General features: G+C 69.3%; 67 protein-coding genes and 2 pseudogenes (1 of these 69 running past the window's edge). 35 read left to right on the top strand and 34 right to left on the bottom strand.

Going from position 1 to position 86,445, the window contains the following annotated elements:
- The 5 genes from AB0J93_RS08315 to AB0J93_RS08295 all read left to right on the top strand — a co-directional run.
- Nucleotides 1-232, top strand: a 232-nt coding sequence (locus AB0J93_RS08315) for a hypothetical protein (protein ID WP_363919421.1), incomplete at its 5' end; no start/stop codon positions are given.
- A gap of 132 nt (nucleotides 233-364) precedes the next feature.
- On the top strand, nucleotides 365-700 hold the full coding sequence (locus AB0J93_RS08310) for a hypothetical protein (RefSeq protein WP_363919419.1): 336 nt from the start codon (nucleotides 365-367) through the stop codon (nucleotides 698-700).
- Nucleotides 701-844: 144 nt separating this feature from the next.
- Nucleotides 845-1,831, top strand: a complete 987-nt coding sequence (locus AB0J93_RS08305; RefSeq protein WP_363919417.1) for a DUF2199 domain-containing protein — start codon at nucleotides 845-847, stop codon at nucleotides 1,829-1,831.
- Nucleotides 1,832-1,900: 69 nt separating this feature from the next.
- Nucleotides 1,901-2,485 (top strand): sulfotransferase family protein, encoded by a 585-nt coding sequence (locus AB0J93_RS08300; RefSeq protein WP_363919415.1) that lies wholly within the window; start codon nucleotides 1,901-1,903, stop codon nucleotides 2,483-2,485.
- Between the two features lie 188 nt (nucleotides 2,486-2,673).
- The gene (locus AB0J93_RS08295) at nucleotides 2,674-3,261 is read left to right on the top strand and encodes a GIY-YIG nuclease family protein (protein ID WP_363919413.1); all 588 of its coding nucleotides are present in this window, start codon (nucleotides 2,674-2,676) and stop codon (nucleotides 3,259-3,261) included.
- A 290-nt stretch (nucleotides 3,262-3,551) separates the two neighbouring features.
- Here the strand turns inward: AB0J93_RS08295 and AB0J93_RS08290 are convergent, their stop codons facing one another.
- A complete protein-coding gene (locus AB0J93_RS08290) occupies nucleotides 3,552-4,013 on the bottom strand; it encodes a MarR family transcriptional regulator (RefSeq protein WP_363919411.1) in 462 nt (153 codons plus the stop codon).
- A gap of 187 nt (nucleotides 4,014-4,200) precedes the next feature.
- On the opposite strand from AB0J93_RS08290, the gene AB0J93_RS08285 reads away from it, so the two are divergent.
- Nucleotides 4,201-4,524 carry a hypothetical protein gene (locus AB0J93_RS08285; RefSeq protein ID WP_363919409.1) on the top strand — a complete coding sequence of 108 codons (324 nt, stop codon included), beginning with the start codon at nucleotides 4,201-4,203 and terminating at the stop codon, nucleotides 4,522-4,524.
- 409 nt (nucleotides 4,525-4,933) lie between these two features.
- On the opposite strand, the gene AB0J93_RS08280 is transcribed toward AB0J93_RS08285, so the two are convergent.
- Nucleotides 4,934-5,158, bottom strand: a complete 225-nt coding sequence (locus AB0J93_RS08280) for a hypothetical protein (RefSeq protein WP_363919407.1) — start codon at nucleotides 5,156-5,158, stop codon at nucleotides 4,934-4,936.
- 117 nt (nucleotides 5,159-5,275) lie between these two features.
- Between AB0J93_RS08280 and AB0J93_RS08275 the strand changes: the two genes are divergently transcribed.
- Entirely contained in the window at nucleotides 5,276-6,094 is an 819-nt protein-coding gene (locus AB0J93_RS08275) for an MOSC domain-containing protein (RefSeq protein WP_363919405.1), read from the top strand.
- 120 nt (nucleotides 6,095-6,214) lie between these two features.
- Here AB0J93_RS08275 and AB0J93_RS08270 read toward each other — a convergent pair whose 3' ends face one another.
- From AB0J93_RS08270 to AB0J93_RS08260, 3 genes are all read right to left on the bottom strand, one after another.
- Nucleotides 6,215-6,910 (bottom strand): proteasome protein, encoded by a 696-nt coding sequence (locus AB0J93_RS08270; RefSeq protein WP_363919403.1) that lies wholly within the window; start codon nucleotides 6,908-6,910, stop codon nucleotides 6,215-6,217.
- 369 nt (nucleotides 6,911-7,279) lie between these two features.
- On the bottom strand, nucleotides 7,280-8,530 hold the full coding sequence (ectB, locus tag AB0J93_RS08265) for a diaminobutyrate--2-oxoglutarate transaminase (RefSeq protein ID WP_363919401.1): 1,251 nt from the start codon (nucleotides 8,528-8,530) through the stop codon (nucleotides 7,280-7,282).
- A 182-nt stretch (nucleotides 8,531-8,712) separates the two neighbouring features.
- A complete protein-coding gene (locus tag AB0J93_RS08260; RefSeq protein WP_007076152.1) occupies nucleotides 8,713-8,910 on the bottom strand; it encodes an MbtH family protein in 198 nt (65 codons plus the stop codon).
- Nucleotides 8,911-9,088: 178 nt separating this feature from the next.
- Between AB0J93_RS08260 and AB0J93_RS08255 the strand changes: the two genes are divergently transcribed.
- From AB0J93_RS08255 to AB0J93_RS08220, 8 genes and pseudogenes are all read left to right on the top strand, one after another.
- Nucleotides 9,089-10,036: an ornithine carbamoyltransferase gene (locus AB0J93_RS08255; protein WP_363919397.1), complete on the top strand. Its 948-nt coding sequence runs from the start codon at nucleotides 9,089-9,091 to the stop codon at nucleotides 10,034-10,036.
- Nucleotides 10,033-11,505, top strand: a complete 1,473-nt coding sequence (locus tag AB0J93_RS08250; protein ID WP_363919395.1) for an amino acid adenylation domain-containing protein — start codon at nucleotides 10,033-10,035, stop codon at nucleotides 11,503-11,505. The genes AB0J93_RS08255 and AB0J93_RS08250 overlap by 4 nt, the downstream gene beginning before the upstream one ends.
- Nucleotides 11,502-12,389, top strand: a pseudogene (locus AB0J93_RS08245) (pyridoxal-phosphate dependent enzyme); the annotation flags it as partial. The gene AB0J93_RS08250 and the pseudogene AB0J93_RS08245, both read left to right, overlap by 4 nt.
- Before the next feature lie 167 nt (nucleotides 12,390-12,556).
- Entirely contained in the window at nucleotides 12,557-13,567 is a 1,011-nt protein-coding gene (gene sbnA, locus AB0J93_RS08240; RefSeq protein ID WP_363919393.1) for a 2,3-diaminopropionate biosynthesis protein SbnA, read from the top strand.
- Nucleotides 13,561-14,571: a 2,3-diaminopropionate biosynthesis protein SbnB gene (gene sbnB / locus AB0J93_RS08235; RefSeq protein ID WP_363919391.1), complete on the top strand. Its 1,011-nt coding sequence runs from the start codon at nucleotides 13,561-13,563 to the stop codon at nucleotides 14,569-14,571. The genes sbnA and sbnB overlap by 7 nt, the downstream gene beginning before the upstream one ends.
- The gene (locus AB0J93_RS08230) at nucleotides 14,568-21,032 is read left to right on the top strand and encodes an amino acid adenylation domain-containing protein (RefSeq protein WP_363919389.1); all 6,465 of its coding nucleotides are present in this window, start codon (nucleotides 14,568-14,570) and stop codon (nucleotides 21,030-21,032) included. Before sbnB ends, AB0J93_RS08230 begins: the two co-directional genes overlap by 4 nt.
- Nucleotides 21,029-28,186 carry an amino acid adenylation domain-containing protein gene (locus AB0J93_RS08225; RefSeq protein WP_363919387.1) on the top strand — a complete coding sequence of 2,386 codons (7,158 nt, stop codon included), beginning with the start codon at nucleotides 21,029-21,031 and terminating at the stop codon, nucleotides 28,184-28,186. Before AB0J93_RS08230 ends, AB0J93_RS08225 begins: the two co-directional genes overlap by 4 nt.
- Before the next feature lie 5 nt (nucleotides 28,187-28,191).
- Nucleotides 28,192-29,478 (top strand): MFS transporter, encoded by a 1,287-nt coding sequence (locus AB0J93_RS08220; RefSeq protein ID WP_363919385.1) that lies wholly within the window; start codon nucleotides 28,192-28,194, stop codon nucleotides 29,476-29,478.
- A gap of 535 nt (nucleotides 29,479-30,013) precedes the next feature.
- Here the strand turns inward: AB0J93_RS08220 and AB0J93_RS08215 are convergent.
- Genes AB0J93_RS08215 through AB0J93_RS08185 form a run of 7 tightly spaced genes read right to left on the bottom strand, consistent with a single transcriptional unit; the run spans nucleotide 30,014 to nucleotide 36,004 of the window.
- Nucleotides 30,014-30,946, bottom strand: a complete 933-nt coding sequence (locus AB0J93_RS08215; protein WP_363919383.1) for an LnmK family bifunctional acyltransferase/decarboxylase — start codon at nucleotides 30,944-30,946, stop codon at nucleotides 30,014-30,016.
- Nucleotides 30,943-32,004, bottom strand: coding sequence for a histidinol-phosphate transaminase (locus AB0J93_RS08210; RefSeq protein WP_363919381.1), 1,062 nt, complete (start codon nucleotides 32,002-32,004; stop codon nucleotides 30,943-30,945). Before AB0J93_RS08210 ends, AB0J93_RS08215 begins: the two co-directional genes overlap by 4 nt.
- The gene (locus AB0J93_RS08205) at nucleotides 31,997-32,224 is read right to left on the bottom strand and encodes an acyl carrier protein (protein ID WP_363919379.1); all 228 of its coding nucleotides are present in this window, start codon (nucleotides 32,222-32,224) and stop codon (nucleotides 31,997-31,999) included. The genes AB0J93_RS08210 and AB0J93_RS08205 overlap by 8 nt, the downstream gene beginning before the upstream one ends.
- Nucleotides 32,217-33,281 (bottom strand): 4-hydroxy-2-oxovalerate aldolase, encoded by a 1,065-nt coding sequence (dmpG, locus tag AB0J93_RS08200; protein WP_363919377.1) that lies wholly within the window; start codon nucleotides 33,279-33,281, stop codon nucleotides 32,217-32,219. Before dmpG ends, AB0J93_RS08205 begins: the two co-directional genes overlap by 8 nt.
- Nucleotides 33,278-34,174: an acetaldehyde dehydrogenase (acetylating) gene (locus AB0J93_RS08195; RefSeq protein ID WP_363919375.1), complete on the bottom strand. Its 897-nt coding sequence runs from the start codon at nucleotides 34,172-34,174 to the stop codon at nucleotides 33,278-33,280. Before AB0J93_RS08195 ends, dmpG begins: the two co-directional genes overlap by 4 nt.
- A 31-nt stretch (nucleotides 34,175-34,205) precedes the next feature.
- Nucleotides 34,206-35,021 (bottom strand): fumarylacetoacetate hydrolase family protein, encoded by an 816-nt coding sequence (locus AB0J93_RS08190; RefSeq protein ID WP_363919373.1) that lies wholly within the window; start codon nucleotides 35,019-35,021, stop codon nucleotides 34,206-34,208.
- Complete coding sequence (locus AB0J93_RS08185; protein ID WP_363919371.1) at nucleotides 35,018-36,004, bottom strand: class I SAM-dependent methyltransferase; 987 nt, start codon at nucleotides 36,002-36,004, stop codon at nucleotides 35,018-35,020. Before AB0J93_RS08185 ends, AB0J93_RS08190 begins: the two co-directional genes overlap by 4 nt.
- Before the next feature lie 559 nt (nucleotides 36,005-36,563).
- On the opposite strand from AB0J93_RS08185, the gene AB0J93_RS08180 reads away from it, so the two are divergent.
- Together AB0J93_RS08180 and AB0J93_RS08175 are read left to right on the top strand one after the other, a co-directional pair.
- On the top strand, nucleotides 36,564-37,166 hold the full coding sequence (locus AB0J93_RS08180) for a LuxR C-terminal-related transcriptional regulator (protein WP_363919369.1): 603 nt from the start codon (nucleotides 36,564-36,566) through the stop codon (nucleotides 37,164-37,166).
- Nucleotides 37,167-37,186: 20 nt separating this feature from the next.
- Nucleotides 37,187-37,801 carry a LuxR C-terminal-related transcriptional regulator gene (locus tag AB0J93_RS08175; RefSeq protein ID WP_363919367.1) on the top strand — a complete coding sequence of 205 codons (615 nt, stop codon included), beginning with the start codon at nucleotides 37,187-37,189 and terminating at the stop codon, nucleotides 37,799-37,801.
- Between the two features lie 141 nt (nucleotides 37,802-37,942).
- Here AB0J93_RS08175 and AB0J93_RS08170 read toward each other — a convergent pair whose 3' ends face one another.
- The 3 genes from AB0J93_RS08170 to AB0J93_RS08160 all read right to left on the bottom strand — a co-directional run bounded on the left by AB0J93_RS08170 (nucleotide 37,943) and on the right by AB0J93_RS08160 (nucleotide 41,878).
- Nucleotides 37,943-38,710, bottom strand: a complete 768-nt coding sequence (locus AB0J93_RS08170) for a thioesterase domain-containing protein (RefSeq protein WP_363919365.1) — start codon at nucleotides 38,708-38,710, stop codon at nucleotides 37,943-37,945.
- A gap of 364 nt (nucleotides 38,711-39,074) precedes the next feature.
- A complete protein-coding gene (locus AB0J93_RS08165; protein WP_363919497.1) occupies nucleotides 39,075-39,998 on the bottom strand; it encodes a TauD/TfdA family dioxygenase in 924 nt (307 codons plus the stop codon).
- A 101-nt stretch (nucleotides 39,999-40,099) separates the two neighbouring features.
- On the bottom strand, nucleotides 40,100-41,878 hold the full coding sequence (locus AB0J93_RS08160; RefSeq protein ID WP_363919363.1) for a condensation domain-containing protein: 1,779 nt from the start codon (nucleotides 41,876-41,878) through the stop codon (nucleotides 40,100-40,102).
- Nucleotides 41,879-42,235: 357 nt separating this feature from the next.
- On the opposite strand from AB0J93_RS08160, the gene AB0J93_RS08155 reads away from it, so the two are divergent.
- A complete protein-coding gene (locus tag AB0J93_RS08155) occupies nucleotides 42,236-43,687 on the top strand; it encodes an AMP-binding protein (RefSeq protein ID WP_363919361.1) in 1,452 nt (483 codons plus the stop codon).
- A gap of 6 nt (nucleotides 43,688-43,693) precedes the next feature.
- Here the strand turns inward: AB0J93_RS08155 and AB0J93_RS08150 are convergent, their stop codons facing one another.
- The gene (locus tag AB0J93_RS08150; protein WP_363919359.1) at nucleotides 43,694-46,672 is read right to left on the bottom strand and encodes a BTAD domain-containing putative transcriptional regulator; all 2,979 of its coding nucleotides are present in this window, start codon (nucleotides 46,670-46,672) and stop codon (nucleotides 43,694-43,696) included.
- Nucleotides 46,673-47,117: 445 nt separating this feature from the next.
- Nucleotides 47,118-47,426, bottom strand: coding sequence for a phosphopantetheine-binding protein (locus AB0J93_RS08145; RefSeq protein ID WP_363919357.1), 309 nt, complete (start codon nucleotides 47,424-47,426; stop codon nucleotides 47,118-47,120).
- 255 nt (nucleotides 47,427-47,681) lie between these two features.
- Here AB0J93_RS08145 and AB0J93_RS08140 point away from each other — a divergent pair, with 255 nt between their 5' ends.
- The 4 genes from AB0J93_RS08140 to AB0J93_RS08125 all read left to right on the top strand — a co-directional run bounded on the left by AB0J93_RS08140 (nucleotide 47,682) and on the right by AB0J93_RS08125 (nucleotide 50,345).
- Nucleotides 47,682-48,215 carry a phosphopantetheine-binding protein gene (locus AB0J93_RS08140; RefSeq protein ID WP_363919355.1) on the top strand — a complete coding sequence of 178 codons (534 nt, stop codon included), beginning with the start codon at nucleotides 47,682-47,684 and terminating at the stop codon, nucleotides 48,213-48,215.
- Nucleotides 48,216-48,343: 128 nt separating this feature from the next.
- The gene (locus tag AB0J93_RS08135) at nucleotides 48,344-49,555 is read left to right on the top strand and encodes a helix-turn-helix transcriptional regulator (RefSeq protein ID WP_363919353.1); all 1,212 of its coding nucleotides are present in this window, start codon (nucleotides 48,344-48,346) and stop codon (nucleotides 49,553-49,555) included.
- Between the two features lie 149 nt (nucleotides 49,556-49,704).
- Nucleotides 49,705-50,070 (top strand): hypothetical protein, encoded by a 366-nt coding sequence (locus AB0J93_RS08130; protein WP_363919351.1) that lies wholly within the window; start codon nucleotides 49,705-49,707, stop codon nucleotides 50,068-50,070.
- A complete protein-coding gene (locus AB0J93_RS08125; protein ID WP_363919349.1) occupies nucleotides 50,067-50,345 on the top strand; it encodes a hypothetical protein in 279 nt (92 codons plus the stop codon). Before AB0J93_RS08130 ends, AB0J93_RS08125 begins: the two co-directional genes overlap by 4 nt.
- Before the next feature lie 82 nt (nucleotides 50,346-50,427).
- Here the strand turns inward: AB0J93_RS08125 and AB0J93_RS08120 are convergent.
- A pseudogene (locus AB0J93_RS08120) lies at nucleotides 50,428-50,768 on the bottom strand (IS5/IS1182 family transposase); the annotation flags it as partial.
- A 545-nt stretch (nucleotides 50,769-51,313) separates the two neighbouring features.
- On the opposite strand from AB0J93_RS08120, the gene AB0J93_RS08115 reads away from it, so the two are divergent.
- Complete coding sequence (locus AB0J93_RS08115; RefSeq protein ID WP_363919347.1) at nucleotides 51,314-53,809, top strand: hypothetical protein; 2,496 nt, start codon at nucleotides 51,314-51,316, stop codon at nucleotides 53,807-53,809.
- 308 nt (nucleotides 53,810-54,117) lie between these two features.
- Here AB0J93_RS08115 and AB0J93_RS08110 read toward each other — a convergent pair whose 3' ends face one another.
- Nucleotides 54,118-59,406: a HEAT repeat domain-containing protein gene (locus tag AB0J93_RS08110; protein ID WP_363919345.1), complete on the bottom strand. Its 5,289-nt coding sequence runs from the start codon at nucleotides 59,404-59,406 to the stop codon at nucleotides 54,118-54,120.
- 94 nt (nucleotides 59,407-59,500) lie between these two features.
- Here AB0J93_RS08110 and AB0J93_RS08105 point away from each other — a divergent pair, with 94 nt between their 5' ends.
- A complete protein-coding gene (locus AB0J93_RS08105) occupies nucleotides 59,501-59,854 on the top strand; it encodes a hypothetical protein (RefSeq protein ID WP_363919495.1) in 354 nt (117 codons plus the stop codon).
- A gap of 64 nt (nucleotides 59,855-59,918) precedes the next feature.
- The gene (locus AB0J93_RS08100) at nucleotides 59,919-60,452 is read left to right on the top strand and encodes a hypothetical protein (protein WP_363919343.1); all 534 of its coding nucleotides are present in this window, start codon (nucleotides 59,919-59,921) and stop codon (nucleotides 60,450-60,452) included.
- Nucleotides 60,453-60,520: 68 nt separating this feature from the next.
- Here AB0J93_RS08100 and AB0J93_RS08095 read toward each other — a convergent pair whose 3' ends face one another.
- The 3 genes from AB0J93_RS08095 to AB0J93_RS08085 form a co-directional block, all read right to left on the bottom strand.
- On the bottom strand, nucleotides 60,521-61,483 hold the full coding sequence (locus AB0J93_RS08095; RefSeq protein ID WP_363919341.1) for a GDSL-type esterase/lipase family protein: 963 nt from the start codon (nucleotides 61,481-61,483) through the stop codon (nucleotides 60,521-60,523).
- Complete coding sequence (locus tag AB0J93_RS08090) at nucleotides 61,483-62,061, bottom strand: WHG domain-containing protein (RefSeq protein WP_363919339.1); 579 nt, start codon at nucleotides 62,059-62,061, stop codon at nucleotides 61,483-61,485. The genes AB0J93_RS08095 and AB0J93_RS08090 overlap by 1 nt, the downstream gene beginning before the upstream one ends.
- A gap of 67 nt (nucleotides 62,062-62,128) precedes the next feature.
- Complete coding sequence (locus tag AB0J93_RS08085; RefSeq protein ID WP_363919337.1) at nucleotides 62,129-63,022, bottom strand: LysR family transcriptional regulator; 894 nt, start codon at nucleotides 63,020-63,022, stop codon at nucleotides 62,129-62,131.
- Between the two features lie 161 nt (nucleotides 63,023-63,183).
- Here AB0J93_RS08085 and AB0J93_RS08080 point away from each other — a divergent pair, with 161 nt between their 5' ends.
- The 3 genes from AB0J93_RS08080 to AB0J93_RS08070 are packed head-to-tail and all read left to right on the top strand — an operon-like array spanning nucleotide 63,184 to nucleotide 64,473.
- On the top strand, nucleotides 63,184-63,546 hold the full coding sequence (locus AB0J93_RS08080; protein ID WP_363919335.1) for a DUF1801 domain-containing protein: 363 nt from the start codon (nucleotides 63,184-63,186) through the stop codon (nucleotides 63,544-63,546).
- Nucleotides 63,543-63,953 carry a VOC family protein gene (locus AB0J93_RS08075; RefSeq protein WP_363919333.1) on the top strand — a complete coding sequence of 137 codons (411 nt, stop codon included), beginning with the start codon at nucleotides 63,543-63,545 and terminating at the stop codon, nucleotides 63,951-63,953. The genes AB0J93_RS08080 and AB0J93_RS08075 overlap by 4 nt, the downstream gene beginning before the upstream one ends.
- 22 nt (nucleotides 63,954-63,975) lie before the next feature.
- The gene (locus AB0J93_RS08070; protein ID WP_363919331.1) at nucleotides 63,976-64,473 is read left to right on the top strand and encodes a GNAT family N-acetyltransferase; all 498 of its coding nucleotides are present in this window, start codon (nucleotides 63,976-63,978) and stop codon (nucleotides 64,471-64,473) included.
- Between the two features lie 40 nt (nucleotides 64,474-64,513).
- On the opposite strand, the gene AB0J93_RS08065 is transcribed toward AB0J93_RS08070, so the two are convergent.
- Nucleotides 64,514-66,088, bottom strand: coding sequence for a serine hydrolase domain-containing protein (locus AB0J93_RS08065; RefSeq protein ID WP_363919329.1), 1,575 nt, complete (start codon nucleotides 66,086-66,088; stop codon nucleotides 64,514-64,516).
- A gap of 36 nt (nucleotides 66,089-66,124) precedes the next feature.
- Here AB0J93_RS08065 and AB0J93_RS08060 point away from each other — a divergent pair, with 36 nt between their 5' ends.
- Both AB0J93_RS08060 and AB0J93_RS08055 read left to right on the top strand, forming a co-directional pair.
- On the top strand, nucleotides 66,125-66,766 hold the full coding sequence (locus tag AB0J93_RS08060; protein WP_363919327.1) for a TetR/AcrR family transcriptional regulator: 642 nt from the start codon (nucleotides 66,125-66,127) through the stop codon (nucleotides 66,764-66,766).
- Nucleotides 66,767-67,148: 382 nt separating this feature from the next.
- Entirely contained in the window at nucleotides 67,149-68,723 is a 1,575-nt protein-coding gene (locus tag AB0J93_RS08055; RefSeq protein ID WP_363919325.1) for an alpha/beta hydrolase, read from the top strand.
- Nucleotides 68,724-68,808: 85 nt separating this feature from the next.
- On the opposite strand, the gene AB0J93_RS08050 is transcribed toward AB0J93_RS08055, so the two are convergent.
- From AB0J93_RS08050 to AB0J93_RS08035, 4 genes are all read right to left on the bottom strand, one after another.
- Nucleotides 68,809-71,175: a hypothetical protein gene (locus tag AB0J93_RS08050; protein ID WP_363919323.1), complete on the bottom strand. Its 2,367-nt coding sequence runs from the start codon at nucleotides 71,173-71,175 to the stop codon at nucleotides 68,809-68,811.
- Entirely contained in the window at nucleotides 71,168-72,196 is a 1,029-nt protein-coding gene (locus tag AB0J93_RS08045) for a glycosyltransferase family 2 protein (RefSeq protein ID WP_363919321.1), read from the bottom strand. Before AB0J93_RS08045 ends, AB0J93_RS08050 begins: the two co-directional genes overlap by 8 nt.
- 351 nt (nucleotides 72,197-72,547) lie before the next feature.
- Entirely contained in the window at nucleotides 72,548-73,195 is a 648-nt protein-coding gene (locus AB0J93_RS08040) for an NAD(P)H-dependent oxidoreductase (protein ID WP_363919319.1), read from the bottom strand.
- Nucleotides 73,196-73,367: 172 nt separating this feature from the next.
- A complete protein-coding gene (locus AB0J93_RS08035; RefSeq protein WP_363919317.1) occupies nucleotides 73,368-75,341 on the bottom strand; it encodes an acyl-CoA dehydrogenase in 1,974 nt (657 codons plus the stop codon).
- 72 nt (nucleotides 75,342-75,413) lie between these two features.
- On the opposite strand from AB0J93_RS08035, the gene AB0J93_RS08030 reads away from it, so the two are divergent.
- Nucleotides 75,414-76,040, top strand: a complete 627-nt coding sequence (locus AB0J93_RS08030; RefSeq protein ID WP_363919315.1) for a TetR/AcrR family transcriptional regulator — start codon at nucleotides 75,414-75,416, stop codon at nucleotides 76,038-76,040.
- Between the two features lie 18 nt (nucleotides 76,041-76,058).
- Here the strand turns inward: AB0J93_RS08030 and AB0J93_RS08025 are convergent, their stop codons facing one another.
- The 5 genes from AB0J93_RS08025 to AB0J93_RS08005 all read right to left on the bottom strand — a co-directional run bounded on the left by AB0J93_RS08025 (nucleotide 76,059) and on the right by AB0J93_RS08005 (nucleotide 81,326).
- On the bottom strand, nucleotides 76,059-78,128 hold the full coding sequence (locus AB0J93_RS08025) for a UvrD-helicase domain-containing protein (RefSeq protein WP_363919313.1): 2,070 nt from the start codon (nucleotides 78,126-78,128) through the stop codon (nucleotides 76,059-76,061).
- Nucleotides 78,129-78,262: 134 nt separating this feature from the next.
- Nucleotides 78,263-78,472, bottom strand: a complete 210-nt coding sequence (locus AB0J93_RS08020; protein ID WP_363919311.1) for a DUF3072 domain-containing protein — start codon at nucleotides 78,470-78,472, stop codon at nucleotides 78,263-78,265.
- Between the two features lie 182 nt (nucleotides 78,473-78,654).
- Nucleotides 78,655-79,575, bottom strand: a complete 921-nt coding sequence (locus AB0J93_RS08015) for an SMP-30/gluconolactonase/LRE family protein (RefSeq protein ID WP_363919309.1) — start codon at nucleotides 79,573-79,575, stop codon at nucleotides 78,655-78,657.
- Complete coding sequence (locus AB0J93_RS08010; protein ID WP_363919307.1) at nucleotides 79,572-80,006, bottom strand: SRPBCC family protein; 435 nt, start codon at nucleotides 80,004-80,006, stop codon at nucleotides 79,572-79,574. The genes AB0J93_RS08015 and AB0J93_RS08010 overlap by 4 nt, the downstream gene beginning before the upstream one ends.
- Before the next feature lie 93 nt (nucleotides 80,007-80,099).
- A complete protein-coding gene (locus AB0J93_RS08005; RefSeq protein WP_363919305.1) occupies nucleotides 80,100-81,326 on the bottom strand; it encodes a serine protease in 1,227 nt (408 codons plus the stop codon).
- A gap of 67 nt (nucleotides 81,327-81,393) precedes the next feature.
- On the opposite strand from AB0J93_RS08005, the gene AB0J93_RS08000 reads away from it, so the two are divergent.
- Complete coding sequence (locus AB0J93_RS08000) at nucleotides 81,394-82,008, top strand: alpha/beta hydrolase (protein ID WP_363919303.1); 615 nt, start codon at nucleotides 81,394-81,396, stop codon at nucleotides 82,006-82,008.
- Between the two features lie 121 nt (nucleotides 82,009-82,129).
- Entirely contained in the window at nucleotides 82,130-83,233 is a 1,104-nt protein-coding gene (locus AB0J93_RS07995) for a glycosyl hydrolase 53 family protein (RefSeq protein WP_363919301.1), read from the top strand.
- A 147-nt stretch (nucleotides 83,234-83,380) separates the two neighbouring features.
- Here the strand turns inward: AB0J93_RS07995 and AB0J93_RS07990 are convergent, their stop codons facing one another.
- Nucleotides 83,381-83,503, bottom strand: a complete 123-nt coding sequence (locus tag AB0J93_RS07990) for a hypothetical protein (protein ID WP_363919299.1) — start codon at nucleotides 83,501-83,503, stop codon at nucleotides 83,381-83,383.
- A gap of 93 nt (nucleotides 83,504-83,596) precedes the next feature.
- Between AB0J93_RS07990 and AB0J93_RS07985 the strand changes: the two genes are divergently transcribed.
- Nucleotides 83,597-84,985: an RICIN domain-containing protein gene (locus AB0J93_RS07985; RefSeq protein WP_363919297.1), complete on the top strand. Its 1,389-nt coding sequence runs from the start codon at nucleotides 83,597-83,599 to the stop codon at nucleotides 84,983-84,985.
- Nucleotides 84,986-85,070: 85 nt separating this feature from the next.
- Here the strand turns inward: AB0J93_RS07985 and AB0J93_RS07980 are convergent, their stop codons facing one another.
- On the bottom strand, nucleotides 85,071-85,841 hold the full coding sequence (locus AB0J93_RS07980) for a FadR/GntR family transcriptional regulator (RefSeq protein ID WP_363919295.1): 771 nt from the start codon (nucleotides 85,839-85,841) through the stop codon (nucleotides 85,071-85,073).
- A gap of 257 nt (nucleotides 85,842-86,098) precedes the next feature.
- Between AB0J93_RS07980 and AB0J93_RS07975 the strand changes: the two genes are divergently transcribed.
- On the top strand, nucleotides 86,099-86,445 hold the start of the coding sequence (locus tag AB0J93_RS07975; protein WP_363919293.1) for an extracellular solute-binding protein. 805 nt of this gene lie beyond the right edge of the window; only the first 347 of its 1,152 coding nucleotides appear in the window; the start codon lies at nucleotides 86,099-86,101; its stop codon lies beyond the right edge, outside the window.

The raw sequence follows: 86,445 nt of genomic DNA, 5'->3' as shown, positions 1-86,445 counted from the left end.
GCACCGAACGATTCCCGACTTTCCGGCGCTCGATCCGCCGTTGAGCACGATCACCTGCTTTGGCATGTGGTCACGGTACGGCTCCGGACCGGCAAGCGTTCTTCGGCATCTGCTGCGCCCAGCGATGGTGACCGCGACCGGCCCGGTGACCCACGACGGTGACCAGCCCTCGCGGTGCACGGATCTGCCGCCGAGTTTGCTCGGCAGCCAGCAGAGGTGGTCCGCATCGTGAGGCGCACGCAGGCTGCCCGCTGCGCGCGCTCGTGCTGATGAGTGCCCCGGCGGTCGGCGTTGGCATGATCGCTGCGTGATTCAACGCCGAACGGAGTCAGCGCGAGTGCTGCCGGGGGCCGAGGTGTTACTCGTGGGCCTGTTCTCGGCGAAGGACACCGAGATGGATACCAAACTGGACCTCTTGGCCGCTGTGGTGGAGGCGTACGGTGCGCGGGTCGTGGGCCGGCTCGTTCAGCGCCGGGGTGTCTCGCACGGTGGCGCGGACAAGATGGCTGCTCCGTTCTCGCGGCGGACGTTGGTGAGCGCGGGCAAGGCCCGCGAAGTCGCCGATGCGTGTCGGGCGAGGCAGGTTCGGGTGGTGGTGTTCGCGAATCCGCTGGCTGAGCACCAGCGGGCCGTCCTCGGCGAGATGTTCGGCTGCATGGTGATCAGCGGTGAGGACCTTCCCACACCTGGCGGCGGATAGCACGCGGATCTGCCGCGCAGCGGGCGCGACGGGCGGCCCGACATGTGTCCCTCTTCGGCGGCCATGCCGTGGGCTCGTCGGGGATACGCGTCGTGGTGCCTGCCGTCGTTCGACGCTGGGGTGAGCTTCTCGTACAGTCCCGGTGTGCTCGATCATGTGGCTGGTTGCTCGTGCTGCGGTGAGCCTCTGGATGGTGTTGACCTTGACATCCGGTCGTCGTTGCCGGACGCGATCCTGGCGCTGCCTGCCGAGCAGCGGGCGTCGGCTTGGGGAAACTCCGATTTCCAGCGGATCGAGGGTGTAGGCGGCTTCCTGCGCTGTCTCATGCCGGTGCACCTGACCGGTGGCGCAAGCGTGACGTATTCGGTCTGGCTGAAGCTCGACGACGAGCAACTGCGCCACGCCAACGCGGTCTGGACCACACCCGGGTACACCGATCTGACGCTCCGGGGTGAGGTTGCGAACGCGATCAAACCATGGCCCGGGCTGCTCGGTGAGATTGCCGGGGCGCAGGTCCGCGATGCCGGAACCTTGCCGTATCTGGTCGCAGAACGGAACAGTCTGTTGTCGCGGGTGCTGACCGAGGCGTGGGACCGCGACGATGTACTCAGTCGGATCTGGCACCCGCTGCCGCTCTCGGTCCGCCAGCAGATCACCGCGAGCTGGTCCGTGGAACGCACCGCCGGTCTGGGCTCGCGAACGGCCGACGGCATCATGATGTTCGTGGGACGCGGCCGGACCGTTCACATCGAGGCGTTCGATACCTCGAAAGCCATGACAGCCGATGCTGCGATCGCCGAATTCAGCGGGGGCTTGCCCGAACGGTGCGACGGCGAGTTGTCGGAGCAAGACGGCGAGGTGGTGCGACGGGCATTCTGGCTCACAGTGGTCGTCGACGGTAAGCCGCAGCATGAACTCCACGGTTATGCCGCGACCTCCGTATCACGTGCATGCACGACGACGCCTCCGACCAAGCGTGGGCTCAACAGGTCTGGCGATCGGCGCGGTACGACAATACCGAACAAGACGCGGGTCATTCCCGTGTCTAATCCGCGGCAGAGTCACCCGGGAAAGGGCAGCGCACGGATTTGCCGCGAATCGGACGCTACCCAGCGCGACGAAGATCGTTGATGCCCTGCGTTCGATTGTGCCGGTGTGAGCGTACTGCCCTAACCACGTCCGCCATGCAAGCATGGTCGGATGCGTTTGATCGGGGCTGGCTGGGGTCGCACAGGAACGACCTCCTTGGCTGCGGCGCTCGATCGTCTCGGTGTCGGGCCCTGCTTACAGATGCAAGAGATGTGGGCGCATCCCGACTTGGCCGACGTCTGGAATGAGCACCATGACGGCGCGCCGGTCGATTGGCGCTCAGTGCTCAAGGGGTGGCGGTCGACCGTCGATTGGCCGGGCTGCTGGCAGTGGCAGGACTTCGCGCGCATATGGCCGGACGCTCCGATCTTGCTCTCCGTCCGTCCTTCGGATGAGTGGTATGACAGCGTGCGAGCGTCGATCCACACTTGGACGGCTCCTGGGAAGGATATTGGGCCGCCGCCGGTGACAGCGCTTCTCAACCGTGTATGGGAGGAGGACTTCGGCGGGTGGGAGTGCGTGCTGGACAGAGGTCACGCCATTGCCTGCTATGAGCGGCACAATCAGTCCGTCCGCGCCTCGTGTCCACCGGAACGGCTCGTGGAGTGGACAGTCATCGACGGCTGGAGGCCGCTATGCCGCGCATTGAATCTGGCGGTGCCGGACGAGCCTTTCCCGCATCTCAACAAGCGGTGAGCGGTCGACCGTCGCCGTTCGCTGCGCTGATCCCATTCATATACACAAGACATAAGTCGCGCAGACACGCACTCTCATGGCACCGAGCGCATGGCAGCGTCCCGCCAGGGTGGTGCAGGTACCGTTGCGTGGGGCAGCCGGTCCTTCCGGCCCCGGCCACGATCTGCCCGGGACCTACGATGGTCTCGATGACCATTCCCGAACGGCGACACGACGACGTGCCCACCGACGAAGCCCGCGTCGACGAGGCTCTGCGGCTGCTCTGCGGCGTGCCGGTCGAGCTCAACGCTGCCGTCAAGCGGCTCAGCCGGGGCAGCGGTGTCTACGCCTGGTGGGCTGCCCCGTCGGTCCTGCCCGATCTTCCCGGGCTGCCGAATGAGAACGTCCCGTCGTTACGGCTGCTGTACCTTGGACGGGCGACCAGCCTGCGAGGGCGGATCCTGCGCAACCATCTGAGGCGTTCGGGCAGCTCGACGCTGCGCCGTACCCTGGCCGGGCTTCTGGTATCCGAGAGATACCGAACAACCTGGACCGACCGGGTCGTCCTGATCCCCGAGGACGAGGCGCGGCTGACCACGTGGATGCACACACACCTGCGCTTGACCTGGGCGGAGGACCCGGAACCGGCGACCATCGAGACCGAACTTGTCCGGCGTATGCACCCGCCGCTGAACGTACACGGCGTCGACCCCGAACACATCCAGCCGGCCGTTGTTGCCGCCAAGAACTCATACAACGCCAGCAGCCGCCCGGCCGATCCTCCGCAAACGCCGTAACTGGTTAGCCGACATGCGGACGGGTACGGCTTTCGCGCTCATGCCGCGAAGCGTTCGTCACCGTGGGTGATAGTGGAGCCGGTCGACACTGGCGTACGGTCGGATCGAAGAGTGCGCGGCGGCGTCCCTGCAGGGATGAGGTTGCCGAAGCCACCCTCAGGAACCCGTGTTGCCCACAATCCTTCCGTGTCGAAGGGCAACCAGCCGTCCCGCGGTACGAACCGGAACCAGACCTTGATGATCACGTTCGTCGTCCGCTACGTCGACAGGGAAGCGGTTGGTGCGAGGCCCTACATCGAGCCACCGGTGTTCTGGATCATCTGCCGGAGTACCTTGAGAGTCGTGACGTAGTCTGCGTCATCGATGCCATTGTGGATTTGGGCTCGGATCGCCGGCGCATGTCGCTTGAGGCTGAGGCGAGCCTCTTCCCCTGCTTTGGTGATCCATAGCCTTCCTTCGTGGTCGCGGATCAGCCATCCACGCGCCAGCAGAGCCTCAGCTTCGGCGTCCAGATCGTCCTCGGCCCTGAGGTACGAGCTCATCGCCTGTTGAAGCTCAGGAATGGTCAGCCCGCCGCCATCCGGCAGAAGGTCGTTCTTGGAGAGGTTGCGTAGCAGCCAGAACTGAAGCTGGGTGAAGCCGTGTTCGGCATGTCGGGCTCGGGTGAAGGCGATGAGCGACTCATAGGCAACGCCGGTCCAATAGGCGGCAGGTTGGCCCGCAAGTTCGGCGTCGGACAGCTGTTGCGCCACAGGTCTACCTCCGGTGGTGAGCGGTTGAGGATGAAGGTAGAACTTCAACTTTGGTTCAGATCAAGAGCATGGTCGGAATGACTGGGTGGTGGGGGAGGGCACCCGGATCCGCCGCCGACCGAACGCTGCCCGCCGGTGGACCGGCCGAACTCGGTGGGGCTGACCAGGCATGCGAGATCATGTCGACATGGCCAGCATCCTTGAGATCCACGTTCCGTTGGTACCAACTCCTGGTCTTGAACCGGGCGCCTATAGGTTCCCCTGGATCGACCAGGTCGAGGACTTCCTGGCCGACTTGGAAGACGAAGGCACGGTCGAGGCGTACGACGACGGCGAGGAACTCGGCGACGTGTATGTCTTCTTTATCGCCGGAGCGACCGAGGTCAGCTTGCTGACCGCCGCGTCACGGGTAGCAACTCTCGACGGCGTACCGACCGGCGCGTTCGCAATAGTCTCCGAGGACCGAGCTCCGGATGGAACCGGACGACGGATCGACCTCCCGGTCGTCTGAGGTGCTGGCTACACCCGCCCGCACCTGAGCCCTCCGGGCCTCCCGGTTTGCCCAGGTGACTGTCGAGGTCGCTGCTCCGCGGGCGGCTCCGCTGATGGTCGGCCCGGCGGCCTGCTGCCGATGGCAGGGCGGGATCACTGGATGGGCTGCGGTCGTGTGGTCCAGGTGGGGTCGAGGCGGTCGAGCAGCGCGTCTTGTTCACTTTCAGATTTCCCTCTCGGAAGCTATCCGCGTGCCGATCGCCGGGCAAGGTGCGCAGCACACCAGTGGGCATGCATTCCTCACGGCTCTATTCCGTTTCGGTGCGGGTGACGTATCGGGCAGCACAGCGGCCATTGGTACCTGCTCGACCTCCTCGCGACTGCCCGCACCCAACCCGAGATCACATCCACCGACTCCTGCACGGCTTCTACACCCGCTGCGCCATCACCGACCTGCCCGAACTCCACCGACTCGCCGCCACCATCGAGACCTGGCGGCTGCCGTAGTCGACTGGTCGCCCGTGCCGGTCCGCTTCCGGCATGCCCAACAGTTTCTCGGCCAACTCCCGCTGGATGTTGCGCCACAGATCGAAGTCAGCGGAACGCGTGGTCGGCAGCAGCGACGACGGTTGGAAGATGCCCGACGGGATCACCTACAACATGCCGCCCGCCGCAGCCACGGCACGAGGGTCACGGCGGTGCATGAATCGCCCACCTCGCTACGGGGCCGATCGCGGATATCTTGGGCAGCGCAGACCTAGGGGGTAGTCATGGGGGAAGTGGTGTGGCTGGGTCGGTACCCGGTCAAGTCCATGGGTGGCGAGGACCTCATCGAGGCGCGCCTGGACGCCTCGGGCGTCGTGGGTGACCGCCGCTGTGCCCTGATCGACGAGGAGACCGGCCTGGTCGCCAGCGCGAAGAACCCTCGCAGGTGGCGCGCCCTGCTCTCGATGGCCGCCCGTCACGAGCCGGACGGCTGCGTGGTCGTCACCGGCCCCGACGGCGAGCAGATCCACACCGGCGCACCCACCGCCAACTCCGCACTGTCGCGAGCCCTGGGACGACCCGTACGGCTGACCGACACCCTCCCGCAAGACGCGAGCATGGAACGGCTGACCCCGCCGACCGAGCGCGGCGCCGGAACGATGACCCACAGCAGCCTCGCGGCCGGCACCCCCGGCAACACCTTCGTCGACTTCGCCGCCGTCCACGTGATCACCACCGCCACCCTGGAGGCCTTGGCCCGGCGGCACCCCGGCGGCCGGATGGACCCGCGACGGTTCCGCCCGAACATCGTGGTGCGCCTGGACGACCCCGCACCCTTCGCGGAGAACACCTGGCAAGACCAGACCATGACCGTCGCCGCCCACGCCGAGATCCGCATCGTCGCACCCACCCCGCGCTGCGCGGTGCCCACCCTCGCCCAAGGCGCCGACCTGCCCGACGACCCAGCCGTGCTACGCACAGCCGCACGGCTCAACCGAGTGCCGGTCTTCGACCTTGGCAAACTGACCTGCGTCGGCGCCTACGGTGCTGTCCAACGCGAGGGCCCACTGCGGATTGGCGACCGCATCATGATCGCCGCCTGACCCGGCACCCCGAACGTGCGCGGTGCGCCGGCGATCCGCCCGAGCCGGAAACTCGCCCCCCTGTAGCGGTGGACACCCGGTGGCCGTCACCATGCCGGTCGTCGCCGTCACCCGCCGGCGTCAGTCGAACAGCCGGTCGAGCGCTTCCTGTTCGAGGTCGCACCAGCGCTGGGAGTCCTTCAGCGCCTTGGCGATCTCCTTCTCGTCGAGGTGGTGGGCGTCCTCCTCGCGGATGCACGCGACGCTGAACGGCCCGCCGACCGACGGCGAGGTCCGCTCCAGCGCCTCCAGCACCCGCACCACGCCCACCACGCCGTACTCGACGGTGCGCGTGGTCATCCGGAAGTGGGACAGCAGCGCGCCGGCCTGCTGAGCCATGGGCGCGCCGGAGCCGATGGCGTGGAAGCCCACGTCCTCGTAACGGCCGATCAGCCCGTTGGGGTTGATCTCCACGATCCACGGCGCGCCCTGGCTGTAGCCGGCCGCGAGGAGGTACGCCGACACCCCGCCGCCGTCGTCCTCGCCGGGCACGTCCGGGATGTAGTTCTCGTAGTGCTTCTTGAAGACGGGCAGGACGCGCTCCTGCAACTCGTCGCCGATGTCGGGTGCCTCGAGGATGGCGGTGGCCGAGTCACTAAGGAGGGGGCGCAGGTCGTTGAGTACTCCCCGCGCGCCGCTGCCGCCCCAGGCGGCGCAGGAGCCCAGTGGGTGCAGCTTCTGGGCGGGGAAGCTCAGACCGCGGTCGCCATCGGTGATCTGGGAGTCCGCGCCGATCACCACCCCGTCGCTGCAGACAACGGCGAGTACGACGGTCATGGGGGCCTCCTGGGCGGGGGGTACGGGGTTGGGCGCGAGGTACCCCGCATGCCGCCTGCCTACACCCCCGACAGGTGGCGGCCCGTTCGCTGCCCCGGACGAGAGTCCCCTTCGGCCCGGGCAGGAGGGACTCTCGGACGGCAGCTAGGCCGACCGGGCGCCCACGTGCCAGAACTTACAAGCGCGAGGTCGGGTGCTGCCAGGATGGGAAGTTGCCCGGATCTTGGGTTCGGCAAGGGCACACCGGGCGCAGTGGGCCCGGAGGGTCGGGGCGCCGGAGCGGGGAGGTCGAACACTCAGGCGAGGAACCGGAATGAGCGCCGCCAGAGGGGATGACCTCGTGCGGCGCCCGGTCCGGTCGGGTGTGACTCAGCCGGCGACCGCTGCCGCCACCGCCTGCTCCAGGATGCCGAGGCCCTCGGCCAGCTCGTCGTCCGTCAGGGTCAGGGGCGGCATGAGCTTCAGCACCTCGTCGGTGGACCCGGACCTCTCCACCAGCAGCCCACGGGAGAACGCCTCCTGGGCGACTCGTCGGGCAATGTGCGGCTCGCGGAATGCCAGACCCCACACCAGGCCCCGGCCACGCGAGGTCGCGATGTGCGCCTGGTGCCGATCGGCGAGTTCCGCGAGCCAATCTTCCAGCAGGATCTCCCGTTCCGCTGTCTGCTTTTCCAGTTTGCTGTCGACCCAGAATGCTTTCAGTGCGGCGGCCGCGGTGACGAAGGCGAAGTTGTTGCCACGGAAGGTTCCGTTGTGTTCGCCGGGTTGCCACACGTCGAGTTCGGGGCGGAAGAGAGTGAGGGACATCGGCAGGCCGTATCCGCTTATGGACTTGGAGAGGCAGACGATGTCGGGGGTGATTCCGGCGTGCTCGAAGCTGAAGAACGGGCCGGTGCGGCCGCAGCCCATCTGGATGTCGTCGACGATCAGCAGCACGTTGCGGCGGGCGCACAGCTCGGCGAGGTCGGCGAGCCAGATCGTGCGGGCCGGGTTGATCCCGCCCTCGCCCTGCACGGTCTCCACGATGACGGCGGCCGGTAGGTCCATGCCGCTGCTGCTGTCGGCGAGCATGGTGTCGAGCAGGGTGAGCCCGGACACCTGACCACCGGCGAAGCCGTCGTACGGGATGCGCCAGGTGTTTCCGAGTGGGACGCCGGCGCCGGCGCGCAGGGTGGCGTTACCGGTGAGGGCCAGTGAGCCGAGTGACATGCCGTGGAAGGCGCCGGTGAAGGCGACGACGGTGTGGCGTCCGGTCACTTTGCGGGCGAGTTTGAGGGCGGCCTCGACGCTGTTCGTACCGGTGGGCCCGGTGAACTGCACGCGGTAGTCCAGGCCACGGGGGACGAGCACCTGCGACGCGAATTCGGTGAGGAAGTCCTGTTTGGCGGCGGTCAGCATGTCGAGGCTGTGCGTGACCCCGTCCCGTTCCAGGTAATCGAGGAGGGCTCGCTTGAGGATCGGATGGTTGTGGCCGTAGTTGAGGGCGCCGGCGCCGGCGAAGAAGTCAAGGTAGGCGCGGCCGTCGTCGGCGAACATTCGGCTGCCTCGCCCGTGGTCGAACACGATCGGCCAGCTTCGGCAGTAACTACGGACCTCGGACTCAATTGTCGGGGCGATCATCATTTCTCCTCGAAGTTGGAGCTGCCCGTCCACCACGGTTTCAGAGTCGTGTCGATGTCGATTTCTGCGTCCACGGCGCTGAGCTGCCGGCCCTCGGCGGCGGGACGTTGTGCTGCCGCCCCGCCGCGCACCGTGTTCGACGGGGCGGCGGGGCGGTGGAGGTACGGTACGAACTTCGGCCGTCAGGCCTGGGCCATCTGCTCCCGCAGGCTTCGCGGCCGCATGTCCGACCACACCTTCCCGATGTGATCCAGGCACTCCTGCTTCGACCCGGACGTCCCTTCGGCGGTCCAGCCGAGCGGCAGTTCCCGGTCGGCCCACCAGATCGAGTACTGCTCCTCGTCGTTGCGCACGACGCGGTAGACACCGTCGTCAGTCATGGCCCCTCCGGCATGGTCGGGTGATCCGAATAGCTGAGCCCGATATTGCCGGGCCCGGCCACACCGTCCATAGAGACGAAGACGCAGACGCGTCGTGCGGCTCCGTCCCTGTTCGACAGTCCGCACCTCGCGCAGGCTCTGGTGTCACGGCCGATCGCCACCTGGAAGGGGGCTCGGCATGACCGAGCGACGCCATCTGATCTCCATCGACGACCTCTCCGACGACCAACTGCGCTGGATCGTCCAGCGCGGCGCCGAGTACTCGCGTGGTTCCGCGGGAACCGACCGGCCCCTGACCGGGGCGGTCGTCGGCGTGCTGTTCCGTAAGACGTCCACCCGTACCCGGACCGCGTTCTCCGCCGGCGCGCTGCGACTCGGCGCCAGCCTGATCACGTACGGCCCGAACGACCTGCAACTGGCCACCGGCGAGTCGGTGGAGGACACCGGCGCGGTGCTGTCCGGCATGCTCGACGTCCTGGTCGCCCGTACCGTCGGGCCGGAGGCCGAGCTGCGCGCGTACGCCGCCCAGAAGCGCATGTCGGTGATCAACGCGATGAGCGCGGTCGAACACCCGACGCAGGCCCTCGCCGATCTCACCACGATCGTCCGGCACTTCGGTCGGGCCGAGGGCGTACGGGTGTTGTACGTGGGGGAGGGGAACAACACCGCCTCGGCGCTGACGCTCGCGCTGTCCCGGTACCCCGGCGCCGAGCTGCACCTGCGCACCCCGCCCGGGTACGGCGTGGAGCAGCGGTATCTCGATCAGGCGGCGGTGTCCGCCCGGCGTAGCGGCGCGCGCGTCGAGCAGCGGCACGACGTGTCCGGCCTGCCACCGGTCGACGTCGTCTACACCACCCGTTGGCAGACGACGGGTTCGACGAAGCCGACGCCCGACTGGCGTACCGAGTTCGCCCCGTTCCAGGTCAACGAGGAGCTGATGGCCGCCTGCCCGGGCGCGATCTTCATGCACGACCTGCCGGCGCACCGGGGCGAGGAGGTGACCGCCGCGGTACTCGACGGACCCGACAGCATCGCCTTCGCCCAGGCCGAGAACAAGTACCACAGCGCCCGGGCGGTCCTGGAGTGGTGCGCCGCCGACCGGCCGAGCGGCGGAGCGGGGCTGTGACCACCTTTCTCGACGACATCCTGACCCACGCCACGACCCGGCCCGACGCACCGGCGATCGTCACCCCGGACACCGCCCTGTGCTACGAGGATTTCGCCGCCCGGACCGACCGGCTGGCCCGGGCGCTGGTGGCCCGGGGCGTCGGACCGGAGCAGGTCTGCGCGGTCATGGTCGACCGAGGCCCGGAGGCCGTCATCGCGATGGCGGCCGTGCTCCGGGCCGGCGGTGCCTTCCTTACTCTCAACACCGAGTTGCCCGATCAGCGGCTGGCCGCGATGGTGCGCACCGCCCAGGCCCGGTTCCTGGTCACCACGCCGTCCCGGGCCGGGCAGCTCGACCTTCCCATCGACGGCCCCACCGTGTTCGTCGACGCGCCTGACGTGCCGGCGACCCTGCGACCGGTGTCGCCCCGATCGCTCGCCTACGTCAGTCATACGTCCGGCTCGTCCGGGCCGCCGAACGCGGTCCTGCTGGAGCACCGCGGCGTCACCAACTATCTACGGTTCATCGTCGACGACTACCGACTCGGTCCGGACACCGTGGTGCTGCAACTCGCGCCGTTCGGGTACGACGCCTCGATCCGGGACACGTTCGCCCCGCTCGTCGCCGGCGGGCAGGTGGTCCTGGTGCCGCGCTCCACCCTGCTGCGCGCCGGTGAGTTCGTCGCGGCCCTCCGCACGTGGGGGGTGAACACGATTCTCTCGGCCACCCCGACCTTCCTGACGTCGCTGCGGCGCAGCGATCTGCCGGACCTGCGGTTGACCGTGTCCAGCGGTGAGTCGCTGCGGCCGTTCCTCGTCGCCGGCGGCCGGGACTTCGTGCCCGGACGGATGATCAACCAGTACGGCCCGACCGAGACCACGATGACCTCGACCCGCTTCGACGTGCCGCCGGTCCCGGACACGACGGTCGACCTGATCGGGACACCGATCGACGGTGTCAGCGTGCACCTGCTCGACGACGAGCTGCACGCCGTGCCCGACGGGGGCGTCGGCGAGGTGTGGATCGGTGGCTGTGGGGTCGCGCGCGGCTACAGCGGCCGGCCGGCGTTGACCGCGGACCGGTTCGCGCCGGACCCGCACGGCGCGCCCGGCGCGCGCATGTATCGCACCGGCGACCTGGCGCGTCGGTTGCCCGACGGTGACCTCGTGTACCTCGGGCGCATCGACCGGCAGATCAAGGTCCGGGGCTACCGGATCGACCCGGCCGAGATCGAGGGCGCGCTGCTGGCCCATCCCGCCGTCACCGGTGCGGTGGTCACCGCGGGTACCGATGCCGGCGGCCGGGTCTTCCTCATCGCGCACGTCGCGGCCGAGTCGGCGGAGGTGACGGACGCAGCGCTGCGTGCGCATCTCGCGATGACGCTGCCCCACTACATGATTCCCCGACGGTTCGCCCGGATCGACCGCCTACCCACGACGGTCAGCGGCAAGACCGACCGCAGGGCGGTCACCGTGGACGGGCCATGAGGACGACAGGCGTCGGGCCCACCCTCGCGGACGTGCGGATGGCCGCCGGCCGGATCACGGGCCTGGTGGATCGCACCCCGGTGCTGGCGCTGGACTCGCGGGTGCTGCTCAAGGCCGAGCACCGCCAGCGCGGCGGCTCGTTCAAGATCCGGGGCGCGGCGAACGCGATGCTCGCGCGGTACGCGGACGAGGTGGTGGCTGGTTCGTCCGGTAACCACGGCATCGCCGTCGCCATGCTCGGTGCCGCGTTGGGCATCAGGGTGACGATCGTGATGGCCGCCGGGGCCAGCGACGGCAAGGCCCAGGCGATCCGGGCACTCGGCGCCAGCGTGGTTCGGGTGGCCGGTGGCGTGGTCGAACGGGACCGTCGGGCCGCGGACATCGCTGCGGCGACCGGTGCGGTCTTCGTGCCGTCCTCCGACGACGAACTGGTGGTGGCCGGTGCCGGCACCGTCGGGCTCGAAGTGTTGGAGCAGGTGCCGGGCGTGACGACGATCTTCGTACCGACCGGCGGTGGTGGCCTGCTGGCCGGCGTGTGCCTGGCCGCGTCGGCGTTGTCCCGGCGGGTGCGGGTCGTCGGGGTGGAGCCGACGTCCGCACGTCGGTACGCCGTTTCGGTTGCCCGGGACGCGCCGACCGAGCTGCCACCGTCCATGACGATCGCCGACGGCCTGCGCGGGCAACGACCCGGCGCGGTTCCCTGGCCGATCATTCGGCACCGGGTCGACGACCTGATCGGCGTGACCGACGACGCGATCACCCACGCGCTGGGTGTTCTCCGCCGCGCCGGTGTCAGCGCGGAACCAAGCGGTGCGGTAGCGCTGGCCGGCGCGCTACGGCGCGGATCTGCCGGTCGGGCGGTGGTGATCGTTTCCGGTGGAAACGGCACCGCCGGCACCGGCAGCAGCACGACAGAAACAGAAGAACCTCCGGCAGAACTGCTGCCGGCGTCAACCGGTGAGTCTGCATGTTCTTCCCTGCGCTGTCTCGGTGCTGCGGAGGAATCTCGTAGTAGGCGCATCGCGGCGGATGCAATTCGAGGAGCGGCTCTATGACCGAACAAACCCCCACCGGGTCAGGAGTGCTGGCGACCATCGGAGCGACACCGATCGTCGAGCTGGTGAAGCTCGACCCCGAGAGTCCGTTCAGGACGTTCGCAAAGTTGGAGTCGCACAATCCAGGCGGCAGTATCAAGGACCGCTCGGCGCTGGAGATGCTGCGAGAACGCATACGCGACGGGCGGCTCGTGCCAGGACGATCAGTGGTGATCGAGTCCAGTTCCGGCAATCTCGGAATCGGCCTCGCGCAGGTGTGCGGATACTATGGAATCCGCTTCATCTGTGTGGTCGATCCACGCACCAACAAAGACAACATCGCCATCATGCGCGCACTCGGCGCGCAGGTCGAGGTGGTCACCGACGTCGATCCGGCCACCGGAGAGTACCTGCCCGTGCGTATCCGTCGGGTGCGTGAACTCGTCGCGACGATCGATCACGCGTACTGCCCGGACCAGTACTCGAACCCCCTCAACCCACAGGCACACCACACGACCGTACGAGAGATCGTGCGGGCCCTGCCGGAAATCGACTACCTGTTCTGCGCCACGAGTTCCTGCGGCACCCTGCGGGGGTGCGCCGAATACATCCGGACGCACCAGCTGCCGGTGACCATCGTGGCGGTGGACGCGCTGGGCAGTGCGATATTCGGCCCGGCGGTCGGTTGGCGGATGATTCCCGGCCACGGCGCATCGGTGCGTCCGAAGCTGTACCGCAGCGACCTGGCCGACATCGTGGTCCGGGTCGACGACCTCGACGCGATCGTGGCCTGCCGTCGGCTGGCCGCCCGCGAGGCGATTCTCGTCGGTGGCTCCTCGGGCGCCGTCGTGGCGGGCCTGGAGCAGATGCGCGATCAGATCCGGCCCGGGGCCACCTGCGCGATGGTCTTTCCCGACCGCGGTGAGCGCTACCTGGACACCATCTACGACGACGACTGGGTCATGACGTACTTCGGTGACGTGTCGCACCTGTGGAACAAGCCCGACATGCAGGTGGCGCCATGTTGATCCTCGGGGCAGGTGAGGTCCGTGCCGTCCTCGACGGGGGCGAGCGCGACGTGGTGTCCGCGGTGGAGGCGGCGTACCGGTCCCACGCGTTGGGCCGTACGCGAGTGCCGCAGTCCGTTTTCCTCCGCTTTCCGGACGGTGAGCGCGAGCGGATCATCGCGCTGCCGGCCTATCTGGGCGGTGAGACGCCGACCTGCGGGATGAAGTGGGTGTCCTCCTTCCCTGGCAATCTCAGCCGGGGGATGCACCGGGCATCGGCCGTGATGATCCTGAATTCGGTACACACCGGCGTACCGGAGGCGATCCTCGAAGCGTCGGCGATCTCCGCTGGACGTACGGCGGCGAGCGCCGCCCTGGCGGCGTCCACGCTCTCCTCCTCCAGCCCGGAATCGGCGGTGACGCTTGTCGGCTGCGGTCCGATCAATTTCGAAGTGCTGAGGTATCTGCGAACCGTGCTGCCGGCGCTGGACACGGTGACCTTGTACGACCTCAGCGCCGAACGGGCGCAGTCCTTCGCCGCCGAGGCGCGGTCGGTCTGGCCGACGTTGAAGATCGACGTGGCCGAGAACGCGGCCGACGCCATGGCCCGCCACAAACTGGTGTGCCTGGCGACGACGGCGAGCGCCCCGCACCTGGGTACCGAGCACTGCCGCCCGGGAACGCTGGTGCTGCACCTGTCGTTGCGTGACCTCACCACCGACTCGATCCGTTCCAGCGTGAACATCGTCGATGACGCGGACCACGTGTGCCGGGCCGCGACGTCGTTGGATCTGGCGCAGCAGGAAGCCGGACACCGCGACTTCATCGCCGCCTCGCTGGGCGAGGTCCTGGTGGCCGGTGAGCGGTACGTCAGGAGCGACGACACCGTGACGGTGTTCTCCCCGTTCGGTCTCGGCTGCCTGGATCTGGCGGTGGCCGACCTGGTCCGGCGTGCGGCGTCGGCCCGCAGCCTGGGCACCACATTGGATGACTTCCTACCGACGAAGCAGCAGGTGTGCGCATGACTGACATCCTCGAAACCGGCAACCAGCTCCGCCTGTCGTTCGAGCAGGAGCAGCTGTGGTTCCTCGACCAGGTCCGGTCCGGCACCCAGGAGTACCTGTTGCACTGGGGATTCCGGCTACGCGGGCCACTGGACCGGGAAGCGCTGACCGCGGCCTTCACTGAGATCGCCGGCCGGCACGAAATCTTGCGTACCCGCTACGCCACCGTCGACGGACAACCGGTGCAGATCATCGACGAGCCGGCGCCGGTCGACATCACGGTGGTGGACCTGAGCGGGTACCCAGCGGCCGAACAGGACCGACGGGTATGGGAAATCGGCGACGCAGCGGTGACGACGCCGATCGACCTGCGCGAATCCGCGCCCTGGCGGCTGACCCTCGTCGAGCTTTCCCCCACGGACACGATCCTGATGATCGTGGTGCATCACATCGCCTTCGACGGCCCGTCGCTGGGCGTCCTGGCCAGGGAACTGGGCGTGCTCTACGCGGCCCACGCCGCCAGCGAGAAGTCGCCGCTTGAGCCGCTTGAGCTCCAGTACGCCGACTTCGCCGACTGGCAGCGGAGCCGTTGGGACGCGAACGACGCGGCGTTCGTCCGGCATTTGGACTACTGGCGCGAGCGACTGGCCGGACTGCCGCCACTGGAACTGCCCACCGACCGGCAGCGCCCCGCCGTATGGGAGCCGGCCGGCGAGGTGGTGGCGTTCACCGTGCCGGCACCGTTGGTGGCCCGAGTCACCGCCGTGGGACGCGCCGCCCGGGCGACCCCGTTCATGGTGTTCCTGGCCGCCTACCAGCTCTTGATCAGCCGTTACGCGGACCAGCTCGACTTCGGTGTCGGCGTGTCGACAAGCGGGCGGAACCGGGTCGAGCTGGAGCCGGTGATCGGCTCGCTCGCGCAGACGGTGGTGCTGCGGACCGATCTGTCCGGGGATCCCACCTTCGTCGAACTGCTCGGCCGGGTCCGCGAAACGGCCCTGGACGCCTTCGAGCACAAGGACGTGCCCCTGCAACGCCTGGCCGCCGAACTGGCGCCGGACCGCGGCCTGTCCCGCAACCCGCTCTTCCAGGTCGGGTTCGCGGTCCTGAACGGCCAGGGGGAGCCGCTGCGTCTGCCCGGCATCGAGGTCGACTGGGTGCCGACCCCCGTACGCAGTGCCACCTTCGACATGTCGCTACAGATGACCGAGGAGCCGGACGGATCCTGGGTCGCCCGGATCACCTATCCGGCCGCGCTCTTCGACCGGGCCCGCATCCAGCGGATGGCCGACAACTACCTGTCGCTCCTGGAGAACCTGGCGGCGGCGCCGGACACACCGCTGCGCGACGTGCCGACGGTGACGGCCGTGGAACAGCAGCAGGTGCTCGGCTGGAACCCCGCGCCGCGCGAGGCGACCGACGCGCTGCTGCCGGACCTGTTCCGGGCGCAGGCCGAGGCCACGCCGGACGCGGTGGCCGTGGTCTGTGGTGACGTCGAGCTGACCTACGCCGAGTTGAGGTCCAGGGCGGACAGCCTGGCCAGCTTCCTGCACACCCGGGGAGTCGGTGCGGAAACAGCCGTCGGCGTCGCCCTGCACCGCGGTGCCGATCTCGTGGTCGCACTGCTCGGTTCGCTCACCGCCGGTGCGGTCTACGTCCCGCTCGCACCCGACCTGCCCGACGAGCGGCTCGAATTCATGATCGACAACGCGGGCGTCGAACTGGTGCTCACCGACACGGCGCTGCGACAGCGGATTCCGCAGCGCACCCCGGTGGTGGTGCTCGACGAGCAGTGGGACGCCATCACCCAGGCCACGCCACCGCCACCGCTGGCGCTCGACGCCGCAAACGCCGCCTACGTCATGTACACGTCCGGATCCACCGGTCGCCCCAAGGGCGTCGTGATCAGCCACGGCGGGATCCGGAACCGGGTGCTGTGGGCGGTGGACCAGTTCGGGCTCAGCGGTACCGACCGCGTACTGCAGAAGACGACCATCGGGTTCGACGCCTCGATGTGGGAGTTCCTGGCGCCGCTGGTGTCCGGCGGTTGCGTGGTGATGGCGCCGCAGGACGCGCACCGCGACACCGCCGTGATGGTCGGTGCCCTCGCGGCGTACCGGATCACCGTGGTGCAACTCGTCCCGTCCGTGCTGCGCACCGTGGTCGAGGAGCCGGAGCTGGCCGCCTGCGACGCACTGCGGCTGGTGTGCTCCGCCGGCGAGCCGCTGCCGACCGAACTGTGCGAACGACTGCTCGGCGTGCGGGAGGTGGATCTGTACAACACCTACGGCCCGACCGAGTCCTCGATCGACGTGACCGCGTGGCGCTACGAGCGTGGCGAGACCGACGGTACGGTCCCGATCGGTGCCGCGCTGCCCGGCGTCGACCTGTACGTGGTGGACTCCGCCGACCGGCTCGCACCCATCGGCGTACCCGGTGAACTGTGCATCGGCGGTGTCGGCCTCGCCCGCGGTTACGCCGGGCGCGGCGACCTCACCGCCGAGCGGTTCACCCCGAACCCCCTGGCCACCCGGCCCGGTCAGCGGTGGTACCGCACCGGAGACCTCGCCAGGTGGCGTGCCGACGGAATCCTGGAGTTCGTCGGTCGCCTGGACGCGCAGGTCAAGGTTCGAGGGGTACGCGTCGAACCCGGCGAGGTGGAGGCCGCCCTCCGGGCGCATCCGTCGGTCGCGGCGGCCGTGGTCACCTCCTATCGGTCCGTCACCGGTGATCTGGAGCTCGCGGGCTACGTGGTGCCGGTCGCCGGGACGACGGTGGAGCCCGACGAGTTGTCCGGATTCCTCGGCACCCGGCTGCCCGCCGCGATGGTTCCCGCCAGCATCATCGCGCTGGCCGAGCTGCCGTCGCTGCCCAACGGAAAGGTCGACCGGTCGGCGCTGCCGACCCCCGGCAGCCGGCCGCCCGGCGACGACCCGGATCACGTCGTACCCGATGACGTAGCGCCCGGTCACGTTGCCCCCCGAACGGAGACCGAGCGGGCCGTCGCCACGCTCATGGGCGAGCTGACCGGGGCCGAGCGGGTCGGCGTGGCGGACGACTTCTTCGCGCTGGGTGGGCATTCGCTGCTGGCGATCCGGCTCGCGCACCGGTTGCGCCGCCGGTTCGGGCTGGAGCTGACGGTGGCCACCCTGTTCGAAGGACGGACCGTGGAGCGGGTCGCCGCGGCGATCGACGCGGGTACGACACCCGACAGCGAGCCGCAGATCGTGCCCGTACCCCGCGACGGCGCCCTGCCGACCTCGTTCGGCCAGCAGCGACTGTGGTTCCTGGACCAGCTCGAACCGGGCAGCGCGGAATACCTGATCCCGATGGTGTACCACCTCACCGGAACGCTCGACACCGCGACGCTGCACCGCGCGGTGGAGGAGGTCAGCGCCCGGCACGAGGTGCTGCGCACCCGCTACGTCGGGGACAGCGGTGTCCCGCTGCAAGTCGTGGATCCCCCAGGCCCGGTGCCCTTCGACGTGGTGGACCTGACCGGCACCCCGGATGCCGCGCAGCGCGCCAGGACGATCGTCGAAGCGGCGAGCGCCCGGCCGTTCGACCTCACCCACGAGCGTCCGCTGCGGGTCACTGTCGTACACACGGCGGCCGACGAACACCTGGTCGCGATCACCCTGCACCACATCGCCTTCGACAACTGGTCGCTGGGCATCTTCCTACGCGAGCTGAACGAGGCGTACGCGGCAGGACTCGCCGGTACCCCGTGGTCGACACAGCCGCTTCCGGTGCAGTACGCCGACTTCGCCGCCTGGCAACGCGACCGCCAGGCCGACGGCACCATCGGCAACCAGATCGAGTACTGGCGAACCCGGCTCGCCGGGCTCGTGCCGGTCGAGCTGACCCCCGACCGGCCCCGCCAGCCCGGGCGAGACCTGCGCGGCGAACTGTTCATCGTCGACATACCGCAGGACACCGGAGCGGCGGTACGCGAGCTGGGCAACCAGACCGGTGCCACGTTGTTCATGGTGCTGCTGGCCGCGTTCGACGTGCTGCTGAGCCGCCACACCGGCCGCACCGACATCGCGATCGGCACCCCGGTCGCCGGTCGGACGCGGCCGGAGAGCGAGGACCTGATCGGTTTCTTCGTCAACAACCTCGTGGTCCGGGCCGACCTGGGCGGAAACCCGACCTTCCTCGACCTGGTCGACCGGGTCCGCGGGACCGCCCTGGAGGCGTTCGCCAACCAGGAGGTGCCGTTCGAACACCTCGTCGACGCCCTGCAACCGGACCGCGACCTGTCCCGCAATCCGCTGTTCCAGATCATGTTCGAGGTACAGCACACCGGTGCCGGTAACTCGCCGTCCACCCTCGCCGGGTGCGCCGCGGCCGGCCTGGACAGCGGCCTGTCGGTGGCCAAGTTCGACCTCACCCTGTCGGTGATGGAGCAGCCGGACGGGCGGCTGGAGTGCTGGTTCGAGTACGCCACGGCGCTGTTCGACCGCTCGACGGTCGAACGTCTCGCCGGCCAGTACCTACGCCTGCTGGGCGGCGTGGTCGCCGATCCGCAGGCCCGGATCGGCGAGCTGGATCTGCTGTCGGCCGAGGAACGCCACACGATCGTGCACCGGTGGCCGGACCCCGACACGGACAAGCTGGACCTGCTCGACCCGCCCGGCGAACGGCACCTCTCGGTTCCGGAGCTGTTCGAGCAGTGGGCGGCCCGGACCCCGGACGCGACCGCAGTGGTGTTCGGTACCGAGCGGCTCGGCTACGCCGAGCTGAACGCACGGGTCAACGAGCTGGCGCACCAGCTCCGTTCGATGGGTGTCGGCCCGGAGGTCGTCGTCGGCTCGTGCCTTCAGCGCGGCATCGCACCGGTGGTGGTGCTGCTGGCGGTGCTCAAGGCCGGCGGGGTGTACGCGCCGTTCGACCCGGAACATCCGCCGGAGCGGCTGCGCTACATGCTCGACGACGCCGGAGCGTACCTGGTGGTGACCACCGGCAAGTTCGCCGACCGGTTCGCCGGGCACGACCGTCCGGTGCTGGTCGTCGACGACGGGGACCGGGCGAGCGGCCGGCCGTCGGCCGACCCGGCACCGGCCGCCGTTCCGGACAACCTCGCGTACATCATCTACACGTCCGGGTCGACCGGCCGCCCCAAGGGCGTGATGATCTCGCACCGGGCGTACGCGCACCACTGCCGGGTGATCGCCGACTACTACGGCATCCGCCCCGGCGAGCGCGTCGTGCTGCTCTCGGCGCTCACCTTCGACGTCTCCATGGACCAGATCGGCGCCACCCTGGCCACCGGCGCCACGATCGTGGTGAGCGACCCGGTCTTCTGGGCGCCGAGCGAACTGCCGGCCAAGCTGGCGCAGTACGGCGTCACGATCATGGAGATCACCCCGGCGTACTACCGGGAGATGATGGATGCCGGCGTGGACCAGCTCACCGCGCTGAAGCTCGTCAACGTCAGCTCGGACGTGGTGACCGTCGCCGACGCCCAACGCTGGGCGGCGACCGGCCTGCCCGGCCGCTTCCTCTGCACCTACGGGCCGACCGAGGCCACCGTCACCTGCATGCTCAACCCGGTCTCCGGTGACCTCGCCGACGAGCGCAGCACGGCCACCCTGCACATCGGCCGGGCGGCCGCCGGAACCCAGGTGTACGTGCTCGACGCGGAGCAGCGTCCGCTTCCCGTCGGGGTTCCCGGCGAGCTGTACCTCGGCGGCGTGCGCCTGGCGCGCGGCTATCACGACCGGCCCGAGCTGACCGCGGAGCGGTTCGTGCCCGACCCGTTCGCCACCGAACCGGGAGCGCGCCTCTACCGCACCGGAGACCTGGTCCGGCTCCGGCCGGACGGCAACGTCGACTTCCTCGGCCGCCTCGACACCCAGGTGAAGATCCGCGGTTTCCGGATCGAACTCGCCGAGATCGAAGCCGTGTTGGCCAAGCACCCCGCGGTGCCCGCCGCCGCCGTCGTCGCGAAGGACATCGGGCCCGGCGACAAGCGACTCGTCGCCTACCTGGAGTGGTCCCACGACACCGGCCCCGACCTCGACGAGTTGCGGGCGTACCTACGGGAGTCACTGCCCTCGTACATGATCCCGTCGGCCTGGGTCACCGTTGCGGCCCTGCCGCTGTCGCCGAGCAAGAAGGTCGACCGGGCCGCGCTGCCGGATCCGAAACCGTCCCAGCTCGACGGTGCCCGCGGATATGTGGCACCGCGGGACCCGGCGGAGGAGACCATCGCCGGGATCTGGTCCGACATTCTCGGCGTCGACCGGATCGGCGTCGACGACGACTTCTTCGGACTCGGTGGGCACTCGCTACTGGCCACCCGGGTCCTGGCCCGACTGCGGGCGGCCCTCGCCGTGGAGGTTCCGCTGCGCTGCCTGTTCGAGGCGACCACCGTGGCGGAGCTGGCGGTGGTGGTGACCGACCTGATCACGGCCGAACTCGACGAGCTGACCGACGCCCAGATGAGCGAACTGCTTTCCCAGGATGGTGCCCTGTGACTGAGACAATCGATCGAGCCGGTCTGCGCGCGGAGTTGCTTCGGCGCAGGCTCGTAGGTGCCAAGACCGCCGCGCCGGACGAGGGGATCACCCGGGTATCACGCGAGACGCCGCCCGCGTTGTCGTTCGCGCAGCGCCGGCTGTGGATTCTCGACCAGGTCCGGCCGGGCGGCACGGAGTATCTGGCCAGCGCCGGCCTCCGACTGTTCGGGTCGCTGGAGTCCGCCGCGCTGCGGGCGGCGCTGGACGGGATCGTGGCGAGGCACGAGGTGCTGCGCACCCGCTATGTGGTGGTCGACGGTGAGCCGGGCCAGGTGATCGACCCGCCGCAGCCGGCCACGCTGCACGAGGTGGACCTGCGTGGCCTCGACCCCGCCGCGCAGGACGAGCGGATCGCCGGCTGGATGACCCACGACCGGGCACCCGTCGACCTGGCGACCGGGCCGGTGCTGACCGGAACCCTCGCGCGGCTGGGCGACGAGGAGCATGCGCTGGTCGTGACCCTGCACCACATCGCCTTCGACGGCTGGTCCGAGCAGGTGCTGTGGCGTGAGCTCGACCGGTTGTACACCGCCGCGCTGGCCGGCGGACCGTCCCCGTTGGCACCACTGCCGGTGCAGTACGCGGACTTCGCCGCGTGGCAGCGCGGTGCGATGTCCGGTGCCGCGCTGGACCGCCAGCTCGACTACTGGCGGCAGGCGTTGGCCGGCGCCACCCCGGTGGAACTGCCGCTCGACCGGCCGCGCCCACAGGTCCGGGACAGCGCCTGCGACCTGGTCCCGTTCGCGGTGTCCGCGCCGGACGCCCGAGCCCTGCACGAGCTCGCCCGCCAGGCCGGCGCGACGCCGTTCATGGTGCTGATGGCCGTGTACGCGATCGTGCTCGGTCGGTTCGGTCGGAGCAACGACATCACGATCGGCACCCCGGTGGCCTGTCGCGACCGGGCCGAGGTGCAGGACCTGATCGGGCTGTTCCTCAACACGCTGGTGCTGCGCACCGACCTGTCCGGCGACCCGTCCTTCCGCGAGGTGCTCCGGCGGGTCAAGGAGATGGCGCTCGGCGCCTACGCCCACCAGGAACTTCCGTTCGAACGGCTGGTGGACGAACTGGCCCCGGTGCGCGACGCGTCCCGGACCCCGCTGTTCTCGACCATGTTCCTGTGGGCCAGCGGGGACTCCACGGCCCGCCGCGTCGGTGAACTGCGCGCCGAGGAGCTGCCGGTCGGCGAGAGCGACGCCAAGTTCGACCTGACCCTGGTGGTCGTCGACCAGCCCGACGGCACCCTCACCGGCTTCCTGAACTACGCCACCGCGCTGTTCGACCGGGACACCGTCGAGCGGTTCGCGACCCACTTCACCACCCTCATCGGCGCCATCGCGGCCACCCCGGACGCACCGATCAGCCGGCTGGTCGAGCCCCCACCGGCGGAGCGGCAGCTGGTGCGGACGTGGAACGAGACCGAGGTGGCGTACCCGACCGGCACCCTGCCGGAGCTGTTCGCGCGGCAGGTGGCCCGCACCCCGGACGCCGTTGCCCTCCGCTTCGAGGGTGAGGACGTCTCCTACGCCGAGCTGGACCGGCGCGCCGACCGACTGGCGCGGTACCTTCTCGACGCGGGCGTCGGGCCGGAGTCGATCGTCGGCGTGTGCCGCCGCCGGAGCATCGAGCTGGTGGTGGCCCTGCTGGCGATCCAGAAGGCCGGCGGCGCCTACCTGCCGTTGGACCCGGACCACCCGGCCGAACGCCGGGACTACATGTGTGCCGACGCCGGTGTCACGATCGTGCTCACCGACACCGAACCGGTCGTCCCCGACACCGGGCCGGCACCGACGGGCACGGTTCCGGCGGGGCCGGACCACCCGGCGTACGTGATCTACACGTCCGGTTCGACCGGCCGGCCCAAGGGCGTCGTCGTCACCCACCGCGCGATCGTCAACCGGCTGCACTGGATGCAGGACGCGTACCGGCTGGACGCCTCCGACCGGGTGCTGCAGAAGACCCCGTACAGCTTCGACGTCTCGGTGTGGGAGTTCTTCTGGCCGCTGATCACCGGGGCCACGCTGGTGATCGCCCGGCCCGACGGCCACCGCGACCCGCACTACCTGGCCGAGCTGATCGCCACCGAGCAGGTCACCACCCTGCATTTCGTACCGTCGATGCTGCGGGTGTTCCTGGCCGAGTCGTTCGGGCCGTTGCCGTCGGTGCGTCGGATGATCTGTAGCGGCGAGGCGCTCCCCGCCGACCTGGTCGCCGCCGTTCACGAACGGATCGGCTGCGAGCTGCACAACCTCTACGGACCGACCGAGGCGGCCGTCGACGTCACCGCGGTGCGCTGCGAGCCCGGGACGCCGGTCACCATCGGACGGCCGATCGCCAACACGCGTACCTACATCGTCGACGAGAACCTGCGGCCGGTCCCGATCGGAGTGCCGGGTGAGCTGCTGTTGGGCGGTGTGCAACTGGCCCGTGGCTACCTCAGCCGGCCGGGGCTAACGGCGCAGCGGTTCGTTCCCGACCCGTTCGAGGAGGCCGGCGCAGGAGGGCGGCTGTACCGCACCGGTGACCTCGCGAGGTATCTGCCGGACGGCCGGATCGACTACCTCGGCCGGCTCGACGACCAGGTGAAGATCCGCGGGCACCGGGTCGAACTCGGCGAGATCGAGGCGGTGGCGGCCGAGCACCCGGCGGTGTCCGCGGTCGCCGTCGCGGTGCACGACGGCCAGCTCGTCGGCTACCTCGTCGCCCGCGACACGGAGGCCGGCGTCGAGGTGAGCGACGTGGCGTCGTTCCTGCGCGGTCGACTGCCCGAGGCGATGATCCCGAGCCACTGGCAGCTGCTCGCCGCGCTGCCCCTGACCACCAGCGGAAAGACCGACCGGCGCGCGTTGCCGGCCCCGACACCTGGCCGCGCCTGGGCGGCCGGCGCGTACGTCGCCCCCCGCACCGAGGCCGAAGGCGTCGTCGCCGAGGCACTCGCGGCGGCGCTGGGCGTCGAACGGATCGGTGTGCTCGACCGGTTCTTCGACGTCGGCGGTGACTCGATCCGGGCCATCCGCGCGATCGGGACCTTGCGCCGCGGCGGGCTGCACCTGTCGGTGCAGGACATCTTCACCCACCAGACCGCGGCGCAGCTGGCGACGCTCGCCGACCGGCCGGCGGCCGGTGCGGACGAGCCGCCGGTTCGCCCGTTCGAACAACTCGACCCGGCCGACCGCGACCGGCTCCCGGACGGCCTGGTGGACGCCTACCCGATGGGCCAGGTGCAGGCCGGCATGGTTTACGAAATGCTTGTCAACGGCTCGCACCCGGCGTACCAGAACGTCACCAGCTTCGACATCGCCGACGACGGTCCGTTCTCGCTGGCCGCGTTGAACCAGGCCGCACAATGGCTGGTCGACCGGCACGAGATCCTGCGCACCACGTTCCACCCGTCCGGCTACACCGAGCCGATGCAACTCGTCCACGCCGAGGCGCGGGTCGAGGTGGGCTTCGACGATCTGCGCGGGCTCCCGGAAGCCGAGCAGCAGGACATCCTGGAGCGGTACCGGGAGTCGATGAAGCTGGCGATGCTGCCCATCGATCACGCCCCGCAACTGCGCTGGCATGTGCACCGCACCGGGGAGCGGACGTGGGTGCTGACCCACACGGAGTGCCACGCCATCCTGGACGGCTGGAGCCACCACTCCCTCATCGCCGAGCTGCGGGACACCTACCGGGCGATCCGGGACGCGGACACCGATGCGTTGAAGCCTCCGCCTCCCGGGCGCTACGCGGACTTCGTCAGGTTGGAACGGCGCTCGCTGTCGGCCGGGCCGGACGAGCAGTTCTGGCGGAGCCGCGTCGGCGACTACGACCGGATCGCGTTGCCGGCGGACACCGCCCCGGCCGGCCACGGCGCGGTGCCGGAGCTGCGGATGTCCTGGCGGCATCTCGAACCGGGGCTGCGTGAGCTGGCCGCGCGGACGCAGACCTCGCTCAAGGCCGTGCTGCACACCGCACACCTCGCGATGATCGGCGTCATCACCGGCCAGCGGCGGTTCTTCAGTGGTCTGGTCGTCAACGGCCGGCCCGAACTGCTGCGCGGCGACGAGGTAATGGGCATGTACCTCAACACGGTGCCGTTCGCGGTGGACCTGCGTACGCCCCGGTGGCGCGACCTCGTGCGCGCCGTGTTCGCCGAGGAGCTTGCCGTCTGGCCGCACCGGCGCTATCCGATCCCCGCCATGCAGCGTGCCTGGGGCTCCGGTACGCCGCTGATCAGCAGCATCTTCTCCTACCTCGACTTCCACGTGCTCGACGCCCAGCAGGACGTGTTCGGCACGGTCGTCGACGACAGCCCCAACGAGTTCACCCTGGTCACGTTGACCTTCCCGGGCGAGCTACGACTGGAGTGCCGGGCCGGTTGGGCCACCCAGGAGCGGCTGACCGCGCTGGGAGAGACCTTCCTCGAACTGCTCACCGCGATGATCGCCGACGACGGCGCGAACCCGGTGGACCTCAGCTCGACCCCGGCGCACCGGTTCACCGAGCCGCAGCAGGACTGGCCCGCCCTGCCCGAGGCGTGCGTCACCGACCTGTTCATGACCCAGATGCACACCCGGCCGGACGCCGTCGCACTCGAGTGCGGCGAGTCGCGCCTGACCTACCGCGAGCTCGACGCCCGGGCCAACCAACTGGCGTGGGCGCTTCGTGAGCACGGCGTCGGCGTGGAGACTCCCGTCGCGGTCTGCATGGACCGTGGGATCGACACGGTGGTCGCGTTGCTCGGCATCCTCAAGGCCGGCGGCTGCTACCTGCCGCTCGATCCCAAGTATCCGGACAGCCGCATCGAGTACCTCCTCGACGACTCCGGTGCCCGGATCCTGGTGAGCGGGCCGACCCACGCGCACCGTTTCACGGCGCGTGCCGGGTTGACCACGCTGAGTCTGGACTCCGAATGGTGGTCGAACGGCAGTTGGCCGACCACCGCACCACAGGTGACGCTGTCACCGGAGAACCTCGCCTACATCACGTACACCTCGGGGTCCACCGGCCGCCCGAAGGGTGTGCTGGTCCCGCACCGCGGCGTCGTACGGCTGGTGCACGGCCAGGAGTACGCGCACCTGGACGCCGAGCAGGTCATGCTCCAGATCTGCACGCTCGCCTTCGATGCCTCGACGTTCGAGGTCTGGGGTGCGCTGTGCAACGGGGCCCGGCTGGTCGTCGCCCCGGAAACGCCGACCGCGGACGAGCTCGACGAACTCCTGCGCCGGCACGGGGTGACCGTGCTGTGCCTGCCCACCGGCCTGTTCAACACCATGATGGACGTTCGGCCGCAGGCGTTGGCCGGGGTACGGGAAGTGGTGGTCGGTGGCGAGGTGCTGCCGCCGCAGCAGGTGCGTAAGGCGATGGAACACGGCGTGCTGGTCAGCAACGGGTACGGCCCGACCGAGACCACCACGTTCGCCACCGTCCACCCACGGATTCCCCTGCCGGCGCTCACCGACGTCATCCCGGTCGGGAAGCCGATCCATCACACCTACGTGCACATCGTCGACGAGAACCTCGACCCGGTCCCGTTCGGCGTGCCGGGTGAGCTGCTGCTGGGTGGTTCGGGCGTCGCGCGTGGCTACCAGAGCCGTCCGGACCTGACCGCCGAACGCTTCGTACCGGACCCGTCCGGAAGCGCGCCGGGAAACCGGCTCTACCGCACCGGGGACCTGGTCCGCCAGGACCCGGACGGCACCATCCACTTCATCGGGCGGCGCGACCACCAGGTGAAGATCCGCGGGCACCGCGTCGAGCTGGGCGAGGTGGAGGCCGCGATCGCCGAGCTGCCCACGGTGCGGGCCGCCGCGGCGGCGGCGTACCAGGGCGTGGACGGGGTCAAGCAGCTCGTCGGGTACGTCGTGCTCGACGAGGACGGCCCGGCCGACCCGGCCCGGCTCGGTGACGTGATGCGAAGCAGGGTGCCCGGCTTCCTGGTCCCGACGGCCTGGGTGCGCCTGGACCGGCTCCCGTTGAACAACAACGGGAAGCTCGACCGGGCCGCGCTGCCCCGGCCGGCGGCGGCAACGTCGGTACGGGAATACAGCGCGCCCCGTACGCCCACGGAAGTGGCGGTCGCCGAGGTCTGGACCGCGGTCTTCCGCCTGCCCCGGGTCGGCCGCGACGACGACTTCTTCGACCTCGGCGGGCACTCGCTGCTGACCTTGCGGGCGATCGCGATGCTGCGGGACCGGCACGGCATCGAGACGACCGCGCGGACCTTCGTCGAGCACCGCACGCTCGCGGCGCTCGCCGCGTCGATCGACGGCGAGCGGCAGCCGGCCACAGCGCTGCTCTGGCTGCGCCGGACCGGCGACCAGCCGCCACTTGTGTGTGTGCACCCCGGCGGCGGCAGCGCGCACTGGTACCGGAGGCTGGCCGAGCACCTGGATCCGAATCTGCCGGTGGTCGCCTTCGAATGGCCGGGCCCCGACCCGTCGACCGGCTCGGTGCCGTCCACCGAGGAGATGGCGACCCGCTATCTCGCGGAGTTGCGGGAGGCGGTCCCGCAGGGGCCGTACCGGATCTTCAGCTGGTGTGGCGGCAGCGGGGTGAGCAGCGAGATGGCCAGCCGGTTGATGGCCGAAGGCGAGGAGGTCACCTTCATCCTGCTCGACCCGGGGCAGGACGCCTGGCAGAAGGAGCACCTCTGGTCGGAGTACGCGCTGATCAAGCAGTGTGTGACGAACCTGGAGCGGCTCGACGCGGCGCCGCCGGACGAGGACACCTCGGTGCTCCGGCAGGAGACGCTGGCGCTGCTCGAACACATCGTGGACGACATCGTCGGCAACGACGGGATCACGCTGCCCGAGCGCGGCGCGGGAACGATGTGGCTGCCCGCCGCGCGGATGTGGGAGGAGGTGATGGAGATGGTGCTGTCCTACCGGGACCGCCCGTACGCCGGTCACCTGGATCTCATCGTCAGCGACGAACTGGCGCAGGGCGAGCACGAGGTCGTCAGCTCCGGCCAGAGCTACAGCGACTACCTCCAGCGGTGGCGCGAACGGACCGCCGGGCTGGAGGTGCACCGGGCGAAGGGTGAGCACTTCTCGGTCATGAAGGAATACATAGCGGACCTCGCCGCCATCGTGACGGGGCTGATCGACAAGCCGGCCGGGCGACGGTGAACGGTATGTCGACCGCGCCGTCTCCCGCACCGGGCACCACCAGACGGGCCCTCGCGGCGGTGTATGCCGCCGGCGCCGGGTCCGCCGTCGGGACCCAGATGACGACGCTCGCGCTGCCGTGGCTGGTGCTGGAGAGCACCGGCTCGGCACCGCGGGCGGGTCTGGTCTTCGCCGTGTCGGTGCTCCCCATGGCGCTGCTCGGCTTCGTGGGCGGCGAGGTCATCCAACGGTACGGCGCACGCCGAACCATGGTGGTCATCGACTTCGCGCAGTTCGCGGCCATCGGGTCGATACCTGCGCTGGCCGCAGTGGGCCTGCTCAGCTTTCCCGTGCTCCTGACGATCGTCGCGGTGATCGGCGTGCTCGGAGTGCCCTACTTCGCCGCGCAACGCGACCTGGCCACCGAACTCGCCGGTCCGGACCCGAAGGCGCTGATGCGGGCGAACAGCGTGCTGGAAGGGTGCTTCAACATCGCCGCGTTGGCCGGCCCGGCCATAGCGGGCGTGCTGATCGCGACGCTCGGCGCGGACAAGGTGCTGTTGTTCGACGCCGTGACCTCGGCGGTGTCGGGCCTGTTGCTGTGGTGGTTCGTGCCGCGCACGCGGCGAACGGAGCCGGCGACGCCGGCACCGCAGGAGCGGCAGACTCCGGACCACGCAGGAGTCCTGGCCGGGGTACGCGCACTGCTCCGGGACGACTTCCTGCGACGGGTGATGGTCACGACCATCAGCTTCGGCTTCCTCATGCGGGTCCTGATGCTCGCGCTGCCGCTGCTGGCGTTCGCCCGCTTCGCCGGCGACGCCAGGGTCGGTGGGCTGCTGCTCTCCGGCTTCGGTGCCGGCGCGATCGCCGGGGCGGCGGTCAGCTATCTGATCGGCAGCCGGTTGTCCCCGACGATGGTCTTCGGGCTGGCCGCCTTCCAGCTCGTCCTGCCCTGGTGGGTGTTGCTGTTCGACGTGCCGGTGCCAGTCCTGGTCGCCGCGCTCGCGGTGTCCGGTGCGGCACTTCCGTTGTCCAACGCCCCGTTCTTCAGCATCCTGGCCACCCGGTTCGCGGTCGACATCCGAGCGAAGGTGATCCAGGCGGTCATGACCATCAGCAACATCGCCGGCCCGCTGGGCTTCCTCGCCGGCGGGATGGCGATCGGCCGCTTCGGCGTGACCACGACCCTGCTCGTCCTCGCGGCCCTGTCCACACTTGCGGCGGTCAACCTCGTGGTGGCGTTGCGGCATTTCAATCCCGTGGCGCTGACCAGCCCGCAGCCCGAGCCCGCGACGGCAGCTGCTCGGTAGCCCGCCCGGGCCCGGTGCCGGCGCCGGGGCCGGGCGGGCAGCAGCGCCCCCTCGTGGGACGGTCCACCCGATATGCGCAGCGAGTGTGATGTCCGGGCCGACGTCGGCCCGGACATCACCGTGCTGAGGACGCGGGGACAGCGCCGCGGTCACGGTCCCGGTAGCCGACTGCCGGGACCATGGATGTGTTCGACCTGGGTGGGCCACTCGACCTGGCGCTCGCCGCGTTGTGCGCCCGGGACGAGGGGATCCCGGTTGCCGCCCGAGGTGCTGACCGCAGTGTTCGCCGACGGAGGACGGCCTCTCGTCGACGGCCGACAGCCCGGGGGTAACGCGACGGTCGCCCGGTCAGGGCGGTGTACACGCGCACCCGGTGACGAACTGTCGCGGCCCTGGGGTTGAAGGACTGTTGTGCCCACCCGGTGACGCGCGTCAGCCACGAAATGATGGGCGCGGTTGCAGGTTCGCAACCGCGCCCATCAGGTGGCCGGTGGGGTGCAGGCCGGGCTCGCAGCCTGTCGCGTCGACGCGGTCCTCAGGCCGGCGTGGGCGGGGTCTCCGTCTCGATCGCCGCGACGGCCAGCAGCCGACCGGTGGCGGAGTCGCGGAGTTCCAGGTCGGCGATCTCGGAGAGCGGGTCGGCGACGTTCTGCCACCTCCGCGCGGTGACGGTGAAGAGCGAGCCCAGGTCGGCGTTGCCGAAGAAGCCCACCTTCTGATCGATCACCCGCCGCTGGAGGAACTGCCGCTCGGTGCGGCCGAGCCCGCGCCACAGACGCAACAGCGCCGTGTCGAAGATCGAGAAGTACGAGGCGAAGTAGACCAGCCCGGCGCCGTTGATGTCCCGTACGGCGTCCAGTGCGTACTCGAAGGACAGCTCGTCCCCGGCGACGGCGAATCCCGGCGGCGCCGGGGTGAGGAAGCTGCCCGCACCGCGGGCGCGGCCGACGAGCGTACGTGGCGAGAACTGGTTGGGAAGTCGCGGCAGCTCGGCGTTGTCGAAGTCGTGGGGGACGGTTTCGGAGAGGACCCGGTTGCTGTCCGGACTGCCACGCGCGATCCACCGGTTGAGCGTTTCCGCGTACATGCACTCCGGGTCCGGCGTCTCGTAGACCTCCGCCGGATCGAGGAACGCGGTGCCGAGGCCGGAGCCGGCGGGCGCGAGCCGATGCAACGTGAGAACCGAGCCGCCGCCGAACTGGAAGACCCTCGACGTCACCTCGAGTTCGTCGCCGAAGGCCAGGCCGTGCGGATGAACGACCTTCCCGCCCCGCACCCGGTAGTAGTAGAACGAGAGGTAGGTCGGTTGGCCCTCGGCGGTGCGGGCGGCGTGCACGTTGGTGCGGCAGGCCTCGGCCACCGATTCCCACGTCCAGTCACCGATCCGCCCGAAGATCAGGGAGCCACCGCTGCACATTCCTGGCGCGACGATCACCTTCCGGTGAAGGGCTGTGTTCTCGGGCATCATCTCAGCGCTCCAGTCGTGAGTAGTTCCGGTGCGTTGCGGACGCGCCACTGGTGTCCCGCCGCGAGGAACGCGTCGTTGTCCGCGGGCGAACCGATCGACACCCGGACGCCCTCACCGTCGAAGACCCGCAGCTCGATGCCGGCCCGGGCACACCAACGGCCGAACGGGCCGGCGTTCTCGCCGAGCCCGAGCCACAGGAAGTTGGCCTGGCTGGCCGGAACCGCGAAGCCGTCGGCCAACAGGGCAGCCCGCACCCGGGTACGCTCGGCGATCGTCTCCCGGACCCGGGTCAGGAGCACATCCTCAAGGTTGAGGGCGGCGACTGCCGCGTGCTGGGCCGGCCCGCTCACCGCGTAGGGCAGCGTCATCTCGCGCAGCGACGCGACGATGCGCGCAGCGCCGATGAGGTAGCCGACCCGGAGCCCCGCCAGGCCGTACGCCTTCGAGAACGTGCGCAGGACCACCAGGTTGGGGTACGTGTCGCACAGGGCGAGGCCGCCGGTCCCCACCGGCTCGTCGACGTACTCGAAGTACGCCTCGTCGAGGGCCACCAGGCAGGTCGGCGGGACGCGGTCGAGGAACGCGCGCAGCCGGTCCGGGCCGAGCAGCGTACCGGTGGGGTTGTTGGGGTTGCAGATGACGACCAGCCGGGTCGTGGCGGTGATGCGATCGGCCATGGCGGTGAGGTCGTGCACGTCGTCGGTCAGCGGCACCCGCTCCGAGTGGATCCCCAGGTGGCCGGCGAGGATCGGGTAGTACTCGAAGGACCGCCAGGCGTAGACGGCCGTCGCACCCGGCCCGGCGAGCAGGAACACCGCCTGGAGCAGCGCACAGGACCCGGCGCCCACCGCCACCTGCCCCGGCTCGACACCGTGCCGGTGGGCGAGCGCCAGGGTCAGGTCGGAACACGCCGGGTCGGGATAGCGGTGGACGTCCCGGCTGTTCGCCGCGACCGTGGCGGTGATGTCCGGCAACGGGCTGTGCGATGACTCGTTGCGCGACAGCGGCCGCGTGACGCCACGGGGCGCTCCCGCGGTCGGCCCCGTGGCCTCACGCACGACAGCGCTCCGCGACCAGATCGGCGATGTCGCCGACCGTCGCGAGTTCCAGCAGTTCGTAGTCGGAGACCTCGATGTCCAGTCGCGTGCTGAGCAGGGCCGACAGCTCGACCACGGCGAGGGAGTCGAGGCCCACCTCGGCGCGATCGGCCGTGGCGACGACCTCCTCGGTCGGCATCTGGAGGTCCTCGACCAGGATGGTCTTGAGTTGGTCAAACATGGCTCGCCGTCCGTTCAAGCTGGCCCGTGGACCCGGCACGCAACGCGAGCGCCACGTCCTCGATGAGGTCCTCCTGCCCGGCCACCGCCTGCAGGCGGCCGAGTTCGAAGAAGACGTCGCGCGGATCGACACCCTCGCGGGTGGCGACGTCCAACACCCGGTTCTTGAATCCGGAGAACACCCCGGCGAGACCACTCACCACGCCGATCGAATCGATTGTGGGTGGTGCGGGCATCAGCTCCCGCCCGGCGATGTCCGCCGCATCCAGCAGTCGATAGAGGTCGATGCCGGTGTCGTAGCCCAGCCGTTCGAGCACGGGCACGAGAACTTCCAGCTGCGTGTTGCCTGCGCCCGCGCCGAACCCCCGGGCGCAGGCATCCAGGATGGTGGCGCCCGCCTCGGCGGCGGCGATCGAGTTCGCCACCGCCATGCCGAGATTGTTGTGCCCGTGGAACATCACCGGCACGCTGACGGCGGACCGGATGGCCGCGATCCGTGTGCTCACATCGTTCGGCAGGTAGTAGCCGGAGGAGTCGAGGATGCCGACGCCGGTCGCACCGAACTCGACGAGCCGCGCACACTCCTCGGCCAGGCGCTCGGGACTCGCCATGTGGCTCATCAGCAGCACGCCGTGTGCGTCGACGCCCGCGTCGCGCAGCAGCCCGAGGTGTCGCTCGGCCAGGTCGCTCTCGGTGCAGTGGGTGCCGATCCGGACGAGGTCGACGTCGTACGAGACGGCCAGCCGGATGCTCTCGGTCGTGCCCCAGCCGGGCAGCATGAAGACGCCGAGCTTCGTGGTGGTCAACGCCTCCCGGACCACCGACAGCATCGCCTCGTCGCTGAGGAGGGCTCGGCCGGCCTGCAGGGACGAGGCACCCAGGCCGTTGCCGTGCCCCACCTCGACGACGGGTACCCCGGCGGCGTCGGCGGCGGCAGCGTACGCCCGAAGTTGCTCCCGCCCGAGCTGGTGGCGGACGGCGTGGTGTCCGTCGCGCAACGTCGGGTCATGGATCAGGATCGGCTGTCTCGGTGAACTTTCCGTGGCTTGCTGGCTCATGACGCCACCTCCATGGCCTCGATCGATCGACGTTCCACCGCACAACGCTCGGCGACCCGGATCGCAGCCGAGTTGATGATGTCGAGGTTGCCCGCGTAGGCGGGTATCTGGTCGCCTGCGGAGGTCACCTCCACGGCGACGAACGCCTTGCTGTCGTTCACGATGCAGCTCGTCACGGCATAGCCGGTGGCGAAGGCACGGACGTCGGCGGCGGCGGACGCCACGAGTGGGTGCACCGAATCGTGTGTCAACCCCTCGCCGATCAGGGACATGGCCACCCTGAAGGTCGCCGGAGGACGAGCCGGGCTGACGTTGAGGATGGCCTTCACGTCCTCGACGCCGGTGAACTCGCGGAGCGCGTCCTGCGTGGTCTCCACGTACTCGTCGAGGTTCAGCCTGGTTCCGCGGCCGACGCTGAGCGTCGCGGCGGTGGCGACCACCTCCACGTAGTCGATCCGGTGGGCTCGTGAGATCGCCCGCACGATCGGCACCGAGGCCTGCCCGCCGCAGCTCACCATGTTGAGGTCGCGGTGCGCGGCGGCCTCCGCGCCGTTGACGGTGGGGACGACCATGCGCCCGATCCGGCTGGGCGTCAGGTCGATCAGCAGCGTGCCGAGCGGTGCCAGCGCCTCGGCGTGTTCGGCGTGCGATCCGGCGTTTGTGGCGTCGAAGACCACGTCGAGCGGTTCGTCGAGGTCGGCCAGGGACGACAGGCCCCGGCTCGCGACCGGCAGCCCCAGCCGAGCGGCCCGCTTGAGGCCCGGGCTGTCGGCCGTCCGGCCAGCGACGAGGCGGAGGTCCAGAGCAGCGGACCGCTCGACTTTCACCGCCAGGTCGACGCCGATGAGCCCGGCGCCGAGCACCCCAACTGACAGTCGTCGTCTTGCATTCATCGAGGGGATCGCCTTCCTACCCGCGTCGGGACTACGTGTTCGCTACTTGCAGAGTGACCGAGCCCAGATGATCGAATTCGGCGGTGTAGGTGTCACCGGGGCTCAACGGGACCGCGGCGTGCAGGGCGCCGGTCATGATCAACTGCCCGGCCTCCAGCGTGATGCCGCTCTCGCCCAGCAGATTCGCCAGCAGCGCCACCACCGCCACCGGATTGCCCAGGGCGTCGGCGCCCCGACCGGACGCGACCAGCTCCCCGTTGCGGCGGAAGGCCATCCGCACGAGCCGGTAGTCCAGCTCCGCGCTGGCCGGGATCAAGCGTCCCAGCACGGCCGCGCCGTTCGAGGCGAGGTCGGCGATCGTGTCGCCCAGCCGGATGCGCCAATCCCTGATCCGGGAGTCGACGATCTCGAGACCGGCGACGACCTCTCCGATCGCCGCGTGGGCCTGCTCCACGGTGACGCCGGGACCGGTCAACGGGCTCGCCAGACGAAAGACGATCTCGGCTTCCACCTTCGGCGAGATGAACTCGTCACGAGCGAAGCAGGCACCGTCCGTGCGGACGGTCGAGGCGAACACCGGGCCGTAGTCCGGGGCGTGGACCCCGAACATCTCCTGCATCGAGGCGGAGGTGAGCCCGGCCTTGTAGCCGATCACACGCTCGCCGTCGGCGATCAACAGTTCGGTCAGCCGGCGCTGGACGGCGTATCCGCCCGCCGCGTCGAGCGTGGGGCAGGCGTCGGTGAACGGAGCGATCGGGACGCGTTTCCTCCGCGCCTCGTACAGGGCCGTGGCCATGCGCTCGGCGTCGGGCTCCGCCAGGGCCGCTGCTGCGCCGTTCCGGCTCATCGCGTGGCCACGAAGAGGCGGCTGCCCGGCATCCCCAGCGGGGTGCTGGTCACCGCGGAGAAGTCGGCCTGCCGGAAGAGTTCGCACCACCGGTCCTCGGTCGGCAGCCGGACGCCCATCGAGCTCTCGTGCAGATAGCTGAACAGGGCGCTGAAGGCCCGCTCGCCCGGCGTGTCCACGTACGGCACCGCGTCGGTGACCACCAGGCAGCCACCGTCGCCGAGGCGCTCGCGGCAGGCCCGCAGCACACCCGCGAAGACCTCGGGATGCTGAGCGACGTCGTGCATGACGAAGCCGGCATGGATGATGTCCGCGCCGTCGAGTGGACCGGGGTCGTCGACGAGCGTCTCGACGGACCGGTTGACCACCGTGAGCCGGTCGTCCACCTGGGCGCGGCGGCCGGCGCGTTCGGCCTCCTCACAGGCCCCCGAGCTGAGGTCCAGGGCCACGCCGGTGCTGGTGGGCAGCTCGGTCAGCAGCCGGATCAGCAGCGCGCCCGCGCCGGCACCGAGATCGACGATGCGCCCGGGCTTGCGGTTGATGATCTCGGACAACACGCCGGGATAGAAGCCGCGCGAGCCGATCCAGCGGGACGAGACCGCCACCCGCCGGCCGTCGCGCTGGTGTTGCCGACCGGCCGCGTCCGGCTCACGCAGGAACCGCTCTGCGTGATCGATGTACGGACGGTTCGCATTGAGCGACCAGGAGAGGTAACCCGCCTCGTGCCGCCGGTCCGCGAGCTGAGCACAGGGCGTGAACGGCCCGGTCTCGGCGTCGCGCTCCAGTAGCCCGGCGGCGGTCATGGCGCGCAGGAAGAGCAGAGCGCGAGCTTCGGGCACGCCGGTCGCGGTCGTTGCCTCGGCCAGCGTGAACGGCGTTCCACGATCGAGAAGCGGCGAAAGCCCCAGATTCTCGGCGATCTCCAGAAAAGTGGCGTTCGCAGCAAGATCCGCGGCGATGTCACTGACGTCAGAACTGATCACTTGTTCACCCACGTCCTGCCGATTCGGCGATTTTTCGGTATCGACCCTTGCTTTTTCGGTGCGTGTCCGTCCAGGTAGGAGGCCTACGTTGGACTGCCGGGCATCCCTCGACCGCTCCTTCCGTAACGGCGGCAATCGACGTTCTCGGCACGGATCCACAACGGTTGTCAATGTGCCACGGAAACACGGAACGACTGCAGAGAAGAATCGGCAGAGATACGGGAAGACGCCGACTGTCGTTGCTTCTTTCCGCCCTGCGGTGGTCGATCCGGTGGCGGGCGGCGAGTCGCCCGGCGGCCAGGCTGGCTGTCGGGGCGACGGGGTGCGGACCCGGCCGCCACCGGGTCGGCCGCCGTCGCAGCCGGCCCGTCGCCGTACCGGACTGGACGACCGGCGCTGCGCGACGATGGCGAGTCGATACTGCGCTATCGGCCTGCGCCGGCGGCCGACAGCGGGTCGACAGCGAGTCGACAGCGACCAGTTAGCTCGTCGCGGAAACATCCGACCAGGACATTCCGACGCCACGCCACGCCCCCGGCGTGACGACGAAGGAGGCGTGATGGGCGAACCGATGTGGGTCAACGTCATGGCGACCGACCCCGTGCTGGAGGCGGGCGTGACGAGCGCGATGCTCGGGTGCCCGGACATCGCCGTGGTGACGACGCGAGAGAAGGCGGCGGTCACGGTCCTGGTGGTCGACCATCTGGGCCAGGACGCGCTGGATTCGGTGCGGGCCGTCCGCACCGGGGCGGACCGGCCCGAGGTGGTGCTCGTAGTGCCCGAGGTGGAGCCGGCTGACGCGCTGCGGGCCATCGCGGCCGGTGCGCGCGGCCTGCTCCGGCGCCGGGAGGCGACCGCGGAGCGGCTCACCCGCACCGTGCTGGCCGCCGGTGAGGGGGACTGCACGGTCTCGCCGGACATGCTCGACCGGTTGCTCGCCGCGCCGGCCGTTCCCGCCGGCACCCTGGCGTCGAACATCAGCGACCGCGAGCGCGCGGTGCTGCGGCTGATCGCCGAGGGCCGGGAGACCGGTGAGATCGCGAAGGAGCTGTGCTACTCGACCCGCACCGTGACGAGTGTCGTGCACGACATCACGCGGCGGTTCCGGCTGCGCAACCGAGCCCACGCGGTGGCCTTCGCCCTGCGGGCCGGGATGTTGTGAACGGCGAACAGGAGAAGATCATGATGGCATTGACTGCACATGTGGTGGCCCCGAACGCGACCATCCGGGCCGAGGTGCTGGCCGCGCTGCGGCAGGCCGGCGTCACACCGGTGCCCGACCCTTACGGATCACCGGACACCGTCATCGTCACGGCTGTCGACACGGTGCAGGAGGCACTCACGGCGTGCCCGCCGCGGCCACGCTCCACGGCGCAGCGGACACTGCTGATCGCGGACCGCTTCTCACCGACGGACGTGGTACGTGTACTACGTTCGGGGACTCTGGTGATGCTCCGGTTCGCCGACGTCACACCGAGCCGACTGGCCGCCGCGGTGCAGGCCGCCCGGGACGGGGAGGTCCGGTTGCCGCACGAGGTGCTGGTCGGGGTACTCGGCGGCGCCGGTACGCCGGAGCAGACCGGAACGTCCCGGGCGGCCGGCCGGTCACCGCTGACGCCCCGGCAGACGAGGGTGCTCGCGTTGATGGCCGAGGGTCAGGACAACGCGATGATCGCCCGGTCACTGCTGTGTTCCAACCACACGGTGAAGAACGTCATCTACGACATGATGGCTCGGTTGCAGGTTCGCAACCGAGCCCACGCCGTGGCCTGCGGGGTGGCGGCCGGGTTGATCTGAGTCCGTCGTCCGCGGCTGCACATCGGTGTGCAGCCGCGGACGACTCTGGTCACTCGGGTGCGGCTGGTCGTTCCCCTGGTCGGGCGTAGGTCAGCGGAGAACGCGCGGGTGAGGCGATTCGTGGCCTCGGGCCGGCCGCCGTCACCTCTCGGCCGGCCGACGGATGTCACCGGCCGGCATCCGGTCGCCGATGACCCGCAACAGCTCGGCCGGGTCGGTCGCATAGCTCAACCCGGATCCGGGCAACTGCACCAGATCGGTCTCCCCGTACGCCGACCAGCCGGCCACCACCTCCGTCTCGATGCCCTGGTCCCGCCACCGGATCGCGGTCAGCGGGCAGCGCAGCGGCCCCGGCTGGGGCATTCGATAGGCCCGCAACGCGGCCAGTTCGGCCCGGAGTGCACGTACGCCGGTTGCGACGATCGATGGCAGCGGGTTGCCGCCCATGGCGACTGTGGTCGCCAGCACGCGCTCGGTCAGTTCGTCGTCGGTCGGTTCGTCGTGCGCCTCGTCCGCACGGTTGAGGTACCGGGGAGCGGGACAACCCGACACGAACAGGCGCAGCGGTGCCGGCGCGCCGCGCCGGTCCAGCTCGACCGCGACCTGATAGCCGAGCAGCGCGGCACTGTCGTGGCCGAACAACGCGAACTTCTCGACCCCCCGGCGTCTGAGGTCCGTCACGAGCTCCGCAGCCCGCTCCGGCAGCCCCGACGATAGCGGGGCCGCGGCGCGCGTCCCCGCTGCTTCGCCGCCCAGGCCGCCCACGGCCGGTGGGCGGACAACGCACCACGGGCCGACGGTGTCGGGCCACCGATCGAACTGGAAGTCGCCGTTACCGGCGCTGGGTATGCAGATCAGGGGGGCGGTGCCGGCATGCGGATCGGTCCGCTGGTCCAACCATGAGGCCATGAGGAGGGTCGCCTTCGTTGACGGAGAGTAGGCAATTCTTGCTCAACCGTCGTCCCGGGCGCCTCCATACCGCTATCGCCGATCGGGTCGGCAGCGGCCGGCGAGAAAAGCGTCGTGATGGGGAGCCGAAAACGGCCGGCCATAGCTTCGTTCCTGTCGGCGGCAGCCGGCACAAGAGCCGAAGCAGACAAGGGGTACTGAGTTGCGAGTTTCAATGGTTTCCGGTCCGCGCCTGATCGTCACACCGCCGACTTCGGTGGTCGCTTTCGCCGGCGACACGCCGTGGGGCTGATCAGTCTCTCCCGGGCAGGCCGACGGAGGGTCGCCGCGAAGGTGTCCCCCGTCGGTTATGTGCCACCCGTCCTCACGAAGCCGGAAATGGTTCGGCCATCGCCACGGCGATCTTGCGTGGCCCGGTGAACGGCTCACGGCCGTGAGCCGCAAGCATGTTGTCGACGACCAGCACGTCGTCACGCTCCCAGTCGAATCGGCGCTGGGCGGCTCGGTAACAGTCGCGCAGGTGCGCCACGACCTCGTCGGGGATCGGCCCGCCATCGCCGTAGTACGTGTTGGTGGGCAGGTCCGCCTCGTCGAACATCTCCCGCAGCCCCTCGCAGTCCTCCTCGGGCAGCGTGGTCACGTGGAAGAACGTGAGGTGGTTGAACCAGACGGTTTGGCCGGTCACCGGATGCTGGTGCACCGCCTGTCGGCGGGCCGTCGTACGTAGGCCGTTGCGCCCGACCCACTGGGCCTCCACACCGCTACGTGCGCAGTAGCGCTCGACCTCGGCCCGGTCGGTGGTGTTGAACGCCTGCTGCCACGGCACCCCGAAGCCCTCGGTGAAGTTGCGTACCACGGTCCAGCCGCGCCGGGTGAACTCCTCAAGCACGGCCGGATCGATCGACCGTAGGATCCGGCGGGTGTCGGCGAGCGGCGTGGCACCCTGCGTTTCGGGCGGGGTGATGCAGTAGAAGAACAACGTCAACGGCCAGGTCGCCTGGTACGAGTTCTCGTTGTGCAGGAAGATCTCCTCGGTCGGTGGGTAGTCCGTCGAGGTGTAGACCTGGCCCTCGATGGTGCTCCGCGGTGACGACCGCTCGGCGTAGGACAGCGGCGCGCCGGACACCGCCCGGACGACTCGTTCGAACCCACTGACGTTGCCGATGTCGAAGCCGCGCAGCAGGACCGCGCCGTGGGTGCGCAGCTGCCGACGCACCGAGTCCCGGATCCCGGCGAGGTGACTCTCGGCCGGTACGCCACCGGGGGGCGCGGTCAGCACCGCGGGCAGTGCCGACTCCTCGGCTGGTACCGCGGGCGTGAGGCGCGCGGGCGTGATGTTGCTCGTGGTCACCGTCGGCTCCCTTCGTTGCAAATGGTGGTCGGGTGGAATCAGCAGGGCCCGTTGTCGACGGTTCCGACCATTCGGCCGGATCCCTCGCCGCACACGTCGGTCCATGCGGCCGGGTCGTCGGGGCTGTCCGGGACGCGTTCGCAGATGACGTAACGCCGCGGCGCCATCGCCGTCGGATACGCCTTCACCGCTGCCAGGCAAGCGGCGTGGGCCTGTTCGGGTGTGCCGATGGCCTCGGTCCGCGCCAGATGAGCGACCAACGGGAGGCCGTCCACGGTTGCGAAGACTCTGGCACCGGTCGACGGCAGGCTGTCGTCGAGCAGCCGTTGCACTTCGGCCACCTCGATCCAGCAGCCGTCCACGAGCAGCCAGCCGGGGCCCCGCTGTACCGGGCTGAGCGGGATCGAGTCGCGGATCCCTCGGGCACCGAGGTCAGCGGAGCCGGCCGCGATCAACAGGTTCTCGACCGCCAGGAGCAGCGATTCGACCTCGTCGTCGGGGATGCGGCCGGTGTCGCTGCTCCAACAGCCGAGACGCAACTGTCCGTCGGTCCCGTACAGGTCGAAGCGGATCAGCGTGGTCCCGGCCGGCATCGGCTGCCGCCGCAGCTGCGTCGTGCGTCGCGCGGCGACCAGTTCGTCCGGCGTGGGTACCGGTGCGGTGGCCCGGCCGGTCGCCCGACCGGACTCGATGACAAGGTTGTTGAACAGCGGTTCGCAATCGAATGCGATGCCGCGCTCGTGTTCGATCCGGCGTGCGATGGCACTCTGCCGGTCCACGTCGTAACGGCCGTGCCGGCTCGCGTCGACCACAGCGGCCCACGCCTGCCGGACCAGCCGGTCGAAGGTGGTGTCACTGATCGTGAGCGTGATCGACGCGAGCTGCGCGAGGCTGCCGACGTGCTGCCGAAGGTGCGGCTCGAAGCGATTGGCGGACAGGGTGGGGAGCACGAGTTCCCGGACGCCGGTCCGGTGCGAGAGCACCGCGCCGATCGCGGCCAGCACGACGCTGGCCCGACTCGTCCTGGTGCGCGCCGTTACCGCTCGCAACGCCATCCCGGCTGCGGTGGAGGTCATCTCGACGGCGACCGACCCGTTGCCGGCGGCCACCCGCGGGACCGGATACAGGCACTGCGGCATGCGGGAGAAGCGGTCTTTCCAGTAGCTCAGAACCGTTTCCTCGTGCCGCAGGGCCTTGGGCGTGCGTTCCAGGGCGGCCAGGTCCAACGGCTGGATCGGTGGTCCGCCGGCCGGCCGCGCATCGCGATCGCGGATCAGGTCCGCGAACTCACGCTTGATGATCTCCATTGCCTGATAGTCGACCGCGAGATGCGAGCAGCCGATCACCGCGGCCTGAACCACTCCTGCGGAGCTGGTGGACGCGTCACCCGGTGACACCGCGAGGGCGACCCGGACCGGCAGTTCGCCGATGCGGTACGCGCCTGCGGCACGCAACCGCCGGGTGAGGTCCCTGGCCAGGCTGGCCCGGTCGACGAGTTGTGGGTCGGCGGCCTCGATCGCGTAAACCTCTACGACAAGCTCACCGGTGGCGTGCACGAACTGCTGCGGTTCGGTGCCGTCGACGTAGGTCGTACGTAGTCCCTCGTGCCGCTCGACCAGGACTGCGAGTGCCTGGGCGACGTCATCGACCGCAGTTGCGGCCGGCACGTCGAGCTCCCCCGCGACGGCCGCGAAGAACTGCTCCGACTCACGACGCAGCCACTGCAGAATGTTGTACTGGCCGATGTTGAGCGGCCCCTCGGCCGATCGCGTTCCGCTGAACCGCACGGTCACCGATGGCCGCGGGACCAGGCTCACCGATCGACCCCGGCGCCGGGCGGCGCGGGTTCCGGTTGCCTGGTGGGTCCGCGTCGTCCGGGTGCTCGGCGCGGCACTGTCGATGTGCCCTGGTGAGACCATGTGCGCCAGGTTATTGAGGGGTCCGCGCCACGCAGTAGAGAAGGACCGGCAGCGACTCGCGGTCGGGTCGTGTGCGTTGTTCTGCCGGTTGTTCTCTGCGTGCGCCAGCCCGGGCGGGCCATCATCGACCTGCGTCCATCATGTGTGCGCCGGCCAGGTCTGCCGTGTGGGTCTGCGTTTCGTCCACTCGGCCGGCCCGTGGCAGGTCGCCGACCGCCGGGTGGATGACGACGCACTCGATTGTGGGAGGCCCGAATGAGCGTATCGATCCGTCAGCGGATCACCGATATCGCGGAGTTGTCAGCCGATCGGCCTGCGGTCATCGGCTTCGACGAGAACTCCGTCGAGCAGGTACTGACGTGGCGGGAGTTGGCCGAGCGGAGCGGCCGGCGGGCGGACGCACTCCTGGACGCCGCCGCCCGGGGGACCGGTCCCGGCGTGGTCGCGATCGAGGCGAACAACACGATCCAGTCGGTGGTCGACATCGTGGCCGTGCTCTCCGCGGAGCTGCCCCTGCTGCCGCTGAACCCGGCCTCGCCCGCACCCGAGCGGGAGAAGCTCCTCAACTTCATCGGTCAGACGTACGGCCGGGCTCAGCTCATCGACACCGACTTTGCGGTCGACGCGGGCCGGCCGGCGGGGTCTCCGACGTCGACGGCCAGCCGGATCGCCTACCTGCTGCCCACCGGCGGCAGCTCCGGCCGGCCGAAGATCGCGATTCGGCCCGGACCACTCGTCTACGATTCGCACCAGGTGCCGTTGCCGCTGCGCCGTCGCGCCGGCTGGCGATCCGGTCAGCGGCAACTGATCCTCGGCCCGCTGCACCATGCGGCCCCGTTCACCACGCTGCTGGACGGGCTCCTCGACGGCAACACCACAATTCTGCCGCCGTACTTCCTGCCGGCCTGGACGGTGGAACTGGTCGAGCGCTACGCGGTGGAATGGATCCAGCTCACCCCGGCACACATGCGCACCATCCTGCTGCTTCTCCAGCCAGACCCGGCGTCCTTCAGCAGCGTGCGTACGGTGATGCACACGGCCGCCTCGTGCGACTCCTTCACCAAGAAGCGGTGGATCGAGTTGGTCGGGCCACAACATCTGTACGAGGTGTACAGCTCGACCGAGAACATCGGCGGCACCCTGGTGCGTGGGGACGAGTGGCAGCAGCGGCCCGGAACGGTGGGCCGGGGGTTCTTCACGAAGATCAGCATCAGGGACGACGCCGGGAACCGGCTGGGCCCGGGACAGACCGGCAAGGTGTTCATGCGCGCCGGTCGGGTCTCCAGAGGCGACGCGTACCTGGGCAGCCAGGTGCTGGAAACGACGGCCGACGGTTTCGCAAGCGTCGGCGACTTCGGATGGCTCGACGAGGACGGCTACCTGTTCCTCGCCCCCCGACGCCACGATGTGATCAACGTGGGTGGTGAGAAGGTCTACCCCAACGAGGTCGAAGCTCAGTTGCTGGAACACCCCGCGGTGCTGGACGCCGTGGTGGTGGCGGCCGAGGATGAGGTGCTCGGCTCGACGGTCGGAGCCTACATCGTCTGCAAGCCGGGAGCCTCGGTCAGTACCGGTGAGCTCATGGCGCACTGCCGGGCCGGTCTGGTCAACTACAAGGTGCCGACGCGGGTGACGTTCGTCGATCAGGTGCCGCGCTCGGCCGCCGGGAAGCTCGAACGTTGGCGGCTGGCCGGCCAGCGGGGCTGACCCCGGTCAGGTCTTCACCTCGCCGGCCGGCCCGTCCTTGTTGCTCTGCGCCGTCAGCCGGCCGGCGGCGCGGCGCAGCGCGCCCAACTCGTCGATGGAACGCGAGTGCCACGGGTTGTTCTCCTGCATCGCGAAGGCGTTCGCGGCCTGCACGAAGAAGTGTTCCGCGGTATCGAACTCGCCCCGGCCCAGGTACACCCGGCCGAGGCCGAACAGGGCGTGTGCATGAACATTCCGCTCCTGCGTGATCCGGCAGATCTCAACCGCCTCGCTGAAATGGATCTCAGCCGCGGTGAACTCGTTCTGCTCCAACATGGCCCCGCCGAGGCCGTTGAGGGCGTAGGACTGGCCGATGCGGTCGTCCTGGGTCCGAGCCAGGTCCAGTGCCGATTGAAAGACGGCCTTCGCGGCCAGCGACTGCCCTGAGTCGGCAAACACCTCCCCGAGCCGGTACAACGCCTGGGCCTGGAGACGCCGGTTACCGAGTTGTTCACCCAGCGCGAGCGACTCCTTCGCCAGGATCTCGGCCCGTTCCGGCGAGCCGAGATCCAGGTGGCTACGAGCGAGTCCACTCAGTACATGGGCCTGTGCGCCCAGGTCGCCCACTGCCCGGAACCTCGCCAGCGCCTGCTCGTAACGCAGCACCGCCCGGTCGGGCCGGCCCTGGATCCGGTCCAGGTGCGCAAGGTTGCGCAGCGTCAATGCCGACCCGGCCTGGTCGCCGACCGCATCGAACAAGCTCATCGCGTGCAGCAGGTTCTGGCCGTCGTCCTCGGCGTGTTGGGCGACGCCCAGCGAGCCGAGCGAGGCCAACACGGCGGCCTCGCCCCGGCGATTGCCGGCCCTGCTGGTGGCCTCCAGCGCGATGGTGTGCGTCGTGCGCCACTCGACGAACAGGCCCCGCCTCTCATACATGGCTACCGACACGGTGGCCAGTTCCCAGCAAAGCTCGTCCAGCCCCAACTCTGCCGCCTGGCGGATCGCCACCTCAAGCGTGATGCGCTCCTCGTCGAACCAGGCTGTCGCATCGCCGAGGAAGCGGTCGAACTCGGCAGGTGCGCCGGCCCATCGAGGTGCCGTGCCGTGCAGAACCGCGAACCGCCCCCCGTAGATTCGATGATGAGCCTCCTCGGCGAAGGCGAGCAGGGCGCCGAGCGACCGGGTGACCGCCGCGATGCACGCCTCCCTGTCGTCCTGCGTCAGCCGGTGCTCGCTCGCAAACACCCGCACCAGTTCGTGAAATCGGTAGCGGGGTTGCTTGGTGAGCGCGGAGAGATGGGCCTCCAGCAGCCGGACGTCCACGAGCTCGTCGAGGAGTGCCGTCGCCTGCTTCGAATCGCAGTCCAGCAGAGCCGCCGCGGTCCAGGCGCTGAACTCGTGTATCTCCAGCGCACTGAGCAGCCAGAACAGAGTCTGCGTCGGTACGGTGAGGGATTCGTACACGTCAGCGAGCAGCGAGCGGACCGCGACCTCACCGTGGGAAAGTTCGTCCAGCCGAGACCGCTCGTCGCGCAGGCGGTCCAGCAGGGTGCCGACCGCCCAGTGCGGGTGCGCCGCCAGTCGGACCCCGGCGATACGCACGGCCAGGGGCAGGCCGCCGCACATCTCGGTCAGCTCCGCCGCGGCCTCGGGCGCCGCGGCGACCCGCTGCTCCCCGCAGATCTGGCCGAGCAGGGTAAGGCTCTCGTCGGCCGACATCATGTCGACATCGACGGCCCGAGCGCCCGGGATGCCGGCGAGCCGGCGACGGCTGGTGATCAGCACCGCCGGGCCTGGCACGCCGGGGAGCAGATCGGCGATCTGGTCCTCGTTGCCGACGTCGTCCAGCACGATCAACACCCGTCGCGTCGCCAACTGGCTCCGTAACAGGTTGATCCGCTGCCCGGGCGCGACCGGGATCGCCGCCGGGGCAACGCCGAGTCCGTGCAGGAGGTCGCTGAGTACGGCGTCGGTCGAGCGTGGCGCTGCGGTGCTCCCGTACAGGCAGGCGTAGAGGCTGCCGTTGACGAACTTGGCGCGCAACAGGTGCGCGACGTGCAGAGCCAGCGAGGTCTTGCCGCAGCCCGGCGCGCCGGTGATCACCGCGATCGGTACCTGTCTGGTGTCCTCACTTGTCAGCGTGGCGGTCAGGGTGTCGATCAGCGCGGCGTGGCCGACGAAGTCCGGCAGATCGGCGGGCAACTCCTGCGGACGGTGCACGCTGGTGGCGGTCTCGGTTCTGCTGTCGTCCGACTCACCGCTGATGCTGCTGTCCTGGCTGAGGATCGCGCGTTCCAGTTTGCGCAGATACTGGCTCGGCTCGATGCCCAGTTCACCCACGAGGTTGGTGCGGGCCGTCCGGTACGTCGCCAGCGCTTCAGCCTGCCGTCCGGACCGATACAGAGCGAGCATCCGGAACCCCCACAGGCGTTCCCGCAGGGGGTACTCCGTGGTCAACGCGACCAGCTCCTCGACCAGCTCCCGATGACCGCCCAGGCCCAGACGGATCTCGGCGCGGTCCTCCAGCGCCATGATCCGCCGCTCCTCCAGACGGTGGGAGACGACTTCCGCGGCCCGGCCGGGCACCCCGCCCAGCGCCGGTCCGGACCAGATGTCGATCGCGCGGTCCAGGTGCGTCAACGCCTCGTCCAGCTGACCTTTGGCTGCGGCGGACCGACCCCGGGCGAGGGCGTCGTCGAACAGGAGGTAGTCCAGCTGCTGGCGGGTCACCCGGATGGAGTACCCGAGGGGGTTGGTGTCGATGATCTCCGGACTGCCGAGAGCCCGGCGCAACGCGGAGATGCAGATCTGGATCTGACCACGCGCGCTGGGCGGCGGGGAATCGTCCCAAACTGCGCCGATCAGCTTTTCCACGGTCACGACATGGTTGGCGGCCATCAGCAAATTGGCCAGCACTATGCGTTGCCGCGGGGAGGTTATCGGCACGGGGGAACCATCGACCACGGCTTCCAATGTTCCGAGAACCCGGAACTCGACTCGCACCATGTCGGCCAGCATACGGTATCACGGAACGACGATCATCAATCACGTTTGTTCCGGAAGTCGTTCGGGTGGCAACCGGGCGGACTCGCGCGGGCCGCCGAGCAGGGATAGCCCGAGTAACCTCAATTCGTCGGTAGGCGGTTTTGACGGGTTCCAGATCGTCTTACTGCTGGCGTGCGCGAGCCAAACCCCGGTGAATTCTGAACGATAGTTTGGTTGCTCGATGTCGTGAGGATCCGGCATGTCGTGTGGTTCCGGCTTGATCGGTTTGTCCGACCCGCGGGCACACCGCCGTCGTCACCCGGACCGGCCGCACCAAGGTTGCCGCACTCGACGTGAACGGCGACGGTGATCCGACCGCGCGACCGGGGCGCCGGCGCGCACCTGCGGTACGCGCTCAGTGCGGTAGCGGCGCTCCTTCGGCCCGGATCCCGCCGGACCCGTCAACTCACCGGCGCTTGATGGGTGCAACCTGTTCGGCGACGGGATAACCGGGCAGGGCCGAGGCCAGGGTCGCGACGGTCGGCCAGTCGAACAGTGCTCGCTCCGGCAGCTGCCGGTCCAGCGCGACGCACAACCTGGCCACGGCCTGCGTCGCGAGCACCGAATGACCGCCGAGGTCGAAGAAGTTGTCGTGCCGTCCAACCTCGTCGAGATTCAGTACCTCGGCCCACACGTCGGCGATTGCCCGCTCCGTAGTGGTGCTTGGCATGTCCTCTTCGACGAGCGACGACTGTGCGTAGCTGATCTCGTTCATCGTCCATTACCTCCTGGGCCGGCGAAAATGTGGCGTCGAATAGCGAACGGTCGCAGGCTCGTCACCCTCGGGGAGAATTGTGGTTCGATCGAGCGGCGCGGGCAAGGGTGGGCGGTAAGAAGCAGCCGCAGTCAACCACTTCCGGAAATTCTGCCGATTCTTCTCTGCGACCACTCGGGCTTCCGTGGCACATTGGCGACTGTTGTCATTCCGTGCCGACGGCTCGGATTGCCGCCGTTACTGAAGGAGCGGTTCATGGTTGGCTTGGCAGAGCTCGCATCCACCCTGCTGGGGCATCCGGCCGTGCGTGATGCCCGGGCGACGACGATCCGCCACGATGATCGGGAAGCCACGATCGGCGTGGTCGAGTTTTCCCAGTACGTGAGCGGGCCGGAGCTTCGAGGCTACGTGTGGGACCGGCTCGGTGCAGGCTGTGGATTGGACGGTGTGCTACTCGTCGACGCCATGCCGCTCGCCGGCGACACGCTCGACACCGAATACGTCCGGTCCGCCGTCATCGCCGGCACGTGCACCCTGTTCGAAGGCCCTGTCGACGGCGTCGAAGAGCGTCTCCTGTCGATCTGGGCCGGCACCATGAACCTGAAGTGGATCGGCGTGCACGACGACTTTCTGGACCTCGGCGGCGACTCGATTGTGGCGGTCGAGGTCCTTGCGAAGATCGAGGACGAGTTCGGCGAGGCGCTGGACGTCTACGACTTCATGAGCACCTACAACATCCGCGGCGTTGCCGGCCTTCTCAGTGAACCCCGGGTACTGCAGCAGCAGTGAGTGGGCGAGCCGCAGCTCGTCGTCCGCGTGTTAGGGGTTTTAAGGGCGACCTTCGTGTCGGTAGCGTTGGGCGTGATTGCGGCCCGTTGGGTCGGTGGTGCGTCCGGCGCTACGCGAGGAGGTTCCGGGTGGGTTCCTTGCCGGAGTTGACGTTCGGGCAGCGGTTGAAGGTCTATCGGGAGCGGTCGGGGAAGACTCGGGCGGTGCTTGGTGGGTTGGTGGGTCGTAGCGCCGAGTGGGTGAAGGCGGTGGAGACCGACCGGATCTTGCCGCCGCGCCTGCACATGTTGGATCGGATCGCGCGTGCGCTGAAGGTCGACGTGTCTGCCTTGGCTGTGGAGTTGGGTGACCGGTCTGCGGTGGTCATTGGGCCGGAGCATCCGGCGTTGGCGTCGGTGCGGGATGCGGTGAACCGTGTGGCGTTCGCCGGTGAGGTCCCGGCGGAGTCGTTGTCCGGTCTGAGGGAGCGGCTTGCGGTGGCGTGGCGGGCGCGTCATCAGGCGTCGGATCACCGGACTGTGTTGGGCGGGTTGTTGCCAGGGTTGCTGCGGGATGCGCAGCGTGCCGTGTTGGTGTACGAGGGTGACGAGCGGCGGCAGGCGCAGGCGTTGTTGGCGGAGACGCTCGGGTTGGCGCAGATGTTCATCGCGTACCAGCCGGCGGCCGAGTTGTTGTGGCGGGTGGCGGATCGGGCGATGGTGGCGGCGCAGGAGTCCGGTGATCCGGAGGCGGTCGCTTGTGCGGGGTGGTTTCTGTGTCAGGTGCATCGGGACGCCGGGGATTGGGACACCGCGATGGTGGTGACGCTGGACGTGTTGTCGGCGCTGGAGTCGGCGGCGGTCGACGGGAGCACGAATCTGCTGGCGTTGTGGGGTGCGCTGAACTTCGAGGCCGCGTACACGGCCGCTCGTGCCGGTGAGGAAGGGCGGGCCTGGCGGTACTGGGATCGTGCGGATCGGGTGGCGCAGCGTCTGCCGGAGGGCTTCTACCAGCCGCAGACGTCGTTTTCCCGGGTCATCATGGGCGCTCACGCGGTGACCGTGGCGGTGGAGTTGCAGAAGTCCGGCGAGGCGGTGCGGCAGGCTCGCCGCCACGATGCGGCGGCGATCCCGTCGAGGCCGCGTCGGGCACGCCATCTGATCGAGGTCGCGCGGGCGCACTACGGCAAGGACGACACGGAAGCGACAGTGGCGACGCTGCGGCAGGCGTACGAGTCGGCTCCGGAGACGATCCGCTACAACGGGTACGCCCGCCAGATCACCTTGGACCTGCTCGACGGACCGCGTGCCACCCGAGATGACGCCCGTGACCTCGCGGTCCGAGTCGGACTCGTTTCGTGATCCAGAGGTAGGAACCTTACCCGTTCCGCCGCGCAACCGACCGTAGCTTCTCGCTCACGGGATGCGGCGGGCGGTGCGAGTCACGCCCGGTCGCCGCGTCCCCCTCAATCAGGGGGCGAAGAGGCTGCCCTCGTGAGCGACGAGGGAGGGTGCGTGCGGCGCGTCTCGTACGACGAGTACCTGTCGGCCACCGCGTTGACCTTCGCGCGGCGGCATCGGCCCGTGTGGTCGTGGCAACTGTGGCGGCGGGTCTGCCGGTGCGGAGCCGACCTGCCGTGTCGGGCTCGGCACCGGATCCCGATCAACCGGGGCCACTGGCCGCAGGAGAACGAGCAGTGACCGGCGGGCCGGAGCAGACGATCCTCGCGGTGCACGTCCGAGGACTCGACGGCATGTGCGTCGGTTGTCGGGCGTGGTGGGCGCGGCTGACCCCGTACCCCTGCTGGCAGGTGGACTGGGCGACCAGCCGGCAGGCCCGCGCGAGCGTCGCCCGGTTCCTGGGCGGTGTGCGGTGACCACCCACGGGCCGGTCCTGCCGATCTGGAGCTGCGGCGGCTGCAACCTGCCCTGGCCGTGCCCCACGCGGCGGCGGGAACTGCGCGCGGAGTACGCCGACGCCCCGGTGTCGCTGGCCCTCTACCTCGGTGCCTATCTCGTGCAGGCCGCCGAGGACATGCCCTGGGCACCGGCCGGCGCGCTGCACCGCCGCTTCATCGGCTGGACCCGGCATCCGCCGGACGTGCAGCAGCTAGGTAAGGCACCCGTGCCGGCTGGACCAGACCCGGGATGAGCGCCAGCAGGCCGGATGACCTTGCCGCGGTAGCAACCGATCGGTTCGCCGCGAGTAACACCGGAAAGATCACTGACCATTTTTATCGCGGGTAGCGGGCGTTCTCGGCGGCTTGGAGCACGAGGATGGCCTGGATGATCGGGGTGGCTTGGCGGGCAGCAGCGGAGCTTGGCAAGGAGTTTCCAGGTCTTGAGGGTGGCCACGGCGTGTTCGTCGAGTGCTCGGATTCTGGCGTGGTGGCGGTTCACGAACTTCTGCCCGGCAGCCGCCCGGCAGCATCGAAGAGGACCTGCACGTTTACGCCGTGGCGTCTGTGCTTGCCCGAGTGGTAGGGCCATTGGCGGCGACCCGGTGATTCGGGCCCAGCGTGCCGTCGAGGCTCGCGTAGGCCAGCCGTGCGGCCCGGCGCATGACGGCGTTGAGGGGCGGGTCAGGCTGCGCGGACAGCGGGATGCTGGCAGTAAGTCAGCAACGAAGCACCCTACTGGGAGCTTCGCCCTACCCGGACGCGCCACTGGTACCTGCCCAGGCCCTTCATTCCGATGGAAATGGCCGGTGGTTCTGTCGCAGTGTCGCCTACACAGCTCCGGCCAGCTCGCGGGCTGTTGAGGTGGCCTTTCAGGCTGTCCGTGCAGCATCCGTAATTATCTAATATGCGGGCTCAAGATCCTTATGGACGGCTGCGCCTTCCAGGACGGTTGGCGCTTCTCGGGAGGGGCTGATCCGTCCCAACGGGACGGCGACGGCCAGGCGCGCAGTTTCACAGGTGTGTCAATACGCCCGTCTACTAGGCCGCCAATCGATCTCTCCACTGCCATCGGCCGTCGATGGGCCTTTTCGATGGCTTGCTGCTAACTTGGCCGACGTCATGCCAAGGTCCAATCAGCCACTTCAACCCGCCGATCTGGCTTGCCCTATGCCCTAGCAGGGGACAGCGTGCATCCTGCTGCGCACGTAGTCTCGTCAGCATGACCCTCGCCGATGCGGACCGGGAGACAGCTTTGGAGTCCAACGATCTCGCGCCCCCGGACCAATGGTCAGATCCTGAACAGCGACTTTGGCTGGCTTTCCGCCGAGGTGAGGCGCTTGACCTGAAGGGAGTCAACCCTGTAACTACCAACCTTGCTGGTTCGGACCATTGGGGATCAGACAAGACAATACGGGCCGAAGTTCTGGCCAGCCTTCTTCTTCACGGCCCTTCGCAGGAATCTGGTCGACCTAACCGACTGATCTTGTCGGGAGCGAGAGTTACCGGTCAGCTCGATTTGGGCTGCAGCAGAATCGCTCCGTTTTCCCTGATTAATTGCCTCTTTGAGAAGGAGCCGAACCTGAATGACTCAATTGCTGAGTTCGTCGGCTTCGTGAGTTGTTTAATCCCTGGTTTTTCCGGTCAACGCATGACATGCAGTGGACCAATATGGATTACGCAATGCAAGATTGCAGGAAGCGTAGAGCTGGAAGATGCTAAGGTCGCTGGCGATGCCTCCTTTCGCGAGACGACCTTCGAAACTCCTGGTCGACAGTTCGCCTTAAACCTTGGTGGCGCTCGTGTCGAGAGTGACTTGTTGCTCGATCGGTTGACGGCAAATCAAACACTGCACCTCCACAATGCCTCGATCGCTGGTGACGCAATCTTCGCAGGTTCCAGTCTGAGTTGCCCCGGTTCGTGGGTGGTTTCCGCCAAACAGGTGGTGGTGGGAGGTTCGATCCATTTTACCAACAACTTCCGTTGTGACGGCGCAATTGATCTGGAGGGAGCCAAGGTTGATGGTCAGGCAGTACTCAACGGCGCTCAAATCGTACGTCCGGACAACGTTGCCCTCGATTTAGACCATTCCACCATCCGGCTTGGTCTGATGATGAACCGTGCACGCTTCGAAGGGTACGTGCGCCTGCATCATGCGCGCATCGGCTGCCAGCTATCTCTTGCGAATACGCAGATAATCAGATGCAGTGACAAGCCGGCGATTTCGGCTGACCATATAGTGGTAGATGGATCGGTGGGCTTGAACGGAGGCTTTCGCTCGGAAGGACTAGTGCATATGCACGGTGGTCAGATCGAGTGCAATCTATCCTTGAACGAGGCGCGGATCATTACGAACAAGGGTCCGGCGTTTACGCTTGATGGAGCCTCGATCGGCGGATCCCTGTACGCTACCAAATGCGACTTCAAAGGCTGCCTCGACTTGGAAGGTGCTACGGTTGGCGGGCTCGTCCGGCTCTATGCGGGTAAGCTAACAGCGAATAATAACGTAGCCCTCGATTTTCACCGCGCTCAGGTTGGGGGCGGAATTTTTGCGACAGGAGGCTTCGTGGCAGAAGGGCTGGTCACGTTGGCTGACGCAAGAGTTGCCGTTGGTGTGGATTTTAGCGACGCAAAGATCACCAATTCCAGGAAAAAGGCACTTAACGCATCCGGGCTCATGCTAGCTGGCAACTTTGTCTCGAATCGGATTGAGGTCGACGGCCTTGTGGATCTGGCCGCAGCGGTGATAGAGGGCGATGTGATGTTCGCCGATGCCACGCTTACTGGCGTACCTCTGGAAGAGGCATCAAGGGGCACCGAGGTTGATCCACTCCGTGGGGGGGACTGGCGGGGAGTTTCCTTTCGGGCCACGGCCAGCAAGATTAGCGGCGATCTCAACGTACGAGCTGCGCGCTTCGCCCAGTCGCTCGTCCTGGAGTCCGCTCAGGTGCAACGGGCGGTGTGCCTCGATGCGTCCCGGTTGGAGGCAGAGGAATCGGCCGCCTTAGTTGCGCGTCATCTACGGGCCACAGTGCTCAGTTTAAAGCTGAAGACCCGACCCGCAGGCGCGATATTGTTAGCATCGGCCACGATCGGCACTCTCATTGACGATGCCAATTCGTGGCCTGAGCACGCTCCGGTCTCACTTGATGAGTTTCGTTACGAGTCAATTAGTACAGAGTTGACCGTGAGTGATCGGTTGCACCTGCTCCGGCATGCAACACCGGTTTACACGCCCCATCCCTATGAGCAGCTGGCGTCGCACCTTGCCGCCGCAGGCCAAGATGATGATGCTAAACAAGTTCGACTTGCTTCTATTCGGCGGTCGTATGAGGCATCTCGTCTGCTTAGTCGTGCCTGGGGGAAAACACAAGACATCGTTGTGGGTTATGGCTACGCACCCTTCAGGGCACTGCTCATATCTCTCGCACTCCTTGCAAGTGCATCCCTCTGGTTTACGTTCGCACCCCTTAAATGCGGAGAGCCGGGGATGGCGAGCTTCCCACTCTGTCCGATTAAGGAAAACGAACATCCGACCTGGGACGCTTGGCTGTATTCAGCCGACTTACTTATTCCGCTCGTGAATCTCGGACATGAAAATTCGTGGGATCCCACAGGTGCTTCGAAATTGGTCACCCTAGTGTTAATAGTAGGAGGATGGATTCTCACTACTACAATTGTGGCGGCGGCAGGACGGTCCTTGCGAGGTCGGCTTTAACCCTCGAGCGGTTGGGTCGGCTAGATTTGTGCCAGGACGATTGAATATAGAGCAGGAGAGGGCGGTCCGGCTGCGCCCCGATCCGAGCTAGGCTGCCGTCGGCCACCCTGTCCCGTCTGAGTGGCCGAGGACGCGTCTGGCAAGGGTTGGCGTGCTGGACCGCCAATTCGTCGGCCGGACCTAACAGCGCGATTGATCGAAAGCTGGCGGCGTAACACTGCGGTTAGGCCCGCTGGAAGGTGGAGCGCCCGGTGGTCAGGAAGTACAGTGCCGGCTCGGGTGGGGTGCTGCGGCGGCGCAGTTGGCACCTACGGGGGGTCGGGGCAGCTCGGCGCGCGGTCGGGTAGGTCGTCGATCTCGGTGCCGGGCAACCAGGCGAGGGTCTGCTCGGCGAGCCGCCGGAGAGCCGGCTCGGGATGGTGGGCGGCCTGGTCCACGAGTAGGTTGCGAAACCCCTCGGTGGGGTGGTGCTGCGCCAGTGCCCAGGCCGCTGTGCGACGTACGCCGGGATCGTCGTCGGTGAAGAGGTCGCGGAGCAGGTCGACGACCTGGGGGCCGTGCGGTCCGTCATGCGCGAGACCTGCCACGGCGGCGCGGCGGACGGCGATGTCCGGGTCGTTCCTCGCGCGATCCACCAGCAGGGCGAGAGTGGCGCTGTCGCCCTTGGCCTGGCGGCTGAGCAGCTCGACCACGGCGAGCCGGATGGTCGGGTCGTCGCTGTCGGCGCGACTTCGGAGGAGCGGTACGACCTCCGATCCGTAGTTCGCCGCGAGCAGCGCGTCGGCGGCGGACACGAGGACGGCGGGATCCGGGTCGTTGATTCGGTCGAGAAGTAACGCCCTCGACTGCGCGGCTGGCAGTGGCGATCTGGCGAGCAGTTCGACGGCTGCGGCTCGGACAGCGGGGTCAGCGTCGTGGCCGCCGCGACGCAGCAGCGCCGTGACGACCTCAGTGCGCGCGGGGGACTGCCAGCCGAAGAGCCCGGTGGCCGCTTCGCGGATCACCTGCGGGTCCGGATCCTCGCGGATGCGGTCGAGCGCGAGGTCGTCGCGGGTGCCGGCCCGGACGAGAGTACGGACTACGTCCCGTCGCACAGTCGGGTCCGCGTCTCGGATCAGGTCGTCGGCGACGTCCGCGAGAGAGTTCCGGCTGCGGTTCGCGAGAGCGTGGACGGCGGCGAGCCGTACCGCTGGCGCCTGATCGTGACGCGCTACGTGGAGCACGGTCGCGTCGTTGTCGGTGATCTGTACGAGTGATTCGAGCGCGGCGAGGCGGGTGTCCGGGTCGGGGTCGTGGCGCACCAGTTCGAGCATCAGCTCCGGGTCCGGAAAGTGCCGGCTCAGTAGGCGCACGGCGGTGCTGCGCACCGCGCCGGACTCGTCCTCGCGAAGCCGGCCGAGCAACTGCCGCCGGACCAGGGGAGCGTTGTCGGCCTGGTTCAGCAGCGCGGTGGCCGCCGCCTCCACCACCGCAGGCGCGGAGTCCTCGGCGAGTCTCTCGCCGAGGATGTCGCGGACGTCCCCGGCGTCGTGGTGGCCGAGAGCCCGCGCCGCCAGTACGCGTACCGTGGCATCCTCGTCGCTGCGGACCCGGTGATGCAGCAGATTCACGAGGGCGTCATCGATGTCGTACCCGCTGACGAGCGCGTCGAGTGCGGCACGTCGCACAGCCCGGTCGGCGCTGTTGACGGCATACCCGATCAGCCGGGCTCGACCGGCCGTCCAGCGGTCCCGCTCGGCCGGCAGCCGAGCCGCCGACATCGCGGTTTCGGCCAGTCCGGCGACCAGCGCGAGCTGGGCCTGGTGATCCCCGTCGCCGGCCAGTTGGTCGAGCAGCTCCTGGATGCCGTCGCGCGGGGTGCCGAGCGGCACGGCGAGCCGCGCGGCGACCTCGGCAAACGCGGTACCCCGGGTCAGCTCGAACCCGCGTCGCCGGTACCAGCGCGGGTAGGTCTCTCGGCCCGGCCAGTCAGCGCCCATCGTCCTGACCACCGGCAGTACCTGCGCCTCGACCAGTGCGGCGGTGGCTGCGTCGTCGGTGGACACCCCGTGTTCGATGAGCAGGACGAGCTGGTGCAGGAGCGCGTACGCCGAATGTGCCACCGCCGGTCCGATGCTCAGCTGGGCGAGGCACTGTACCGCCAGCACGAGATTCCACGGCGGCTCGGTGAACCGTTCGGCCGGCCAGGGCCGGTTGACCTCGGTCGTGAGGAGTTGGATCAGCCGCCCGGCCTGCGCCGGGGGCGCCGCTCCCGCGACGAGCTGGAGCACCTCCCACCACGACGGGTCGGCCCAGTGCGCGGCGAACAGGGCCGGCAACGACTCCGTTGGCCCCTGGTGGTGCTGTCGGACGATGTCTACCGCGCAGAACCATTCCAGGATGGCGCGATGCGCGAAGCCATACTGGCTGTCGTCGTACCGGACGAGCATGAAGTCGCGCACCCGGAACTCGTCGATGAGTTCGCCGGCGACCTGGCGGGACCGTTCACGTGGCAGGTCGTACTGCTCCTCCAGGTAGGACTCGAAGACCTGGCCGAGCTCGTTCCGCCCGAGGCGCGCGGTGCCCCGTGACTGCATCAGGTACGCCAGGCGTCCCAACATGTGCTTCTTGTCGGTGATGTCGACGAAGCCTGCGGCGTGTTCGGTCGGGCTCAGATGGCGGTGCTGGTCCCAGCGGTCGAGAAGCAGGTCCGTGAGGTGGTCGTAGAGCTGCCACCGGTTCCTCGGCAGCTCCGGCCGGCGTCGACTCAGCGCGAGCAGAGTGGTCAGCAGCAACGGGTTACCGGCCAGCGCCCGGATGGCCGGGGTATCGCGGATCGTCGAGCGGAGACGTTGCCAGTGCGGCCGTGCCCTACCCGGGTCGTCCGGAGGGTCCGCTGCGTACCACTTGGACAGCAGCTCGTCAATCTGAGCGTCGTGCAAAGTATCCAGGGTGAGGTGGTGGAAGCCGGCCTCGGTCAGGATCCGCTGGCTGTACTCGATCGGCCGCGTCGTGACCACGACCCGCACCGACGGATACTCACTGGCGAACGCCGCGATGAGACCCGTCACCGCCTCACGCTGGCGGGGGTCGAACAACTCGTCCAGCCCGTCGAAGATGAAGATCATGGGCCGCCCGGCGTCCAGCAGGGCGCGCAGCACGGAGCGCGGCAGGCCGAGACCCTCGGCGCGGTGCAGGTGGTCGAGGTGGTCGAGAATGCCCTCCCGCCGACCGTCGCCAGCCGGCGCCAGGTAGGAGCGGAGCTGAACCAGCAGCGGAATGTGCCCGCGCAGCGGCGCCAGTCGGGGCTCCGGATGCGGTTCCGTCAGGGACAGTGCCAGATACCGCGCCACTGTCGACTTGCCCGCGCCCGGGGCGCCGAGCAGCGTCACTGTTCGACGACCCGGATCGGTCAACAGTTCGAACAGGGGCGTGGCCGGCGCGTCCGAGCCGGGCCCGACCTCTTCGCGGGCAGCCGGCTCGACGAACATCGACCCGAGATCGACCCGTCGGTAGCCGTCGTACCCCGGTGGGGACAACGCCTCCAGGTCGAGCCCACCGTAGCGCTGGCGTAGCCGCAGGAAGTAACCCTGCACGCTCTCGGCGATGGCCGTGTCGTCGGTTTCGGGCGGCTGTTTGCCTGCGAGGACGTTTGCCAGCGCCGCGGTCACCAGGGCCGTGAGTTCATCCGGGCCACGGAAGAACTCGACGAGATGGCGCTCCTGAATCTCGGTGCGCAGCGCCTCGATCCGCTGGCCCGCCTCGCCACGGTCGACCATGGAGGCCGGCCACGGTGCGTCGTCAGCGAGCAGGAAGATCAGACACAGTTTGCCCAGTCGTTGCGCCTCCCGATACTCCAATTCGCTTATCGACTGGTCGTGCCCCTCCGGCACATAGCCGTACCGCCACGCGAACAGCCCGATGTAGAGATCGCTGCGGGCAAGGGCCCGCAGGGACGTCTCAAGCGGCGGTCGGCTCTCCGCGACGTACGACTCCATCGCGACGTCCTCGACGTTCAGCCGCCGCGCGGCGGCGTGAACCGCGCGGCGACACTCGGCCAGATCCCGGAAGGTCGACGAGACGTACACCCTCGTGGTGGCCTTCCGGGCCCGGGGATAGATCGTCACCATGACGCAGTCGCCGGTCTGCACAACTGTCGGTTCAGGAGCGCCGATGCGCTGGCATTCGCCGACCGCGCGGGGAATGCCCGAGCCCTCGCCCTCCACCAGTCGCATCCAGGTCAGCACCCGCGCGAAGTGGAAGTTACGGCGGTCGGACTCCGAGCGTAGGTGGCTGATCGGAACCGCTTCGCCGTCGGGCAGTTGCGGCCCGTGCCAGGAACCCGGGTTCACGATCTCCACTCGGTCGTCGAATACCCGTACGTGCACGCACATGCCCCGGTGCTCGTAGTCGCGGTGCGCGAGGGCGTTCGCGATGACTTCCCGTACGGCGATCATCGGGTAGTCGTTGACCGGCACGGGTGTCATCGAGTCCCCGGTGAACGTCTCACCCTGCGCCGTCCGCTGGGCAACGAAGTTCCGCGCCTGAACGATCTGCTCCGGTACCGTCCGACGCAACTCTTCTCGTACGTACCACTCGTCCCGGTTCGAGCCCTTGAAATGTACGCAGGTCACCATGGCGGTCGGCACCACAGCCGTCGGATCCTCGCCGAACAGCAGCGCCCCCGCGTAGGTCAGCCGCCCGTTGAGCATCAGGTGGGCCCGATGCAGGAACTCGGTGGTGTTGAGGGCAGGCGGCATCTCCACGGCGATGTCGGGTCGCAGGTTCGCGCGGAACTGGGCCAGCTGTTGGGTGTTCACGGCCGTCCCGGAAGTTGGCCGTTCCAGCAGCGACAAGGCCTGTTCGGTCGGATCGGTCGGCTGCGGATCAGCCTCCGCTGCCGGCGGCGGGACCGGTTCCGCGGCCGGGACGGACCGGCGGGCGATCGCGATTCGGCCGTACCCGTCGAACTTCTGGCCCGGCCGCGGATTGGTGAGCATGGCATGCAGGTAGTCGTAGAGCGTCGCCAGCGTGATGTTGCCGTCGTTGTCGACGGACGCACCGCCCAACAGCCCGTCCACGAGGGCTGCGGTGAACGGACTGGGCTGGCCGTCAAGCTCGGCGTCCTTGGCCAGCTCGGTGGCGGCGGCAGCGGTGAGCACGAACCGGCCTCGGCCGGCGAACTGCTCGGCCAGGTTGTCGCCCTTGAACGCGCCGCCGTGGCAGCAGTCGAGGATGAGAATTTTCGTCCGGGCCACGCAGTGCTGCAAGATCGCATTGATGGTGTCGTTTCCGACGGCCGTGCCCGGGATGAGATCCCGTTCGGTGTCGACGCCGCACAGGTAGAGCTTCTGCAACTCGCTGCGGCCATGCCCGCTGAAGTAGAACAGCAGGGTGTCCTCGGGACTCGCGGACCTGAAGAATTCGTTGATGGTGCGCTGCATCTGTGCCGAGGTCAGGTTCTGCTCCGGCCGGACGGTCGCGTCGGTGAACATGCCCATCTCGGGATCCGTCAGGGCGGCGGCGAGGAGGTTCCCGTCCTTCTCTGGACCACGAAGGAACGGCAGCGTCCCGGACCGGCCATAGTCCGAATTGCAGATGAGCAGGGCTTTGTACACGCTCGCTCCCGACTGCCCACAACGCGACCAGTGGTCTACTGTACGGCTCGCCGGTATTTCCGAGGAGGAGTGCGAGGTGGGTCCTTTGACGATCGTGGTGAGTCCCGGCCTGACCGGTGTGGCGGACGACCACGAAGCGGCACTCAGCGCGGCCGACGACCTGCGCGCGGATCTGCTCGAACAGGGCCTGATCGCACACGACGAGGGCTCCGACGTCCCGGGCACCAAGGGATGGGAGCAGTACCTCACGATCCTGGTCGGGGGAGGAGGGGCACTGGGCAGCGTCGTGGCGTTGTTCCATGCCTGGCTCAACCGTGACCGGCGTCGTTTCCTGATACTGCGTAAGCGAGTGGACGGCCGCATCGTGGCCGAGGTGGAAATCGCCGGTGACACGGTGTCCGACGAGACGATCCGCGCCGCCCTTGAGCAGGTCGTGGACCTGGAGTAAGAGCGTGCTTCAGGTAGCGGTTGGCTGATCTCTCTGGGAGATCACAGACGGAGAGGACCCGGGCGTGACCGAGAGGCCGGAAGCCCATTCCGACCACGTGGCCATTCTGGGCGTCGCGCTTGCGGCCACCGTCAGTATCGCGGCGGCTGAAGGACCGTGGGAACCGCTTGAAACAATCGTCGGCATCGTTCTCGTTCTCGTCGTGGTGGCATTCCATGATCGCCCAGGAGGCCAAGGTCGTGGTGAGGGTTGGGCCAGGCAGGCCGTCCTTGCATCTGTACTGGCTCTCTGCTGTTGTCTGATCGTCGCCTGGCCACTGCAGAGCATCGGGCTTGACGTTTACTGGTTTCTCCCCGGCACCTGGCTTCTCGCGGCCGTCGCCGGGTGGGTCTACCTGCTGCGGTACGACCACCGTCGACAGGACGGTCGGCAGGCGGCGGTGTCACCTACGGTAGGCGACGCTGATCCTCCGCCTGTCCCGACGCAACAAGAAGCAGCGGCGATCGATCACGACGGGGTGGTAGCAGTCGAGGCACGCCGGGCCATGTCCGGGCAGGCTTCGGCAGACGATCGGTCGCGAAAGGACCCGAAGGGTTAATCGGGTCCATTCCGCACCCGGTCGGTGGAGGCGGCGGAAAGGTAGATCGCGAGGTTGACGCCCGGGTGTCATCGGGTGAACGGGCCGGTGCCGGTGAAGACGTGTGCCGCGAACCGGGTGCCGATCCGCTGGTGGGCCTCGGCGCTCGGGTGCAGGCCGTCCGGTAGCGGAAGGTCGGTGGCGTCGGCTGGGCCGTACAGGGCGGTGCCGTCCAGGTAGTGCAGGTTCTTGTCGGCGGCGCGTCGGTCGGCCAGTGAGCGCAACTCGCGCCGGATGACCTGAAGCGTCAGGCGTCCCAGCGTGACGTCTCCGGGTGTGCCGGTCGCGACGAAACGTACCTGGTCGGTGCCGATCGACTCGGGATCGATCGCGCCCGGTCCGGGGGTGTCCTCGTGGATTCCGCAGAACAGCGGTGAGATCAGCAGCAGCGGTACATCGGGGTGGCCGTCGCGGATGGTGTCGAGGAAGCCGTGGACGGCGGGGACGAAGGTGCGTAGCCGCATCCCGTCGAGGTTCACCACGTTGATGCCGAGCTTGACGCTGATGTAGTCGGCGGGGGCGTCGCGGATCACGCGGGCCAGGAACGGATCGACGAACGCGCTGCCGCCCAGGCCCAGGTTGCGCAGCTCGACACCGGCCCGGCGGGCGGCGACGGCCGGCCAGGTCTCGCTGGGTGCGAGGGCATTCGAGCCGTGACTTATGGAACTGCCGTGATGTACCCACAGCGGCAGCACGGCGTCGTCGGGCTCGATCGGGGCGTCGGCCCGCAGGTCGACCAGCTCGATGCTCTCGTTGTGCGGCAGCCAGACCTCGATCCGGCGACGGCCGGCGGGCAGCCCGGAAACGGTGGTGGTGTGCGCCTGCCCGGGATGGAAGACGCTCTGGCCGCTGGTGAGGTCGACCTCGATCCGGTCGCCACCGTCAAGCGTGTCGCGGGCGGCGAGCACGCCGTCGGCGTAGACGTCGATGCTGCCACGCGGGGTGACCTCGGCCTCGGCGACGCCACGGAGAAGGTCGGACGGGACGGGCATCATTGGTTCCCTTCGGTAGGCCAGGAGCGGAAGGCGGTGTCGAGTGCGCTCAGCGCCCGCTGCCAGGAGGTGTCGGCGGGGGGTTCGCGGTGCCCGAAGCTGCCGGCCGCCTCAAGGGCCAGGAAGCCGTTGATTGTCGCGCCGAGCAGCCGGGTGGCATGGACGAGTTCGGTCTCCGGCAGCCGGTAGCCGCGGAGCATCGCCAGGGTGAGCGCGACCAGTCGGCCGGCCGCGTCCGACCGCACGGTCGCCGCCGCCGCCGGACGTTGCAGAGCGGCCCAACGGCCGGGGAACTGGCGGGCGTAGTCGCGGTGCGCGTCGGCGAGGGCGGTGAGCGCCTCTCGCTGTGAGCGGCCGCCGATGGCGATCGCGATCCGGTCGGCCAGCTCGCCGAGGGCCAGTTCGTGGACGCTGTCGAGCAGCGCGGACCGGTCGCGGACGTGCGAGTAGAGACTCGCGGTCTGCACGCCGAAGTGGCGGGCCAGCGCCGACAGGGTGATCGCGTCGAATCCCTCCCGGTCCGCCAGCTCCGCCGCCGCGGCGACGACGACCGCCGGGGTCAGGTTGGCTCGTCCCATGCCCCCACCCTACACCCTGTAGCTGGAAACCTAATTGCTTTAGGTTGGGGCGGCGGCGGAGCGGGGGTCAGTGCGGGCGTACGGCGTTGGCGTCCGTCGCGGCCCGGACGAAATCCTGCACCCGCCTGGTGGTGTTCGCCTCCAGCCAGATCGGCCCGCGCTTGATCGGTGGGGCGTCGTGGATCGGTACGTAGGCGATGTCGGGGCGCGGGTGGTAGTGCTCGGTCTGCTCACCCACCGGCAGCACCCCCCGGCCCATCGCGACGAGCGACAGCATCTCCGAGAACGTGTTGCCGTGCGGGCCCTTCGGGATCAGCCGGCCGGCCGGCGTCTGCTCGGGTGTGCGGTCCCGTTTGAACGCCGCGGACGTCATCGCCGGGTACTGGACGACCGGGTGGTCGGCGAGCACCTCCAGCGAGACCGACTCCGCGTCGGCCAACGGGTGCGTGGCGGCCACGGCCAGCACCCGTCGCTCCACCATGAGCGCGGGGCCGCAGGCCATGCCGTCGAACGGGTACGACGCGACGAGCACGTCGATCGAGCCGTCCATCAGACTGGCCCGCGAGGTGGCCAGCTGCACCTCGCGTACGTCCACCGCGCAGTCGGGATGTCGGGCGGTGAACAGCCTGACCGCCTTGAGCAGCACCGGCGCGAGGTACTCACCGAGGAACGCCACCCGGAGTTGGCCGGTGACGCCACGGCCGGCCTCGATCGCGCGGCGCAGGGCCGCGTCCATCTGCTCGACAAGCGGCGCGAGGTCGTCAGCCAACTGCCGGCCGATGGGTGTGATGCGGACGACCCGACTGGTGCGCTCGAACAGGGGAGCTCCGATGCGCCGTTCCAGCTTCCTGATGACGTGACTGATCCGGCCGGTGGTCACTCCCAGGCGTTCGGCGGTACGACCGAAGTGCAGCTCGCCGGCGAGCGTCAGGAAAGTCTCGATCTCGTGTCGCTCCAGCATCCCGCCACTCTTTCGTTGAATCAGGCTCAACGATCGTATTCCGATGATGGCTTGGTCGGGCTCCCCGGCCAGTGAATCGTTGAGGGCGTCACCGGGATGGCCATTGGGCGGCAGGATCCGCCCACCTGCTGGGTGGCTGCCGGAACGATCGAGGAGAAATCATGAAGACTGCAAGCATCGACGACTATCTGACCGGACTCGACGCCTCGCTGAGGCAGACGGCCGAGGCGCTGCGCCCGGTCATCGACGGGGCGCTGGCCGACGCCACTGCGGTGATGTGGCACGGGCACCCGGTGTGGGGCCTCGGTGAGGCTCCGGGACGGCGGCCGGTCTGCCTGCTCAAGGCGTACACCTCGTACCTCACCTTCGGGTTGTGGCGTGGCCAGGAGATCAGCGATCGGTCGGATCGGCTGATCCCGGGTGCCCGCCAGATGGCCTCGGTGCGACTTTCCGTCGCCACGGACATCGACGAACCGCTCTTCGTCAACTGGCTGCGCCAGGCGCGCGCCCTGGAGGGAAAGTGAGCATCGTGCGGGTCCGAGCCTTCGACCACCTGGTCCTCAACGTCGAGGACGTCGAGCGATCGCTCGCCTTCTACTCGACGACGCTCGGCCTGGAGACCATGCGCGTCGACGAGTGGCGGGCCGGGCGGGCCGGCTTCCCTTCCGTCCGGATCAGCCCGGACACCATCATCGACCTTGTGCAGGGTCACCGAGGAGAGTCGAACGTCGACCACATCTGCCTGGTGGTCGACCCGGTGAACTGGCAGGACGTCATCGAGGCCGGCGTGTTCACCGTCCTCGAAGGGCCGGTGAGCCGCTCCGGTGCCAGAGGCGAGGGCATCTCGCTCTACGTCCAGGACCCGGACCGCAACACCGTCGAACTTCGCTGGTACCCGGCGGACGCGGCACCGACGCCGCCGAGCCCGTGACCGACGCGCGCGGGGATGCGGCATGAGCCCGATCGACGACGTGATGATCCGCGCCGCGCAGCGCGCCGACCTGGACGGTCTGGGTGAGTTGGCGGGCTCGCGGGACCGCGCCGAGGTGCGTCTCCAGGCAGCCCGGGGAGGCGGCGAGGCGATGCTCGTCGCCGTGGCCGCCGACCACGTCGTGGGGGTGGTGAGCGTCCGGTGGCGGGACGGCTGCGACACCCCCAACCCATGGCTGTACGGGCTGGCGGTGGTCGCGCCAGCCCGTCGCCGTGGGGTGGGAAGGGCGCTGGTCGCAGCCGGCGAGGCGGCAGGTGCGGCACGCGGCGCCGACGCCATGAGTCTCGACGTCGACGTCGACGACGAGGCGGCCGTCTCGTTCTACGAGAGGTTGGGTTATGTGATCGTGCGACCTCACCAGCACCGCTGGCGCGCGGTCGACCCGCGTACCGGCGCGGTGACCGGCGAAGGCACGGCATCGACGTGGATCATGCGTCGTCACCTTCGAGGGGCCGGCTGACCGGGCTGGTCGTGATGCCGCCGCGTTGCCACGTGCAGCCTCAGGGACGCGGTTGTGGCAGGCGGGCTTCCTCAGTCGACTGGGCGTTGGCGTCGCTGATCCGGTCCGGTCGACTGTCGTGGGTGTCCGTACCGCCCGAACTCGAGCCTGCCGGCCGACGCCAGACGCGTACGGTGACGGCTGCGCGGGACAGCATGAGAACGGCGACGAGGAGCAGCCCGGCACCGAGCAGCGCCGCGATGTCGGGCGCCCACAGGGGGACCTGGTCCAGCGTCACGCCGAAGTACGACGGCAGGGCGAGCAGGCCGGCAGCCACCAGCAGCAGGACCACCAGCCAGGCGACGAGACCCAGCAGGCGTCGGCGGGACCAGGTGGCGACCGGCCGCGCCACCCGCCACAGCGAGCGGGCCACCGCAACAACCAGCAGCAGGCACAACAGGCCCAGTCCGGAGAGGAGCGCGAGGTAGGACGGCTCGTTGTCGTGGATCTCGGGTACGGCTCCGGAGAGGATCGAAGCCAGTCCCCACGAGGTGTCCAGGAGCTGGTTCTCCTGGAAGCTGCCGTAGGCGTTCTGCAACACCACCACGGCCCGGTTCTGCTCGGGCAGCAGGACGATCCCGGCCTGGTAGCCCGGGGCGGCACCGGAGTGCCAGACCATCGGCTGGTCGCTGCCGAACACCGGCCAGGTGCGCCAGCCGAGCCCGTAGCTGCGGCCGTCGCCGGTGGTCACCTCGGGCTGGATCAGCGTGGCCCGTTGCTCGGCGGACAGTAGGCCGCTTCCGTCGAGGTTCGCCCGCGCGAACGCGACGGCGTCCCGGAGGGAGCCGCCGAGGTATCCGTAGCTGACACCGGCGGGGTCGAAGCGGCTCTGGAATGCCATCGGCTCGCCGAGCGCGTACCGATGGCCTGGCGGGAGTCGGTCCGTCGCGTCGTCGGCCCTGACGATCGCGGTGTCCATCCCCGCGGGCGTGAGCAGCCGCTCGCGCAGCACCTCGGCGAAGCTCCGCCCGGTGATCTCCTCGACGACGGCGCCGAGCAGCAGGTAGTTGACGCTGGAGTAGAGGTGCTTCTCGCCGACACCGGCGGCCAGGTGGATGTTGCCGAGGGCGTCGACCACGTCACCTGGACGGCGATCAGCGTCGTAGCGGTCGGTGAGGTCCATCCGCTCCGGGATGCCGCCGGTCTGGCTCAGCAGGTGGCGCAGGGTGATCGTCTCGGCCTCCTCGTCGGCCATGCCGAAGTTCGGCAGGTAGGTCGTCACACGCGCGTCGAGATCCAGCTCCCCGGCCGTCGCCATCGACACCACCAGGCTCGCGGTCACCGGCTTGGCCAGCGATCCCCACAGGAACGGCGTCGTATCGGTGATCGGCTCGCCGTCGCCGTCCGCGCCGAACGTCGCCTGGTGCTCCACCCCATCCGAGCCCACGATCGCGTACGCGACGCCCGGGATGCCGGCCCGGTCCATCTGCTCGGTGACGAAGGCATCCAGCCGGTCCGGTTCGACAGCGCTGTGCTGCGCCGGTGCCGCCTCGACCGACCTGCCGGCCCCGAGGTCGAGGCCGACGCCGGGCAGCGCGAGCAGCAGTACGGCCATCCCCCGTTGCAATACGCTCATATGGCAACCGTAGCCATACGACGGTATGGTTATCAAATGCCCCGCGTTGCCGACCACGACGAGCGACGCGCGCTCATCGCCCGGACGTTCCGGCGTCACCTGGTGAAACACGGCCTTCAGGCCACCACGTTCGCCCGCGTCGCCGCCGCTGCCGGCATCTCGGTCGGTCTCATCCAGCACTACTTCGGCAGCCGCGACGAGCTGCTCCGATTCGTGTACGTCGACGCGCTCCGCCGCCGGGACGACCGGATCGCGGCGCACATCGCCGAGGGCGAGGCCGCCGAACGGCCGATCCGCGAGATCATCGCGACTGCTGTGGTCGAGCTGCTCCCGCTCGACGAGATCCGGGTCGAGGAGTTCCACGTCACCCAGAACCTGGTGACCCAGGCCCTGCACGATCAGGCGCTCGCCGAGGTCGCGGCACGTGCTCACCGCGACCTGCACCTGCGCGCGTCGATCGCGGTGCGCAACGGGAAGCGGTGCGGCGAGGTCGACCCGGGTGTCGATGTCGACACCGCAGCCGCACGCGTCCTCGCCACCACCTACGGCCTGGCCGCCAATGTCATCCTGGTCGGACCCGACGACCCGGCCCGTCGCCGGGAACATGCCAGCGCGGTCATCGAGCCGATCCTGGCGGGCACGTTCACCGGTCGCTGCCGTCACTACGCCCGGTCGTGATCCGGCCGGCGTACGCGAGCCCGCGTCGCAGCGAGCTGCCGACACCGCCCGGGTTTCCAATTCGTCACGCAATTTGACTGCACGTTGCGATCGGGTGCCTCCGAGGTTAGCGCTAACACCGCCGCCGCCTGTGACCTCTGCCATGTTGACAAACGGTGGGCTTGATGTCGATTCGCATCGCGTGACACCCGCCGTCTTCCCGGTGACCTCGCCATTCATGCGCGACGTACGGGAACGGCGCCCAGGCTTGTCGTCCCGGTCAATCAGGTCGCGTTCCGAATGGTATTGCCGACGACATTTCCCGGTAACCCCGGACCGTGGCGGAGTAGCTACGTTCAGCACCGGTCGGCGGAAAGCCGGAAAACGATCTGGGAGAGGGAGCATGCGCAGAAAACTGATCCGGCGATTGCTCGCCGGGGTCACTGTGGGGGTGGTGCTGGCACCGCTCGCCGCGTCGTCCGCGTCCGCGGCCCCGACCGGGGACGTGCAGTGGACGCCGTGTGAGCAGGACGCCAGCGCCCTGTGCGGCACCCTGGAGGTACCGGTCGACTGGGCCGATCCGGACGGGCCGACCATCGAGTTGGCGCTGGCCAAGCGGCCGGCAACGGACCCGGCGGTGCGCCGCGGGTCGCTGATCGTGAATCCGGGCGGCCCCGGTGGCTCCGGCGTCGACTCGGCGCTGTGGGCCACCTACGGCGAGGAACTGCGCCGCCATTTCGACATCGTCGGATTCGACCCACGCGGAGTGGCCCGTAGTTCACCGATCATGTGTACTCTGGACAAGATCAACGCTCTGCCGGTCGAGCCGATCAAAACGTCCAGCGCATTTGCCAGGATGGTGTCCGCGAGTCGCGCGTTGGCGGATGACTGTCGCGCCAAAAGTGGGCCGGTATTCGACCACGTCGACACGCTCCAGGTGATCCAGGACATCGACGCGATACGCGCCGCGGTCGGTGACGCCCAATTGAATTTTCTCGGGATGTCGTACGGCACCCTGATGGCCCAGCAGTACGCGGAAAGGTATCCGAGCCGGGTACGCGCCGTCGTGGCCGACAGCGTGATGGATCACAGCCAGGACGCGCGCGGTTTCGCCGTCACCCAGGCGGCCACCGGGCAGGATTCGTTCGACGAGTTCGTGGCCGGCTGCTCCCGGCTGCCGCAGTGCGCCCTGTACGGCCGGGACATCCGCCAGTTCTGGCAGCGGCTGCTCGACCGCGCCGCCCGGGGTGAGCTGCCGGATCCGGACGACCACAGCTACAAGATCACCCAGCGGGATCTGGTCAACTTCGTGTTGGGCAACCTCAACTACCAGCCGTACTGGCTGGAGATCGCCGCCGAGCTGGAGCGGGTCGATGCGGGACGGCCGTGGGGGACGTCGTCGTCGGCGGCACGGGAGTCGGCCGAGGACCCGCCGACCGTGGTGCCCTTCGCGTACCAGGCGGTGCTCTGCCAGGACTGGAACCTGAAGGCCCGTGACGTCACCCAGTGGCGGTCCATCCTCACCGATGCGCAGCGCGTCGCGCCGGACCTACCGGACCCGCCCCGGGCGTCGGTCGGCGCGATCTGCCTGGGCTGGCCGACCCCGGCGGACAACCCGCAGCGGCGGATCAACCCGACCAACGAGTCGAAGTTGTTGCTCGTCAACTCGCTGCACGACCCGGCAACCGGTTACAACTGGGCGCTCGGTGCCGCCGACCAGTTCGCCGACCACGCCGAACTGCTGACCTACGAGGGTTGGGGGCACATCGTGTACGGCCGCGTGAGCTGCGCGGACGAGGCCATCGAGGCGTACCTGATCGACCAGGTGGTGCCGGCGGAGGGCACCCGTTGCGCCGCGGCCCCGCCGCCGGGCACGACCTCGGCCCGTGGCCGGGCACCGAGCCAGGATTCCGGCCCCACCGCGCAGCCGCCGGTGCCGCTGCGCAGTGACCCGGAGCTGCCGACCTGGCTGTTCTGACCGATCGGGACGGAGGTGGTCGGTTCGCCGAGGCGGGCCGACCACCTCGGTCGCTGCCGGAGCCGGTCGGGTCGCGGGGGTGCTGTCAGGGTAGTTCGTGGATGGTGACCGGGCCGGTGGTGTAGCGGACCGGGGCGAGCCGGGCCAGGTCGGTGGAGACCGGTCCGGCGTTGGTGTCGGCGAGTAGCCAGCGCACCCCATGGGCTTCGCGGAGCCGGGCCAGGTCGGCGGGGGTGGGCGCGGTGAAGATGCGCTCGTTGAGGCCGAACAGTGCCGGGTCGGGGGCGGATTGTCGGGGGTAGCGGTATCCGTCGCGGCCGTGGGCGGCGAGGGTGGCGTCGGCGTACGCCCAGCTCTCCACCAGGGCGCGTCGTCCGCCCAGGCCGGTGACCCAGTAGGCGCGGGCGTCGCAGTGCGGTGTGGACCGTACCGGTCGGCAGTGCACATTTGTGGCGACCAGGTCGTCGGGGTCGGTGTGCTCGTTCAGCCAGAGCGCGGCCCGCATCTCGGCCTCGGTCACCACGAGCTGCTGGTTGATGGCGCCGAGCGGATCCTCACCGGCGAGCAGGTGCCGGACCGGGATGTCCACTCCGGTGGCGAGGCTGGCACCGAGCAGTGCGGTGACCACACCGGCGAGCGCCGACCGGCCGAGCAGCGTCGTCCGCGCCGGCCGGCCCAGCCGACGGGCCAGGGCGGCGCGGCGCGCGGTGACGGCGGCCCGGGGCCACCTGAGGAGCAGCGCCTCCACCGTGACGGCGAGCAGTGCGGCCAGGACGATCAGGGCGGCGTACCGGGCGGCCGACCAGCCGAGCGCGGTCATCCAGTCGTCGGCGTTGGCGACGCGTACCGACTCGATGGCTCGTTCCGCCTGGGTCAGCACCGGGGGTGAGCCGAGCGGTGGGGCGAGAAGTTGCGCGAGTACGCCGAGGAGACCGGCCGTCACGAGCACCGGCCACCGTACCCGGGTCCGGGCGAGCAGCCAGCCGGCGAGCAGGGCACCGAACGGAATGACGGGTAGCCAGAAGTAGACCTGGCTGGCGGAGGGGTGATAGGTCAGCCAGGCCACGGCGAGGCCGGCGGCGACGGCACCGGTGAACAGCCAGGCGACCGGGTCGCGTCGGGTCGGCGTGGCCAGCAGCGACCCGCCGGCCAGCCGGGGTGTCTGCCGCAGCAGCCACGAGCCGAACAGGGCCGCCGCGAGCAGCCACGCGGCGCTCCCGTCCGCCTCCGCCAGGCCCGGCGGCAGCAGGCCCCCGAACCGGGCACCTTCGTCCGCGCCGTACGTCTGCTGGTAGGGCAGCAGGTGTCGGATCAGCCCGAGCGGTTGAGCCCGCAGGGTGCCCGCGCCGCCACCGGCGAACAGCCGGTAGCCGACGGCCATGGCGGCGACCAACGAGGCCAGCACGGCGAACACCCGCCACGGCATCCGACGACGACGGATCCAGGCGGCCAGCGCGGCGAGACCGAGGCCGGCGATCAGCGGCGGCAGGGCGCTGGACTTCGCGCCCGCGCAGGCCAGGCCGAGCGCCGGCACCAGCACCCAGGCCGGGCCGAGGGCCCGCCCGCGTAGCGCCTGGACACAGACGGCGGCGAGCAGCATCAGCAGCGGCAGCGCGTACGTCTGGGAGAGGCTGGCGTACGACAGTGCCCGGGTCCACGGGATGTCCAGCGGTGAGCCGAAGGTGGGCGAGGCGCCGACGTATCCCACCGCGGCGACCAACGGCCCGGCCCACAAGCGTCCGGCCAGTTCGCGGGCAAGCGCGGCGGTGACCAGCGCGGCCACCCAGCCGACCGGCACCACCCACAGGTGCAGCAGCGCCGTGGCGGGTGGCACGCCGGTGATCATGCTGGCGCTGGCGATGTGCGCGTCGGACAGGTAGTGGTAGCGCAGCGACTCCCCGGCCAGGTGCGGCAGCTCGAAGGGCATGGTCCGGGTGAGTTCGTGCACCAGCCCGAGGTGGTAGAGCAGGTCCGGGTAGTAGGCGTAGTCGGCGGGAGGTAGCGGCAGCATCCGCCAGTTGGCGTACCCCCACCCGGCGATCAGCAGCAGCACCCCGCAGATCGCCCAGTGCCAGCCCAGCGGCAGCCGCCGACCGGGACCGGTGCGCCAGTGCCGCCGCAACCGGGGCACGGCCAGGAAGGCCACGACCACCGGCAGCGGCCACCACCGCAACAGGTGCTGGCCGCCGGAGGCGGCGGCGACCGCCCAGGCGGCGAGTTCGAGCAGCAGGCCGGTGGCCGCACCGTAGCCGAGATCCTCGGGCAGATTGCCCCGGCTGCCGCGCAGCGCCCGGTGCACCAGGGTCCCCGGCAGCACCAGCGTCAACGCCCAGTACGCCACGAATGTCCCGACGTCGGCCGCCGGTACCCCGCCATGCCACCAGCCGACCGGCAGCGCGGTGAGCACCGCCAGCCAGGGCAGCAGTGCGGCGAATCGGCGCAGGTCAGCCACGGAGGGCAGCGACCGGGTGGCCGTTGGCCGCCGGAGGCTCCGACGGTGCGGGCGGGTCGTCGGCACTGTCCGAGCCGATGTGAAAGGTCGGCCGGTTCTGCACGGCGGCGTAGATCCGGCCGACGTACTCGCCGAGCAGGCCCAGGCAGACCAGCTGCACCCCGCCGAGCAGCAGCACCGCCACGAACAGCGAGGTCCAGCCGGGGATGGTCACCCCGCGCAGGTGCCCGACCACACCGAAGGCGATCAGCGCCAGGCAGGCCAGGAAGCTGCCCGCGCCGAGCCAGGTGGCCAGCCGCAGCGGAGCGGCGGAGAAGTTGGCGACGCTGTCCCAGGCCAGCGCGATCATGCGCGGCAGCGGGTATTTCGTCTGCCCGGCGTGCCGGGCCTCACGTACGTAGCGGACCTCGGCGCTGGGAAAGCCGAGGGCCGGGATCAGCAGCCGGTAGACCGGGTTTCGTTCGGGCAGTCGGCGCAGCGTCTGCACCACCTCCCGGCTGACCATCCGGAAGTCGCCCGCCTGAGCCGGCACCTCGGCCCCGACGATCCGCCGCATCAGGCGGTAGTAGGCCCGGGCGGTGTGCCGCTTGAAGAACGTGTCAGTGCTGCGGTCGGCGCGTACCCCGTACACCACGGCGGCACCGGCCCGAGCGAGCCGCAACATCTCGGCGATGGTCTCCGGCGGGTCCTGGAGGTCGGCGTCGAGGCTGACCACCCAACGGCCGCGCGCCCGGTGCAGGCCGGCGGTAAGCGCCGCCTGATGGCCACTGTTGCGACGCAACCGCACGATTCGTAGCTGTGGCCAGTCCCGCGCCTGCGCGGTGAGCAGCGTGACGGTGGCGTCCCGGCTGCCGTCGTCGACGGCCACCACCTCGTAGTCGACGTGCAGATCGTCCAGCACCGGGCGGAGCCGGGCGACGAGGCCGGCTACCACCGCCTCTTCGTTGTACATCGGAACGACCACGGAGAGCGTCGTCTCTCCGATCACGTCGGATCGCATCGTCTGCCGGCCCCGTCCCACGCAGAGTCCACCTCAGAGCACCCGCGCAACATGCGCAGGCGGTCACCCTGCCGCGCCGAGTTGACGCCTGCCTGGCGCTGGTGTGAACGGCCAGCGAATGCCGATAAGCGCTCCAACGTCACCAGGCCCTGCCCGACCGTCGCAGCCGGCGGTTCTCCCACCGGAGCGCCAGCGCCACCCCTCGGCAGCAGTAGCCGCCACCTGCTGCCATGCGGATGGTTGAGGGTGAGGTGAAATGGACGAGCCGGGCACCTGATGCCGCATCCCCGGTGGGTGCGGCTCCGGCTGCCCGGCCCGCTCTCGGGTCCGCCCCGGCGACGACGGGTCCGGGGCGTACCGCGCCGGTGTGCCTCAGGCCGCGACCGGCAGGCCGCCGAGCGCGCGGCCGGCCTCCCGTGCGGCCTGCAGGGCCTCGGTGTGCATCTGCGCGGCCTGGTCGGTGAACGGGTCAAGGGCGGGGTTGACACCGACGAGGGTGAACTCGCGTTCGACGACGGTGAGGTCGGCGCCCCAGCAGTCGGCGAGGATGCGGCGCAGGTACGGCGTCGCGTGGTCCCAACCCTCCCGGGGCGTGCCACCGCCGTACGCCCCGCCACGAACCGTGGCGAGCACGACCCGCTTGCCCGCCAGGAACGGCTTGGCGAACGCTCGCGGGTCGGTGCTCACCAGGTCGACGTACGCCTTGAAGTGCTGTGAGACGCCGTAGTTGTAGAGCGGCACGGCGAACAGGATGGCGTCGGCGGCGAGCAGCTCGTCCACAAGTGTCGCGGCGAGGGCGACGGCCTCGCGCTGCTCGGTGGTGTGCTCCTCCGCCGCGGTCGTCCCGGCGGTGACCGCTGCGGCCCAGGCGGTCGCGGGCAGGGGATCGACGCCGAGGTGGCGACGTTCGATCGTCTCGTCTGGGCGCGCGGTGAGCCACTCCGCCTCGACGATGTCCGCGATCTCGCGGCTCGCCGAGCCGTGGGTGCGGATGCTGGCATCCAGCCGGAACAGGGTCACGACAACTCCAATGGGTGTGAGGTTCAAGCTTGAACCCGACGATAGCCCGGCGTGTGTTCAAGCTTGAATCAAATGCGAGATGCCTCACCTCCGCGGTGGGGTTGCCCGAGAGTGGCATGCAACATATTGCGCAGGCCGCCTGCTGGCTGCGCGGATCCCGCGCGGCCAGGTGCTAGGCGATGGTGGTGTCGTGGGCGGTCATCGTCTCCTGACGACCCGGCTCCTCGCGCAGGATGGCGGCGTGCAGCCAGATGTCCGGGATGGCGAATCCGTCGACAAGCGTCCGCATCTGCGGGCGCAGCTCCTTGAGCAGGCCGTTCACCACGGCCGTGATCGCCTTCGAGCGGGCCGGCGTGAGCCGGCCGTGCTCCAGCAGCCACCCCTTGTGGGACTCGATGACGCTGAGGGCGTACAGATCGCAGACGCGGGAGAGCAGCGCCCGGACCGCCGGGTCCGCAGTGTCCTCGATGCCGGCGACGAACGCCTCAAGGGTGATCCGGTCGATGTGTGCGGCGGCGGCGGTCAGGACGTGGTCCTGGACGTCGTTGAAGATGTCGAACGGGCGGTCCTGCTTGGTGGTCGCGCCGTTGCGCAGGCGGCGGATCGCCCCTTCGAGCAGGTGCTTCTCGCGGTCGTCGAAGATCTTGAGCTGCCAGCCCCGGTCGGTGACGGCGACCTCCTCGTCGCGGCCGGGCACGGCGCCGATGAGCTGCTGGATCAGCGACCGCGCGGCGGTGCGTTCGAGCACCATCTCCCGGACCTGCTCGGCGACGAAGGAGGCGCGACCCCAGCCGTCCAGCGAGCCGAACTCGTCCCGGTAGCCGGTGAGCAGCCCCTTGGCGACCAGTTGCAGCAGGACCGTGTTGTCACCCTCGAAGGTGGTGAAGACGTCGGTGTCGGCCCGCAGGCCCGGCAACCGGTTCTCGGCCAGGTAGCCGGCGCCGCCGCACGCCTCGCGACACAGCTGGATGGTGCGGGCGGCGTGCCAGGTCTGTGCGGCCTTCAGCCCGGCGGCGCGGGACTCCAACTCCCGCTGCCGGCGTTCGTCGACCGGGCCGTCGCCGCCCTGCACCTCGTGCACCGCGGCGACCAGTTCGGCCTGGGCGAAATGCAGCGCGTACGTGGTGGCCAGGGCGGGCAGCAGCTTGCGCTGGTGGGCCAGGTAGTCGTTGAGCAGCACCTCCCGCTCGGCGTCGGGGGTGCTGAACTGGCGGCGGGTGTCGCCGTAGCGGACCGCGATGGTCAACGCCGCCTTGGTGGCCGACGCCGCGGCGCCACCCACACTGACCCGGCCGCGGACCAGGGTGCCGAGCATGGTGAAGAAGCGCCGGGAGTCGTTCTCGATCGGGCTGGAGTACGTGCCGTCCTCGGCGACCTGTCCGTACCGGTCCAGCAGCATGTCCCGGGGCACCGTCACGTGGTCGAAGCTGAGTCGCCCGTTGTCCACGCCGAGCAGGCCGGCCTTGGGCCCCGCGTCGCCGATGGTCACGCCGGGCAGCGGGTTGCCCTGCTCGTCGCGGATCGGCACCAGCCACGCGTGTACGCCGTGCCGCCGCCCGTTGGTGACCAACTGCGCGAAGACCACCGCCATCCGCCCGTCCCGGGCCGCGTTGCCGATGTAGTCCTTGCGGGCCGCCTGGTGCGGCGTGTGCAGGTCGAAGGTCTGCGTCCGGGGGTCGTACGTGCAGGTGGTGCGCAGTTGCTGGACGTCGGAGCCGTGCCCGGTCTCGGTCATCGCGAAGCAGCCCAGGATCCGGCCGGAGATGATGTCCCGAAGGTAGGCGTCGTGGTGGCGCCGGGTGCCCAGGGCCGCGACCGCACCGCCGAACAGGCCCCACTGCACGCCGGCCTTGACCATCAGCGAGAGGTCGACCTGCGCCAGCATCTCGGTGGCGATGATCGAGCCGCCGACGTCGGATCCACCGCCGTACTGAGTGGGAAACGCCGACGCGATCCCCAGCTTGACGGGCAGCTCGCCGAGCAGACGGGTGATCCGCTCACGCGCCTGGTCGCCGGTCTCGCCGTATACCGGGAGGAAGCGTTCGTCGAGGTGCCGGCGGTGCGCGTTGCGGACCTCGACCCACGGTCCGTCGAGCACCTGCTGAAGGCGGGCGAGGTCGACGGGGCCGGGTGCTTGACTGGGCATGGCTACCTCGCAGGACGCTGGTTGGGTACAGCTCGTACCCATCCCAGGGTAGCGAGCCGCTACAGTGATCAGGTGAGCAATGCGGCGGTGAAACGGGACACCATCGCCGCCCGCCGTGCCGGCGGCATCCCGCAGGAGCGGGCCCGGCGACGGCAGGCGATCGTGGAGGCCGCGGTCCGCGTCATCGAGGAACACGGCACCGACACCGGGCTGGGCACGGTAGCCGACCGGGCCGGGCTGCCCAGACCGCACGTCTACCGCCATTTCGCCAGCAAGGACGACCTCGACCAGGCCGTCGCCCGGCACGCCGCCCGCCTGGTCAGCGCCTGGATCCGTCCGTCGCTGTCGGACCAGGGCACGCCGCCGGAGGTGGTCCACGGCATCATCGGCCGGGTGTTGAGCTGGGCGGTGGCCCACCCCAACCTCTACCGGTTCCGGGCCCGCCTCGGCACCGCGCACGCGGTGCCCGAAATCACCGAAGCCGCCGTCGCCAACCTGCGTGCCGCCGGCTACGCGGCGCACCTGCCCGCGTACGTGGTGGCCAGTGTCGTCGGCATGGTCGACGCCGGCATCATCTGGTGGTTCGACCACCGCGACGAGGTCGGGCCGGAGCAGCTCAACGACTGGCTCGCCGTCCAGGTCTGGCGGGTCGTCGCCGAGGCGGTCCAGCGACCACCGTCGGCGTCTGACGACGGGTGACCGCCGCCGATCGGGCGCTCACGACCGGAGCGCCTCCGGCAGTGGCTTGGTGTGCAGGATGACCAGTTCGGCGACGGCCCGGGTCAGGGCGACGTAGAGCCGGTTCATGCCGCGAGGCTCGGCGGCGACGATGTCGGCGGGCTCCACCAGCACCACCCGGTCGTACTCCAGCCCCTTGACCTGACTGACCGGGATCGCCCCCAGCGGGTCGGCGATCGCGTCCGCGGCGATGATCGCACCGGTTTCCTGAGCGAGGGCCGCTCGCAGGTCGTCCACCTGACGGATCGTGAGGGTGCCGCCGGGCCGGAAGGAGCGGGTCGGCGCGAGCCCGGGTGCCAGCGCCCGGGCGGCGAAGTCGGCGATGACCTGCGGCACCCGGTAGCCGGTGGGCAGGTCGAGCATCCTGACCTCGCGCTTGCCCAGCTGCGTCACCAGCTCCGGCCAGCTTCCGGCGGCCAGCGGATGGGTCGCCTGACCGAGGTCGCCCACGATCGTCATCGAGGCGTGGGCGGCTCGGCGGGCGATCATCCGACACTCCATCGGCGAGAGGTCCTGGGCCTCGTCGAGGATGACGTGCAGGTACACGTCCTCGACGGGCTCGGCGGGCTCCGCCACCGGCAGCGGCTCGGCCAACTCCGGCACGTGCCCCTCCTCGCCGTACGGGTCGAAGCCGTCCGACCAGCCCACCACCTGGTGGCCCTCACGCAGGATGATCGCCGCTGCCCAGCGCTGCGCCGCCCAGGTGTTGCCGCTGTCCAGGGACTGACCGGAGACGGCGATCGGGGTGGACAGCCCGGGCGCGAAGAGCTGCCAACCGTCGTTGAGGCTCAGGCTGAGCACGAAGGTCTCCGCCAGACGCGGGCCACTGCTCAACTCACGCACCTGCCACTCGTTCCTGGTCGGTGTCGGGGTGATCGGCCTACCCAGGATCTCGGCGAGTTCGTCGAGCAGCGGGACGTCGTCCACCGACCACTGCCCGTGCTGCGCGGGCAGCACGTCCTGCGGCGTCAGCGTCGGCCACCACGCCGTGAGGAAGGCCTCGGGGATCTCCCGGCCGCCGAGCAGTTCCGAGAGCACCGTCGCCGCCTCGGCGCGGGCGCCGTTGGGTTTGATGCCCCGCGCCTCGCACCGTCGACGCACCTCCAGGCGCGCCTTCGCCAGGTCGTCGGCGTCGAGCCTGCCCAACTGCGCCGGCGCGTTCGGCGGGGTGTGCCAGGCCAGTTCGGTGAGTACCCGCACCATCTTCAGGTCGCCCTTGGATCTGGCGACCTCGGCGCGGTCACGTCGGGTCGCCACCACACCGTCGAACAGTTCGCCGATCGCCCGCAGGTGGACGCTGTCCTCGCCGAGACCGGGCAACACCCGGCCGATGTACTCGGTGAACACGGTCGACGGACCGACCACCAGCACCCGGCCGTCGGCGAACTTGCCCCGGTCGGTGTAGAGCAGATAGGCGGCACGGTGCAGGGCGACCTGGGTCTTGCCGGTCCCGGGGCCACCGGTGATGACGGTGACGCCGTGCGCGGGTGCGCGGATCGCCTCGTCCTGCTCGCGCTGGATGGTGCTGACGATGTCGCGCATGTGCGGACCGCGTTCCCGGGTGAGCGACGCGAGCAGGGCGCCTTCGCCCACCACACCGTCGACGTCGCCGGCCGACAGCACCTCGTCGTCCACGTCGACGACCGTGGGACCCTCGCAGGTGATGATCCGACGGCGCACCACGCCCAGTGGCTCACCGGGGGTGGCTCGGTAGAACGGCGCGGCGGCCGGTGCGCGCCAGTCCACCACCAGCGGCTCCCGGTCCTCGTCGCGTACGCCGAGCCGGCCGACGCGGTAGGTGTCGCCGTCGTCGAAGTCCAGCCGACCGAAGACCAGGCCCTCCTGCTGACCGTCCAGGTCGGACAACCGGGCCGCGGCGCGCAGCACCATCGCGTCGCGCTCGACCAGCCCGGTCAGCGGGCCGGCCGAGGCACGACCACGGCCCTCGGAGTCCAGTTCCCTCGCCTGCGTACGCATGACCTCCAGTCGCTCGTAGACCTTGTCGACCACCTGCTGCTCGATGGCGAGCTGCCGCACTGTTTCGGACACACTGCTCCCTGGTCTGCCAGAGGCTGCTGCACGGGGACTGGTCGAGAATATGTACCGGCCAGACCCACAAAATCGGCATCCAGGGTGATTCGCACGACTTGACCCGTAGATAAGATGGAGGTGGCCTCAGGGGATCAGCCCTGATCGCCCCGCCCGGTCTGCTGCTGCAACTGGTCGATCAGCTTTGCCGCCTCGGCCTTGCTGAGGCCGTCCGGCACGCTCTCGCCCGCCTCGCGGGCCAGGGTCCGCAGGTACGACTCCTGCGCCGCCGTCGTCGGCTCGTCGCCGGTCACCCACTCGTCCGGGTCTTTCACCGCGGCCTGCGGATCATGCTTCTCGGTCATCTCGGCACCACCCCTTCTCTCGAACAGGTGTGCCATACCCGGGTCGGTGGTCACCCATTCCTCCCCGGCGTCCCTGGTCCGCCGGGGAGGATCGGTGGCTGGTGTCCGGGTCGTCCGACCCAGCGGAGGTCGGCGGCCCGGCTGCGCGACGACGTCGCCGCGCTGCGCTGGGCGATGCGTGCCTATCCGGTGGCCGGGCCGGTCGTCGGGCCCGCGCCGGTCACGTTGAGCGCGAGCGAGTAGACCGAGGTGGTGGCCGTCACGAACAGCAGATTGCGCTTGCGGCCACCGAAGGTGAGGTTCGAGCAGATCTCCGGTAGTCGGAGTTTGCCGAGCAATGTGCCCTCCTGGTCGAAGCAGTGCAGCCCGTCGTGGGCGGCGACCCACAGCCGGCCCTCCCGGTCGAGTCGGATCCCGTCGAACGACCCGGCGTCGCATTCGGCGAGCACGCCACGGTCACGCAGCGTCCAGTCGGGGCCCACGTCGAAGTGGCGGAGATGCTTACGACGGGTGTCGACGATGAACAGCCGACGCTCGTCCGCCGAGAACGCCAGGCCGTTGGGACGCAGGAAGTCGTCGGCGACCCGTTCCACCCGGCCGTCGGGCGAGCAGCGGTAGACGTGGCAGCCGTCCAGCTCCGGATCCGCCCGGTGCCCCTCGTAGTCGCTGTCGATGCCGTAGCTCGGATCGGTGAACCACAACGAGCCGTCGCTGGTCTCCACGACGTCGTTCGGGCTGTTGAACCGCTTGCCCCGCCAACGGTCCGCCACCACGGTCAGCGACCCGTCGGGTTCGGTACGGGTGACCCGACGGTGGCCGTGCTCGCAGGTCACGACACGGCCGAGGCGGTCGATGGTGCGGCCGTTGGGGTAACCGGCGGGTGTCTGGAAGACGTCGCATCGGCCGGTGACCTCGTCCCACCGCACCACCCGGTCGTTGGGGATGTCGCTGAACAACAAACAGCGCCACGCGGCGGAGTACGCCGGCCCCTCCAACCAACGCCCACCGTCGAACAGTCGCTGCACCATGTGGTCACCGCTCACCGCCTGGAACCGCTCGTCCAGGACGTCCCAGCGGGTGGGTATGCGCTCGACCGGGTTCATCGCTCACCCTCGCTACCCGCGGCGAGCTCGGCGAAGGTCGTCGCCTCCTGCGCGAGGAGTCGCTGGGTCCGCCTGCCGTACAGCAGCTCGACCAGAGGGGCTCCCGGGCCGTCCCAGTCGATGCTCAGCCGCAGGCGGGTGGCGGAGCCCTCCGGATGCAGCTCGTGACTCGCCCTGGTTCGCACCCCCGGCATACGGGCCACCCAGGTGAAGCCGGCCCCGGGTCGCCAGTCGGTGATCTCGTACGTGGCGGTGGTCAGCCCGGGTTGGCGGATCCGGAAACGGCTGCCGACCGTCACCGGCCCGGCATCGTCGATTCGTCTGATCTCGTCGATGGTGGGCAGCAGCTCGGCCCAACGGTCGACGTCGCTCACTGTCCGCCAGACGGTGGCGACCTCGGCATCCACGTGCTGTTCGACGGCAATCGTCATGTACCGGATGGTACGGCGGCGTCGGGTACGCGGCCCACGTGGGTCGGGCGGCCCGGGGGTGCGCGGTTCGCCCCCGGGCCGCCACAGCCGTGGTCAGCCGTTGTCGATCAGACTCGCGATCTCGTTGTAGATCAGGTGCGCCTTGGCACCCTGATTGGACGGACAACCGCCGAGGTGATGCAGGGCGATCACCCGGTGGCTGCTGTTCAGCACCGGTGAGCCCGAGTTGCCGCCGGAGGTGTCGCAGCTGTAGCTGATGTTCCAGGTGTTGTAGTTGGCGTTCCGTACGGTGCAGCGCGCGCCGTTCTGGGCGTTCTCGAAGATGGACAGACGCTTCGGGCTGCCGTCACCGTGCCCCGGGATGTACATCTGCGTCCCAGTGGTGGTGGCGGACGTCGCCAGGTAGAGCGTGCCGAAGCCCTGGATGGCGGCGAAGTTGTTCACCGAGAACAGGGCGTAGTCGAGTTGGCTGGAGCCACCACTGCTCACCCGGTAGAGCGTTGCACCACTGACCTTGGTGCCGGGCCCGGGGTTCGCGCCGCCGCAGGTGGCGCACTGGTAGTTGAACTGCATCTCACTGCCGCTGACCGCGGCCTGCGTCGAGAAGCAGTGCTTGTTGGTCAACATGCGGTTGGTGTTGCCGACCCGCCAGGTGGTGCACATGCCGCCGCCGCTGATCAGCAGCCGGGCCACGGCGTTGCCGCGTGCGTACTCGGTGGGGTGGCTGCTCTGGTAGCAGACCACGTCTCGGCGGGCGTCGGTGCTGCACACCGACTGGGTGGAGAAGTTGTACTGGCCGATCTCCGTGCGGTCGTAGCCGCGCCAGAACCGGTCGATGATCGCGGCGCTGCCCCGGGAGGAACGGTTGCTGTGCAGCGCCACCACCGCCGTGTCACCTTCCACCGACATCGCCCAGAAGCCCGGCCGCCCGTCGGTCGTGTAGTCCGCGCCGGTCGCCCGGTTCAGGTGGCGGTCGTACCGGTAGCTCTCCCGGCCGTCGGGGCTCGACACGGTGACGTACTCCCCGGGGGCCAGCCGCAGCGAGCTGAAGTGCACCTTGATGTACGTGGCGCCGGGGTGCTGGATGACCTGGGTCCGGCCGTCGCGGGCGTACGACAACGAACCGTCGACGGTGCGCAACTCACCGACGGTCGTCACACCCTCGGCCGAGAACTGGTCCGACTCGGGTGCCCGGTCGGAAAGTGGCGTGATCGGCTGCACCGGGTGTGCCGCGGCGGGGGCCGACAGCAGGGTCAGCCCGAGTGTGCAGGCGGCGAATGTGACGGTCACCGTGCGTAGGCGGCGCAGGGCAGGTTTCATCGTCGCTCCTCCCAGGAAGCGGAACCTGAACGATTCCTAAGCCTTCATACCGGACGGCGATCGATACATGCAAGGAAATCGATACAAGCGGGTGCTCTCGGCCCGTCTGGTGGCGTGGGGCCGACCTGACATGCGGGGCTACGGGCAGTCCGGCAAGGCGCGAATTCTGCCGGACCACTCCCAGCAGTCCAAGCGGGTGGTGGCGGCGGACATGGTCCGGCTGATGGACGCGCTGGGCCATTCGACCTTCGCCGCGGTCGGGCACGATCGCGGCTGCTACGTGGCGCTGCGCCTGGCACTGGACCACCCCGACACCGTCAGTCGGCTGGTGGTCATCGACGGGGTGCCCATCAGCGAGGCGCTCACCAGGTGCGACGCGACGTTCGCCCGGAACTGGTACCACTGGTTCTTCTTCGCCCAGCCGGACAAGCCGGAGCGGGCCATCGGTGCCGATCCCGACGCCTGGTACGGCGACAAGGCGCGGCCGGACCGCATGGGAGTCGACAACCACCGGGAGTTCCGGCAGGCCATCCACGACCCGGCCACCGTGCGGGCGATGCTCGAGGACTACCGCGCCGGCCTCGGGGTCGACCGGGCGCACGAGGAGGCCGCGGCTACCCCGCCTCGGCGACCAGCGCTGCGTTCGGGGCTGGTGCGGGAGCACCGGCATGGGTCACCCTGACTGTCACGCTTGAGCCATCGATCCCCATCACCACCTCACCTGGTTCCGAGACCGTCCGGCAGTGCCGCCGGACGTGCCCGAATCCGTCGGGCACCCGCATCCCTGGATGTGAAGGAGCGCCATGAAACCGTCCCTCCGGGTCCTCGCGGCGGTGGTCGTCCTCGCGGCCCCGCTGGCCCTGACCGCTCCCGCGCAGGCGGCCAACACCCTCACCATGCGCGGCGCGGACGTCTCCTCGCTGCAACGCAGCCTCGATCTCGGTGCCCGCTACTACAACGCCTCCGGCGCGCAGGCCGACCCCTACGACATCCTCGCCTCGAAGGGCGTCAACTATCTGCGGCTGCGCATCTGGAACAACCCGGCCAGCGGCTACAACAACAAGGCCAGGGTGCTTCAGCAGGCCAGGACGATCAAGGCCAAGGGCTTCAAGCTGCTGATCGACTTCCACTACTCGGACACCTGGGCCGACCCGGGCAAGCAGTATCCGCCGGCGGCCTGGGCCAACCATTCGCTGAGCCAGTTGCAGGCCGACGTCTACAACTACACCTACGACGTGTGCACGGCGCTGAAGGCGCAGGGCACCACGCCGGACGCCGTGCAGATCGGCAACGAGATCAACGTGGGCATGCTCTGGCCGGCCGGACAGGTGGTCAACAACGACTTCGCCCCGCTGGCGAGCCTGCTCAAGCGGGGCTACCAGGCCACCAAGGCGTGCAACGGCGCCACCCAGGTGTGGATCCACACGGCGAACGCGGACAGCAACGCCAACGCCCGCTGGTTCTACGACGGGATCCGGGCGCAGGGCGTCACCTGGGACGTCACCGCCTTGTCCTACTACTGCATGTGGCACGGCACGCTGGCCAACCTGTACAACGTGATCGCCGACGTGAGGTCCCGCTACGGCCGGCCGGTGGTGATCGCCGAGACCGCGTACCCGTTCACCACGGCCGACGCCGACCACCAGCCGAACGTGATCTCCGGAACCGCGCGCTGCGACAACATCCCGGCCACCTGGTCCGGCCAGGCGCAGCAGTTCAGCTGGGTGCAGAACACCGCGCGCAACGCCGGTGCGGTAGGCGTCTTCTACTGGGAACCGACCTGGCACGCGGTACGCGGCAACGGCTGGGACCCGGCGGACATCAACGGAACCGGCAACGGCTGGGACAACATGGCCGTCTTCGACTGGTCCGGGCGGGTGAACCCGCACCTGTACTGGACTCCGTGACCGCCGTCCGGGCCCGGGAGTCGCCACCGGGCCCGGTGGGCGGGGGTGTTCCGTGGCCCCGGGCGGGCCCGGACCGGAGTCCGCAGCATGGCCAACAAATAGACCTCAGTCGTTTGACGTATGACGTCGTTAACGCTAACTTCGCTGTCACGAGCGGGTCTTGTGGCTGCCGGGAGCCCGATTCTCCGCCGTGGTCCCGCGCCGGCCGGTCTCGACCGTGGGCTCGTCGTCACGCTGGTCGGCGGCTCCGGTGACCTGATCTTTCCGCACCACACCACCGTGCTGACGCCACCACCTGACGCCGGCACATAGGCAGCGCATCCACGGACTGCGCGTGGGTGACACCGATCGAAGGAGTGGACCATGAAGGCCATCGGTGAGGCTCGTCCCGCCTCTCCACCCAGACGCGGTTGGCGGTCGGGACTGGCCGCGGCGGCCGCCGCGGTCCTGGCGGCGAGCGCGCTCGTGGTGGTGAACGCGGCGCCCGCGGCGGCGGCGACCGTGGACACCAACGCCTGGTACGTGCTGGTCAACCGCAACAGTGGCAAGGCATTGGACGTGTACGGCCTGGCGACCAACGACGGCGCGCGGATCAGCCAGTGGACCCGCAACGACGGCGCCAACCAGCAGTGGCAGTTCGTGGACTCCGGCGGTGGCTACTACCGGCTGAAGTCCCGGCACTCGGGCAAGGTCCTCGATGTGCACAACTTCTCGACCGCCGACGGCGGGGCGATCGTGCAGTGGTCCGACCACAACGGCACCAACCAGCAGTTCCGGTTGGCCGACTCGGACGGCGGTCACGTCCGGCTGATCAGCCGGCACAGCGGCAAGGTCGTCGAGGTGCAGGGCGCCTCCACCGCAGACGGCGCGAACATCGTGCAGTACGCCGACTGGAACGGCGCCAACCAGCAGTGGCAACTGGCCCGGGTCGACGGGGGCGGCGACCCGCCGCCGACCGGCGGCTCCGGCTGCGGCAAGGCTCCGACGCTGAACAGCGGCACGCACACCATCCAGAGCAACGGCAAGAGCCGCCAGTTCATCCTGCGCCTGCCGGCCAACTACAACAACAACAACGCCTACCGGCTGATCTTCGCGTTCCACTGGCGCGGCGGCACCATGCAGGAGATCTCCTCCGGCGGCACCAGCGGGAGTGCCTGGTCCTACTACGGACAGCAGGAGCAGTCGAACAACAGCGCCATCCTGGTCGCGCCGCAGGGGCTCGGCAACGGTTGGGGCAACGCCGGTGGCGAGGACGTCACCTTCGTCGACGACATGATCCGTCGGATCGAGAGCGACCTGTGTGTCAACCCGAGGCAGCGCTTCGCCCTCGGCTTCAGCTGGGGCGGTGGCATGAGCTACGCCCTCGCCTGCGCGCGGGCCACGGTCTTCCGGGCGGTCGCCGTGATCGCCGGTGCGCAGATCAGCGGTTGCAGCGGCGGTACGCAGCCGATCGCGTACTTCGGTCTGCACGGCATCTCGGACAACGTCCTCAGCATCGGCCAGGGCCGAGGGCTGCGCGACACCTTCGTCCGTAACAACGGGTGCAACGCCCAGAACCCGCCCGAGCCGGGTGCGGGCAGCCGTACGCACATCACCACTGCCTACTCCGGTTGCCGCGCCGGGTACCCGGTGCAGTGGGCGGCCTTCGACAACGGGCACATGCCGGGCCCGGTGGACGGGACGTACGCCGAGAGTGGCATCACCACCTGGACCAAGGGTGAGATCTGGCGCTTCTTCGCCCAGTTCTCCTGACCGGGCCGAGCGCGACGGCGGGTCGCGGCCTCCTGGCGGCAGTGGGAGCCAGGAGGCCGGGCCCGCCGGCCCGTCGTGTCCCGGATCAGCGTTGCAGGCGGTCCGGCTTGCCCGAGCCGCTGCGGCGGACCACCCAGGCCTCGGTGATGTGGGTGAACATCGCCGCCGCGGCCCCTTCCGGGTCGTGGGCGGCGATCATCTCGTAGACACGTCGGTGTCCACGGTTGGAGGCGACGCAGAGCGACCGCTCGGTGCGGCCGGTGTACCGCGCCGTGTTCACGACCTGACTCTCCAGCGCCTGCACGACGCCACGAGCGATGCGGTTCCCGGACGCCTGCATGACGGTGTCGTGAAAGGCACGGTCGAGTTCATGGTAGGCCACGGTGTCGCCGACGAGCTCGTCCATCCGGTCGACCAGGGCGCGCAGGCGGTCCACGGTCTCCTCATCGGCGACCCGGGCGGCGACGTGTGCCATGTCGGACTCCAGCAGCCGCCGGGTCACCACCACGTCGTCGAGGATGGAAAGGCTGTCGTCCTCGGCGATGGTGGCCCCGAGGACGAGTTCGTCGAGCATGTCCCACATCGAGGCCGGGGTGACCATGGTGCCGGCGCCCTGACGGACCTGCACCAGCCCCTTCTCCTGAAGGATCTTCACCGCCTCCCGGACGACCGTCCGGCTGACGGAGAAGGTCTCACAGAGCACTGGTTCCGGAGGCAGTGCCGTGCCGGACGGATGCACCCCGCGGACGATGCGTTCCACCAGCTCGGCGGTGACCGCCGTGGCGAGGTTGGTGGGGCGGCGCGCCCAGGCCGGGGCGGCCAGTTTTTCCAGGGCCGTCTCCTGCGATGGCGTCATGTCCCCCTCCGATTGGCTCGTCGTGCCGCGACGTCCAGGGCCAGTGTACGGCGGACTGTTGACGTCAGACGTCATACGAGTTACGTTCTTGATCACGTTGGCTGCGGCAGGCCGTCAGCCATTCCCCTCAGAGGTGAACAACGATGAAACAACGAGCATTGTGGTCAGCCGTCCTCGTTGTGGGACTGGCGACGGCAGGTTGTGGAAGTGCCACCGACACGGGCTCCTCTTCCGGTGGCGCGACCGACAAACTGGTGGTGTGGGACTGGAAATCCGGTGAGCCTTCCGCCGGACCCTACATCGAGAAGGCGAAGGCCGACTTCGCCGCCAAGCACCCCGACGTGACGGTGGAGTTCGTCGCGCAGCCGTTCGACCAGTACTACACGCTGCTCGGTGCGGCCATTCAGTCCGGCAAGGGCCCGGACGTGATGCTCTTCAACGGCGGCGGCCAGATCCGCGACCGGGTCGACGCGCTGGTGCCCCTCGACGAGTATGTGGCCGAGGACAAGCAGCGGCTCGCCGGTTGGGACGCCTTCAGCAAGGACGGCAAGACCTATGCCGCTCCGGTGACGCTGCAGGGGCACCCCATCTACTACAACAAGGC

This window comes from Micromonospora sp. NPDC049374, from assembly GCF_040677165.1.
Lineage (GTDB): Bacteria > Actinomycetota > Actinomycetes > Mycobacteriales > Micromonosporaceae > Micromonospora.
This window is presented reverse-complemented; position numbering and strand designations above follow the sequence as displayed.

Bases quoted from the DNA above. Each gene is read 5' to 3' on its own strand.
- AB0J93_RS08300 (WP_363919415.1), top strand. From the start codon at position 1,901: ATGCGTTTGATCGGGGCTGGCTGGGGTCGCACAGGAACGACCTCCTTG.
- AB0J93_RS08295 (WP_363919413.1), top strand. From the start codon at position 2,674: ATGACCATTCCCGAACGGCGACACGACGACGTGCCCACCGACGAAGCC.
- AB0J93_RS08285 (WP_363919409.1), top strand. From the start codon at position 4,201: ATGGCCAGCATCCTTGAGATCCACGTTCCGTTGGTACCAACTCCTGGT.
- AB0J93_RS08275 (WP_363919405.1), top strand. From the start codon at position 5,276: ATGGGGGAAGTGGTGTGGCTGGGTCGGTACCCGGTCAAGTCCATGGGT.
- AB0J93_RS08270 (WP_363919403.1), bottom strand. From the start codon at position 6,910: ATGACCGTCGTACTCGCCGTTGTCTGCAGCGACGGGGTGGTGATCGGC.
- ectB (WP_363919401.1), bottom strand. From the start codon at position 8,530: ATGATCGCCCCGACAATTGAGTCCGAGGTCCGTAGTTACTGCCGAAGC.
- AB0J93_RS08260 (WP_007076152.1), bottom strand. From the start codon at position 8,910: ATGACTGACGACGGTGTCTACCGCGTCGTGCGCAACGACGAGGAGCAG.
- AB0J93_RS08255 (WP_363919397.1), top strand. From the start codon at position 9,089: ATGACCGAGCGACGCCATCTGATCTCCATCGACGACCTCTCCGACGAC.
- sbnA (WP_363919393.1), top strand. From the start codon at position 12,557: ATGACCGAACAAACCCCCACCGGGTCAGGAGTGCTGGCGACCATCGGA.
- sbnB (WP_363919391.1), top strand. From the start codon at position 13,561: ATGTTGATCCTCGGGGCAGGTGAGGTCCGTGCCGTCCTCGACGGGGGC.
- AB0J93_RS08230 (WP_363919389.1), top strand. From the start codon at position 14,568: ATGACTGACATCCTCGAAACCGGCAACCAGCTCCGCCTGTCGTTCGAG.
- AB0J93_RS08220 (WP_363919385.1), top strand. From the start codon at position 28,192: ATGTCGACCGCGCCGTCTCCCGCACCGGGCACCACCAGACGGGCCCTC.
- AB0J93_RS08215 (WP_363919383.1), bottom strand. From the start codon at position 30,946: ATGATGCCCGAGAACACAGCCCTTCACCGGAAGGTGATCGTCGCGCCA.
- AB0J93_RS08205 (WP_363919379.1), bottom strand. From the start codon at position 32,224: ATGTTTGACCAACTCAAGACCATCCTGGTCGAGGACCTCCAGATGCCG.
- dmpG (WP_363919377.1), bottom strand. From the start codon at position 33,281: ATGAGCCAGCAAGCCACGGAAAGTTCACCGAGACAGCCGATCCTGATC.
- AB0J93_RS08195 (WP_363919375.1), bottom strand. From the start codon at position 34,174: ATGAATGCAAGACGACGACTGTCAGTTGGGGTGCTCGGCGCCGGGCTC.
- AB0J93_RS08190 (WP_363919373.1), bottom strand. From the start codon at position 35,021: ATGAGCCGGAACGGCGCAGCAGCGGCCCTGGCGGAGCCCGACGCCGAG.
- AB0J93_RS08180 (WP_363919369.1), top strand. From the start codon at position 36,564: ATGGGCGAACCGATGTGGGTCAACGTCATGGCGACCGACCCCGTGCTG.
- AB0J93_RS08175 (WP_363919367.1), top strand. From the start codon at position 37,187: ATGATGGCATTGACTGCACATGTGGTGGCCCCGAACGCGACCATCCGG.
- AB0J93_RS08170 (WP_363919365.1), bottom strand. From the start codon at position 38,710: ATGGCCTCATGGTTGGACCAGCGGACCGATCCGCATGCCGGCACCGCC.
- AB0J93_RS08155 (WP_363919361.1), top strand. From the start codon at position 42,236: ATGAGCGTATCGATCCGTCAGCGGATCACCGATATCGCGGAGTTGTCA.
- AB0J93_RS08150 (WP_363919359.1), bottom strand. From the start codon at position 46,672: ATGGTGCGAGTCGAGTTCCGGGTTCTCGGAACATTGGAAGCCGTGGTC.
- AB0J93_RS08145 (WP_363919357.1), bottom strand. From the start codon at position 47,426: ATGAACGAGATCAGCTACGCACAGTCGTCGCTCGTCGAAGAGGACATG.
- AB0J93_RS08140 (WP_363919355.1), top strand. From the start codon at position 47,682: ATGGTTGGCTTGGCAGAGCTCGCATCCACCCTGCTGGGGCATCCGGCC.
- AB0J93_RS08115 (WP_363919347.1), top strand. From the start codon at position 51,314: ATGACCCTCGCCGATGCGGACCGGGAGACAGCTTTGGAGTCCAACGAT.
- AB0J93_RS08095 (WP_363919341.1), bottom strand. From the start codon at position 61,483: ATGCCCGTCCCGTCCGACCTTCTCCGTGGCGTCGCCGAGGCCGAGGTC.
- AB0J93_RS08090 (WP_363919339.1), bottom strand. From the start codon at position 62,061: ATGGGACGAGCCAACCTGACCCCGGCGGTCGTCGTCGCCGCGGCGGCG.
- AB0J93_RS08085 (WP_363919337.1), bottom strand. From the start codon at position 63,022: ATGCTGGAGCGACACGAGATCGAGACTTTCCTGACGCTCGCCGGCGAG.
- AB0J93_RS08080 (WP_363919335.1), top strand. From the start codon at position 63,184: ATGAAGACTGCAAGCATCGACGACTATCTGACCGGACTCGACGCCTCG.
- AB0J93_RS08070 (WP_363919331.1), top strand. From the start codon at position 63,976: ATGAGCCCGATCGACGACGTGATGATCCGCGCCGCGCAGCGCGCCGAC.
- AB0J93_RS08065 (WP_363919329.1), bottom strand. From the start codon at position 66,088: ATGAGCGTATTGCAACGGGGGATGGCCGTACTGCTGCTCGCGCTGCCC.
- AB0J93_RS08060 (WP_363919327.1), top strand. From the start codon at position 66,125: ATGCCCCGCGTTGCCGACCACGACGAGCGACGCGCGCTCATCGCCCGG.
- AB0J93_RS08055 (WP_363919325.1), top strand. From the start codon at position 67,149: ATGCGCAGAAAACTGATCCGGCGATTGCTCGCCGGGGTCACTGTGGGG.
- AB0J93_RS08035 (WP_363919317.1), bottom strand. From the start codon at position 75,341: ATGCCCAGTCAAGCACCCGGCCCCGTCGACCTCGCCCGCCTTCAGCAG.
- AB0J93_RS08020 (WP_363919311.1), bottom strand. From the start codon at position 78,472: ATGACCGAGAAGCATGATCCGCAGGCCGCGGTGAAAGACCCGGACGAG.
- AB0J93_RS08015 (WP_363919309.1), bottom strand. From the start codon at position 79,575: ATGAACCCGGTCGAGCGCATACCCACCCGCTGGGACGTCCTGGACGAG.
- AB0J93_RS08010 (WP_363919307.1), bottom strand. From the start codon at position 80,006: ATGACGATTGCCGTCGAACAGCACGTGGATGCCGAGGTCGCCACCGTC.
- AB0J93_RS08005 (WP_363919305.1), bottom strand. From the start codon at position 81,326: ATGAAACCTGCCCTGCGCCGCCTACGCACGGTGACCGTCACATTCGCC.
- AB0J93_RS08000 (WP_363919303.1), top strand. From the start codon at position 81,394: ATGCAAGGAAATCGATACAAGCGGGTGCTCTCGGCCCGTCTGGTGGCG.
- AB0J93_RS07995 (WP_363919301.1), top strand. From the start codon at position 82,130: ATGAAACCGTCCCTCCGGGTCCTCGCGGCGGTGGTCGTCCTCGCGGCC.
- AB0J93_RS07985 (WP_363919297.1), top strand. From the start codon at position 83,597: ATGAAGGCCATCGGTGAGGCTCGTCCCGCCTCTCCACCCAGACGCGGT.
- AB0J93_RS07980 (WP_363919295.1), bottom strand. From the start codon at position 85,841: ATGACGCCATCGCAGGAGACGGCCCTGGAAAAACTGGCCGCCCCGGCC.